This is a genomic window from Brevibacterium sediminis, assembly GCF_024895295.1.
Taxonomy (GTDB): domain Bacteria; phylum Actinomycetota; class Actinomycetes; order Actinomycetales; family Brevibacteriaceae; genus Brevibacterium; species Brevibacterium sediminis.
The window spans coordinates 402,331-517,174 of the sequence record NZ_JAHQRN010000004.1; the positions used below are offsets into that span (position 1 = coordinate 402,331).

The following is a 114,844-nucleotide window of genomic DNA, read 5'->3' on the forward strand; positions in this document are numbered from 1 at the left end:
TTTCGGTGCGGACCGGTCGCCGCAACTAGCCGGGCTGTCTGTAGGATTGGGAATCAATCACGTCCCCTTCACTAGGAGAGCCATGCGCCAGGTCGAACCGTCCGTTGAACTGCTCGCCAAGCCCAATATCGATTGGGAAGCGATGAGGACTTACCTCGACGAGGTGGGCGGAACCTCCTGGGCGGACCGGGTCGAAGATGCGGAATCTCCCGACGCCGAGGATCTCCTCGAGTTCTCCGGACGCATGTGCTATCGCTCGTGGGAGCCGGGACTCAACCCGAACGTCTCGCGGGTGCGCACCGATTCCGCGCAGTACCTCGGCAACGTCGTGAAGTCCCAGCACGGATCCGTGCTCGAACACGCGAACTTCACCTTCGTCCTCCACAACGTCTCGCGCGTGCTCACCCACGAACTCATCCGCCACCGCGCAGGATCGGCGTTCTCGCAGGAATCGCTGCGCTACGTCCGCCTCACGGACATCCCATTCTGGTTCCCCGAGTGGGCCCGCGAAGATCCCGAACTCATGGAACGCAGCCTCAAGGTCCTCGACACCCTCGAGGAGCACCAGCAGTGGATGGCCGATCATTTCGAGCTTGACGAGGAGGGCACGAAGTTCTCCCACAAGAAGCACATGACCTCGTTCATGCGCCGCTTCGCCCCCGAGGGCCTGGCGACCGGAATCGTCTACACCGCGAACCTGCGTTCTCTGCGCCACGTCATCGAAATGCGCACTGCGAAGGGCGCTGAAGAGGAGATCCGCCTCATCTTCAACAAGATCGGCGAGGTCATGCGCGAAGAGGCACCGGCAGTCTTCGCCGACTACGAAGTCGTCGACGGAGAATGGATCCCCGGCACGCGCAAGGCCTGAGACCACGCAGGTCCTGACACCACACAAGGCCTGATGCGAAGCGTTCGGAGACGTCCGGGCGCCTCACACCCACAGACACCTGACACGCCCAGCCACACCTGACGCCGACGTCAGACAGATTTCAGGAGGAACCGTCATGGCAGATATCTACGCAGCTCAGCTCAATCCCGGCAAGCTCGACGTCGTCACCGACTGGGTTGCCAAGCAGGACTGGGCCGCCGAGCTCGACCTCGCGGCGAACCCGCTCGAGACTGTTACCGCGTACCGCTTCGACGACCCTGCCGGCGAAGTGGGCATCGAGATCCACATCGTGAAGAGCGGCGACCAGCTGCTGCAGGTGCCGCTGACCTACCGCGGAGAACCGCTCGAAGGCGCCGACGAAGCATTCGTGGCGAACATGGATCACTCGGTGCTCGGCAAGCGGTGGGTCTACGCCGGCATGGGCGACCCGCTGTTCCGGCAGCGCCTCGACCACACCATCGCCACCGCGTCGACCGCAGCGAAGCAGTACCGCGTCGATGCTGAGGGCAACCGGGGCGAAGAGATCACCGAGGTGGCCCACGCCTTCGGGACGGGACCTCTGCCGGGTGCCGGCGACGTCGAGATCCTCTACCGCCTGTCGCCCGAGTCTCCGGCGGAGAAGTCCGACGCCGGTCTGCTGTTGGGCCGCTGGGACGGTCAGGACACGAACGTCGTCCTCGCCATCATGGTCTGAGGGGATTGCCGGCACGATCTGAGGGCCCGGGCCAAACGCCGAACGGCACAGCCAACTCAATGCGGGGAGGAATCGGAACTCATGAGCAGCGACTGCATCTTCTGCCAGATCGTCGCAGGTGACGCACCGAGTGCGCCGATCGCCGAGACCGAGTCGACCTTAGCGTTCATGGACATCCAGCCCGGGTCGGACGGGCATCTGCTCGTCGTGCCGAAACGTCACAGCACGGACCTGCGGGATATCCCGGCCGAAGATCTGTCTGCGGTGGCGCTCGAATCCCAGCGCATCGCCAAGCACGCTTTCGATGCATGGGGAGCCGATGGCGTCAATCTCCTCAACTGCTGCGGTGCCGAGGCGTGGCAGACGGTCTTCCACTTCCATATGCACGTCATTCCGCGCTACCGGGACAGGGACAAAGACCGCTTGCGGCTGCCGTTCGAACCCGGAATCCGCGGGAATCAGGAACTCATCGGATTCCTGGCCGCGAGCATGCGGGAGTCACTCGGCGACGAGTGAGGCATTGCCGTGATCGCCGCCGTTGCGCTCGACCTCGCCGAGGCGACTCACAGTGCCCGGACCGCCGGCCGTCTCACCTGGCCAGGTCGATGATCGTCATCCCCGCCGAGGCAGAGGGTGACCCCATCGCCTCCATCGCCGCGGGCGCCTCGTCGAGTCCGATGACAGTAGTGACCAGCTCCTGCGGACGCAATCGTCCCTGAACGACAAGGTCCACGAGCTCTGGGTACTCGGCCGCAGCCATTCCGTGCGAGCCGAGCACGCTGAGCTCGAGAGCGATCACGCGCGGCAGATCGACGACCGGCTCCGCGGGCAGCAGCCCGATCTGCACATGCCGACCCAAAGGTGCCAGAGCACCGATCGCCGCCCGGATCGTGTCCTCCCTGCCCAGGGCATCAACGGTCACAGCCACCCCGTCGGGATCGGTCGACGCGAACTGCGCGACCACCTCGGCGCTCAGCTCCTCGGGGCTGAGATCCCGAGCATTGACGCATCGTGCGGCACCGAACTCACGGGCGGATTCCAAGGCCGCATCGCTGACGTCGATGGCGATCACCTTCGCACCGAGGGCCCCGGCGATCATGATTGTCGACAGTCCCACCCCGCCGCAGCCGAAGACGGCGACAGTCTCGTCCGCGGCAAGGCGAGCCCGCACTCGCAGACCATGGAAGGCCGTGGCGAATCGACACCCGAGCCCGACGACGGCCGCGGCCGGCAGATCCTCGGGCACGGCCACGAGGTTGGCATCGGCATTGTGGATGACGACCTGATCCGCCCACGACCCGAAATGCGTGAATCCCGGCTGCGTCTGATCGGGGCACACCTGCGCATTGCCGGAAACGCACCACCGGCAACTGCCGCACCCGCACACAAAGGGAACGGTCACACGCTGGCCGACGTGGAAGTCCTGCACGCCCACACCCGCCGAGGCGACCCTCCCGACCAGCTCATGCCCGGGCACGTGGGGCAGAGTGATCGTCGAATCGTGGCCGGCCCACGCGTGATGGTCGCTGCGGCACACCCCGGTGGCTTCGACGTCGATGACGACTCCCGCACCAGGTGCGGTCGGGGCGGAAATGTCCGTGAGTTCGGGACGGACGGAGAACTGATCGAAGACGATGGCGCGCATACCGTCGATCGTAGGCTCGCCGGTGCCGCGACCGCGAAGACGTCCACGAAACGGCGCGGCCGCAGCGACTGGTCAGCACAGCGGGCCCGGCGCAGCCGCAGCGGCTAACCAGCGCAGCCCCCAGGCGACTCAGCGCGGATGAACTCCCGCGACCGCCAAAGCATCGAGCAGCCGAGCCCGCAGCGCCTGCGCCCTGCCGGAGAAATCCTTCTGCCGCTCCATGTATACGGCTTTGCCCGCAGCGGTCTCGATGGAGACGACCCCGTAGCCCCAACCACGCAGGTCATAGGGGGAGGCCTCCATGTCCAGGGTGCGGATATCGAGGGCGAGGTCGAAGCAGTCGACGACGAGATCCGAATCAGCGATCGGCGAGATCTTCATCGCCCATTTGTACAGATCCATCCCCGCGTGCAGACACCCGGGCTGCTCGTTGGCGACCATGCCCTCGCGGCTCGGCTGCAAGGTGTTGAGCGGACGCGCGGGTTCGGTGAAGAAACGGAACGCATCATGATGCGAACACTGGATGCGGTGGCCTTCGACCACGGCATCGGTCTCGGCGGGGCTCAACCGCAGCGGCACCTGCTGATGCCGGCGCTGCTCGTCGGTGAGACGGTAGACCATCGCCCATTCGTGGATGCCGAAGCACCCGAAGTTCGCTTCCCGACCCAATGTCGACGACAGCAGCGAGGCGATGAACTTTGCTCCGTCCCCACGGTCGGTGCGCCAGGACTCGAGGTCCACCTCGGCGAAATTCTGCGCATCGTCGATGCGATACCACCGACGGTCGAAATACCGACGATCTTCGGCCGTCTCAAGCGCGACGCGCACACCCGGCCCGGGATGCCATTTCTTCAGCTGCCCGACCTTGAACGGGTAGTAGGTGAAGAGGAAGTCTTCGACCGGGTGGGTCTCCTGTCGCATCCGCCGGTCGATATGCGCATCGGTGCGCTCGGCGATCCGATGTTCGTGCTCGTCACGCAGCTCGCGCCAGATCTCGGCAGGAACGACACCGTCACCGAGGCGGCCCGACGATGCGTCGGCACGCTCGGTCGCCGCCCTGGATGGGGCGGGAGTCGTGGTCGAGAGTGCGGAAGTCACCGCACCATTGTCCCAGACGGTCGAGTCGGGCTCCAGCTCAGCGACCCGAGCGCTTCGTGCCCTTCGCAGCAGGTGCGGTGAGTGGATCCTCAGGCCACGGATGCTTCGGGTAGCGGCCCCGGTTCTCGGCCCTGACATGGGCATACGCGTTCGCCCAGAACGACGCGAGATCACTGGTCACCGCCAGGGGCCGCCTGGCGGGGGAGAGCAGGTGCATGGTGACCGCCACCTGGCCGTCACAGACGCGGGGCACATCGGTCCAACCGAAGCACTCCTGGAGTTTGACCGCGAGGATCGGGCCCGGGAGCTCGGCGCGTTCGGGGGCCGGATACTCGAGGCGGATGTGTGACCCGCTGGGCACTGTGATGTGGGTCGGCACAAGCTCGTCGAGCCGGGCCGCCTCGGGCCAGGGCAGCAGACCGCTCAGCGCGGAGACGAGGTCCACGCGGGCAGGATCGGAGCCCTTCGCGATCCGGTCGAGCGCATCAGGACACCACTGATCGAGCGTCTCAGAGAGGTGCTCCCACGTGACCTCCGGCCATGGGTCCCCGAAGATCGCGCGGAGCAGTCCCAGCCGGGCGCGCAGCGATTCGAAGGCTTCGGAGGGACGCAGAACCTCGCGGGCTCCTCGCTCGCGCACCGATTCGGCGATGGCACGGCGGGCGAGTTCGCGACCGGCCTGGATCGGGGTGGAGGTCAGTTCGATTCCGCCGAGGCGGCTGCGTCGTACCGCACGGACCTTCCCGGACTCGAACGTCGCCGTCTCCTCCGTGTGCAGCAGTCCGGCTCCGGCGAGTTCCGCGGTGTCGACGTCGATGGGCACAGCAGATCGGATGATCGCACGCGATCCGGCGAGGCCCACCTCGGCGATGGCCAACCATGGGCTGCCCTGCAGCGAGGAGTCTCGGGGCAGGCTCGCCGCCGTGCCGGAAGCCAGTAGGTATTCGGAATCGGAGGCGCTGCGCAGCCGCGCGATCTGCAGGGGGTAGGACAGTGCCGTGACGAGCCCGAGGTCCTCGGGAGTCAAAGCTGTGCCGGTACCGCCGGTGGCTTCAGCGCGGTCGCCGATTCCACCGTTCCCGTCTCCCGTGTCGCCGCCCTCGCCGCTCGAGGCGTACTCGCGTGCGATCGACGCGAACCGTTTGCGGTCCTGAGCGAATCGAGTATCCCTGCTGCGTCGCAGCTGCCGCAGCAGCGCGGAGAGATCGGCGCCGGGAGCCCTCTGATCGGATTCGATGACGGCGACCGCTTCTGCCGCACGCGCGGGTGAGAGCAGGGCAGCCCCGTCGAGGAGGCCACGTGCCGACCACACCGAGGCGGGAACCGCCGCGATAGCCCGCCCCGTCTGGGTGACGTTCAGTGCTGATATCGGGAACTCGGCAGTGTCGGGGAGCTCACCGGTGGGGCGCTCACCGGCGGAGCGCTCGCCTCCTGCACCGTCCATTGCCGCTGCCGAGATCTCCACGGCTCCCAAAGCGACCAGGTTGTCGACCGCCTGCCGTTTCGGTCCGGCCGGCAGCGGATCTGGCAAGAGGGTCTCGTCGCCGCCCCACACAGCGAGTGCGAGCACTGCGGAGGTGAGATCGGAGGTCGCAATTTCGGGAGGAGTGTGCTCGGGCAGGCTTGCCCAATCCGCCTCTGACATGCACCGATACGCAACACCCGGTCCCTGCCGGGCGGCACGACCGGAGCGCTGTGTTCCCGAAGCCTTCGACTCCCGCATCGTGACCAGCCCGGACATGCGACGCCGCGTATCCAGCCGTGGTCCTCGGGAGAGCCCGGAGTCGACGACGATGCGGACCCCGTCGATCGTCAGCGCCGATTCGGCTACCGCGGTCGAGACGATGACTCGGCGGCCGCGCTCCTGGTCGGTGCGTGGGCGCAGGATCGTGTCCTGCTCTTTCGCGGGGGTCCGCCCCGTGAGAGTGTGCACCTCGATCGTGTCACCGGTACCCGAACCACCAGAGCCGATCGGTCCGCCATCACCCGAACCGCCACCTGATTCCACACGGCGCCGCACGCGAGAGGCCACCTCGTCGACTTCGCGTGCACCGGGAGCGAAGACGAGGACGTCGCCCTCACCGGTCTCAGTCAGCGCACGCACCGTCGTCGCCGCCAGATGATCAAGGAAATCCCAGGTCACACCCCGCGCATCAAGGGGCCGATCCTTCGCCGGTGCCCACCGTATCTCCAAGGGATGAGGATCGGCGGACACCGACAGCAGCGTCGCCGGCGACTGCGGTCCGTCACCGAGACGCGCGGCCCACAGCTGCGCATCCAAGGTCGCCGACATGACGACCACGGACAGGTCCTCGCGCAGATCAGCCAATTCCCGGCACATCGCGAACGCGAGATCCGTATCCAGCTGCCGCTCATGCACCTCGTCGAGAATGACCCCGTCGATACCGGTCAGCTCCGGATCGCGCAGCAGTCGGGACAGCAGCACCCCCGTGGTGACGAACTCGATCCGTGTGGCCTGCGAAGTCCGCGATTCACCTCGGACGGTGAACCCCACCACCTCGCCGAGGCGGGTCCCCGTCAACGACGCGAGCCGCCTGGCCGCGGCGCGGGCCGCCATCCGCCGGGGCTGGGTGACGATGATGCGGCCCGGACCAGTCAGGTGCTCAGCGATCATCGGCGGCACCACGGTGGTCTTACCGGTTCCGGGAGGAGCCTCTACGACCAATCTCGGGGCGGGGGTCGCCTCGGCGAGGCCCAACTCATCGATGAGCGCGGCGGCGGGCAGGCCGGCCCCGACGCGGGCGAGATCGAAGGTGTGCGGGAGGTGCGGATCGGGCATGCCACCAGTCTCTCAGCAGGGCGGCCCCGCCCGCACACGGGACACAGCGGGGGATCTGCGGAGACCCGATCGCGGATCGATGAGCACCGACGCGCGGAAGGCACCAGGCACTGACTAGACTGTGACACATGCGTATCGCCAGATTTGTACATCAGGACGAACCCAAATACGGAGTCGTCGAAGGTGAAGTGCCGCCGATCACCGACGGAAGCTGGGACACGTCGGGACTCGAACTTGCCGTTCTCGACTCGGACCCCTTCTTCTCTCCGGCCCAATCGACAGGCGAGAGACTGAAGATCGACGACGTGCGTCTGGTCAGCCCCATCCTGCCGCGTTCGAAGGTGATCGGCGTGGGCCGCAACTTCGCCGCACACGCAGCAGAACTCGGCAACGAGGTTCCCGTGACCCCGGTGACCTTCTTCAAACCGAACACCGCGGTCATCGGCCCCGGCGACCCCATCCGCCTGCCCGCGATCAGCGAATACGTCTCCTATGAGGCCGAACTCGCCGTCGTCATCGGCCGTGTGGCCAAGGGCGTGAAGGCGGAGAACGCCTTCGACCATGTCCTCGGCTATACCGCGAGCAACGATGTCACCCTGCGCGACCTCCAGAAGTTGGACAAGCAGTGGACTCGGGCGAAGGGCTTCGACACCTCGGCCCCGCTGGGTCCCTGGATCGAAACCGAACTCGACGTCGACGACCTCGGCATCCGGTCCTGGGTCGACGGGGATCTCAAGCAGGACGGCACCACCGCCGACTTCATCTTCGATATCCCGACCATCATCGAACACCTGTCGGAGACGATCACCCTGCTGCCCGGCGATGTCATCCTCACCGGAACCCCGGAGGGGGTCGGTCAGATCGTGTCCGGCAACCGCGTCGACATCGCCATCGAAGGACTCGGTGTCCTGTCGAACCCGGTCATGGACGCCTGAGCCGACCGCCGCCTCGGCGATCGCATCCACGGAACACCAGAGCCGCCACACCACCAGCGCCACCGCGCACACCACAGACTCACACCCGAGAAGATCACGCAAAGGACAATCGTGAGCGTCAAAGTTCGTTTCTGCCCATCACCCACCGGCACCCCGCACGTCGGCATGGTCCGCACAGCCCTGTTCAACTGGGCCTATGCCAAGCACACCGGCGGCAAGTTCGTCTTCCGCATCGAGGACACCGACGCGGCACGTGACTCCGAGGAGAGCTTCGGCCAGGTCGTCGATGCTCTCAAATGGCTGGGCCTGGACTGGGACGAAGGCATCGAGGTCGGCGGAGACAACGGACCCTACCGCCAGTCCCAGCGTGGCGAGATCTACTCAGGCGTCATCGAGAAGCTCAAGGCCGGCGGCCACATCTACGAGTCCTACTCGACGAACGAGGAAGTCGAAGCCCGGCACAAGGCGGCTGGCCGTGATCCGAAACTCGGCTACGACGGCTACGACCGCGACCTCACCGACGAGCAGAAGGCCGCCTTCCGCGCCGAGGGCCGCGAACCTGTATGGCGCGTGCGCATGCCCGATGAGGACATCACCTTCACTGACCTCGTTCGCGGCGACATCACCTTCAAGGCCGGCACCGTGCCCGACTTCGTCGTCGTCCGCGCGAACGGCCAGCCGCTGTACACTCTGGTCAACCCCGTCGACGACGCACTCATGGGCATCACCCATGTGCTCCGCGGCGAGGACATCCTGTCCTCGACCCCGCGTCAGATCGCTCTCTACGAACACCTCAAGGCTATCGGCATCGCCGAGGCGACCCCCGAGTTCGGCCACCTGCCCTACGTCATGGGCGAGGGCAACAAGAAGCTGTCGAAGCGCGACCCCGAATCGAACCTGTTCCTCCACCGCGAGAACGGGTTTATCCCCGAGGGACTCATCAATTACCTCGCCCTGCTCGGCTGGTCCGTCGGACCCGACCGCGACGTGTTCAGCGTCAAGGAATTCACCGAAGCCTTCGACATCCACGATGTCCTGCCCAACCCGGCCCGCTTCGACGTGAAGAAGGCCACCGCCATCAACGCCGACCACATCCGCCTCCTCGAGCCGGATGACTTCCGTGACCGTCTGGTGCCGTATCTCCAGGCCGCCGAGGTGCTCCCGGAGTCCCCGACAGATGCTCAGCTGGCGATCCTCAACGAGGCGGCTCCGCTCGTGCAGACCCGCATGAAGCTGCTCGGAGAGGCTCCCGACCTGCTCGCGTTCCTCTTCACCTCCGATGACGACCTCGTCATGGCCGAAGACGGACTGAAGACGCTCAAGGACTCCGCCCCCGAGGTGCTCGCCGCCTCCATCGAGGTCCTCGACGGACTCGACGACTGGACCACGGCGAAGCTCGAAGAGGTGCTGTCGGCCAAGCTCGTCGACGAGATGGAGATCAAACCGCGTCTGGCCTACGGGCCCCTGCGTGTGGCCGTGTCCGGCCGCAAGGTCTCACCACCGCTGTTCGAGTCGATGGAGATCCTCGGCAAGGACTCCTCGCTGAAGCGCCTCAAGGCACTCGCGGCACAGCTGTGAATCAGACGACCTGGACCCGCGGGGGACTGCACTTCCGTGACGTGACGGTCACCGTGCCCTTCGATCATTTCGGACGGGCGGGGGAGGCCGCCTCGGCGGGGGAGAGCGCCGCGACTGCCGCCTCGGGGAAGGTGAATCTGCCGGACACGATCGACGTGTTCGCCCGGATCATCGCCACCGAGGCGGACAGTCAGAAGCCGTACCTCGTGTACCTGCAGGGCGGGCCCGGCGTGGAAGCCCCGCGCCCGGGCATCGTCGGCGGTCCCGGCGGCTGGGTGAAGCGTGCCCTCGAGGAGTTCCAGGTCGTCATGCTCGACCAGCGTGGAACCGGAAGATCGAATCCGATCGGCTCTGTCGATGGGGCCATCACCGGGCTGAGGACGGTAGGGGAGGCCCCGGCCGCGATCGCCGAGGCGCTGTCCTTCTTCCGTGCCGATTCGATCGTCGAGGACGCGGAGATCCTACGCCGCCACCTCGGCGCGGAGATCTGGTCCCTGCTGGGTCAGTCCTTCGGCGGCTTCACGACTCTGCGCTACATCTCCGCGCATTCGAGTGCCCTTCACGAGGTGTACTTCACCGGCGGTCTGCCGGCGATCGGCCTCGACCCGGCGACCGTCTACGGACGCACGTGGGAGGGCATGATCCGCAAGTCCGAGCAGTATTACGCAGCGTTCCCCGGCGACCGTGAGAAGATGCGGCGCCTCGTCGACCTTGCGTCTGTCGGTGACGGTCTCGCCCTGCCCGGGGGAGCGCGGGCGACGCCGGAGCGGATCCGTCTGCTCGGGCACTTCCTCGGCACCTCGGATGGTCCGGAGAAGCTGCATTATCTGCTCGACCTCGACTTCTCTTCGGGGGCTTTCCGGCATGACCTTGCCGCGTCTCTGCCGTTCTCGGGGCGCAACCCGCTCTATGCCGTCATCCACGAATCCTGCTGGGCCGACGGCACGGCGACGAATTGGGCGGCCAGGCGGGCGATGCCCGATGCCGTGGTCAAGGATCCGACGCTGTTGGCCGGCGAGCATGCCGGGCCGGAATCGCTGCATGAGGATCCCGAACTCGCGCCCTTCGCCGAGGTGGCAGAGATCGTCGCCGCACGTCAGTGGCCCGGTCTCTACGATGTCGACGCTCTGCGGGCCGCCTCGGTGCGCGGTGCTGCGGCAGTGTACTTCGAGGACGCGTACGTGCCGGTGGAGTATTCGCTGGCCACGGCCGAGCATCTCTCCGGGGTGCAGCCGTGGGTGACGAACGAGTACGAACACAACGGTCTGCGCGCCGACGGCTACCGGGTCCTCGACCGGCTCATCGGCCTCGCTCGCGGGTGAGGCCGGGGCCGTCGGGGCCGGCAGAGCGAGCCTGCGCGCGCGGGACTTCTGGGCCCGTCGACGGGCCGGGTGCGGTGAGCCTATTCTGTTAAGAAGGTCACACTGAAAAGGAGCCTCTCGGATTTGTCGGGAGGCGGGGTGCTTGTGTAGAGTTATATCTCGTTGCTCAGGGAAATCTCCTCGGGGATGACCTTGAAAAACATTGGGCTATGGTGTAATTGGCAGCACGAGTGATTCTGGTTCATTTAGTCTAGGTTCAAGTCCTGGTAGCCCAGCGGACACAGTCTGGATCAGTCCAGGAGTGTTGTTCTAGCCCCCGTCGTCTAGTGGCCTAGGACGCCGCCCTCTCAAGGCGGTAACGGCAGTTCGAATCTGCTCGGGGGTACGGTTGAGCCCCGCATCGAATTTCGGTGCGGGGCTCACTCTAATTCACGGGCGTTCCTGCACCGTGTCAGCATCCGCGGGTTCAAGATTCATATGCACTGATTGAGATCACCACTTCTGCACATTGAAGCCGCTCCTGCACCAGAAATATAGGGCGCAGTGAGTCAGCGGCCGACTGAATCGGCGATGCGCTTCGTATGTTCGGCCGTCTTGATATTGGAGACGATGAGCTCGAGCACGAGACGCACGCCGATGACCCACAAGGCCGGAATGATCCAGCCGAAGATGATCGACAGGATCAGCGGCAGCACGCTGAAGCTCGGTCCGCCGCTGAGGTAGCTCGACGCCGAACCTGCGGCGATTCCCGTGGTGATGCCGGCGACGATAGTCCCGAGATAGGACAGGACCGCGACCACGATCGCGATGATGTAGATGAAGCCCGCCCACTTCACCGCGATGAAGTTGTCGAAGCGGATATCGAACAGCGACTTGAAGAACCCAGCCTGCTGAGGCGCCGACTGTGGAGCCTGACCATACCCAGGCTGACCGTAGGCGGGCTGACCATAAGCCTGCTGCTGTGCCGCTCCTTGCGAGTATGCGTGCTGCTGATAAGGATCCTGCTGATAAGCGCCGGGCTGCGAATATCCGCCCTGCTGGTACGGCTGCCCCTGTGCCTGGTCGGCATGGGGATCATAGGTGCCCTGCTGATAGGTGGGCTGCTCGGGCCGGAACTGTGCCTCCTGGCCGTGCTGCGATGCCTGAGCATCCTGGCCGGGCTGGAACTGGGAGTTCTGGGGACTCTGCGCCGACTGGTCCGAGGCGGATTGAGCACTCTCCGGCTGGTCTCCCGGTCCGGGGTTCTGGCCGTCGAGGTTCTGCTCAGCCGAGCTGCTGTTCGGGTCGTTCGGGTTCTGCGGTGTCGACATGGTGTCCCCTTCGAGAATGGAACGCACCCAGGACAGGGCACGCTCGCCTGATATCTGCCTGTAGTCGCAACCTATCAGGATGCGCCGACTCGCGGCAGGGCGACTGTCATTTCGGAAGGAAGCACGAAGTGTCGTCTGCCCCGGTCAGAGCGATGCTCCACTCGACGACAAGCTCGTCACCCGGGGCGACGACGTCGAAGTCCTCGCCGGCTTCGCCCGCTGCGAATGCATTCGGGGGACAGGTCATCGGCTCGATCGCAATCGCCCGACGTGCCAGATCCTCATCGAGGCCGTCGCCCGTACACGCCTGCCAGGTGCGGAACCCTGGCCCCATCCCGACGACGACCTCGCGCAGATCTGCACCCTTCAGCCGTGCCCGCGACCATCCGTCGTCACCGCGCCGAGGTGAGCCGTACGCATCATCGAGGATCGTGCCGCCGATGAGGCGCAGCGCCCGGAAGTCCTTGCACACCATGCATGCCGAATCATCGGAGGCGTGATCGGCCGGGACGGCAGTGCCGTCATCGAAGGGGCGAACAGCCGTGGGGATAAGCCGCTCATCGGTCTCGTGCCAGTGCGCAGCGGGAATGACGAGCTGAGCCTCATCGACAAGGGCATCGTCAACGGGGTCGGTTGTACCCGGTGGGGCAGTGCCCGGGGAGAGCCACGGATGAAATCCGAAACCGAACGGTGCGGGAGCCGACCCCGAGTTCAGGGCACGTGCACGCATGCGCAGCTCCGCCTCGGCGAGTTCGAAATCCACCTGCAGATCGAACGCGAACGGATACCCCGCGGTCGGCCCCAGCGTGAATGCGAGACTGACCGTCGACTCGGTGCGCTCGACTACGGACCATTCGACATCGGCGACGAGGCCGTGCAAGGCAGCATCCCGCTCGGGCTCGGTGATCGGCAGCCGGTGGCTGTCCCCGGCGAAGTCGTAGCGACCCCCATCGATCCGGTTCGGCCAGGGGGCGAGCACGGCTCCGTCGAAGGCGTTCATCGGCACCACGACCGGACGATCGCCGACGCTGAAGCGCACCAGGCTCGCGCCGATGGGGGAGATGACCGCCGCTGACTCGTCACAGGCGAGTTCGATGGTGGCGGTCATAGGTCTCCAGGGTGCTCGAGCGCGGGAAGAACAGTTGCAGATATTCTACGCCGTCCGCACGAATCCGGGCCGCCAGATGTTAGCATTATGATCGAAAATGATAACTTTTGGGAGGTCTGATGCCAGCGTCGCATCGCCGGGCGAACCTGTCCGATGGTCGCGAGATCCTGTTCTTCCAGGACCCCGACTCACCTGCACCGACGATCGCCGCCGACCCCCGGCCACACGATTCGCGCCCCGACAGCGGAACCCTGCGCTTCGACGTCCTCACCGGCGAATGGGTCGCCGTGGCCACCCACCGACAGACCCGCACCCACCTGCCCGCCGCCGCCGAGTGCCCGCTGTGCCCGTCGACGACGGACCGTCCCACAGAGATCCCGGCAGTGGACTTCGACGTCGCCGTCTTCGAGAACCGCTTCCCCTCCCTCGGACCCGGCCTCGGTGATGTTCCGTCCGCGCAGAGCGTGGACACCACCTTCGCCGAGGCGGCCGCCGACTCCGCCGAAACCGTGACATCTGCGCTGTCGGGACCGGGATACGGCCGCTGCGAAGTCGTCGTCTTCTCCTCGGAGCACACCGGCTCCTTCGCATGCCTCGGCACCGCACGCGCCCGCACCGTCATCGACGCCTGGGCCGATCGGACCGCCGAACTCTCTGCCCTGCCGGGCATCGAACAGGTCTTCATGTTCGAGAACCGCGGGGAGGAGATCGGAGTGACGATGAACCACCCGCACGGTCAGATCTATGCTTACCCGTATGTCACCCCGCACACCGCGATCATCTCGGCCCGGGCGCATGAACACCTGCGCCGGACCGGTCGGCCGCTGCTCGGCGATGTGCTCGCCTTCGAACGCGAGGCAGGAGAGCGAATGATTCTTGAGACCGATCACTTCTCCGCTTTCGTGCCCTTCGCGGCCCGTTGGCCGATCGAGGTCCACCTCGTTCCGCACCGCCAGGTGGGAAGCGTCGACGAGCTCGACGAGTCCGAACGCGACGACCTGGCCCGCGTCTATCCGGAGGTGCTGCGCCGTATCGACGGCCTCTACCCGAGTCCCACTCCGTATATCGCGGCCTGGCACCAGGCGCCGGTCAACAGTGCCGACCGCCGCGCCGACTGGCTCCACCTCGAGATCACGAGCCCCCGCAGAGCGGAGAACAAGCTGAAGTTCCTCGCCGGTTCGGAGGCCGCTATGGGCGCCTTCGTCGGCGACGTCTCCGCCGAGGAGACCGCAGCCAGACTGCGTGCCGTGACCCTGGAGCCCCTCGCCGAGGCGGCCGTACCCGTGAGCGCGAACGCGAGCACGGCTTCGGCACTCGACCCGGAAGACGATCGTTCATGACCACAGAGACCCCCGAGGCCGTATCCACACCGACCCCCGAACACCTCGCCGAGGAGTTCGAGTCCCTGTTCGGATACCGTCCGATCGGTTCCTTCCGTGCTCCAGGCAGGGTGAACTTCATCGGCGAACACACCGACTACAACGCCGGCTTCGTCCTGCCGATCGCCATCGATCGGGCGGTGTACGTCGCGATCGGTCGGCGACCCGACAACGGCGCTGCCGGGCGAGGCGGGGACGCCGCAGGGCGGCAGGTCGATGACGCAGAGAACACGGGGACTGTGCAGCCGCCTCGGCGTGGGGAGAGCATTCGCATCGTTTCAGACCATCGCGATGACACCGGCCAGAGAATGTTCGGCCAGTTCGCGGCCGCGGACCTCGTGCCCGGAAGCCTGCCCGGGTGGCTGAGCCATCCTGCCGGAGTCGTCGATGAGATCGCGAAGACCACTGGCACGGTGGTCGGCGGAGTCGACCTCTATATCGAATCCACCGTGCCCGTCGGTGCCGGACTGTCCTCATCGCACGCACTCGAAGTCGCGGTGCTCATCGCCCTCGACGAGGTGTATGGCCTCGGACTCGACGACCGGGAGAAAGTCCTGCTGACTCAGCGAGCCGAGAACGACTTCGTCGGTGCGCCGACGGGCATCGTCGACCAGGCCGCGTCGATCATGACCGAGGCCGGGCACGCGCTCTTCCTCGACTGCCGCGACCTCAGCGCTCGCCAGATTCCCTTCGACCTCGACGCCGAGGGACTCAGACTCCTCGTCATCGACTCGAAGGTCTCTCACTCGCACAGCGAAAGCGGGTACGGCGCCAGACGGAGGACCTGTGAGGAGTCCGCCGCGATCTTCGGAGTCGACAGTCTGCGGGAACTCGCCGATGACGTCGACCTGAGCGAACTGACCGAGGAGCAGCGCAAGCGGGTGCGCCATGTCATCGCCGAAAACGCCCGGGTCCGCGCCACCGTCGAACTGCTCGAGGACAATGAACGATCAACAGGCGACGATCACGACGCGCACATCAGAGCAATCGGCGACCTGTTGGTGGCTTCCCACGAATCGCTGCAGCACGACTACGAGGTCTCCTGTGTCGAACTCGATGTGGCGGTGGCTGCTGCGATGGGAGCCGGGGCGCTCGGCGCGCGGATGATCGGCGGCGGCTTCGGCGGTTCCGCGATCGCCCTCATCCACGCAGACCGGGTCGAACAGGTCGGCGATGCCGTCACCTCGGCATTCGCCGAGCACGGCTACGGGGAGCCGGACATCTTCGCCGTCAGTGCCGGCCGGGGCGCTGCCCGTTTCGACTGAGCTCCTGATTCGGCCGAACCTGTTTCGGCTGAGCCGCCGGTGCAGCCGAGCCGGGCAGGCATTGACCTCTCGAAGCAACGCGGTTCATGCTTGAACCTCAGACGAGGATGAACTCGGAGCGGGGGAGCGGCATGGATATCTGCGACGTCAATGGAGTGAGCCTCGGCGTCGACGAGTTCGGAGAGGCGGATGCGCTGCTGGTTCTCTGCCTCGGTGCCCCGACGATGCTGTCCTGGCCCGATGCTCTGTGCGAGCAGCTGGCAGAGCAGGGACGTCACGTTGTGCGCTGCGATCTCCGGGATGCCGGGGCCTCGAGCCATGGTGATCTCGAATCACCGGACTACACTCTGCGAGACCTCGCGGCTGATGCCGCCGAACTCGCACGGACCTTCGATGGCCGACCCGCTCATCTCGCAGGAATCGGTATCAGCGGGATGGTCGCACAGGTCGCGGCGCTCGACTACCCTGAGGCGTTTTCGGCACTCACTCTCATCGGCACCCGACCGGTCGCTCCCGGTCCCGTCGACGATGACCTGCCGGATCATGATGAGGCGACGATGGGTCCGCTCTTCTCCCGACCGCAGCCGGACTGGACGGACGTCGACTCGGTGGCCGACTATATGGCCGAAGGTGCACGGATCCTCGGCGACGACCCTGAAGAGGCCCGCGAGGTCGCCGTGCGGATCTGGGAGCGAACACAGGGCTCTGATTCAGAACAGGGCTCAGTTCCGACACAGAACTCGGATCCGGAAGCTCATCTGGCCGATCAACTGGGAATGGTGTTCTCCCGCCTCGACTGCCAGCCACGCTGGCGAGAACGACTGCCGCAGCTGACGGTGCCGACTCTCGTCGTGCACGGCAGGCGTGACCCGTTCTTCCCCGTGGGCAATGCGGAGGCGCTCGCCTGGGAGATTCCCGGTGCCCGGCTGCTGACCCTCGAGGAGGCCTCGACGGCCGTACCGGTCGCGGACTTCCCCGAGGGTGTGAGAGCGATGGCCTCGCTCTGAGCAGACCGGCTCAGACGGCCTAGGGTCGCTTCTGACCCGGCACCGCGCGGACTCGGGGAATCACTCGGACCCAAGGTCCGCCTCGGCGACGGTGTCAGTCGGTGCCGGCCGCGCCTGCGGCGTCGTCGGGGGTTTCGACGATGCGGATCGGGCGCAGCTTCGCCCAGATGAGGAAGACGGCCGCGGCGATGATGAGGCCGATTCCGGTCCACAGGTTCGCATCGACCCCGCCGGTGCGCTCTGCTTCGTCGGGAGTGAAGCCGACGATTCCGGCGATCGTGAGGATGACGCCGAAGATCGCCAGCAGCGCACCGATGAAGTTGCGGACGTCGAAGGCGCCTGCGGTCTTGGTCAGTTCGTTGGACTTGCTCATGGGTCTCACTGGCTCCTTCAGCCGAATGTCACGTTGAGGATGATGACGAGCACCAGAGCGACACCCGCGACGGGCACGGGGCGCTTCCAGAACGGCGCCTTCGGTTCGCTGAGGTCCTCGAAATCGGACTTCGGGGTCTCCGAGTAGACGAGTCCGCGCAGCTCCGCGGCGGGCTTCGGCGTGGTGAACAGGGTGACGATCACCGACAGAACGATGTCGACGACGAACGCCGTGCTGGCCGCGAGGAATGCGGCACCCTGACCGGGCAGATCGAGGACTCCGGTCTCGGCGAGGATGAACACGAACACGGCCGAGAGCGTGCCGCCGACGAGGCCGACCCAACCGGCGGTCGCCGACATCCGCTTCCAGAACATACCGAGGATGAACGTGGCGAACAGCGGGGCGTTGAAGAAGCCGAACAGCGTCTGCAGGTAGTCCATGAGGTTGGAGAAGTTGCCCGCGATGAGCGCTGTGAAGATCGCGACGACACAGGCACCGATCGTCGCCCAGCGGCCGATCTTCAGGTAGTAGTCGTCCTCGCGGTCCTTGACCACGTACTGCTGCCACAGGTCATAGCTGAAGACCGTGTTGAACGCGGAGATGTTCGCGGCCATACCGGCCATGAACGCGGCGAGGAGGCCGGCGATCGCCACACCGAGGAGACCGTTGGGCAGGACCTCGCGCATGAGCAGGAGAAGCGCGTCGTTGTACGTCACGCCCGTCTGTTCGAGCGCGGTCGCCTCGTCGATGGAGGCCGAGATCTCCTTGAACTGCGTCATCTGCGGCACGAGGACCGCGGCGATCATGCCGGGGACGACGACGATGAAGGGGATGAGCATCTTCGGGAACGCACCGATGATCGGGGTCAGGCGCGCGGCATTGATCGACTTCGATGCCATGGCGCGCTGGACCTCGACGAAGTTCGTCGTCCAGTAGCCGAAGGAGAGGACGAAGCCGAGGCCGAATACGATGCCGACGACCGAGAGCACGGGGTTGGAGAAGCCGGAGAGCTGCTCGCCGGGCCAGCTGCTCAGCTGCTCGGCGCCGAGCATTCCGTCATTGCTCACTCGGTCGACCAGCCCGTCCCAGCCGCCGACGCGATTGAGGCCGATGAGGGTGAGCGGCAGGAGGGCAGCGACGATGACGAAGAACTGCAGCACCTCGTTGTAGATGGCCGCGCTCAGCCCGCCGAGGGTGATGTAGGACAGGACGATGGCGGCGGCGACGATGAGGGTGATCCACAGCGGCCAGCCGAGCAGTCGATTGACGATCGTGCCGAGCAGGAACAGGTTGACGCCGGCGATGAGCAGCTGTGCGACCGCGAAGGACAGCGCGTTGACGAGGTGAGCGCCCGTGCCGAAGCGCTTGCGCATGAACTCCGGAACCGACCGGACCTTCGACCCGTAGTAGAAAGGCATCATCACGACGCCGAGGAACAGCATCGCCGGGACCGCGCCGATCCAGAAGTAGTGCATCGTCGGCATGCCGTACTGGGCGCCCGTGGCGGACATGCCCATGATCTCCACGGCGCCGAGGTTGGCCGAGACGAAGGCGAGGGCCGTGACCCAAGCAGGCAGGCTCCGTCCGGAGAGGAGGAACTCGATGCTCGAGGAGATCCCGCGCTTGGCGAACCAGCCGATGCCGAGGACGAAGATGAAGTAGATCGCTATCAGCAGATAGTCGATCCACTGTGCGTCCAAGCGGATTGCTTCCAAGGTTCCTCCATATGCGTCAGTGCATCGCTTCGTAATGCGTCAGTGCATGGCTGCGTGTGGTGTAAGACACCCGAGTGGACACTTTAGAGGATTGTGAGCCTGATCGCTAGTGATCGAACCTGAACAGTTTTGATCGTTTGCTGGCGAGGGTCAGACGACCTCGACCTCAACGCCCGCCTCGCGCAGGGCGGTGAGTTCGGATTCCTCGCTCTTCGAATCGGTGATGAGCTGCTGGATCTGCTCGGTCGGAACAGTGAGCACCGATGAGCGGAGACCGACCTTCGTGTGATCGACGAGCGCGGTGACGCGCCCTGCCCCGGCGGCCATGGCCCGATCTGTATCGGCGACAGGAAAGGCGGGAGTCGAGAGCCCGAAGTCCGCGGCCAGTCCGTTCCCGGAGAGGAAGACGGTGTCGGCGCGCAGGCCGAGCAGCTGAGACACCGTGCCGCCGCCGACGAAGGCCCGGATCGAATGGCGCAGCAGACCGCCGACGACGATGACCTCGTTGTCGGGGGAGGAGACCATGGCCTCGGCGACGAGCAGCGAATTCGTCACCACGCGCAGACCCGAACGCGTCACGAGTTCCTTGGCCAGCAGTTCGGTCGTCGTTCCCGGCCCCAGCGCCACGACGTCGCCGTTGCGCACCTGGGCCGCTGCAGCACGCGCGATCGCCGTCTTCTCGGCCAGAGCCTGCTCGAGCTTCTCCGCATAGCTCGACTCCCGCGCGCTCGAGGCGAGAACGGCGCCGCCGTGGGTGCGGATGAGTCTGCCCTCCTCGGCGAGCTGATCGAGGTCCCGGCGGATGGTCACGGCCGAAGTATCGAGCTTCTCCGACAGGGAAGTGATGGAGACGGCGCCGTCTCTCTCGATCGTATCGACGATGATGTTGCGTCTCTGAGCGGCGATCATGGGGCCATAGTACAAGCCCGGAGGTCGGGCCGACTTCAAGGACGAGGCACGACCGCGGGCCCGGAGGGATGATCCTCCGGGCCCGCGGTCAACCCGTTCGCCGCTGGGCGAGGTGCGATGGGCGCTGAGTCGGACTCAGCCGCGCACGAGTGCCTCGGTCAGCGCACGCGCGGCGTCGATGACCGACTTCGCGTGCAGGCGGCCGGGCTGGCGGGTGAGCCGGTCGACCGGTCCGGAGATCGAGACGGCTGCGACCACCCGATTGCTCGGACCGCGCACGGGAGCCGACACCGAGGCGACCCCCCGTTCGCGTTCGGCGATGGACTGGGCCCAGCCTCGGCGGCGGACCCCGGAGAGCATGGTCGCGGAGAACCGGGCACCGCGCAGGCCCGTGTGCAGACGGTCCGGCTCCTCCCAGGCCAGCAGCACCTGAGCCGCAGAACCGGCGCGCATCGACAGCGTCGCGCCGATCGGCACGGAGTCGCGCAGACCCACGGGGCGCTCGGCCGCGGCCACGCACAGGCGCAGATCGCCCTGACGGCGGAAGAGCTGAGCGGACTCACCCGTCTGATCGCGCAGCTGACCGAGCACCGGCCCGGCCGCGGCCAGCAGGCGGTCCTCGCCGGCGGCCGACGACAGCTCGGCCAGACGCGGCCCGAGGACGAAACGTCCCTGCAGGTCGCGACCGACGATGCGGTGGAATTCGAGGGCAACAGCCAGGCGGTGGGCAGTGGGGCGTGCCAGTCCGGTCAGCGTCACCAATTCGGCGAGAGAGGCGGGTCCGGCCTCAAGTGCGGAGAGAACCATTGCGGCCTTGTCGATGACCCCGACGCCGCTACCATTGCTTGTCATAGGCACCATTGTGCGCGTCTCAGTGGGCGAGATGCAAGTTCGCATTGCGATACGGGCGAGTAGATTTCGAATACGCACTCACTCCAGTGCGCACATCGCAGTTCATCGACGCGCCGTACCTCGGCCCGTCAGGTCTACATCGGGTGCAGAGATCCCTGCACCGGCGGGAGGAACCATGCCACGCACATTGGCCGAGAAGGTCTGGGCCGATCACGTCGTCTCACGAGGTGTTGACGGTGCGCCGGACCTTATCTACATCGACCTCCACCTCGTCCACGAGGTGACCAGCCCGCAGGCCTTCGACGGACTCCGACTCGCCGGGCGCCCAGTGCGCCGCCCCGACCTCACCATCGCTACCGAGGACCACAACACCCCGACGTGGGACATCGACAAGCCGATCGCCGAACCGACCTCGGCCACGCAGATCAACACCCTGCGCAAGAATGCCGAGGAATTCGGCATCCGCCTGCACAGCCTCGGCGACGCCGACCAGGGAATCGTCCACGTCGTGGGACCGCAGCTGGGCCTGACCCAGCCGGGCACCACCGTCGTCTGCGGCGACTCGCACACCTCCACTCACGGCGCCTTCGGAGCGCTCGCCTTCGGCATCGGCACCTCCGAGGTCGAACATGTGCTCGCCACGCAGACGCTCAGCCTCAAGCCCTTCAAGACGATGTCGATCACCGTCGACGGCGACCTGCCCGAAGGCTCGAGCGCCAAGGACATCATCCTCGCCATCATCGCGAAGATCGGCACCGGCGGGGGACAGGGCTACGTGCTCGAATACCGCGGCTCGGCCATCCGCCAGCTGTCGATGGAAGCCCGGATGACGATCTGCAATATGTCGATCGAAGCCGGCGCCCGCGCCGGAATGGTCGCCCCCGACGAGACGACCTTCGAATACGTCAAGGGCCGCCCCCACGCCCCCGAAGGCGAAGACTGGGACGCGGCCGTCGAGTACTGGAAGACCCTCTACACCGACGAAGGCGCGGAATTCGACGCCGAGGTGGTCCTCAAGGCCGAAGACATCGAACCCTTCGTCACCTGGGGAACGAACCCCGGCCAGGGCCTGCCGCTGTCGGCGAGCGTGCCCAGCCCCGACGACTTCACCGACGAGAACGACAAAGCCGCAGCCGCCAATGCGCTGGCCTATATGGGCCTGACCCCGGGCACGCCGCTGCGCGAGATCGACGTCGACACCGTCTTCCTCGGGTCCTGCACGAACTCCCGGATCGAAGATCTCCGGGCCGCCGCCGAGGTGGTCCGCGGCCGCAAGAAGGCCGACAACGTCCGCTTCATGGTCGTTCCCGGCTCCGCGAAGGTCCGACTCCAGGCCGAAGAAGAGGGCCTCGACGTCATCTTCAAGGACTTCGGCGGCGAATGGCGCTTCGCCGGCTGCTCGATGTGCTTAGGGATGAACCCGGACCAGCTGGCCGAAGGCGAACGCTGCGCCTCGACTTCGAACCGCAACTTCGAAGGCCGCCAGGGCAAGGGCGGGCGCACCCACCTCGTCTCACCGCTCGTGGCCGCGGCCACCGCGGTGCGCGGCACGCTCTCCTCACCGGGCGACGTCGCCGACCTGCCGCGGGATGCCGAACCCGTGGAATGGGCCGACAACCGCCTGTCCCTCAACCTGACACCCGTCTCGGCGAACGACTGACAAAGGAGGACGAGCCATGGAAGCTTTCACCACCCATACCGGCATCGGCGTTCCTCTGCGCCGATCCAATATCGACACCGACCAGATCATTCCCGCGAAGTTCCTCAAGCGGGTCACCCGCACCGGCTTCGAGGACGCCCTGTTCTACCGGTGGCGGTCAGGCGACGATTTCGTCCTCAACGACCCCGATTTCGCATCCGGCTCCGTCCTCGTCGCCGGCCCCGACTTCGGCACCGGCTCCTCCCGCGAGCACGCCGTCTGGGCGCTCAAGGACTATGGCTTCCGCGTCGTCCTGTCCTCCCGCTTCGGCGATATCTTCCGCGGCAACTCCGGCAAAGAGGGCCTGCTGGCCGCCCAGCTCGAACAGGCCGATATCGAACTGATCTGGAAGATCCTCGAGAACCATCCCGGCACCTCGATCACCGTCGACCTGAACGAGAAGACCGTGACGTGCGACACCGTCACCGTGTCCTTCCAGATCGACGACTACACGCGCTGGCGCCTGCTCGAAGGCCACGACGACATCAGCCTCACCCTGGCCAAGGAAGACGAGATCGTCGCCTACGAATCCTCCCGCTTCGCCTTCAAGCCGACGACCCTGCCCGCCAAGGTCTGACCCTCACCTGAGCCGGCCCACCCGTATCGTTTCCACCCCGCCGAGGATGCCCACCGTCACACGTCCGGACGTGACGGTGGGCATCCTCGGCGAATCGGTGGGATACCGTCGGCTGGGTTAGTCTAGGACGGTGCCCGCGGCAATCGTGGGGCACCGTCTCCGGGTGGCATCCCGCCCGGATCCGATCATCGGAATCAGGGAGGAACATGCTCGAAGTACGTGGGGGAAATCCGCTGGACGGCACCGTCCGAGTCCGCGGCGCCAAGAACCTGGTGCCCAAGGCGATGGTGGCCTCTCTGCTCGGTGAGACCCCGTCCGTGCTGCGCGGCGTGCCCAACATCCGCGATGTCGAGATCGTCACCGGACTCCTTGAACTCCACGGAGTCCGCGTCACCTCCGGCCCCGACGGGGACCAGCCCGACGGCGAACTCCACCTCGACCCGGCCGATGTGGCTCAGGGCTCCATCGTCGACATCGACGCCCACGCCGGATCCTCCCGCATCCCGATCCTCTTCTGCGGACCTCTCCTGCACAGCCTCGGTCAGGCGTTCATCCCCGACCTCGGCGGCTGCCATATCGGCGACCGCCCCATCAACTTCCACCTCGATGTGCTCCGCAAGTTCGGAGCCGAGGTCGACAAGACCCCCGGCGGCATAATGCTCAAGGCGCACAGCCGTCTGCAGGGCACCAAGGTCGAACTGCCCTACCCCTCCGTCGGTGCCACGGAACAGGTGCTGCTGACCGCGGTCCGCGCCGAAGGCGTGACCGAGCTGCGGGGTGCGGCCATCGAACCGGAGATCATGGATCTCATCGCGCTGCTGCAGAAGATGGGCGCGATCATCACCGTCGACACCGACCGCGTGGTGCGCATCGAAGGCGTCGACACCCTCCGCGGGTTCATCCACCGCGCCCTGCCCGACCGCAACGAGACCGCGTCCTGGGCCTCGGCGGCACTGGCCACCGGCGGAGACATCTTCGTCGAAGGCGCCAGCCAGCCGGAGCTCATCACGTTCCTCAACGTCTTCCGCAAGATCGGCGGAGAATTCGATGTGCAGGAGAACGGCATCCGCTTCCGCCACCCCGGCGGCAAACTCCGATCCTTTGCGCTGGAAACCGACGTCCACCCCGGCTTCATGACCGACTGGCAGCAGCCGTTGGTCGTCGCGATGACTCAAGCCGAAGGTCTGTCGATCATCCACGAGACCGTGTATGAGAACCGCTTCGGCTTCACCGACGCCCTGCGCGATATGGGTGCGCAGATCCAGCTCTACCGCGAATGTCTCGGCGGCACTCCCTGCCGCTTCGGACGACGGAACTACCAACACTCGGCCGTGATCGCCGGACCCACCGACCTCAAGGGCACCCGCATCGACGTTCCCGATCTGCGCGGCGGCTTCAGCCACCTCATCGCCGCATTGGCTGCCCAGGGTGCGAGCGAAGTCCACGGCATCGAACTCATCAACCGCGGCTACGAGAACTTCCTCGACAAACTCACCGGACTCGGTGCCGAGGTCTCCGCATGAGCGCCGACATCGAACCGGACGCGAACGACCACGATCTCGTCTCCTTCGATCCCGCCTCGGTGCGGTCCCAGAACCGGGCCGGCACCGTCGCCGCCACAGCGGCCTTCGGGCTCATGCGCACGGCCACGAAGATGAGCGTGCGGGGAGTCGAGCACCTGCCGCCGGCCGGCACGGGCATCATCGCCGCCGCCTACCATGCCAACCATCTCGACCCGATCCTCGTGGGGCTGGCGCTGAAGCGCAACGGTCGGATGCCGCACTTCCTCGCGAAGTCGACGCTGTTCACCGGGGTGCTCGGCAAGATCCTCAAGACCATCGGGCAGATCCCGGTGCTGCGCGCCTCGGCCTCGGCCGGGGACTCCCTCGAATATGCGAAGGACGCCCTGGCGAACGGCCAGACCGTCGTCATCTACCCCGAGGGCACGCTGACGAAGGACCCGGAGCTGTGGCCCCAGCACTTCAAGACCGGCACTGCCCGGCTGGCGCTGGAGACCGGAGCCCCGATCATCCCCGTCGCCCACTGGGGACTGGACACGGTCTACCCACGTGGGCAGAAGAAGGTCCGCTTCCGCCCCTTCAGCCATGACTCCGTCGTGGCCTTCGGCCCCGCCATCGACTATTCGGATCTGTGGGATCACCGGGCTGAGAAGAAGACGATGGGAGACCTCTCCCAGCGTGTGAAGAACACCGTGGCGGCGATGGTGGCCGAACTGTCCGAACGCGAACTGCCGCAGCGTTTCACAGCGAAGGAGACTGGCGAATGAGCGTCGACAAGATCACCGTACTCGGAGCCGGATCGTGGGGAACAACCTACGCCGCGGTCATCGCCGACGCCGGATTCCCCGTCACCCTGTGGGCCCGCCGTCCCGAAGTCGCCGAAGAGATCAACTCCACGCACACCAACGAGCGCTACCTGGGCGAGCGACTCCTGCCCGAGGGGCTGAGCGCGACCGCTGACGATATCGCCGCGGTCACCGACGCCAAGGTCATCGTCCTCGCCGTGCCCGCCCAGACCCTGCGGGAGAACCTCACCCGGTGGAAGCCGCATCTGCGTGAGGGTGTGAAGCTCGTGAGCCTGATGAAGGGCATCGAAGTCGACACCGGCAAACGCATGTCCGAGGTCATCGCCGAGGTCGCCGAGGTCGCCGAATCCCAGATCGCCGTCGTCTCCGGACCCAATCTGGCGCGTGAGATCGCCGACCGGCAGCCCACCGCCACCGTCGTCGCGTCCTCCGAGATCACCACCGCCGAGGTGGTCGCAGAGATCAGCGCGAACGCGTACTTCCGCCCGTATACGAACACCGACGTCGTCGGCGTCGAGATCGGCGGTGCGATCAAGAACATCATCGCCCTGTCCGTGGGCATCGCCGACGGACAGAAGCTCGGCGACAACTCGAAGGCGTCGATCATCACCCGCGGGCTCGCCGAAACCTCTCGCCTGGCCGCGGCCATGGGTGCCGAGGCGCACACCCTGTCCGGACTCGCCGGGCTCGGCGACCTCGTGGCCACCTGCGCCTCGCCCCTGTCGCGCAATCGCACCTTCGGGCGCCACCTCGGTGAGGGGATGAGCCTCGAGGACGTCATCGCCCACACCTCACAGACGGCCGAAGGCGTGAAATCCGCTCCCGCCGTCCTCGCCCTGGGTCGACGCAACGGCGTCGACCTGCCCATCACCGAGGCGGTCTGTGCGGTGCTCAGCGGAAAACTGCAGGTTGACGAACTCGCCGGATTGCTGTTGTCTCGGAAGCGTAAGCACGAAGGACCACCCGCCTGATTCACACCGAGTCTCAGGCACCCGCTGGAAAACTAGGAGCACAAATGAGCGCCAACTCACCGTTCTTCAACCTTCCCGAACTTCCCACCTTCACGCTGACGAGCACCGACATCGAAGACGGTGGGGTGCTCACCGGCCCCCAGCTCTCCGGCGCCATGGGCGTGCCCGGCGGTGAGGACGTCTCGCCGCAGCTGTCCTGGTCCGGGTTCCCCGAAGAGACCAAGGCCTTCGCCGTGACCTGCTACGACCCCGACGCTCCCACCGGCTCGGGCTTCTGGCACTGGGTCATCACCGACCTCGACGCCTCGGTGACGAGCCTGGAGGCCAACGCCGGTGACCCGGCCGCCGACCTCCTGCCCAGCGGTGCCGTGACCCTGCGCAACGACGCCGGCGAACCCCGCTTCGTCGGTGCCGCCCCGCCGGAGGGCCACGGACCGCACCGCTATTTCTTCATCGTCACCGCTCTGGCCGAACCGCTGGGCATCGACGAATCCGCAACACCTGCCTTCGCCGGCTTCAACATGTTCTTCAAGGGCATCGGCCGGGCGTGGCTGGAATGCACGTACGAGGCCAAGTGAGCTAAAGTCTTTCAGTCCGCGCACACCTGACCCGCTGTGCGCACCCGTGTCCGGTCCGAGTGCACGGGAGTACCACTTCAGCAAGGAAACTCATGGCAGACAACGATCACCGGCCCCTTGTCGCAGTCCTCTTCGGAGGCCGTTCGAGCGAGCACTCCGTCAGCTGCGTCACCGCGGCCGGGGTGATCGGTGCCATCGACGCCGATGCCTTCGATGTTCTGCCGATCGGCATCACGAAGACCGGTGTGTGGCGGGTCGTCGACGACTGGGCGAGCATGCGCTTCGACCCGCAAGCCATGCCCGAGGTCACGGACAACGGCACCGAGGTGATCCCTCCGGTCTCCGCCGACGGGTCACCGTTGCTGCACCGCGATGCCGAGGGCAATTACACCGAACTCGGTGCGGTCGACGTATTCTTCCCACTCCTGCACGGCCGCTTCGGTGAGGACGGAACCCTGCAGGGACTGTTCGAACTCAGCGACACCGCGTTCGTCGGCTCCGGAGTGTTCTCCTCCGCCGCGAGCATGGACAAGCACTATACGAAGTCACTCATGGCCCACGCCGGAGTACCCACCTGCCCGTGGGAGCTCGTGACCGAGACGATGTGGGCCGCAGACCGCGCGGAGGCGGAGAGACGAGTGGCCGCGCTCGGCCTGCCCGTATTCGTCAAACCCGCCCGTGCCGGATCGTCCATGGGAGTCAGCCGGGTCGCCGAGGAGGCCGACCTCGAAGCCGCCCTGCTCGGTGCCTTCGAACACGACTCCAAGGTCATCGTCGAACCCGAGGTCAGCGGTCGTGAGGTCGAATGCGCCGTGCTCGGTTCCGTCTATGACACGGAGCTGCGAGTGTCCTCTCCCGGAGAGATCCGGGTGAGCGGCGACCACTCCTTCTACGATTTCGACGCCAAGTACCTCGACCTCGCCGCCGCAGAGGTCACCTGTCCGGCCGATCTCGACGAGACGGTGACCGCCCGGGTTCAGGAGTTGGCCGCCTCGGTGTTCCGTCTCTTCGACTGCACCGGTCTGGCCCGCGTCGACACCTTCGTCACGGACACCGGCGAGGTCGTCATCAACGAACTCAACACCCTTCCCGGGTTCACTCCCACCTCGGCGTACCCGTTCATGTGGGCGCAGTCGGGACTCGAATACTCCGAACTCATCGGCGAACTCATCTCGATCGCCCTGATCGACCACGCTCGCGCGAAGTAGAAGCGGACGCCGTGGAGCAATCGCGTCTTCGGTGGGCGCTCTAGCCGGCGATGTCCTCGGCTCCGACGCACTCGTTCTCCGGAGGGAACTTCGACAGGGTCGGTGAGATCGCGGCGAGCACGTCATTGCCTGACTCGGCCTTGCGGTTGACGAGCACCTCGACGGCGGGGGTGCGCCCGTAGCTGGTGAACCTCCACGTCGAATCGTCGTCCTCGACCGGCTTCGAGATCCAATCGACTCCGGACACGCTCACGCACTGATCCGTCGTCGGCCCGGGGGGAGTGACTCCGCAGCGCAGCACCGCGACGTTGGGATCTCCCCACGCCTTCGTGCCCTGCGAGGAGGTCGTGCGTGCCTTCTCACCCGAGATCTCATCGGGCAGGGTGAGCAGGATGTCGGCACACTTCGGATTCGCCGCATCCTTGGCCGGTTCGACGATGACGGTGCGCGAACACCCGGTCACCGCCAGACCGGTGAGTACCGTGGCCAATGCGACGAAGGTGAGAGAACGACGACGGTGCGCGGGCCGGGCGTTGCGGCGCGTCGAAGCAGGGCGAGATCTCATAGGACTACCGTATCGCCCGATAACCTGGAGCCATGACCCGACTGTCCGAACTTGGCGAATCACACATCATCTCCCGCGTGCTGGGCCGCAACCCCAGCAGCACGCACGTGATCGTCGGACCCGGAGATGATGCGGCCGTGACCGCACCTGAGGGTCGACTCGTCTCGACCGCGGACATGCTCGTGGAGAACGAGGACTTCACTCGCGAGTGGTTGGACTGGAAGAAGCTCGGAGCCAAGGCAGCGGCCCAGAACCTGGCCGACGTCTGTGCCATGGGAGCGATGCCGCACGGACTGCTCGTTTCCGTCGCCGTTCCGGATGACACGGACATCGTCTGCCTCGAAGCCCTGTACTCCGGGCTCTTCGACGAAGCGGAACGAGCAGGAACGGCTTTGGACTGCATGGTGCCGATCATCGGCGGGGATCTGTCGTCCTCGGGTCTCATCGTCATCGCCATCACCGCTCTCGGGACGGTGGGGGAGGAGTCCGCAATTCTGCGCTCCGGAGCCCGGCCCGGAGATTCGCTCTACCTGGCCGGAACGGTCGGTCGATCCGCCGCCGGACTCGACCTGCTCTTCGCCGGAGCGCGACCTGACACCGCCGGACCGGAACTCCGCTCGCTCATCGACACCCAGCTGGCGCCACAGCCTGACTACGGTGCGCTGCGCACGGTCGGGGCGGCCTCGGCGATGATCGACGTCTCCGACGGGCTCAGCCTCGACCTCGCCCGGGTGGCGACCGCCTCGGGGGTGGGAATCGACCTTGACTGTTCCCTGCTGAGCGACCTCGTCGACCCGCTGCTGCCCGCAGCCGAATTCGTGCTCGAAACACGGGCGACTGGAGGGTCAGGCGACGGGGTCGGAAAAACGGAGGTGGCCGCGACGGCAGAGGATCTGGCGCTGTCCTGGGTGCTCGACGGGGGAGAGGACCACGGCTTCGCCGCGTCTGCGCCGCCGTCCGCCGTGCCTGGAGTAGGCTGGCGGAGAATCGGTGAGATCCGCACCGGACACGATGTCAGCCTCGACGGCACACCCGTGCCGGCGAGCGGTTTCAGCCATTTCGGGAAGTGACATGAGCAACGCCATCAGCCTCAACGGTCGTCTGGCCGCCCGCTGGGCCCGCCGTGCGGTCGACCGGCTGCGCAAGGAACGCACCGAGATCGACGAGCTCAACGTCTTCCCCGTCCCCGACGGCGACACGGGCACGAACATGTACCACACCCTGCGCGCCGCCTACCTCGCCGTCGAAGAGCTCACCGGCCCCGTCACCCTCCCACAGGTCGTCGCGGCACTGGCCGCCGGAGCCGGACGTGGTGCGCGCGGCAATTCCGGGCTCATCCTCGCTGTCGCTCTGCAGGGCGTCGCCGATGCTCTGGCCGGAGTCACCGTGGCCACGGCCGACGCCATGGCCACCGCCCTGGAGACCGCGTCCGACCGGGCTCGGTCCGCCGTCGCCCGACCCGTCGACGGCACCATGCTCACTGTGCTCGACGCCATGGCCACCGAGGCCCGCGAACGTGCCGACGACGGAGCCTCCCTGATCGATGTCATCGCGGCAGTGCGGGAACGCTCCCGGTCCGCCCTGCGGGAGACCACCGGACAGCTCACCGTGCTGCGCGAAGCCGAGGTCGTCGACGCCGGATCGACGGGAATCGTCGAACTCTTCGACCTCCTCTACGCCACCGTCACTGGCCGCACCCCACAGGATTCGATGCTCGCCGAGGTAGCCCGCGCCCCGAAGATCATCCACGAAGCCACCGCCGACGAACTCGAGATCGTCGCCATCCTCGCCGACACCCCCGCGGACTCGCTCGCCGAGGATCTCGACCGCCTCGGCGGGACCTCGATCGTCATCAACGCGGCCAAGGTCCACGTCCACGTCGCCGACGAAACGACCGCCGCGACCGTCATCGACCGCCTCGGCGAATACGGGATCGCCCGGCTCGATATGGAAGACCTGCGGATGCACGAGGAGGAGGGCGAGACGAAGCTCATCGCCCTGGTCAAGGGCACGGGACTGCTCATGCACACCGCGCTCAACGGGGCCACGGCGCTGACTCCGGAGGTGGGGGACCTGTTCGAGACGATGTCCGAACTCATCGCCGCCGAGGACCGGGAGGTCATCGTCATCCCCAGCTCCACCTCGGCGCTGAAGTCCCTGGCAGGGCTGGGGGCACACGTCGTGCGCTCCCGCAACGTCGGCACCCTGCTCTCGGCCCTGGCCGTCTACGATCCGTTCGCCCCGGCGGGGGAGATCTTCGCCGATATGACCGAAGCGGCCGCGGGCACGAGGGTGGGCACGATCTACTCGGCCGATCAGCTCGCCACCGACCCTCCGACGGGGATGCTGCCGGTGATCCGCGAGGACGAAGGATCGACTTCGGATGGCGTTCCGGGCGCTGCCACGGCTCTCGGTCCGGGTGGGGGCACGGCAGTGGCGGCTCATCCGGCACAGTTCTACCGGGTCTTCATCGAAGGCCGCGCGAAGACCCAGAGCACGGAGCTGCGGACCTTGGTGGAGAAGCTCGCCGATCGGCTGCTCGGTGCCGGGGGAGAGCTGCTCACCGTCGTCCACGGACCCGACTGCGCACCGGAGGTGCTCGACCACCTGCGTGACTGGATCCAGAAGTCACACGAGACCGTCCACTTCCAGGACATCGATGCCAGAGACTCCGGAGTGCTCGTGATCATGGGGGTCGAATGACGACCCGGCTCGAAGACAACTTCCGGCCCGCCGATCGGAAGAACTTGGCCCAGCGCGGTGTGCATTCGGTCACTGACCTGCTCCGCTTCTTCCCGCGGCGCTACCTCGTCCCCGGGGAGCGCACGGAACTCGGGGATCTGCCCCTGGGGGAAACCGCGATCATCCAGGCCGAAGTCATCCGGGTGGAGACGCGGCGGATGAAACAGCGGAAAGGCACGATCACCGAAGTCATCGTCCATGACGGGAAGCAGTCGATGAAGATCGCGTTCTTCAACCAGTATTGGTTGGAGAAGTCGCTGAAGCCGGGTCTGACCGTCGTCTTCGGCGGCAAGGTGGAGTCGTTCCGGGGGCAGCTGACCCTGGCGTCTCCGGTGTGGCTCAACCGCACCGAGGATGACCATGAGTGGACTCCCGAGGACCTCAACTCGCCGTTCCCCATCTACCCGGCCGTGAAGAAGATCGCGCAGTCCCGGCTGTGGAGCTCGATCAAGACCCTGCTCACCGTCGCTGGGCCCGAGGAGTTCGAGGATCCGCTGCCGAAGGGGCTGCGGGACGCTCATGAGCTGCCGGACCTGCGCACAGCTCTCGAAGACATGCATCGACCGCGGAAGATCGAGGACGTCGAACGGGCCCGGCTGAGGTGGAAATGGGAAGAGGCGCTCGCCCTGCAGACCGAATTCGCCGCCCGCAAAGCGAAGCTGGCCGACGAAAAGGCGACGCCGCTGCTCACGCAGGGGACGAAGAGCCGCCGGTTCGACGAAGACCTGCTCTTCACCCTCACCGCATCCCAGGTCAGGGTCGGCGAGGAGATCGCTGAGGACATGGCTGCGGACCGGCCGATGCACCGGCTCCTGCACGGTGACGTCGGTTCCGGTAAGACCCTCGTGGCATTGCGGGCCATGCTCACTGCGGTCGACTCCGGTGCCCAGGCCGCCATGCTCGCCCCCACCGAGGTGCTCGCCACTCAGCATTTCCATTCGATCCAGACATTCCTCGACGAGCAGATGGCGCTGTCGCCGCTGCTGGCTGACGACGACCAGGTGACGGTGGCGCTGATGACCGGGTCGATGCCGGCGAAGGACCGTCGCGAACTCGCCCTCGACCTCGTCGCCGGGAACATCGACATCGTCGTCGGCACGCATGCGCTGCTGTCGGAGTCGACGATGTTCTCAGATCTGGGTCTCATCGTCGTCGACGAACAGCACCGCTTCGGTGTCGAACAGCGGGAAGCGCTGCGTGCGAAGGGCGGGGACACCACCCCGCATACTCTCGTGATGTCGGCGACGCCGATCCCGCGCACAGTGGCGATGACGGTCTTCGCCGACCTCGATATCTCGACGCTCGACGAGATGCCGGCGGGGCCGAAGGACATCGCCACCCATGTGGTGCCGATCGTCGACCAACCTGCCTGGTACGTCCGGGTTCGGGAGCTCATGCGGCAGACCGTCGAGGCTGAGAAGGGGGTCTTCGTCGTCTTCCCGCGAATCGAACCGACGGATATCGAAGATCCGGAGTCCGGGGACGTAGTCGGACAGAAGCAGGGCATCGAAGACATCACACGGAAGCTGTCTGAGACCCCGGAACTGGCTGGTCTGAAGTTCGGTCTGCTGCATGGGCGGATGTCGACGGCGGAGAAGGACCGGGTGCTCGCGGACTTCGTCAAAGGCGACATCGAGATCCTCGTCTCGACGACGGTCATCGAGGTCGGCGTCGACGTAGCGAGGGCGACGATGATGGTCATCATCGAAGCCGAGAACTTCGGGGTCGCACAGCTGCACCAGCTGCGTGGACGCGTCGGACGTGACGGCAGCTCGGCCCTGTGCTTCCTGCTCACCGAGATGAGTGCTGAGGATGAGAGCTATGGACGGCTGCAGGCCGTGGCCGAGACGCTTGACGGCTTCGCTCTGGCCGAATACGATCTCGACGCCCGAGGCGAAGGCGATGTGCTCAGCGGCTCCCAATGGGGCGGGTCGTCGCTGCGGCATCTGTCGATCCTCCGCGACTCCGAGATGGTCGCCGAAGCGAAGACGATCGCTGAGCAGATCGTCGCGGTCGACCCGACACTGGAAGCGGTGCCCGCGCTCAAGGCCTTCATCAGGCGCGTCCTGCCCGAGGACGACGCCCACTTCATCGAGGCAGGCTGAGGGAGCAGATATGAGAATCATCGCCGGCGCACATAAGGGCGCCAGACTGTCGTCACCGTCGGGGGCGAACACCCGGCCGACGTCCGACCGCGTCAAGGAGTCCCTGTTCTCCATGCTCGACGGCTACGGGGTGCTGCCTGCAGCGAACGTCCTCGACCTCTTCGCCGGTTCCGGTGGACTCGGATTCGAGGCGATGTCGAGAGGCGCAGCACAAGTCGACTTCGTCGATTCATCCCTGGCTGCGACTCGCGCTCTGGAATCCAATGCGGACAAGCTCGGTCTCGACCATTCGGCCGAGGTCCACACCGGGGACGTGCTCCACTTTCTCGCCGGACTGCCCGGACCGGAGAATCCGGAGTCACGCGTCTTCGACCTCGTGTTCATGGATCCGCCGTACCCGTTGGGAGAGGACGCTGTCACGCAGATCCTCAGACGGCTGAGCACACACCTGGACATGGAGTCCATCGTCGTCGTCGAACGTGCCGCGCGTTCGCCGGAGCCGACGATGCCCGACGGGCTGGAGGTCTTCCGTTCGAAGACCTTCGGCGAGACCGCGATCCACTTCGTCCAGTTGGTCGGGGAGCCGGACGAAGTGAGCGCCGCAGAGGATTAGAGCACGCTGGAGAGGAATTTGCGCGTGCGTTCGTGCTGCGGGTTGTTGAAGATCTGATCCGGCGGACCCTCTTCGAGCACCTGACCACCGTCGAACATCATCACGCGGTGAGAGACGTCGCGGGCGAACTGCATCTCGTGTGTGACCAGCAGCATCGTGATGTCCGTGGTCTCGGCGATATCGCGCAGCACTCCGAGCACGTCCCCGACGAGCTCGGGGTCAAGCGCCGAGGTGACCTCGTCGAGGAGGAGGATTTCCGGGTTCATCGCCAGTGCTCGGGCGATCGCCACACGCTGCTGCTGACCGCCGGAGAGACGAGTCGGGTGAGCGTCGGCCTTGTCGGCCAGTCCCACCCGTTCGAGCAGCTCCTTGGCTTCCTTGGTGGCTTCGACCTTGGACTTGCCGAGCACATGGACAGGGGCTTCGATGATGTTCTCGAGCACGGTCATGTTCGGGAACAGGTTGAACTGCTGGAAGACCATGCCGATGCGCGTGGTCATCTCACGCGTGCGCTTCTTCGGCAGTTCCACGCGTTTGCCGCCGCGGTCCTCGTGCGTCAGCGGCTGACCGTCGACGAAGATATATCCGCCGGTGAGCTCCTCGAGCGTCATCACCAGGCGCAGGATCGTCGTCTTGCCCGAACCGCTGGGCCCGATGAGGGTGACGCGTTCGCCGGGAGCCACCGTGAAGTTGAGGTCCTTGAGCACGGTGGTCGGCCCGAAGCTCTTCTCCACATCCTTGAACTCGATCGCCGGGTGTGACGATGCGGAGGCAGTCGTTGGGGTGTTCTCAGTAGGTGGCAAGGCGTCGATCCAATCTCTGAATGAGCAGTGAGGTCGGGTAGCTGGCCGCGAGGAAGATGATGCCGGCCAGTGTGAAGGCTTCCGTGTAGGCGAAGGTCGAACCGCCGAATTCCTTCGCAGCAGTGACGAGCTCGACGACGGAGATCGCGAACAGGAACGGAGTGTCCTTGAACATTGCGACAGCGTAGTTGCCCAGCGACGGGATGGTTGCCCGCAGCGCCTGCGGCAGCACGATCGCAGTGAACGTGCGCACCGGCGGCAGCGACAGCGCAGTGGCAGCCTCGAACTGTCCCGGCGGCACGGCATCGATTCCGGCGCGGTAGCTTTCGGACATGTACGTCGAATAATGGATGCCGATGACGATGAAGCCGATCACCAGCGCGGGTACATCGACGAGTCCTGGAATATCCGCGAACGCGTAGTAGACGAACAGCAGCTGGACGACCAGCGGGGTGTTGCGGATGAACGCGACGATGAGCCGGACGAGCCAGTTGATCCACCGTGGGAGGCCGCGGATGGCGACGGCGAGGATGAGTCCGAGAACGACGGCGATGGCGGTGCCCACGACCGTGGCGATGAGAGTGTTGATGAAACCGCGCAGCAGGATCGGCAGTGCCTCGGCGGCGAATTCCCAATTCCACATCAGAGGTCACCTCCCTGCCCGGGGAACGGGCCTTTGGTGTGGTTGGTGCCTTCACCGGCGGCAACGTGTGACTTGAGACGGTCCTTGCGCACGGCGTCGGCACGGGCAGCACGCCTGGCCTCACGGCGATCGGTGCGAGAGTTCGGGCGACGGCGGCCGAGAGCTTTCGTCGCTCTGCGTTCGAGGAAGTTCATGAACTCCTGGAGCAGCCATGCAAGTGCGAAGTAGATGAGGAGGCTGATCGAATAGGCGAACATCGTGTCACCGGTCGACTGACGCAGCTGTTCGGTTTTGTCTGTGAGGTCGGAGAGCGTGATGAAGGAGACGACCGCCGTGCCTTTGAGCAGCTGGATGAGCAGCGTCGCCAGGGAAGGGATCATCAATGCCCAGGCCTGCGGGAAGATCACGCGGACCATTCGACGGGTGGGGGAGAGGCTGAGCGCGATCGCTGCTTCCCACTGACCGGGTGCCACGGTCTTGATCGAGGACCGGACCACCTCGGCGGAATATGCTCCGTAGTTGAGCGCCAGAGCGGCGACACCGCAGGCCATGGGGTCGAAATCGACGCCGAGGAGCGGGAGCACGTAGAACAGCCAGAACAGCTGCACGAGCAGAGAGGTGCCGCGGAAGAATTCGACGACGATGCGAGCCGGAATGCGCAGCCAGGCGCTCGGCGAGGTCATCGTCAGTCCGAGGATGAGTGCGATGATGACGGCGCCGATGCTGCCGGCGACCGTGAGGATGATGGTTGTCTGAACTCCCTCCCACAGCTGTGGGAGGAAGTTCAGCAACGTTGTGACATTGTCATTCATGGTGCGTGACTACAGCGCCGACTCAGGAGTCAGCGGTGGGAAGTTCGCCCTTGCACAGCTGATCGGTGGTGATCGAACCGTCGGGGCGCTCTTCCTTCGTGAAGCCGTAGTCGCCGACGACGTCGAGGTACGACTTCTCATCGGAGACGATCTTCTCCAGGCCCTTGTTCCATTCGTCGCGCAGTTCCTTGTCATCTGTGCGGAAGACCGTGGCGCCGGCTCCCACCTGTGGGACTCCGTCGATCTCCTGGACGAAGGAATCGCTGACCTCGACCCCGGAATCCTCGGTGTTCTTCTCCATCCAGTTGAGCGAGATTGCGGTGAGTGCGAACACGTCGGCGCGACCGGTGGTCACGGCGTCCATGCCGTCCTGCGGGGTGCCGACCTGCTGGGTCTTGATGCCGAGGTCCTTGGCGTAGTCGGACTCGATGGCGCCGGTCATGGTGGCGAGCTTGACGCCCTTCTTCTTCACGTCCTCGAGGTTCTTCATCCCGTCGAGCTTGCCCTCCTTGGTCATCAGGGCAGTGGTGTACATGAACTCGGGATCACCGAAGGCGGCCTGTTCGCAGCGGTCGGGCAGGATCGACATGCCGGCCGAGATCGCATCGAAGCGATCGGCGTTGAGGCCGGGGATGAGCGAGCCGAATTCGGTGTTGACGCCTTCGACGTCGTCGACGCCGAGCTCCTTGAACACGGCCTTGGCCAGTGCCACCGATGCTCCCTGGAGTTCACCGCCCTCTTCGAAGCTGTACGGGGCTTCACCGGCGAAGCCGACCGTGATCTTTCCGTCGTCGACGGCCTTCTGCAGGGTGGATTTGTCGGAGTCGCTTCCGCCGCAGGCACCGAGGGTCAGCGTCAGCGCGAGGATCGATGTCGCGGCGGCCAGTCCTTTGAGTTTCATGTGCTGTTCCTTCCTTGAACGTCGACACATCATCGTGACGTGCGTCTCTGAAACAGTATTCAATACTCATGTTGTCCGAATGTCACACTGTCTGACAACGTTATATGATCGTGACCGTGACGAATCCTCCTACTTCCGAGCTGCCGGTGCTGCGCAAAGTGGTCCGATCATCGACGATCGACCTCATTGCGGACCAGCTGCGCAATGCCATCTACTCCGGTTCGCTCGAGCCAGGGCAGTCGATCAACGAGGTGCGCACGGCTGAGCTGCTCGAGGTGTCGCGGCCGTCTCTGCGGGAGGCCCTGCAACGCCTCATCAGCGAAGGCGTGATGACGCATGCTCCCGGACGAGGTGTGCATGTGAGACGCATGCGCACGGCCGATATCGACGACGTCTATGCCGTGCGCGAGGCGGTCGAATCGCAGGCGGTCAGGCTCGTCATCAGGCAGGGTCGGTCCACGTCACGGATCGGCACGGCGCTGCGAGAGCTCGAGCACGCCATCGAGGACAACGTCGCGCGCACGATCGGCGACGCCGACCTCAACTTCCACCATTCGATCGTCGCGTGCTCCGGATCGGCGCGGCTGACCGACCTCATGAAGGTCTCGATGGTCCACACCCGGCTGCTGTCGCTGTCGGACAAGCGCGGCTATGAGGTCCGATGCGATGTCCTGGACAGTCACAGGAACCTCGCCGAGGCGGTCGCCGCTGGTGACGAACCCCGCTCCCTTGCCATCGTCGCCCGGATCATGGCCGAGGCGGCCTCCCGCCTGCACGGACCGGTTGATGATTTCGACGGGCAGGTGGTCAAAGGCACCGACGCTGAGACTTCCGCCGACGACCAGTGGCTGCGACTGCGGGAACAGACGCACTGACGGTCGCGACCTTACGTGTCCGTCACACGGATCTGCCCGCCTCTGATCGGGGCAGACGATACGATGAGGGCATGAAGGTCGTCTGCCCCGGTTCCTATGACCCGATCACCATGGGTCATCTCGATATCATCGCCCGCAGCTCTCGGATGTTCGAAGAGGTCGTCGTGGCAGTGGTCCACAATCCTTCGAAATCCGGTCGCTTCGACCCGGAGATCCGTGCCGACCTCATCCGCCGGTCCCTGGCCGAAGATAAACGCACCCGGGAAGCGCAGAACATCACGATCGACCTCGTCTCCGGGGGCCTCCTCGTCGACTACTGCACGAGAATCGGCGCCCCCGCCGTCGTCAAGGGCCTGCGGTCGGGCACCGACTTCGCCTACGAACTGCCGATGGCGCTGATGAACAAGCACCTGTCCGAACTCGAAACGATCTTCGTCCCCGGTGACCCGAAGTTCGAACACGTCTCCTCCTCACTTATCAAGGAAGTCCACGGAGGCGGCGGGAACATCGAAGGCCTCGTCCCCACCTCGGTGCTGGAGGCATTGGGCGGCCGCGGACCCGCGGCCGCGAACGACGACAGCGTCGTCTGAGGGATGAGCGCAGCCGCCGATCCTGCCAATAGGGCCTGGTTCCCGGGCCTCGTCATCCACACCGTCATCGCGCACGCGACGTACAACGGCGTCCGCGTCCTCATCTCCTACCGCACTCTGGAGCTCGGCGGATCAGGAGTCGTCCTCGGTCTCATGACCGCGGTGTACTCACTCGTCCCGCTGCTCACCGCGCTCTTCGTCGGCCGCCTCGTCGACCGCGGGTACGCCACGGCGGTGCTGTGGGTCGGCACCGCTCTGTCGATCCTGCCCGTCGCGCTCGCGGCCACCGCTCCCAACCTCGGCGTGCTCCTCCTCGCCACGATGAGCCTGGGCTTCGGCCAGCTGCTCACCACGGTCGCCTCCCAGGCGCTCATCCCGCAGAGCTTCCCCGCTTCGAAGCTCACCGCGAAGTTCGGCCACCTCACCCTCGGGGTCTCGATCGGACAGACCATCGGCCTGCCCCTGGCCGGCATGGTCGCCGACGCCACTTCAGGGGACACCGCGATCACGAACGCGCTGTGGTTCATGACCGCACTGTCCGCGCTGACCCTCATCGCCGCCGTCATCGTCATGCTCCGCGGCCGGACCCCTCACGTCTCCCGCGCCGAGGCGGCCGAAGGTGCCATCGCCCCGTTGGCTCTGCTGTCGGTGCGGGGGATGAAGCCCGCGATCTTCGCCTCCATGGCCACGCTCGCCGCCGTGGATCTGATGACCGCCTATCTGCCGCTCATCGGTCAGCAGAACGGACTGTCGGTGACGACGGTGACGTGGCTGCTCGCGGCACGGACCTTCGCCTCGGTGATCTCCCGGCTCTTCATCGGTTTCCTCACGCGGAAGTGGCGGAATCTCTCCCTGCTGTGGACCGCCTCGGCAGCGGCTGGGCTCTGTGTGGTCCTCATCCCCGTGCTCAGCCAACCGTGGACGCTGGCGATCCTGCTCACGATCGCGGGCTTCTGCTTCGGTCTCACCCAGCCGCTGACGATGACCTGGGTGTCGACGCTCTCGGATCCGGCGAACCGGGCCGCGGTGCTGTCGATCCGCTTGGCGGGCAACCGGCTCAGCCAGGTCGCGATCCCATCGGCCGCCTCGGCGCTCACGGTCATCGCCGGTTCCGGGATCGTGTTCACGATCTCCGGCGCACTGCTCCTCCTGGCCGGCGGCGTCACCTGGCGCAACCAGCACGAGAAATGGTGAGCAGGAACACCTGCGCGGCGGGACGGACCCGATTGGTAATGGCCGCTGACAATGATTAGAATGGTGAGTCGCGTGTGAACGCAGGAGCGACATCCTCAAACGCACCAGGAGGACAGGGCATGAAGAACAGATCTGAATTCGTCTATGATCTCAGATCCATGGGATTGCTCGGTCATCCGGGTGAGTGGGAACGGGTGAACACCACCTTGTCGGCTCCAGCGGATCTCAAGATCGAAGTGATCGGGGTTGCGGAAGGTTCACCACTGATGCTCGAGCTGATGTTCGAGAGTGTGTCGGAGGGGATCTACGTGTCGGGCACAGTCTCGGCGACGGCCCGCGGCGAAGACGCGAGGACGCTCGAACCCATCGAGCTGCCTATAGATGTGGACATCCAGGAGATGTACGTCTATGAGCAGGCCGAAGGGGACGAGGACTCCTACGTCATCGACCGGGATCAGCTCGACCTCGAGCCCGCGATCAGAGACGCCGTCGTGATGGCTCTGCCGTTCAATCCCTCGCGGGATGAGAGCGAGGAGTTCAGCTACACCTTGGGGGAGGACCTCGAGGTGGACGAGGACGAATCCGAATCGCCGTTCGCATCATTGAAGAATCTGTTGGAAGAGAAGAAAGAGAGCTAGACGTGGCTGTTCCGAAGCGTAAATTGTCGCGCAGCAACACCCGCCACCGTCGTTCGCAGTGGAAGGCCAAGGCTCCGAACCTGGTCAAGACTGTGGAGAACGGTCGCGTTGTGTACTCGCGCCCCCACCAGGCCAAGGTCGTCGAAGACGCAGCCGGCACCCCGCTGTACCTCGAGTACAAGGGCCGCAAGGTCGCTGACGTCTGAGACTGTGGACACTGACACCACAGCAGCACTGAAGAAGAGTCTCGGGATCGATATTGATCCCGAGACTTTTCGTCTCGCGCTCACGCACCGCTCCTTCGCCTTCGAGGCCGGTGGCATCCCCACCAACGAGCGCCTCGAGTTCCTCGGCGACTCCGTTCTGGGCCTCGTCGCCACCGAGTCGCTGTTCTACGACAACCCGGATCTGCCCGAAGGCCAGCTGGCCAAGATGCGTTCGGCCGTCGTCAACACGCGTGCCCTCGCGTCGATCGCCCGCCGACACGGCATCGGCGAGCACATTCTGCTGGGCAAGGGTGAGGAGCTGACCGGAGGCCGGAACAAAGACTCGATCCTCGCCGACACGGTCGAGGCCCTCATCGGCGCGACCTTCGTCTCCCGCGGACGCGAAGAGGCCTTTGCCTTCGTCCACCGCCTCATCGACGGAATGCTCGACGACGCGGTCAACCTCGGGGCCGGGATGGACTTCAAGACCACCCTGCAGGAGGCCGCTGCCGACCTCGACCTCGGCGCAGTGAGCTACGAGATCACCTCGGCGGGTCCCGACCATGCGATGGTCTTCACCGCCACCGCGATGCTCGGGGCGAACAACTGGGGCGCCGGCGACGGATCCTCGAAGAAGGCCGCCGAAGCCGCGGCCGCCGAGGTGGCCGTCAAAGCCATCCGCACCATCTACCCGGACTACCGGCGCTGAGCCTCACCGTGGTCTCTTTGTGCGCTCACGGGCGCATGCCTGATCGAATCGAGGGTCACTGATGCCTGAGCTTCCCGAGGTCGAAAGCGTCCGTCGCGGCGTCGACGAATGGACGGCCGGGACCACGATCACCGGCGCCGAGGTGGCCGACCCCCGAATCTTGGGCACGACGTCCCAGCGGCGCATCGATCCGTCCGCGGTCTCCGGGTTCGTTTCGGCCGTAACCGGGGCGCACATCCTGAGGGCCGAACGGCGCGGGAAGTTCATGTGGCTGAGCCTGGGAGAGGGGACTGATTTCTCCACTGCGGACTCGGTCGCTTCATCTGTGCCGAGGCCCGAACTCGGCATCCTCGTGCATCTGGGCATGAGCGGACAGCTGCGCATCCACTCGCACGGCGAGGAGATCCACCGCCACACACGGGCGATTCTGCACCTCTCGGACGATGGAGGACAGCCACGAGAACTGCGCTTCGTCGACCAACGGATCTTCGGCCATATCGGCGTCCAACCTCTCGTCCACGGGTACGGACGGCTCGTCCCCGCCTCGGCGATTCACATCGCCCCGGATCCGCTCGAGCCCGCATTCGATCCGGAACGGGTCGTTTCGGACCTTGCGAGGAAGCGCACGGCGGTCAAGGCAGCGTTGCTCGACCAGACGTTGGTCAGCGGAATCGGGAACATCTATGCAGATGAGGCCCTGTTTCGGGCGGGAGTCCACCCTTTGGCGACACCCGCGCGGACACGGAAGAGCCGCCTCGTCGCGGTCCTCGAATCCGCGACGAAGGTGATGAGCGATGCCCTGGCCGTGGGCGGGACGAGCTTCGACGCTCTCTACGTCAACGTCAACGGCGAATCCGGATACTTCGATCGTGCCCTGCTCGTCTACGGGCGCGGGGGACAGGAATGTGTGCGCTGCGGGACCGAGATCGTCAAGATCACCGTCGGCGGACGCGGAACCCACTACTGTCCCGTGTGCCAGAAGCCCCCGCGGTATAGGTAGGCGGTGACGACGCTGGGGTGATCCGGCCTCCGTGTCTCCGGCACGGTGCACTCCAGCTGCCGAGAGCATCCCGCACCTTTGCTCGCAGTCCCGCACCGTTGCTCGCAGTCCCTCGCCTTCGCCGCAAGTCCTACAGTCAACGGTCCATCGGTCACCGGCTGCGGCATTATGCACCGCTGCAGCGCGGTGCAATGCAACTCAGGGTGAGGGATGCCGGGCAGGAGAGGCTGTCGAGACCTCTGGCTTCAACGCAGTGAAGCGTAGACTCGGGCGAGAAGTCGCCACCTCGGCGCTCAGGCGGAGAGGAATGCTCATGTTCACGGTTCCAACGATCGCTGCAGGGATCGTACTCCTGCTCGTCAGGGCGGTTCTGACGGTGGCTTTCGTCCGCGAGTTCATGGTCAAGGCCAAGGATATTCCGCGGTTCGCTAAAGCGGATGGGCTCAACGTCCCGACTGCATGGTTCGTCGCCATCGCCGAGCTCGCCGCCGCAGTCTCATTCGGCACCGGCGTCCTCGCCCAATGGGCCGGTCTCGGCGTCGTCGTGCTCATGCTCATCACGACGAGCCTGCACGTCTTCAAATGGCACTCGAAGTACTGGGCCTCGGCGGGCGGTCCCGAATACGACCTGCTCCTGCTGGTGCTGGCCGCGGTCATCACCGCATTCGGTGCCGGCCCGATCGCCATTCCGGCGCTGTTCGGGATGTGACGTCGATGAGCGCGGGCCGACTCACGACGAACGGGTCAAGCGGCGGATGAAGACGAGGGTCGCCACCGTGAGCAGGCCGGGGATGACGAGGCCGAAGACGATGAACGCCGGCAGGCTGCCCAGACGATCGAGCATCCACTGGAAGTTCATGCCGAAGAACCCCGTCGCCAGGGTCAGCGGCAGGAAGATCGTCGCCACGAGTGTCAGCCGTTCGGACACGACGGAGTCCTGTTCGTTGAGGATGTCGCCGAGCATCGCATACAGTCGCGTGGTCATCGACTGATTCGCCCCGAACGCCGCTGAAGCACGGGCGAGCAGCCGCTGATGGTCCTCGCCGAGGCTCTGCGCGAGTTCTTCCTCGTTCGACAGCAGCCTCTGTTGGGCCGCCTGGGTCTCACCGATTCGGAAGAGCTCGGCTCGCAGTCTCCCCATCGTCCGCCGCCGCGGTGAAGACGCGTAGCCCACGGACTGTGCTTCGAGCTCTTGGCACCGATCATCGATCTCGTCGAGTGCCTCTTCGCAGCGGCGCGCCACGATGAGGATGAGCTCGACGAGCACGGTCCACGTATCGCCGGCATCGGCAGGAATCTTTCCCGCGATGGAGTCCAGGGCCTTCTTCTCACCGATGACGAGCAGGCCGCGCTCACGGGCGTGGAGCTGCAGCGCATGGTGGGCACGATCCTCGTCGAGGACCTGCAGCACGAGGCTGATCTGGTCGTCGACGACCGCAGCCATCGGCCGCCTCGGCCCAGGATGTGCGGTGTGCACCGTCAGGTCGAGGCTATTGGCCGCCTCATCCGTCAGCTCTCGGTCTTCGGGGGTGGCGAGAACGCAGCGTGTGTCGGCTGTGTGCTCACGCAGCGCCTCGATGCTGTCGATCACGATCATCAGTCTCGCCCTCCGTCTCTCGTCGTCAGCAGTGCCGCATGCGAACACAGTATCAAGACGTCAGTGTCAGAATGCCCTCGCAAGATACGCTTTGTGGCCGTCGATGAGCGCGCGTTGCGCCTCGGTGTGGTCAGGTGGGGAGAGAATGTTCGCGGGGTTCGTCGGAGATAACCACAGTGAGTCGATTTCGACGATCCGACCGTCTCGCAGGCGCGCTGCCGCAGCCAGCCGATAGCGTGAACCGGGAACCGGTAGGAGGATGCGGTCGAGATCCCGCCAGGCGATCCGATGAGGTCTGCCGGTGAAGCCGCACCAGATGAACTCCTCAGGGGTGATCTCCAACCGGGCGCGGGCTCCTAAGTGGAAATTCACCCACGCGCCGATGAGCGCGATGACCGGTGTGAAGAGGAAGATGAGAAGTGCCGGTTCGGCGAAGATCGCCAGGAGGATCACCGTGATGAACGCGAGAATCGCCATGACGACGAGCATCCAGCCGATGAATGTCGAGATGTTCCCCTCGCGTCTGATGACTCTGTTCATCTATCGACGTCCTTTCCTTCAAACCACCTGACGGCGGCCCAGCAACCTCGCGCGAGGTAGCTGGGCCGCCGTCAGGTAGCAATTGGGGGTTAGTTCTTTGTGGAGGTGTCCTTGTCCTCGTCCGGTTCGTCCTCGATCTGGAGTTCCGAGGTTTCGAGGCCGAAGATCTCGCCGTCGTACTCGTCGACCGCGGTGGCCACCGAGGTCTCGAGCACGTGTGCGGCCAGCTGCTCCTGGATGATGAGCGGATCCTTCGACAGGTCCTTCCACACCGCCACGCACAGCAGCAGCATGACGATGACGAACGGCAGGGCGGAGACGATCGTGATGTTCTTCAGCCCGTCGAGCGCCTCGGCGGGATCGGAACCTCCCGCCAAGAGCATCACCGCAGCCACGGCACCGGTCGCGGTGCCCCAGAAGATGACGAGGCCCTTGCCGGGCTCCTGCATGCCGTTGGCCGACAGCGTGCCCATGACGATCGATGCGGAGTCCGCACCGGTGACGAAGAAGATCGCGATGAGGATGACCGTGACGATCATGAGGATGATCGCGATGAGGTTCGGCAGCGGCAGAGCGCCGAGGAGGTCGAACAGAACCGTGTCCATGTTGATGTCCGGTTCTCCGTCGACGATGCTCGCCAATGCCTTGACCGTGCCCTCGCCGCGCTCGGCGCGTTCCTGGATGCCGATGGCACCGCCGCCGAAGATCGCGAACCAGATGGTCGAGACGACGGAGGGGACGATGAGCACGCCGGTGACGAACTGACGGACGGTGCGACCGCGCGAGATGCGCGCGATGAACAGGCCGACGAAGGGCGACCATGACACCCACCATGCCCAGTAGAAGACCGTCCACGACGACAGCCACTCATTGACACCCTGCCCGTCGGCAGCGGTGCGTGAAGCCAGCTGCGGCAGATCCTGGATGAACGCACCCACCGAGGAGGGGATGACGTTGAGGATGAACAGCGTCGGACCGCCGATGAAGACGATGAGGGCGACGATGACGGCGAGCACCATGTTGATGTTCGACAGCCACTGGATGCCCTTCTCCACGCCCGACACCGCCGAAGCGACGAATGCGGCCGTGAGGATCGCGATGATGATGACGAGCACCGGTGAAGTGACCTCGGACATGATGCCTGCGGACTCGATGCCGCCGCCGATCTGGATGGCGCCCAAGCCCAGCGAGCAGGCCGAACCGAATAGGGTCGCGAGGATCGCGAGGATGTTGATGACCTTGCCGCCGATTCCATTGACGGCGCGTTCGCCGAACAGCGGGGTGAACATCGACGAGAACAGCTGCGAGCGTCCCAGACGGAACGAACCGTAAGCCACGCCGAGACCGACGATGGCGTACATCGCCCACGGGTAGAGCGTCCAGTGGAACAGTGTCGTTCCCATGGAAGTGCCCATCGCCTCGGCAGTGGAGCCGTCGACGGTGTTCGGGGGAGGCGACATGTAGAAGAAGAGAGGCTCGCCGACCGCGGAGAACACGAGTCCGATGCCCATGCCCGTGGCGAACATCATCGCGATCCACGAGGAGGTCTTGAACTCCGGCTTCTCATCGTCTTTGCCCAGCGGGATCCGTCCGAATCGGCTGACGGCGACGACGATGACGAAGATCGTGAAGATCGTCGCGGCGATGACGAAGAGCCAGCCGAAGTTGTCCATCACTCCGGTCAGCAGCGTGCCAGCCACATTGCCGAGGCTGTCGGGAGAGACGAAGCCCCAGACGACGAATGCGACGGCGAGGATGCCGGCCGCGAAGAAGACCACCTTGTCCAGACCCTCACGTTTGAAGGGCCGGAGCGCGGTCGTCGGATGCTTCAGGTGCTCGATGAGCTCCTGAGTCTTTGTATGTTCACTGCTCATAGTGATCGGGCCGATCGGGGGCGGGTCCTCGGTGACACGAATGAGAACGGGCTGCCGCCTCGGCGTTCCTTCCTTGAATGGACTGCATCGGACAGGTGGCCGAAGGGATCCGAGCCGAGTGCACCCGAACACCTCTCACACATGATCATGACAGACCATGGGCGATGATGGTCGGAATTCCCTCATCTCGGACCACCATCGGTCGCCTTTCGCTGTGCTTCACCGCCACACAGGTGCGGTGAATAGTGAGGGGCCCTGCCGCGCACGACAGGGCCCCTTCCAGCTCCCCCGGCTGGGCTCGAACCAGCGACCCTTCGATTAACAGTCGAATGCTCTGCCAACTGAGCTACGGAGGAAAACGGCGCAGTCGTCTACGCACGAGGAGAAACTCTACCAAAAGATTCGGGATCTCGCCGCCGCCTGCGGATATGCTGGTGCCCAATATGCATCTCAAAAGCCTGGCACTGCGGGGATTCAAGTCCTTCGCCTCGGCGACGACCCTTCGATTCGAGCCGGGAATCACCTGCGTCGTCGGACCCAACGGCTCGGGCAAGTCCAATGTCGTCGACGCCCTGTCCTGGGTGATGGGCGAACAGGGTGCGAAGAATCTGCGCGGCGGAAAGATGGACGACGTCATCTTCGCCGGAACCTCGAAACGTCAGGCCCTGGGACGCGCCGAGGTGACTCTGACCATCGACAACACCGACGGAGCCATCCCCGTCGACTACACCGAGGTGACCATCTCGCGGACCCTGTTCCGCACCGGCGGATCCGAATACGCCGTCAACGGGGCACCGGCGAGGCTGCTCGACATCCAAGAGCTGCTCAACGATTCCGGCCTGGGCAAGGAGATGCACGTCATCGTCGGTCAGGGCCGCCTCGACGCGATCCTCCATGCCGACCCGCTGGAGAGGCGCAGCTTCATCGAAGAGGCCGCCGGGGTGCTCAAGCACCGACGTCGCAAGGACAAAGCGGTCCGCAAACTCACCGGACTGCAGACGAATCTCGACCGGCTCACCGATCTGCGCACCGAACTCAACCGGCAGCTGGGGCCCTTGGGACGGCAGGCCGAAGCCGCCGCGAAGGCAGCGACCGTGCAGGCGACGCTGCGTGACGCCACCGCCAGGCTGCTCGCCGACGACGCCGTGCGGATGCAGTCCTCCCTGGCCTCGACGAGCGAGGGCGAAGACCACAGCGACCGCATCGCCGAACTCGACCACCGCCGCACCCGCACCGAGGCGCGCCTGTCGGAGATCGAAGCTCGGCTGTCCGAACTCGACAGCGAACTCGACGTCCAACGCACCGCCGAATCGCGGACACAGACGCAGGTCGTGCGCGCCCAAGGACTGAGCCAACGTGCCGCGGACAAGCGCTCCCACCTGCTCTCGGAGGTCACGAGCCTCGGGCAGAGGGAAGCGAAGTCACCCGAAGAGCTGCGCGCCCAGGCCGAACGCAACCGTTCCGAACTCACCGACGCCGAGGCGGCCGTGACCGAGAAGACGAACGCACTCGAGGCCAGCCAGCAGCGGAAGGAAGAGCTCACCCAAGCCCTGCGCGCCGCCGAAGACGAGGTCAAGGCCGCACAGATCGCCATCACCGAAGCGGTGAAGAACCGCTCGGCGCTACAGTCGAAGCAGACCCAGGCGGCCGAGCGGATCACCGACCTCAAGACCCGGATCGAAGCCAACCGTGCCGAGATCGACACCGTCACCGCCCGCATCGCCGAACGCAGCAGGGAACTCGAATCGGCCGAGACTGGTGTCGAGGACGTCGAAGCCGGTGAGACCGAACTCGACTCCGCGTACGAGGCGGCGCAGGAGAGCCTCGAGAAGCTGGAGACCGAACGCACTGAGCTGCAGGAGCAGCGGGCGCAGGTCGCGTCCGAACTGTCATCGGCGAAGGCGCGCGCGGAAGCCCTGGCGTTGGGCACCGCCCTGGAAGCCGACCTCGAAGACATCGTCAATGCGGACCTGCCGGGAGTGCGCACGGCCGTGACAGAAAGACTGAGTGTCGACCATGGGTTCGAAATGGCCGCGGCAGCGGCCCTGTCGACGACGGTCTCCGGTGTCATCGTCGATGACAGCGCAGCGGCGCTGGCAGTGCTCGACCACCTCGGAGAGGACACGAACGTGTCACTGACGATTCCCGCCGGAGTCGAACCAGCAGCAGGGAAGGGTGGTGGGACCACCCTTGACGCTCTGCCGGAGCTGCCTGCGTCAGAAGGCCTGCGATGGCTCTCCGATGTCGTCGACAGCGACGTCCCCGAACTGCGTGCTCTGCTGGCCCGGGCGCTGCACGGTGTCGTCTGCGTCCCCGATGCGCGCACCGGAATCGAACTGACCGCGGCCCGGCCCGAACTCACCGCTGTCACCGTCCACGGTGAAGTGCTCACCGCGACCCGCATCAGCCGGGCCCGCACCGCCTCGGGCACACGGCTGGCCTCACAGACCGCGCTCGAGGACACCCATTCCCTCATCGCCGAACTCGACGACAGGGCGAGGAAGCTCGACGCCTCCTTGACCGAACTCGAACCCCGCCTGACCGCCGCACGTGAGGAATCAGCCGCAGCCCTCGATGCTCTCCACTCCTCGGATGCGAAGATCATGGCCGCGGCCGAAGAGGTCTCGCGCATCACCGGTGAGATCGGTGTGGCTCGCACTCGCCTGCAGCGCGCGCAGGAGAACGCGACCGAACTCGAATCCCGCCTCGCCGCCGCCGAACGGGACTCTCAATCGGCCGCGGCAGCACTGGCCGGAGCCGCCGAGGTCGACGAAGTCGTCGATACCGCCGCCCGGGATGAACTCAGCGCACAGGTCGCCCAAGCTTCGGAAGACCTCGTCGAAGCCCGCATCAGTCACCGGTCGGCTGCCGACCGGGCCCGGTTCCTCAGCGACCGGGTGGACTCCCTCCTGCGGGCGGCGAAGGCCGAGGAAGCGGCGCGGGAGCAGACGCAGCGCACTATCGCGAAGAAGAAGCGGGCGGCAGCCTCGGTGCAGCTCATCGCCGAAACCGCGGCCGAAGCCGCGGAGCTGGCCACCTCCACGGTGGCCGAACTCGGTGAGGCGATCCAGGTTCTCGTCGATGAACGCGGCGGTCTGCGCGAAGAGAAGGGCCGCCTCGGCGAGGAATTGGGATCGACGCGAACCCAGCTGCAGAAGCTCAAGGACGCCGCGGCCGAAGCCGAACTCGCGAAGGAGCGTTTCCGACTTCGGCTCGAGGAGATCGCGCACCGATCGGAGGAGGAGACGGGGTTGGGAATCGACCGCCTCATCGACGAATTCGGGCCGCATCTGCCCGTTCCGTCGTTCGAGGAGGACGTCGAGGACCGGCCGTATGTGCGCGCGGAAGTGGAGAAGCGGCAGAAGCAGGCGGCGTCGCAGCTCAAGCGCATCGGCACGGTCAATCCGCTCGCGCTCGAGGAGTATGAGGCGCTGAAGGAGCGGCATCAGTTCCTCGAGAAGCAGATCGCGGACATCGAATCCTCGCGCAAGGACCTCATGCAGCTCGTCGAGGAGGTCGACCGGCACGTCGAACGCGTCTTCGCCGAAGCCTATGCGGATACGGCGCGGGAGTTCGAGGACATCTTCTCCCGTCTCTTCCCCGGCGGTGAGGGCGCCTTGAGCCTGACCGATCCGAACGATATGCTCACCACCGGCGTCGACGTGCACGCCCGCCCGGCCGGCAAGAAGGTCAAACGTCTGTCTCTGCTCTCCGGAGGGGAGCGGTCGCTGGTGGCCGTGGCCATGCTGGTCGCGATCTTCAAGGCCCGGCCGAGCCCGTTCTACGTCATGGACGAGGTCGAAGCGGCCCTCGACGATCTCAACCTCTCTCGCCTGCTCACGGTGTTCAAGGAGCTGCAGGACTCCTCGCAGCTCATCGTCATCACCCACCAGAAGCGGACGATGGAGATCGCCGATGCCCTCTACGGAGTGACGATGCACGGCGACGGGGTGTCGAAAGTCATATCGCAGCGGATTCCGTGATCGGCAGTCCGCTCTTCGGCCGGCGCGCCCGAGGTGGCAGGCCCGCCGCTGGGGCACAAGGCCGTTTGACGGTGATGCCCAGGACAGTCCCAGGGAATTTTGCAACTGCCGTACGGCGGGCGAGCACAATAGTCGTGGCCGGGGACTATAGACTTGGGCCGAGACACAGGTATTCGAAGAACGTGAGGAGCGGGACGTCCATGGCCGAGGCTGCTGTACTGCGAGGTGGCTCGAGGGCATGAATTCGGTGCTTGTCGTCATCGTCGGACTCGCGATCTCCTTCGCCCTGGCACTCGTCGTCGTCCTTCTCGTGGCTCTGCCCGGCCTGCGCGCCGAAGGACGCCTGCGATACTCCTCCGACGTGCAGCGATTCCGTCTGCCGCCCGAGTGGACCGGCTACGACGACGAAGTCCACGAATTCTTCGGCCACGATGACGGCACCTCGCACCTGGCGACCAGGGAACAGGCGGCGGTGACCGCGATCCGCGACCACTCCTATGTGCTCCGGCCACAGCCCCGACGCCATGCCGCGCCCTCGCTCATCACGGTCCGCCCGCGCACCCGCCACTGGAAGATCCCCGAGTCGGGAACAGGGTGGAAGACCACCGCCGGGCTGCTCTTCGGCAGCCGCGGTTCCTGACCTGAGACCCATGCGGCCTCGAGCGGTCGAGGCCCGCGACAACGGAGACCGCGCCGACTGATTCCGGCGCGCTCACCGACACACTGACACCACCGGAAGAGTCCGGGAACTCGAGTGCCGGCGGCCCGAACGGCGGCACTCAAAGGAGGACGGAAGAACCATGGATCAGCCGATCATCTTGCTCATCGTCGCGGCGATCGTGTTCGCTCTCGTCGTCGGCGTGGGCATCTCGCTGCGCGTCAACGCGCGGAAGAAAGGCCTCGATGACAGGCGCGGCATCGATGCGGAGGTCACCGGTGAGCTGAGCATCGATGACGTCGCCGAGGCGGTCGAGAAGGACAAAGCCGAAGCGCGCGGTTCCGAGGTCCCCACCGAACCGGCCAGCCGCCTCGTCCGCCTGCGCGAGCGCCTGGCGAAGTCGAACAGCGGGCTCGGACGCGGACTGCTCAACCTCCTCTCCCGTGACAACCTCGACGAGTCCGCATGGGAGGAGATCGAGGATACGCTCATCCTCGCCGACGTCGGCGTCGAACCGACGACCGAGCTCGTCGACCGCCTGCGGGAACGCGTCAAGGTGCTCGGCACCCGGGATCCCGAAGAGGTCCGCGGGCTGCTGCGCGAAGAGCTCATCAAACTCGTCGATCCGACGATGGACCGCTCGCTCGCCGACACCGGCAAGGACGGTGACCCCTCCGTCATCCTCGTCGTCGGGGTCAACGGTGCCGGGAAGACGACGACGGTGGGCAAGATCGCCCGCGTGCTCGTCGCTGAGGACAAGTCCGTGCTGCTCGGTGCCGCGGACACCTTCCGCGCCGCCGCGGCCGAACAGCTGGCCACATGGGGTGAACGTGTCGGCGTCGAAACCGTGCGCAAGGAAGAAGGTGCCGATCCCGCCTCGGTGGCCTACTCGGCCGTCGAGAAGGGACAGGCCGACGGTTCCGACGTCGTCCTCATCGACACCGCCGGACGTCTGCAGAACAAACGCGGACTCATGGACGAACTCGGCAAGGTCAAACGAGTGGCCACCCGACCGCTGGGGGAGGGCCACGAGATCGACGAGGTGCTCCTCGTCCTCGACGCGACCACCGGTCAGAACGGCATGCAGCAGGCGAAGGTCTTCGCCGAGGCGGTCGACATCACCGGGATCGTGCTCACCAAGCTCGACGGCACCGCGAAAGGCGGAATCGTCGTCGCCGTCCAGCGTGAACTCGGGGTGCCGGTCAAGCTCATCGGCCTCGGCGAAGGCGCGGACGACCTGGCGCCGTTCACCGCCGAAGGGTTCGTCGACGCGCTGCTCGACTGATTTCGCGCACCGAATCTGCGGATGGATTCTGCCGGGTCTCACCCTTGTGAATGCTGGGTGAGACCCGGCTTGTCATAATCACGAAACATAGCCGAATCATCACTGTGACATGCGTCATGGAAACTGTCTCTGCGCGGTTCGATCCGGAACCGGCTTCGACAGATGAGAGACGACATGGAACTCGATGCAGTGAACGTATGGATGATGGTCGCGGCAGGGCTGGTCCTGCTCATGACCCCCGGGGTGGCGTTCTTCTACGGCGGGATGACGCGCATCACCTCGGCGATCAACATGATGATGATGGTCTTCTCCGCAATGGCCGTCGGTGGGCTCGTCTGGGTGCTCTACGGATACGGCCTGAGCTCGGGTGATTCGATCGCCGGGCTCGTCGGTAATCCGCTGTCCCAGCTCGGACTCACCGGTGCCGTCGCCGACGACCCCGCCTCGCTGATCTCGATCGGCTACGGTTCGACGTTCGCGATGATCGCGATCGCACTCATCGCCGGTGCCGTCGCCGACCGAGCGAAATTCTCCACCTGGCTGGTCTTCTCGGCCGCTTGGGTGACGCTCGTGTACTGCCCGCTGGCGTTCATGGTCTGGGGCGACGGACTGCTCAGCGAATCCGGAGCGATCGGCAGCCTGTTCGGGCCCGCCATCGACTTCGCCGGCGGCACCGTCGTTCATATCAATGCCGGCATCTCCGCACTCGTCCTCGTCGTCGTCATGGGGCGCCGGGCCCGCTTCTCGACCCCGCACAAGCCGCACAACATCCCGATCACCGTGCTCGGTGCGGCCCTGCTGTGGTTCGGTTGGTTCGGCTTCAACGGCGGTGCCGCCTCGACGATCGAACAGGGCGGACTCATCTGGATCAACACCCTGGCCGCACCGGCAGCCGGCATGATCACCTGGATCATGATCGAACGTCTGCGGGCCTCGCGGCCGTCCAGCATCGGCAGCGTCTCGGGTGCGATCGCCGGCCTCGTCGCCATCACCCCGGCGTGCGCCAACGTCGATCCCTATGCCGCCGTGCTCATCGGCATCGCCGCAGGAGCGGGAGCGATCTTCGCCGTCGAGGCGAAGAACCGCCTGCGCTACGACGATGCGCTCGACGTGGTGGCCGTCCACCTGGTCGCGGGAATCATCGGCACCGTGATGATCGGCTTCTTCGCCTTCCCGCACGAGGACGGACCGGCCGGTCTCTTCTACGGCGGCGGACTCGAACTGCTCATCGCGCAGGTGCTCGCCTGCCTCGTGGCCATCGTCTTCGCCGGACTCGTCACGCTGGCCATCTCGCTGGTGCTGCGGCGGACGATGGGGCTGCGGATCGACCCGCGCGAGGAGCTCGAGGGCATCGACACCTACGAGCACGCGGAGCAGGCCTACTCCTTCCGGTGATCCACGGCCGCCGGCGCCGGCTTCCCCGGTCGCCGGCCGCGGCCGGCTGAATTTCGGCCATCACCTCTGCGGCGTGCAGCATCCCTCACCGCTCCTCGCAATCCGCCTTGGTGCAACGAGTGGGTTTGCGACTGCCAGCGTGTTTTGCGAGGAAATGTCGGGTGAAGCACTAGCGGTGAGGGATGCCTCGCGAGTGGCGTACTGGGACGCTCGCCGGGTGATGGCGGCGAGAAGGGCATCCTCAGCGAGGCGGCGTCAGAAGACAGGCCGCCTCGGGGAGGAGCTCACCGGGGCTCACGGGGGTTTGCCAGCATGCACGGTTTCAGCCGGACCCGGGTGAGTTGCTAGTCTAGAGAGTCGACCAAACCATCGTGAAGAAGGCTTGTACGTGTTTAACTCTCTGTCCGACAGGCTCACCGCGACTTTCAAGAATCTGCGCGGGAAGGGCCGGCTGTCCGAAGCCGACGTCGATGCCACCATCCGTGAGATCAGACGTGCCCTGCTCGACGCCGATGTCGCCCTGCCTGTCGTGCGTGCCTTCACCGGCCGGATCCGTGAACGCGCCCTGTCCGAGGAGGTCTCGGGCGCACTCAATCCCGGCCAGCAGGTCGTCAAGATCGTCAACGACGAACTCGTCGGCATCCTCGGCGGTCAGACCCGTCGACTCAACTTCGCCAAGCGGCCGCCGACGGTCATCATGCTCGCCGGCCTCCAGGGTGCAGGTAAGACCACCTTGGCGGGAAAGCTCGCGCACTGGCTGAAGTCCGAGGGCCACCGGCCGATGCTCGTCGCGGCCGACCTGCAGCGCCCCAACGCCGTCAACCAGCTCCAGATCGTCGGCGAACGTGCCGGTGCCGTGGTCTACGCCCCGGAACCGGGCAACGGTGTCGGCGATCCGATCCAGGTCGCCACCGACTCGATCGAGGTCGCGAAGTCCAAACTCCACGACGTCGTCATCGTCGATACGGCCGGGCGCCTCGGCATCGACGAGGAGCTCATGCAGCAGGCCGCGGACATCCGCAGCGCGGTCAACCCCGACGAGGTCCTCTTCGTCATCGACGCGATGATCGGTCAGGACGCGGTGAAGACCGCCGAGGCGTTCCTCGACGGCGTCGACTTCACCGGCGTCGTGCTCTCGAAGCTCGACGGTGACTCCCGCGGTGGTGCCGCGCTGTCCGTCGCCGAGGTGACCGGAAAGCCGATCATGTTCGCCTCCACGGGCGAATCGATGAAGGACTTCGAGCAGTTCCATCCGGACCGGATGGCCGACCGGATCCTCGACATGGGCGACATCATGACGCTCATCGAGCAGGCCGAGAAGAACTTCGACGAAAAAGAGACCGAGAAGCTCAAGAAGAAGGTCGAATCCGGCGAGGACTTCGACCTCAACGACTTCCTCACGCAGATGGCGGGCCTGAAGAAGATGGGCTCGATGAAGAAGATGCTGGGCATGATGCCCGGCATGAGCCAGTACAAGGAACAGCTGGCGAACTTCGACGAGCGTGAGGTCGACCGGGTCGAAGCGATTGTGAGATCGATGACACCCCAGGAGCGCTCCAACCCGAAGATCCTCAACGGCTCCCGCCGTGCCCGCATCGCCAAAGGCGCCGGCACCACGGTCACCGCGGTCAACCAGCTCATGGAGCGCTTCACCCAGGCGCAGAAGATGATGCGGTCGATGACCCGCGGCGGCGGAATGCCCGGAATGCCCGGTGGCGGAGGTATGCCGCAGATGCCCGGAATGGGCGGAATGCCTGGTGCCGCCGGTGGTAAGAAGAAGAAACCCGCAGGGAAGAAGAAGGGCCGCAAGGGCGGTCAGTCGGGCAACCCGGCCAAGCGCGCGCAGGAGGCGCAGGCGCTGGCGGACAAGAAGGCGGGCAAGACCCAGGACCCGGTCGGCTCGGCCTTCGGCGGAGTCGATCTGGGCAAGGACGAGGAATTCGATCCGGCGAACCTGCCCAAGGGCTTCGGCGGAATCTTCCCAGGTGGCAAGAAGTAGAGCCTTCTGGCACAATTGACTCTTGTACTTTTGCTCTCGGTCCGGGCCCTCTCATCCGCGCCGAAGTGATAGTCCGAGCCGCGGCTTCCAGCAGATCAACCCCACGATTCTTCTGGTACAGCTGTGCACACAGAACACAAAAGGAGACACCACTAAAGTGGCAGTCAAAATTCGTCTGACCCGCATGGGCAAGATCCGTGCACCCTTCTACCGCGTCGTCGTCGCTGACTCGAAGACCCGTCGTGACGGTAAGGCCATCGAACAGATCGGCATCTACCACCCGACCCGTGAGCCTTCGGTCATCGAGATCGATTCCGAGCGAGCACAGTACTGGCTCGGCGTCGGCGCACAGCCGAGCGACCAGGTCAAGGCTCTGCTCAAGCTCACCGGCGACTGGCAGAAGTTCACCGGCGAAGGCGAAGCGGTCAACACCGTGAAGCCGCAGCCGGAGAAGGAAGCCTACGTGGCACCCAACGCCGAATCGGTGATCAAGGAAGCCATCACGCAGAAGGGCGGCAAGTCCGCTGAAGCTGCCGAGGCTCCGGCCGAGGAAGCCGCCGAAGCCGCACCTGAGGCCGCTGAAGAAAGCGCTGAAGCCTGAGATGTTGCCTGATTCGCTCGAACATCTGGTCCGCGGAATCGTCGATCATCCCGACGACGTCTCCGTCCGTTCGCGTTCTTCGCAGCGCGGCACGACCCTCGAGGTCCGGGTTCACCCCGAAGACCTCGGCCGGGTCATCGGCCGTGCAGGCAGGACCGCCAAGGCCCTGCGCACCGTGATGAACTCGCTGGCCGGCCGTGAGTCGGTGCGAGTGGACCTCATCGAGGCGTAATTCCAACATCCGAGAGGGGATGCAGAGCACATGCGCTGCATCCCCTCTCGTGCATTCACTTAACCGTCGCCGACTACACTGGTGCCTGAACAGGGCGGCCCGCCGTACGACCGCAGAAGCGCAGTCACCGCAGTGCAGGGCCGGCCGAACAGACAGCGACAGCAGACCTCGAGGAGCAGTATGGACACGGTGATCGCCCGGCTGGGCAAGCCGCACGGAATCAAGGGCGAGTTCACCGTCGAGGTGCGCACCGACCGACCCGAGGACCGGCTCAATCCAGGGGCGACCTTCGCCACGGATCCCGATATCGGAGAGCTGACGCTGAAGTCGGCGAGGTGGCACCGCGATCGCCTGCTCCTGGCCTTCGATGAAGTCCCCGACCGCAACCGCGCCGAGGAGATCCGCAACACCCTCATCCTCGCCGAGGCGGATGAGGACGAAGACGAAACCGACGCCTGGTACCTCGACGACCTCATCGGCCTCAAGGTCTATGAGAACGACGCGCTCGTCGGCGAGATCGTCGACGTCACGAACGGGACCGCCCAGGATCTGCTCCACATGAAGCACACCGCCGGTCACGTTGTGCTCATCCCCTTCGTCACCGAGATCGTGCCCGATGTCGACATCGACTCGGGCCGCGTCACCGTCACCCCGCCCGCCGGCCTCTTCGACGCCGAATGAGCGAACCATCCCCGAAGCCCGAATCGTCCCCGATGAATGGCACCGACACCCCCGCCGAGGCGACCGGAACGGACCCGGTGACCCAGGGTGCGACCCGCGCCGAGGCGGTCGGACCGCAGATGTCGATCGACGTCGTGTCGATCTTCCCCGAATACCTCGCCGGACTGCAGCTCTCGCTCATCGGCAAGGCCGTCGACCGCGGACAGCTGAGCCTCGGCGTCCACGACCTGCGGGACTTCACCTTCGACCGGCACAACACCGTCGATGACTCGCCCTACGGTGGGGGAGCGGGAATGGTCATGAAAGCCGAACCCTGGGCGCTGGCTCTCGAGCACATCCTGGCAGGTCGCGGCAGCGCTGCGAAGGGTGAAGGTGCGGACGGCGCTCGGACCGCCGGTCCGGCTGTAGGAGGCAAGCCGACGCTCATCGTGCCCAGCCCTGCCGGGCAGGTATTCGATCAGCGTATCGCCGAGGATCTCGCCACCCGTGAGCATCTGGTCTTCGCCTGCGGACGCTACGAAGGAATCGACCAGCGCGTCATCGATTGGGCCGGGGAGCACTTCGACTTGCTGCCCATGAGCATCGGCGACTACGTCCTCAACGGCGGTGAAGTCGCCTCGATGGTGATGATCGAAGCGGTCACCCGCCTCATCCCCGGCGTCATCGGAAACCCCGAGTCGCTGACCGAGGAAAGCCACGAAGACGGACTGCTCGAATACCCGATCTATACGAAGCCGGCGAACTGGCGGGGTCGCGAAGTGCCCGAGATCCTGCTCAGCGGCAACCACGCTGCGATCGCCAGGTGGCGACGTGACCGACGTCTCGAACGCACCGCGGATGTCAGACCGGATCTGCTCGAGAAGCTCGATGACCTGAGCAAGGACGACCTGGCCGCGCTCGAGCGGTTTGAGTCTGAGCGCTCAACCGTGACAGAATAGAGCGTCGCGTTTGTTGGCACTCACCTGCTTCAGGGGGATGAGTGCCCACGGTGGCCCGTCGCATCGATTCGGCGGGTCGACGGGGAGAGATCCCGACAGACGATCCAGTTACCGGAACACCGGTCCGATATGCGTGTCCTCGACCTGAAGCAGAGGCCACAGGAGAAACCACAATGCAGAAGCTCGATGTTGTAGATGCAGCCTCGCTGAAGTCTGACGTTCCCGAATTCCGTCCGGGCGACACCCTCAACGTTCACGTCAAGGTGATCGAAGGTTCGCGCTCGCGTATCCAGGTCTTCAAGGGAATCGTCATCCGTCGCCAGGGCGACGGCGTTCGCGAGACCTTCACCGTCCGTAAGATCAGCTTCGGCGTCGGTGTGGAGCGTACCTTCCCGGTGCACTCGCCCAACGTCGACAAGATCGAGGTGCTCACCCGCGGCGCTGTGCGCCGTGCGAAGCTGTACTACCTGCGCGAACTGCGCGGCAAGGCTGCTCGCATCCGCGAAAAGGCCTGATTTGCCCGGCACTGTGGGCGATGATCACACGGTGCCGAACAGACATGAAGACGCGACCTTCGGGTCGCGTCTTCTGTCTTCGGCACGGTTCTGGAAGGCGATCGTGGCGATCGTCGTCGTCATCATCGTGCTCGGCGGATCGATCCGCGGATTCGTCATCCAGCGCTTCACCATTCCGAGCGCCTCGATGGAGCCGACGCTCAAGGTCGATGATTCGATCACGGTGTGGCGCCCGGACGCCCTGCGTGGAGACCTCCAACGCGGAGACATCGTCGTCTTCGACGGCCGCGGATCATTCGTCGACGATGCGCTGCCCACTCCTCTGCAGAAGATCGGTTCCTGGGTCGGACTCGGCCCTCGGGACGTCTACTACGTCAAACGCGTCATCGCCGTCGGCGGTGACAGCCTCGAATGCTGCGACGCGAAGGGTCGTCTGCTGCTCAACGGCAAGCCTCTGACCGAGGACTATGCGCCGTCCCCCGCCTCGTCGGTGGAATTCTCCATCGAAGTCCCCGAGGGCACCATGTGGGTGATGGGCGACAATCGCAACGACTCCGCCGACTCCAGGTCGCTGCTGGGACGGCCCGGTGGGGGATTCATCCCCACCGACCGGATCATCGGCCCCGTGATCGGGCACGGCTCCTCGATCGACTGAGCGCACACACCGCAACTGCACTGCGGCTGAGTGTGCGGCGAGAGTCGTGCTGATACGCTCGGTTCAGTCCACAGCCGCAGTCCTGGTCCGATGTGAAAGCGAACGAATGACAAGCGAATCCGAAGCTTCCCCGCCGCCCGCCTCGAAACGGTTCGCGCGCGGTCTGCTGGAGACCCTGGCGATCATCGTCGTCGCCCTGCTCATCTCGACGGCCCTGAAGACGTGGGTCGTCCGTTCGTTCTACATCCCGTCCGAATCCATGATGACCACTCTCCAGGTCGATGACCGGGTGCTCGTCAACCAGCTGGCTCACCGCTTCGGACCCGCCGACCGCGGCGACATCATCGTCTTCGACGACCCGGACCATTGGCTCTCGGCCGCCGAGACCGCCGAATACACGCCCAACCCGGTCCTCGAATTCATCGGCTTGGCTCCCGCGGACTCGGGCAATCAGCTGATCAAACGGGTCATCGGCGTCGGCGGCGACACGATCAGATGCTGTGACGCCGAGGGACGCCTGCTGGTCAACGGCGAACCGATCGACGAAACCTATCTCGATGAGGGCACCGCTCCCTCGGAGGTCGAATTCGAAGTCACAGTGCCCGAAGGCCATTACTGGGTGATGGGCGACAACCGCAGCAACTCCGCCGACTCGCGCTACCACATGGACACCGACCCCTTCGTGGCCGAAGACGACGTCGTCGGCACCGTGTTCCTCATCAACTGGCCGTTCAAGCACTTCAGCTGGGTTTCGACACCCGACAAGGTCTTCGCGGACGTACCGGACACCGCCGAGGGACTCAGCGGGAACTGATGGCCGCACGTGGACTGACCGACCTCAGCGTCGAACGGGAGCTGCTGAGCGAGGGATTCGACTACGTCATCGGCGTCGACGAGGTGGGCCGTGGTGCCCTGGCCGGGCCCGTCAGCGTCGGTGTCGCCCTGTTCGATCTGCGCATTCTCACCGCCGCAGAGGTGCCCGCCGGCATCCATGATTCGAAGCAGTTGAGCGCGCAGTCGAGGCAGGAGGCCACCGACCGCGTGCGGTCGTGGGCGACCGCCGCGGAGGTGGGATCGTCGACGCCGGCCGAGCTCGACGAGGTGGGGATGACGATGGCGCTCAACCTCGCCGGACGTCGCGCCATGATCTCGATGCTGCGCGAATGGGCGGACGCTCGTTCCGACAGGCACGGTTCGGGCGGTTCCGAAAGGAACGGTTCGGGAGGTGCCGATGTCAACGGAACGGCCGCCTCGGCGAGGGAATTCCCGGGCCGGACGATGGTGCTCCTCGACGGTCGACACGATTGGCTTTCGGCCCCACTCACCCTCGATTGCCTGGGGACATTCGGTGACTGTGTCGACCTCGAACTGCCGCCTGTGCGCACCGTGATCAAGGGGGACGGCTCCGTTCCGGCTATCGCGGCGGCGAGCATCGTGGCGAAAGTGGCACGCGACGAGACGATGATCGCACTCGCGGAGGCCCATCCGCACTATGGTTGGGAATCGAACGTGGGATACGGGACGGTGAAGCACCGACAGGGCATCACCGAACTCGGACCCAGCATCCACCACCGGAGAAGCTTCCGCCTGACCGCGGACTCAGGAGCGAAGGAGGGCCTGTTATGAGCGCCGATGATCTTGACGACTACGAAGCACAACTCGAGCTTGCGCTGTACAAGGAATACCGGGACGTCGTCGGTCTCTTCGCCTATGTCGTCGAGACCGAGCGCCGGTTCTACCTCGCCAACCACGTCGACCTCAAGGCTCACAACGATGCCGGCGACGTGTACTTCGAACTCACCCTGCGCGACGCGTGGGTGTGGGACAGCTACAGGTCGGCACGGTTCATCAAGACTGTGCACGTGCTGACGTTCAAGGACGTCAATATCGAAGAGATCGCGAAGTCCGATCTCGAACCGCCGACGGCGATCCGCGGCTGAGACGGGGCGCCGGGGCCACCGGCGAACCCTGGGCTCACTCACCCATGCACCGATTGCTGTGGACGAGGCACTGACTCGACCGTCCTCGGCCTGTGGATGAGGCGGCCTCGTCCACAGGCCCTTTTTCTGCTCTTCCCTGAAGTATTGCCGGCATGGTCATCTGACCGGTATGGGACGGATACGAACACCCGGTCGGACACGAGCGTCGAAGAGCACGCGGACCGTGAAGGGCCTGCGCAAGCAGGCGCTCGGCAGCAGAGGAGAGGACCTCGCCGCTGCGTTCCTCGAAGACGCTGGACTCGTCGTTCTCGAACGCAACTTCCGGTGCCCACGCGGTGAGCTCGACATCATCGCCCGCGACGGTGACACCGCGGTCTTCGTGGAGGTCAAGACGCGTCGCACGGCCATGCTCGGATCACCGCTGGAGGCCGTGACCCGAAACAAGCTCGCCCGCATCCGCACATTGGCAGGGTTCTGGCTGAGCGGGCAGGACGAATACTTTCCGGCCACGCGCATCGACGCACTCGGAATCATCATGGAACCGCGCGTCCAGTACTTCCACTGCCCGAACATCCAGGTCGACTCGTGAGTGAGGAGACCCTGGGACGGGAGGAACCGTCGGGCGATCCGGTCGAACCGCCAGAGTCGGTCGATCCGCCGGAGCTGGTCGAGCCGGTCGAGGCCGACGAAGTCGAACCCGCATCCTCGGCGCACATCATCGGGCGGGCCTCCGCCGTGGCCCTGTGGGGACTGACCGGGAAGATCGTGTCGATCGAAGCCAGCGTCAGCGCGGGCCTGCCGGGAATCGACATCGTCGGACTGCCGGATGCCTCGGTGAGCGAATCACGCAAGCGCCTTCGTGCGGCCCTGTCCTACCTCGGCAAACCAGTCGCCACAGAACACCTGACGATCAACCTCACCCCGGGAACGGTTCCGAAGATCGGCACCGGATTCGACCTCGGCATCGCCGTCGCCGTGCTCAGAGCACTCTCGTTGATCTCCAACGACGACACAGGCAGCGTCATCCACTGCGGTGAGATCGGGCTCGACGGCAGAATCCGTCCCGTCACCGGGGTGCTCCCGTCCCTGCACACAGCACTGCAAGCTGGGTTCGACCGCTTCGTCGTCCCCATCGGCAATGCCGATGAGGCGGGACTCATCGGACGGGCAAGAGTCCTCCCGGTCGCCTCGCTGGCCGAGGTGGTCAATGCCTACGGAGGATCGATGGCCGTACCCGCACTGCCTGCCGTCCTCGAAATGGATCGGCCCGTCCCCGTGAACCCGGAACTCCACGACCTCAGCGAAGTCCAAGGACAGGCCGAAGGACGTTTCGGCCTCGAAGTCGCCGCGGCAGGTGGCCACAACCTGCTCATGCGCGGAACACCCGGAGCGGGCAAGACGCTGCTGGCCCAATGCCTGCCCGGAATCCTGCCGCCGCTGAACGACGACGAAGCCGTCGAAGTCGCCACCGTCCGTTCCCTGCGCGGAGAACTCGACGGCAGCGACGGACTCGATCACCGCCCGCCGTTCGAGGCACCCCATCACCGCAGCACCGCCTCGGCGCTCATCGGCGGACGCCGCCCCGGAACGGTCGGAGTCCTCAGCCGAGCCCACCGCGGGGTTCTGTTCATGGATGAGGCACCCGAATTCTCACGCGATGTGCTCGAAGCCCTGCGACAGCCGATGGAATCCCGACGCGTCCACATCCACCGCGCCTGGGGATCGATGGTGCTTCCGGCATCCTTCCAGCTCATCATGGCCGAAAACCCCTGCCCCTGCGGAGTCGGGATGGCCGGCGCCGGAGGGGACTGTCGGTGCACCCCTCTGGACAAACGCCGCTATCGCAATCGGCTCTCCGGGCCGCTGCTCGACCGCGTCGACCTGCAGCTCGAGCTCTTCCCCGTCTCTCCCGCCGACATCCGGCTCGGCGGGGACCAGGAGACCAGCACCACGGTGGCCGCCCGCGTGTCGGGCGCACGGAAGCGACAGTCGGAACGCTTCGCCGGCTGCGACTGGAGGCTCAACGCCGAAGCGCCCGGAACCTGGCTGCGCGAACACTTCGCACTCACACCGAAAGACCTGACGGACCTGGACCGGGCACTCGACACCGGCCGGATCACCATGCGCGGCTATGACAGGGTGCTGCGTGTCGCAACCACTCTGGCCGACCTGGCGGGAAAGCAGGGTCCCGACCCCGACACGATGAGAATGGCGCTCGCCTTGCGGACACAGGAGTCATGACCGTGAACACACATGAGGACGTACGCATGGCCATCGCCTCACTGCTGCGCATCGGTGAGCCCGGCGACGGACTGCTCAAACAGCTCGTCGACGGAATCGGCCCGGTCGCCGCTCTGGCGATCATCACGGCCGTCGGTCGCGGTGAGACCACCGCGCACGATGCTGTCCAAGGTCTGGCCGACACCGGCACCGAGGCGGCCGAACACAGTCAGCTGCCAGCGGCCATCGACCGGTGGGCTGTGCGAGCCGGCGAAGCTGACGCAGTCGGGAGCGATCTGGACAAGATCGCGCGAATCGGCGGCCGACTGGTCATTCCCGATGACGATGAATGGCCACGAATGCTCGACGATCTCGGCCCTGCAGCACCGCTGGGCCTATGGGTGAGAGGAGCAGCTTCCCTCGGTGCCGCACTGACTCGTTCCGTAGCCGTGGTCGGGGCCAGAGCCGCCAGCAACTACGGAACCAAATGCGCCTCTGACCTCGCGTGGGATCTTGCCGCTCGCGGAATCACCGTCGTATCCGGCGGTGCGTTCGGCATCGACGCGGCCGCCCACCGTGCCGCCATCGCCCGCGAACCGCCGACGGTGGCATTCATGGCCGGGGGAGTCGACCGCTTCTACCCGGCGGCGAACGCCGACCTGTTCGAACAGATCCTCGCCACCGGTGCCATCGTGTCCGAGACTGCACCCGGAATGACGCCGATGCGCCACCGGTTCCTGCTCCGCAACCGACTCATCGCCGCCTCGTCGCAGGTGAGCGTCGTCGTCGAAGCAGGCTGGCGCAGCGGGGCGCTCAACACGGCCCGGCATGCCCTCGAACTCTCCCGCCAGGTCGCGGCCTTCCCCGGGTCCGTGTACTCGGCGTCCTCGACCGGAGCACACAAGCTCCTGCGCGAACACGAAGCGGAACTCGTCACCTGCAGCGACGACGTCATCGCGCTCATGGTCGATGACACCCCGGCACTCTTCGACACGGCCGTGCTCAGTGCTGCGGTGGGGAGTGGAGAACGCCCGCCGTCTTTCGATCCCCGCGAAGGGCTCGACGAGCGGGAGAAGATCTGTCTGAATGCGCTGACCGTGTCGAAGCCGCTCGACGTCGGCACCATCGCTTCCCGGGCAGGGCTGACGATCGCGGATGCGCTCAACTCTCTCACCGCGCTCGACCTGACCGGATTGGCCGCACGCCGTGACACCGGATGGGTGAAGCTGCGCAGACCGCGCTCCTGATGCCGGCGATGACCGTCAGTCCGCCGCGGAAACCGCGTATCCTGAGGACGTGAGCACAGACTCTCCCGCCGACCATTTCTCTCAGGCCTGGACAGCACTGTTGAGAACCGTCGCCGGACTGCGTGACGACGACTTCGGGCGAGCCTCCGGCTGTGCCGGGTGGCGCGTCCAAGACCTCGTGTGCCACCTCATCATCGATGCCCAGGACGTCCTCATCACCCTCGTGACACCGAGCGAGGGCGCACCGACCCACGACTCAGCAACCTACTGGACTGTCACAGACTTCCCGCCGACCGGGGATGATCCCCTCGACGCGCTCATCCCGCGACTGGCTGCCGCCTATGAGGACCCGCAGCTGCTGAAGTTCCACCTCGACGATGTGGGCACAGCCGCCGACCGGGCCGCTCGGCTCGCCGACCCCGAGCGACGGGTGGAGACCCAGCACATGGTGCTCACGATCGGAGACTTCCTCAACGCGTATGTCCTCGAATGGACCCTTCACCACTTCGATCTCATCGCACACCTGCCGGATGCGCCGACTCCGCCGACAGGCTGCGTCGCTCGAAGCCGGACGATGTTCGAGGACGCTATCGGGGCGACGATCCCCGCGGAACTGACCGATGCCGAAGCACTGCTCATCGGCACGGGGCGACGACCACCGGACGCGGCGCAGAGATCGGTCCTCGGCGACATAGGCGAACGGCTGCCGTTCATCCTCAGCTGAGGCCTGATGGCCGAAACCTGACGCCTGATGGCCGACGGAAAACGGCGGCGTCCTTCGGCGCCGCGTATCCTGGGGACGTGAGCACATCATCGACCGTCGCCGAGGTTGTGTCCGGCTATGCCGACCACCTGAGGTCTCGTGACGTCTCCGAACACACCGCCCGAGCCTACGTCGCCGACGTCTCCGACTTCCTCGATCACGCCGTGCACTCGACGAAGCTCCGACAGGGGAGCGGAGAGGGGCACCTCACGACGGCATCCGGCGCACGGATCGACATCGCTGCGATCGAACTCGACGATCTGCGGTCCTGGCTCATCGCCCTGGACGATGCCGGCGCCGCGAAATCGACAGTGGCTCGCAAGATCGCGGCAGTGCGCTCCTTCTTCGCCTACGGTGTGAGCAACCTGGGACTGCCGAACAACCCGGCCGCGCGTCTGCGGACTCCGAAGAAGGACTCCCGCCTACCCACGGTGCTCAAACCTCAGCAGGCCGCCGACCTCATCTCCGCCGCCGAGAACCACCGAACCGGAGTCACCGGCGTGGGGCGGAGACGGAAAGGGGGAAGCGCCGACAACGGCATGGATACGAGTGGCTTGATGGCAGACGACTCCTCGACGAGCGACCCGGCTGCAGACGACACCACGACGGGTGATTCCGCACAGCACGGCAAGAACGATCCACTCGATGCGGCCAAACGCATCCGCGATGCCGCAATCCTGGAAATGCTCTACGCCACTGCGGTGCGCGTCTCGGAGCTGACCGGACTCGACCGCAGCGACATCGATCACCGCGCATCGATGATCACCGTGCTCGGCAAGGGCAACAAAGAACGTCGCGTCCCGTTCGGGACCCCGGCACGCAGAGCCCTCGACGACTGGCTCGCCGCCCGCGAACTGTTCACCGGTCCTCACAGCGGCGACGCACTGTTCCTCGGCGTTCGCGGGGGACGCATCGGCGCCAGGCAGGTGCGCGAACTCGTTCACCGCTACGGCTCCGACGACCCCAGCGCCCCGGACATCGGACCACACGGACTGCGACACTCTGCGGCCACACACATGCTCGACCGCGGTGCCGACCTGCGTCAGATCCAAGAGCTGCTCGGCCACTCCACGATGAGCAGCACCCAGATCTACACTCAGGTATCCATGCAGCGTCTGCAGGACACCTACCGGCGAGCACACCCGCGAGCCTGAGACTCACAGAGACGGACTTGGCCGGCAGAGTCATGGCGGAAGCGTCGGCCTGGCCGAGGCCTCCTACTTCCGGAATTCCCAGTGCCAGGGCTCGGGCAGGGACCCCGTCTGCCGTGCCCAACCGGGATGAATCCACCCGAACTTCGGCGCATTCGCCCGCATCCACTCATGCTGCGCGGTGCCGAAGGAATTGATCCCGCTGCCGAGGTCGACGGCCAGCGCCCACCCGTGATTCGACGTTCCCGGTGTCGCCGCCATCCGCCCCTTTCGCCGTTTGAGGATCACCTGCGTGGCGTAGTCCCGGTAAGCATCGGTGACCGAGATCGGGGCGCCGAACCGAGCCTCGAACGCCGACGAGAGCCGATCGAAAGCCGCTTGAGCATCGCAGCGCAGCATCTGCCCGGGGGCCGACTCCAACTGACACATCGCCGAGGCGGGAATCTGCCCATTGCTGTGACCGCCCCACGCTCCGGCACCGGAGGTGGCCGAATCTCCGCCGCCTTTCGGTTCCTTCGCGGGCTTCCGTGACAGAGGCAGAAGTGCCGACTGCTCCTGGCCGAAGAACTTGCCCGGATCGACGTACCTCTGATCGCTCGCGGCCGGCCATGCTCCGATATGCAGGCACGAACGCTGACAGTGGCCACCGCTGCCCACCGTGCCGATCTTCTCGCCGGCGGCAAATCCCTCACCCTTCTTCAACGACGTCGCGGCCGGTTGGAACGTGAGCACATGATCGGACTCGGTGAGGATGCTGACGGTCGCAGTCCCCGCCACCGTGCCGGCAAAGCGGATCGTCCCTTCCGTCGGTGCCCGCAGCGGTTCGCCAACGACAGCGAGCACGTCGATTCCGCGATGCCCCTTGAGCCACGGCTTGTCCGGAGGATCAAAGGCTTCGATGATCTCCATCGCCGGTACCGGGGTGACCCAGTTCGTCGGTGCGCTCCTCTGAAGGCTGACCTGTGTCCGTGTCGACGCAGCCCCGGAGGCGGCGCTCGCCGTTGGGGGAGTGCTCGTGAGCACAAGCGCCGCTGCGATGATCACGGCAAGGAGCAGTGACTGCGGTGAGCCGAGGCTTGAGCGTCTCGTTCGAAGATGGAGCAGCAGGCGGAGACGGTCGAACGCGAAGTGAGTCATGGGAGCATGCAAACCCCTAGGGCACGGTCGTGTCACCCGTGAGTATCACCCCTGTGGACGAGCTGCCTCCACCCACAAGACAACGACGTTCGAGTGCGTCGGCCGTCCACAGGAAGCGATGGGCAAGTGCACCGAATCGACGGCGATCCGGCTCCACACGCTCGACGGGACCCTGCGCTCCGGCACTCGCCCGCACCCATCGATCCCCACCCGTCGACGCACGAGTCGGTGCGACGATACGGCCCGGTGGGCCGCCTCGGCGGGGGATCGATCTCGATTGGAAATGACTTGCCCAACCGGGATAGACTTGAGCCCAGCAGAAGCGTGTCTTCTGACTACGCGTATCCGAATTCTTCTCCTTCCCATGGTGCAGGCAGCCGTCAGGTGTGCCTGTGGGGCGGACGAACCGGGTACCAGGAATCAACCGAAAATGTCATCGACGCATCCCGTCGGTCGAATCGATGCGGACCCTCAGAGGTTCGCTTTGAGAACGGTCGACGCGCGCGTGACGTAAAAGCACCCTGAGGGTGCACAGAAAGGAGGGCGTCGGCATGGCCGTCGTCACCATCCGCCAGCTGCTCGACAGCGGCGTTCACTTTGGACACCAGACCCGTCGTTGGAACCCGAAGATGAAGCGCTTCATCTTCACCGAGCGCAACGGCATCTACATCATCGACCTGCAGAAGTCGCTGGGCTACATCGACAACGCCTTCGAATTCGTCAAGGAGACCGTGGCCCACGGCGGCTCGATCCTCTTCGTCGGCACCAAGAAGCAGGCCCAGGAATCCATCGCTGAGCAGGCTCAGCGCGTGGGTCAGCCCTACGTCAACCAGCGTTGGCTCGGCGGTATGCTCACGAACTTCCAGACCATCTCGATGCGTCTGCGCCGCCTCAAGGAACTCGAAGAGATCGACTTCGACGACGTTGCAGGTTCCTCGCACACCAAGAAGGAACTGCTCATCCTGCGTCGCGAGAAGGACAAGCTCGAGAAGACCCTCGGCGGCATCCGCGACATGCAGCGCACCCCGTCGGCCGTCTGGATCGTCGACACCAAGAAGGAACACCTCGCGGTCGACGAAGCCAAGAAGCTGGGCATCCCGGTCATCGGCATCCTCGACACCAACTGCGACCCGGACGACGTCAACTACCCGATCCCGGGCAACGACGACGCCATCCGCTCCGTCTCGCTGCTGACCCGCGTCGTCGCCGACGCCGTGGCCGAAGGCCTCATCGCCCGCCACTCCTCGGACGACGCCAGCGGTGAGAAGAACGTCTCCGCCGTCGAGCCCATGCCCGAGTGGGAGCGCGAGCTCCTCGAAGGCAAGACCGAAGAGAACGGCACCGAGGCTGCTGCCCCGGCCGAAGAAGCCGCTCCTGCCGCTGAGGCTGCTCCTGCGGCCGACGCCGAGAACGCCGAAGCCGCTCCGGCCGCTGAAGCTGCCGACTCCACCGAGTCGACCGAGTCCTGATTTCGTTTAACTCCACCATCCTGAGGAGAAGGAATGGCAAACTACACTGCCGCTGATATCAAGGCACTGCGCGAGAAGACCGGCGCCGGAATGATGGACGTCAAGAAGGCTCTCGACGAGTCCGACGGCGACCAGACGAAGGCCATGGAAGCCCTGCGCATCAAGGGCCTCAAGGGCGCCACCAAGCGCGAAGGCCGCTCGACCTCCGACGGTCTGGTCGCGACCTCCGTCGAAGGCGGAGTCGGCACCATGATCGAGCTCAACTCGGAAACCGACTTCGTTGCGAAGTCCGAACCGTTCGTCAAGCTCTCCGAAGAGGTCCTCGAGCTTGCCGTGGCCAACAAGGCCGATTCGGCCGAGGCTCTCCTCGCCGCTGAGACCGACGGCAAGCCCGTCTCCCAGTTCATCACCGAATCCGGTGCCTCGCTGGGCGAGAAGGTCGAACTGCGTCGCGTGGGCCGTGTCGAAGGCTCCAAGATCGCCTCCTACCTGCACCGCACCAACAAGGACCTGCCCCCGCAGGTCGGCGTGCTGCTGGCATTCGAAGGTGACGACGAGACCGTGGCACACGATGTCGCCGTGCACATCGCCGCTATGGCCCCGAAGTACTTCTCCCGCGAAGACGTTCCCGCCGACCTCGTCGAGAACGAGCGCCGCATCGCCGAAGACACCGCGAAGAACGAAGGCAAGCCCGAACAGGCTCTGCCGAAGATCATCGAGGGTCGCGTCAACGGCTTCTTCAAGGAGAACTGCCTGCTCGACCAGGGATTCGCCAAGGATCCCAAGCAGTCCGTGGCCAAGGTCCTCGAGGCCGCCGGCGTCAAGGCCACCGGCTTCCTGCGCTACCGCGTCGGAGCCTGATTCACCACTGACCGTGAAGCAGACAGATCTCTGCTTCCCAGGTTCACCGAGTGAGTGAGAACTCACCCGAGGAGCGGGGTCGGACCAATCGGTCCGGCCCCGTTTTTCGCTAAACTGACCCAGACGCCCGATCACAGTGACGATCCCACCGGGCACAGACCTGCCCGCACGGAAGAAGGACTCCATGACAAGCACCCCTGTTCACGAATCCAGCTACGCCAGCCGCGCGGTGCGCTCCCATCGGCGCCGCGTTCTGCTCAAGCTCTCCGGCGAGGTCTTCGGCGGCGGCAAGATCGGCGTCGATCCCGACGTCGTGGCCGCAGTTGCCCGCGAGGTCGCTCCCACGACCGAGGACGTCGAGGTCAGCATCGTCGTCGGCGGCGGCAACTTCTTCCGCGGAGCCGAACTGTCCCAGCGCGGCATGGACCGCACCCGTGCCGATTACATGGGCATGCTCGGCACCGTGATGAACTGCCTGGCACTGCAGGACTTCCTCGAACAGACGGGTGTCGACACCCGCGTGCAGACCGCGATCCCCATGTCGCAGGTCGCCGAATCGTATATTCCCCGCCGTGCCATGCGGCACATGGAGAAGAACCGCGTCGTCATCTTCGGCGCCGGCGCCGGACTCCCGTACTTCTCCACCGACACCGTGGCCGCTCAGCGCGCACTCGAAGTGCATGCCGATGAGGTCCTCATCGCCAAGAATGGCGTCGACGGCGTCTACACCGCCGATCCCAAGGTCGATCCGAATGCCGAGAAGATCTCCGAGATCAGCTACCAGGACGCCCTGCAGCGCGGCCTCAAAGTCGTCGACGCGACCGCCTTCAGCCTGTGCATGGACAACAAGCTGCCGATGCACGTCTTCGGTATGGAAGGCGAGGGCAACCTGCGCAAGGCCATCATCGGTGAGAAGATCGGCACGGTCGTCCACTGAGACCCACCCTCGCCGAGGCGGTCCGACGCTGAACGCAGGCGGATCCTCACAGCGTGGGACCGTATCCACCGAGGCGGTCATCCGCTTGGCATCCACGCAGGTGAGAACACTCCTGCGATGATTCGGTGCGGCATTTTTCAGTGATGACCCATAGAATGAACCCAAAGCTTTAAGAAGAGGGAAAGAGGCAACCGTGATTGAAGAGACACTGGCCGAAGCCAGAGAGAAGATGGACAAGGCCGTCGAATTCACGCAGGAGGACTTCGCGTCGATCCGCACCGGCCGTGCCAACCCCGCACTGTTCGCCGATATCGAGATCGACTACTACGGCGCTCCGACACCGCTGCAGCAGCTCGCCTCGTTCCAGACGCCCGAGGCACGCACGATTCTCGTGACCCCCTACGACAAGGGCACGCTGACCGATATCGAGAACGCTCTGCGCAACTCCGACATCGGCGCGAACCCCGCCAACGACGGCAACGTCATCCGCGTCGTCCTCCCGGACCTCACCGAGGAACGCCGCAAGGAATACGTCAAGATCGTCAAGGGCAAGGCCGAAGACGGCAAGGTCTCCATCCGCAACATCCGTCGTCACGCCAAGGAGACGCTCGAACGCATCAAGAAGGACGGCGAAGCCGGCGAGGACGAGGTCACTCGCAGCATCTCCGAGCTCGACGATCTGACGAAGAGCAAGGTGGAGAACGTCGACAAGCTGCTTGCGCAGAAGGAAGCTGAGCTGCTCGAGGTCTGATGATCGCCGTGACAGGGTCCGACAGCCCCGCGACAGATCCGGCTCCCCTCGGGGAGCCGGATCCGTCAGGCGAGGCCGCGCCGGTTGAGACCCCTTTCCCGAAACGTCGAGACCTGCGCAACTCGGACAAGCCGTATTCGCCTGACGACCCGGAATCGAATCCGACCGCCGAGGCGGTTGCGACCGATTCCGAACCTGAACCGAAGGATTACGGTCGAGCCGGACGCAACCTGCCGGCCGCGATCGGCATGGGACTGCTCATCGGCGGCGTGGTGCTCGCGTCTCTGATCTTCCTGCCGATCTCGTTCCTCTTCATCGTCCTTGTCGGCATCGTCGCCGCAATGTGGGAGCTGGCGAACGCTCTGTCACGTTCCGGCTCCCTCGTCTCCCGCGTGCCCACCATGGTGTCGGCAGCCTGTATGGTCGTGGCCACGTTCATCGGGGGCCGCGAAGCGCTCTGGGTGACCTTCGCCGCCAGCGCCGGAGCAGTCATGCTCTTCACGATGGTCGAGCGCCGGAAGAACGCAGTCAAAGACGTCTCGCTCTCCCTCTTCGCTCTCACCTATGTCGGCCTCATGGCCTGCTTCATCGTCTACATCCTCACCCAGCCGGACGGCAACTTCTACGTCATCATCTTCCTCGCCGCGGTCGTCGCCTCCGACACCGGCGGCTACGTCTTCGGCGTGCTGTGGGGCAAGCACCCCATCGCCCCGCGGATCTCTCCGAAGAAGTCCTGGGAAGGCTACCTCGGCTCGACCGTCTTCGCCGCAGTGGTCGCAACGATCCTCGCTGTCACCGTCGTCGACGCTCCGTTCTGGACCGGTCTGGTCATCGGTGCCGTCATCCCCGCTTTCGCCACTCTCGGCGACTTCAGCGAATCGATGATCAAACGCGACCTCGAACTCAAGGACATGGGCACCCTGCTGCCCGGCCACGGCGGTGTCATGGATCGACTCGACTCGATCCTACCGACAGCCCCGGTCGCGCTCGTCCTCTTCTCGGTCCTGCCCGGCTACCTCTGACCGGCCCGCCGACTCGGCTGCCCGGCTGCCTCTGACCCTGTCCGATCCGCACCTGCCCGACGTGGCGGCTCACACACGACAGCCGCGCAGCGAACATGAGACAATGGCCGTGTGAGTTCTCAAGCAGGCAGAAGGCAGACCAGGCCCGTCGTCGAACATGCCGACGGCACGACATCGAAGACCCCGATGCGCGATGGCCGTCCCCTTCTCAACTTCAAGTCCGCACGGGTCAAGCAGCCTCCTCAGCATCTGGCCGATATGACGATGGACGAACGCGTCGACGCGGTCAAGGAGATGGGACTGCCCGCGTTCCGGGCCAAGCAGATCTCCACCCACTACTTCAGCCACTACGTCACCGACACCGAGGCGATGACGGACCTGCCCAAGGACAAACGGGCAGAGATCCAGGAACGGTTCTTCCCGCACCTGCTCACCGAAGTGCGCCGCCTGCGCACCGAGAACGGCGACACCATCAAGTTCCTGTGGCGCCTCTTCGACGGAGCTCTCGTCGAATCAGTGCTCATGCGCTACCGCAACCGTGTCACCCTGTGCGTGTCCAGCCAGTGCGGCTGCGGAATGAACTGCCCGTTCTGCGCCACCGGCCAGCAAGGTCTGACCCGGAACATGTCCACGGCCGAGATCGTCGAACAGGTCGTGCGCGCCAACCAGGTCATCGCCGCCGGCGAACTCGCCGAAGCCCCGAAGTCGGATATGCCCGGTGCCGGAGAGACCGCGCTCGGCGCGGAAGCCGACGAAGACGAAGCGGCGGGAGAAGCCGGATTCGACGGGGAGGCCACGGCCGCCTCGGCGAATGGCCCCGAACGGGTCTCGAACATCGTCTTCATGGGCATGGGCGAACCCCTGGCCAACTACAAGCGAGTGATGAACGCGGTGCGCCGGTTCGTCGGACCGAGCCCCGAAGGACTGGGCATGTCGGCCAGGCGGATCACGATCTCCACGGTCGGACTCGTGCCCGGCATCAACAAACTCGCCGCCGAAGACATCCCCGTCACGTTCGCCCTCAGCCTCCACGCACCCGATGACGAACTGCGCGATGAGATGATCCCGGTCAACACGCGCTGGAAGGCCGATGAGGCCATCGACGCCGCCTATAACTACTACCAGGTGACCGGACGGCGGGTGAGCATCGAATACGCGCTCATCAAGGACATGAACGACCACGCGTGGCGTGCGGAACTGCTGGCCAAGAAGCTCAACGCCCGCGGACGCGGCTGGGTCCATGTCAACCCGATCCCGCTCAACCCGACTCCGGGCTCGGTGTGGACGGCCTCGGAACCGGACGTTGCCGACGAATTCGTCCGCCGCCTCATCGATCAGGGCATTCCGACGACGATCCGCGACACCCGCGGATCCGATATCGACGGCGCCTGCGGACAGCTCGCCGCAGCCGACTGATCGACGCCCGTTCGGCAACTGCGGACCGCGGCAACGCAATTGCTGCGGCTTCCATCTATTATGGTGGAAACACCACAGCCACTCGCTTCTGGAGGAGACATGGCGGACACGACTTTCCCTCGAATGTCCGGTTGGAAGAACGGATACGACCCCAAGCAGGTCGACAGCTTCTTCAAGCGTGCACGTGAGTCCTTCGAACGGCCGACGCCGCAGCCCGGCGACCTCGACTCCCGGGCGGTGCGCACGGTCGGTTTCGATCTCGTCCGCAAGGGCTACCACGTCGCCGTCGTCGACGCCGCGCTCGACCGTCTCGAAGATGCATTCGCCAAGCAGGCCCGAGACCGTCTGATCGCGCAGTCCGGGCAGGACGCCTGGGTCTCCGAGCTCACCCGTGTGGCCGCGTCGCTGCGGGGTCGACTGGTCCGTGAACCCGGTGAGCGCTTCGACAATCCTCCTCCCGGAGTCATCGGCTACGACATCACCCAGGTCGACGACATGTGCGACAAGGTCAACTCGTACTTCACTCAGGGCGTGGCGATGAGCGTCGACCAGGTCCGCCGCGTGCTGTTCAAGACCGCAAAAGGCAAGAAGGCGTACAACGAGGACCAGGTCGATGCGTTCATCGACCGCGTCGTCGAAGTGATGGCTTCCGTTGACTGATTTCCACTACTTCGCGGTCCCGACCGCGACCGATCCCGGCACGCTCAACCCGGTGTACGAACTCCTCGACTTCCCGATCGCGATGGGCAAGGCCGAAGACATCGTGCTGACCGGACCCGCTCCGGAGAAACCGCTCGTCGACGGCCGGGAAGTCACGGATCCCCGCCTGGTCAAGGCCCTGTCCGTTCCCGTCGAGCTCGACCGCGCCGAGGTGCTCGACCGCAGTTCGAAGCTCGCCGGAGTGCTCCGTGCCATGGGCGTGGTTCCGGAATCCGGTGCCCGGCTCACCTTCGCCGAGGATGTCCCGCCGTTGGCGCGGGCGCTCGGTGTGTTGGCTGCCGCCCGGATCGGGCTCATCGTCGATCTGCGAGCAGGGGCTCCGTCTGACTCTGCCTCAGACTTGGTGGTTCTTCACACCATCGCTGCAGAACCGATCGAGCCGGGGCGTGCCTCCGTGCGGGTCACCCGGTCGCGTTTCGAAGGCGTCGGAGTGACGATCGGCTCCGAGACCGCGAACCTCGACCAGGCGATGCGCGACTCCCGCGTCGAATTCGCCGCAGTAGTGCCGCTCGACCCGCAGCGCACCCTGGTGCTCACCGATGACGGTGATCTTGAGGCGGGTACGAGCCTCGACTGGTACCGCACCGAGGTCCTCTCTGCTTCCTGAGCCAGGGACGCCTGAGGAATTCGACGCCGACGATGGTGTCGACGTTCCGGCTTCCGCGGATCCGCGGTCTGCTGAATCGCGTTCTGCCGAGACGGTGTCTGCTCTGCGTGCGGCGGGCTGTGTCTTCGCCGAAGACGAGGCGGCGATCCTTCTTGAGGCGGCTGCCGGGCATGTCGTCGCCGGCTCCGCGCCTGCCGTCGGGGGTTCTGAGCCGAAACTCGATGAGCTGGTGGCTCGCCGTGTTACCGGTGAACCCCTCGAGCAGATCGTCGGCTGGGTCGACTTCTCCGGGATGCGTTTGAGTGTCCGGCCGGGAATGTTCGTGCCACGGCAGCGAACGGCTCTGCTCGCCGCGTATGCGGTGTCCGCGGCCCGACGGATGACGGACTTACGAGGGTACGGGGCGGAGACGGACTCACGAGGGAATGGAACAGAGGCAGACGCTGGCGTCACTGCTGTGCGGCCTGTTGTGCTCGAAGCATTCTGCGGGGTCGGGCCGGTCGCCTCGGCGGTGGCGGGCAAGGTGCCGGGAGTCGATCTTCACCTCGGTGATGCGCAGGTGGGAGCCGTGCGATGTGCTGTGGAGAATGTCGAACGTTGTTTCCAGTCGGGGGACACAGCGCAGGTGGGGGACTCCGCACAGGTGGGGGAGTCCGGCACCATCGTGACGGGGCATGTCCTCGACTGTCTCCGCGGATTGCCCGACACGCTGCGGCGGTCAATCTCTGTCATCGCGGCCGTGCCGCCGTACGTTCCTGAAACGGCAGCGGATTTCCTGCCGCATGAGGCCCTCGACTTCGAACCGAACAGCGCTCTTTTCGGCGGATATGACGGACTCGACTTCGTCCGTCGACTCATCTCGGAGTCGTTGGACTGGCTGGCCCCTGCCGGTGTGCTGCTCATCGAACTCGGGCTGGGCCAGGTTGCAGAGGCCTCCGCGTACGCAGCCGAGCGGGGGCTGGAAGCCCAGAGCCACCTCGGCGAGGATGACCAGACGGTCGTGCTCGAACTGCGTCGTGGAAACTGACAACGGCCGGCTGAGATCGGGTGATTTCAGCCGGCCGGCTGCGTACCGACTGGTTCGAAGTGCGGGCGCGGGGCGCGAAGTCTGTGCGTCAGCACTTTGAACCAGCCGGTGACTGCAGATACAGCACGCCCGCCGAACCTCAGCAGGATCGGCGGGCGCTGACTGTGTTCAGCGGAGGGCGGGTGCCCTGCGCACTGGCTCAGTTCGCGAAGGCGTTGATTCCGGTCATCGTCCGACCCAGGGTCAGCTGGTGCACCTCGTGCGTGCCTTCGTAGGTGAGCACTGTCTCGAGGTTGACCGCGTGACGCAGCGGCGGGTACTCGCTCGTGATGCCCGACCCGCCGAACAGGGCGCGCAGGTCACGGCAGACGTTCATCGCGGTGTCGACGTTGACCATCTTGCCCAGGCTGATCTGCTCGGGACGCACACCCTTCTCGGAGTCCTTGAGCTTGCCCAGGTGAGCGGCGAGCAGAGTGATCTGCGAGTACTGGCCGAAGGCCTTCGCCAGCTTCTGCTGAGTGATCTGGAACGACGCCAGAGGACGATCGAACTGCACGCGGGTGCCGGTGTACTCCAGTGCGGAGAGCAGCGCGTCGCGGGCGGCGCCGGTGACGCCGAAGACGATGCCGTAGCGGGCCTCGGACAGGCAGGACAGGGGCCCCTTGAGTCCCTTGGCCTTCGGCAGCATCGCATCCTCGGGCAGGCGGACGTTGTCGAGGACGATCTCACCGGTGATCGACGCACGCAGCGAGATCTTGCGGTGGATCTCCGGGGTCTGCACACCCTCGGTGTTCGAGGGGACGACGAAGCCGCGGACGACGTTCTTGCCCTTGTCGTCGACCTCTTCGGTCTTGGCCCACACGACCATGACATCGGAGACCGGGGAGTTCGTGATCCACATCTTCGCGCCGTTGAGGATCCAATCGGATCCGTCCTTCTTCGCGGTCGTCTTCATCCCCGACGGGTCGGATCCGACATCGGGTTCGGTCAGCCCGAAGCAGCCGATGGCCTTGCCGGCGGCCATCTTCGGCAGCCATTCTTCCTTCTGTGCTTCCGATCCCCAGTGGTGGATGGCGAACATCGCCAGCGAGCCCTGCACGGAGACGAGGGAGCGCAGACCGGAGTCGACGGCTTCGAGCTCGCGGCAGGCCAGTCCGTACTGAGTCGCCGTCGAACCGCCGCAGCCGTAGCCGTCGAGGTGCATGCCGAGCAGCCCGAGCTCGCCGAGTCCTTCGGCCAGTTCCCGGGCGGGGATGGTGGCGTCGAGGAAGTAGTCGCCGATCTTCTCCCGGACGTTCTCGTCCAACCATTTCTTCACGATCGATGCGAATTCGAGGTCATCGGATTCGAAGACCGAATCCAGTCCAAGAATGTCGTCGGGGCTCAGCGTCTTGCTCATATCCATCTCTTTCGCCATTGATTGTCTTCATTCACAGTTTTACCGGAACCCGGTGGAAGGTCGGTGTCCCGAAGCACTACAGATGACCAGGTTCCGCTAGGCGACACACGTGTCCGTGTCGAGTCATTTCCCAGAGAACTTTGGCATCATCGGTTGGCGTGAGTAAACGTGGTTTCATTGTAGTCGGCTCAACCGGTTCGGTCGGCACCCAGGCCCTTGATGTCCTCGCCGAACACCGGGACGAGCACGCGATCATCGGCTTGGCCGCGGGGTCCCAGCTCGACCTTCTGCTCGAGCAGGCCCTCGATTTCCACGTCCCCGTCATCGGGCTCACGACCCCACCCGCCGGAGGCGAGGCCGAGGTGCGTGCGCGACTGACCGAGCTGGCTGCCCAGCGGGGGACCGCCGATCCTGTCGAAGCCATCCACCTCGGGGACGATGCCGCCGAGGCGGTCGCGGGCTTGGCCGCCGATATGGTCCTCAACGCGATCACCGGTGCCGCCGGTCTCGGCGCGACCCTGGCCGCCCTCGAACGCGGCACGGACGTGGCCCTGGCGAACAAGGAATCCCTCATCATCGGCGGGTCCATCGTCCTCGACGCCGCTCGTGCCTCCGGGGCCCGCCTGGTGCCGGTCGACAGTGAGCACTCCGCCATCGCCCAGGCGCTGCGCGCCGGCACGCACGGTGAAGTCAGCAAGCTCATCATCACCGCGTCGGGCGGTCCCTTCCGCGGCATGACCCGTGATGCCCTGCGTCGAGTCACCCCCGCCCAGGCGCTCAACCATCCCACCTGGTCGATGGGGTCGATGATCACCATCAACTCTGCGACCCTGGTCAACAAGGGCCTCGAAGTCATCGAAGCCCACCTGCTCTTCGACATCGACTTCGACCACATCGAAGTCGTCGTGCATCCTCAGTCGCAGATCCATTCGATGGTCGAGTTCGCCGATGCCTCGACGATCGCGCAGATCTCCCCACCGGATATGCGCCTGCCGATCTCCTATGCGCTGGGCACCCAGGACGATGGAACGACGAAGCGACTGACTTCGAGGGCCGTTCCGCACAATTGGGGCCAGCCCATGCACTGGTCGTTCGAGCCGGTCAACCATCTCGCCTTTCCTGCGCTCGGTCTGGCTATCGACGCCGGCAAGAAGGGCCGCAGCTACCCGGCCGTGCTCAACGCTGCCAATGAGGAACTCGTCGCCGCATTCATCGCCGGAGACATCGCCTTCACCGGAATCGACAAAGGCCTGTCCCGAGCTCTGGCCGCTCACGAACCGGCGGCCGAACACACTGTGGAGACCGTGCTGGCCGCCGACGCCTGGGCCAGGGACTTCGCTCGCGCCGACGTCGCCGAACAGAACGGGGGCCGCCGATGACAGTTGTGCTCTACATCGTCGGGATCATCCTGTTCCTCATCGGCATCTCGATCTCGATTGCGCTGCACGAACTCGGCCACCTCACCCCGGCGAAGAAGTTCGGGGTGAAAGTCACGCACTATATGGTCGGCTTCGGACCGACCCTGTTCTCCTTCCGCCGCGGTGAGACCGAGTACGGCATCAAAGCGTTCCCCCTCGGTGGGTTCATCGCGATGCCGGGAATGTATCCGCCCGAGGAGGCGACGAAGTCCCTCTATGAGACCGCCGACGCTGCGCAGAAGGGCGGCACGGCCGCCGGCGTCGACGGCGGGATCGACGGCACGTCGGGCCGCCTCGGCGAACCGGGCGCTGCGCTCGACTCGACGGGCAGAGAAACCTCGGGCCGCCTCGGCGAGGGGATGGATGACGGTGATGCCGCTCCGCTGCGCCGGGACCGCAAGAAGCGGAAGGGGCGGCTGTTCGAAGACACGATGGCCGATGCCCGGGAGTTCTCGAACCAGGAGATCGCGTCGGGGGAGGAGCACCGGACGTTCTATGCGCTCAGCGTACCCAAACGCCTCGTCGTCATGTTCTCCGGTCCCTTCGTCAACCTCATCCTGGGCATCCTCATCATGGGGATCTCGCTGCTGGGCATCGGTGTGGTCACTCCGACGACGACCGTCCAGACCGTCGTCGAATGTGCGGTGCCCGCGTCCGAAGCGCAGCAACGGCCGGCCTCGGAGCAGAACACCTGCCGTCCCGACGATCAGCTCACCCCCGCGTGGGAGGCTGGGATCAAACCGGGTGACGAGATCACCTCGATCGCCGGCGTCGAGACGAAGGACTGGGACCAGCTGTCCTCGGTCATCAAGGAACATGCAGGCGAACGAGTCGATGTCGACTTCATCCGAGATGGTCAGGCCCAAACGGTGACCGTGCCGATCATCGCCACCGAACGGCCGAAGGTCGACGATGCAGGCAAGGCCGTGCTCAACCCGGACGGAACTCCGCAGACCGAGACCCAAGGATTCTTCGGCGTCGGACCCGTCCAGGAACGTCAGTCCCTGCCGCTCGCGGAGTTCCCCGGCGCAGTGTGGGACCAAGTCTCCGGAGTCTTCCACGCGATCATCACCCTGCCGGTCAAACTCGTCGACATCGGCGAAGTGGCCGTCGGCACGAAGGACCGCGACGCCGAAGGACTCGTCGGCATGGTCGGCGTCGGCCGCATCGCCGGTGAGATCGTGTCCACCGACCAGATCGACGTCGTCGACAAGGCACAGATGGGGCTGGGCATGCTCGGCTCGCTCAACATCTTCCTCTTCGCGTTCAACATGATCCCGCTGCTGCCCCTCGACGGCGGACACATCGCCGTGGGTCTCTACGAAGGTGCGCGCCGCCGCATCAACCGGTGGCGCGGCCGCGGACTGGTCGGTCCCTTCGACACCGCGAAGCTGCTGCCGCTGACGTACGTGTGCATCGGGCTGATGCTGTGCATGACGGCGCTGCTCGTCTACGTCGACCTCGTCAAACCCATCACCCTCGACGCGATCTTCAACTCCGGCGGTTAGGCCGGGTCGTTCCGGTGGATGGGCCGGGCCGGGCTCTGGCAGTTAGACCGGACATGCAGTTTGGGCGAGTGGGTTCACGGGCCGGCGCGAGCTATCGAACTCAGGCACTGAGGGTGATCGTCTGCACCTCGCCGAGGTGATTGAGGCCGACCGTGATCGTGGCGTTCTCATCTGCTGTGCCCGGCACTGTGACCACTCCGCGCAACGGGGAGACCATCTCGAGGTCCGCCTCGGTGAGAGGACGGTCGATCTGCTTCTCCGCCCGCCACCGCGCGAAGCGCTCCCGCCTCTCTTCGCGGGGTTCGTCGAGGTCCATGTTCATGGAGAAGATCGCCTCGGCGACGGTGTCGTCGAAGTCGTTGACGAGGTTCGCCGCAGCCATCACGGCATCGATCTGGGGTTGGGCGGCGGGATAACGGGGCACCGGCGCCGAGGTGGCCCGACGTTCCAGCCGGGTGCCCTGTCGTCCCGTGGCCGCCGCCCAACCGAGGTCGAGCGCGTCCTGGACGACGCGCTGCGCCGGGTAATAGGTCGTATTGCCGAGCACGACGAGGCTGAGCCCCAGATCGGGGAACCAACGCATATGTGAGCCGTATCCTGGGTAGCCGCCGGAATGGCAGACGATGCGGCCGAAACGTGTGTCCAGACGAGTCTCGAGACCGTATCCGTAGCTGAGCGTCTCCGCGTGGTGGTCGCTCGTCTGGACCTCCATGATCCGTCGTGGCTGCTGGTTGTCGGTCAGTATCCGCGACCAGGAGCCGGAGGCATAGGAGTCCATGCGTTCGAGGGCATCGAGATGCGCGTCCATCCATGTGCCGATGTCGTTCACCGTGGAGATGACCCCGCCGATGGGGGAGAAGACCCCGGGGCCGGTGAGTTCGGCCGGGTGGAGGCCGCCGCCCAGGTCGACGCGGAACCCGGTCGCCAAGTTCGGGAAGTCCGTGTGGTCGAAACCGGTGCGCGTGAGCTTCAGGGGATCGAAGATCTCAGTGGACACGAGTTCGGTGAACGCACTGCCTGTGACCGCCTCGGCGACCATGCCGAGAAGCGCATAGCCGAGGTTCGAATACTCATAGCCGGTGTCGGCGGGCGCGCAGGCGATGGCGCCGCGGTGCAGCCAGTCGGTGAGCTCGGCCGGAGTCATCGCCTCCATCCGGTCCGCCCACGGGTCGTCCTTGGTGAAACCGGTGCTCATCGTCAACGCCTGCCGGCAGGTGCGGTCGGCGATGGCCGTATCGGTCAGTTCCGGGAGCAGGGCGCCGAAGGAAGCGTCGAGATCGAGTCCGTCGGCGGCGAGGAGCCCGATGGCTGCGGCGGTGAAGGACTTCGTCATCGAAGCGATCCGGTACGGAACGTCGCCGTTCACGGTTCGGGCGGGGCCGCCTCGGCGAAAGATTCCCCATGCCAGAGATCCACCCTGGTCGTCGAGCTTCTGTGCTGCGGCCTCGAGAGCCGCAGTCACCGTCTCGACATCGGGTTCGACGAATCCGGGTGTGCTCACAGGGCTGCTCCTTCGCGCAGACGTCAGGTCACCTTCACACTACCGTCAGCCGGTGACACCGGATCGGGACCAGTGGGCCGTGGCGTGGTGCGGGCGGAGTCGAGGTCGCGCGGGGGCCGCCCGGGGTGCGCCGGTGGACTGTTCGGGGTATGCCCCGTGGACGGACAGTTCTGTGTCAGTGGGAGGTCCTACAATGGTGATGGTTCGCACAATCCGGGTCCCGCATCGGCGCCGGCTCGGACATTGTGGCTGGTCAACAGCCTGACTGAAGGGATCCTTCGTGACATCGGTCAATCTCGGAATGCCCGCACCGCCGCCTCCCGTGCTCGCTCCGCGGAGGAAGACGAGGCAGATCAATGTCGGAAAGGTGGGGGTCGGATCCGAGTCCCCGGTGAGCGTGCAGTCGATGACGACGACGCAGACGACGGACATCAACGGGACCCTGCAGCAGATCGCCGAACTCACCGCCGCCGGCTGCGATATCGTGCGCGTGGCCTGTCCCACCGCCGACGATGCCGCGGCTCTGCCGATCATCGCCGGCAAATCCCAGATCCCTGTCATCGCCGATATCCACTTCCAACCCAAATACGTCTTCGCCGCCATCGACGCCGGCTGTGCGGGAGTGCGCGTCAACCCCGGCAACATCCGCAAGTTCGACGACCAGGTCAAGGAGATCTCGAAGGCCGCCGCCGAGGCGGGCGTGTCCATCCGCATCGGCGTCAACGCCGGGTCCCTGGACAAACGGCTGATGGAGAAATACGGCAAGGCCACGCCCGAGGCGCTCGTCGAATCCGCGCTGTGGGAGGCCTCCCTGTTCGAAGAACACGGATTCTATGACTTCAAGATCTCCGTCAAACACCATGACCCGGTGATCATGGTCCGCGCCTATGAGCTGCTCGCCGAGCGCGGCGATTGGCCGCTCCATCTCGGCGTCACCGAGGCGGGGCCCGCCTTCCAGGGCACGATCAAATCCGCCACCGCCTTCGGACACCTGTTGGCCGAGGGCATCGGAGACACCATCCGAGTCTCCCTGTCCGCGCCTCCCGCCGAGGAGGTCAAGGTCGGCAACCAGATTCTCGAATCCCTCAACCTGCGGCCCCGAAAGCTCGAGATCGTCTCCTGCCCGTCCTGTGGGCGAGCGCAGGTCGACGTTTACACGCTGGCCGAACGCGTCACCGCCGGACTCGAAGGCATGGAGGTGCCGCTGCGAGTGGCCGTCATGGGCTGCGTCGTCAACGGCCCTGGTGAGGCCCGCGACGCCGACCTCGGCGTGGCCAGCGGCAACGGCAAGGGCCAGATCTTCGTCAAGGGCGAGGTCATCCGAACCGTGCCCGAATCCGAGATCGTCGAGACGCTCATCCATGAGGCCAACCGCATCGCCGAGGAGGCCGCGGGGCAGCCATCGGGCGCTGCGTCGGGGCCGCCTGAAGTGACCGTCGGCTAGGTGCGATACCTTGTGAGGACGAAGAGTTTCATGGTCCAGTCGTTGGCCCATGCTGACGGCTGAGAAAGAGTTCAGGGGCACATGGCGCTGAGGATCGCACGACTGGAACATCAGCACACCCGGTGGCTGACGGACCTGCTTGCGCGCAACCCCTGCGAGAACGTCTACCTCATCTCCCTGCTCGAAGTCACGGGCACCGCCCGTCTGGGCTCCCCGGCAGGCACGCTGTACGGAATCTTCGATGGTGACCGGCCCGTCGCCGCCTACTGGGTGGGCGGCAACATCATCCCGGTCGCAGCGACTCCGGCGACGAATGAGGTGCTCGCTCGCAAACTCAATGCCGACGGTCGCGTGTCCTGCTCACTCATCGGCAGCCGGTCCGTCATCCTCGACCTGCAGCAGCGACTCAGTTGGGGCCGAGCGCGTGGAGTGCGTGAACGGCAGCCGCTGTTGGCCATCAGCTCGGATCCGCTGGTCACTCCCGATGAGCATGTGCACCGGGTGACCCTCGATGACCTCGGTGCGGTGTTTCCCGCCAGTGTGGACATGTTCACCAAAGAGGTCGGATTCTCACCGATCGAGGACGGCACCGCCGGGTACCTGGCGCGGGTGCGCGGGATCATCCGCGGCAAGAACTGCTACGCCCGGATCTCCTCCACCCTGCCCCAAGGCGGTGCGGTGCCGCGGTGGCCGGCCGAAGAGCAGGACGAACAGGTGCTGTTCAAGGCCGATATCGGCATCCGTGCCCGCCGCATCGTCCAAGTTCAAGGAGTATGGGTCCATCCCGCAGTGCGCAATCAGGGTCTCGGGGCAGCGGGCATGGCCGCGGTCGTCCAGCGCACGCGTGACAAAGGCCATTCCACGGTGAGCCTGTATGCCAATGACTACAACGAGACGGCGCTGCGCATGTATGCCCGCGTCGGCTTCGAACAGGTCGGCACCTTCGCCACCGTCATGTACTGAGCTCTCGGCGGATCAGTCGCGGCGGTTGCGCGACTGAGGTTTGGCCATATCGCCGAGGAACTTCTCCATCTCCCGGCGGTCCTTCTTCGTCGGACGCCCCAGCCCTTTGTCTCGCCGGGGCACGAATCCGCGCAGCGCCGGATCGGGCGGGGGAGTGAGGTCCTCATAGCACTGGACGGCGATGGAGGCCTGCATCCTCGTGGGGATGAAACCGGTGATCTTCCAGATGAATTCGGACCCGGCCTTGCGCACACGCACCTCTTGGCCGATGCTCACCTTCTGCGCGGCCTTGACGCGCTGACCGTCGACCTGCACATGCCCGCCGCGGCAGGCCTGAGTGGCGAGATTGCGGGTCTTGAACATCCGCGTCGTCCACAGCCACACGTCGACGCGCATGTGCTTTCCGGCATCGCGGTTGATCTCGGTCATCAGCGATGACCGTCCGAGAAATTCGTGCCGGACGAGGGCATCCCCGCATCGGCACCATCGGGGTCCTGTATCCGGGAGTCGGCGCGCAGCGCCAGTGCCGAGCGCCGGGTGAAAGTCTGCGCGGGACGCCCTCGCCCCTGGCTGACGGCCTCCCCGGTGGGATCGAGCAGCGGCAGCATGGTGCGGCGGAACGTATCTGCCTGGAGGCTCTCCCCGGCGACGATCTCGTGGAGCTCGCGCAGCTGCCGCAGCGAGAACTCCTTCTCCAGGAGCCCGAAGGGATCCGGGGTGCGTTCGTGGAACGCCCGCAGTCGGTGCACGGCCACGCGCACGATCTCCTGATGCTCGGCGCTGAGCTCGCCGACATCGTGGACGGGCACGAGCTTCCGCCTGTGGACGGGGGAGTCCGGGTGATCGGAATCCGATTCGGCAGGATCAGGGTCGGCCGCCTCGGGGAGGACCGCCTCGGCGGGGGAAGATTCCGTCACCTGCGCCGGAGCATCCGCCACGGCCGCCTCGGTGGGATCGTCCTCCTCGGCGAGTCCGACATCGGAGGCGGAGAGAACATCGAGGTGGGCCACGGAGATCACCCAGCCGCGATCATCGCGGTCGGGTTGGTCGAACACGTGCAGCTGGACGGGGGCGCGGTCGACCAAACGAGCCTTTTCGCGCAGACAGCGGGCGACCGCCTCGGCGAGGCGTTCCTGCGGACGCAGGATCGACCCGGGCAGCTGCCATACCCCATCTCCTGGATGGGTCATGAGAACATGCAGGCCACGGCCGGGCACGGGGCAGAGGACCGCGGTGTCGACCGCGACCGAGGGCCGCGGGAACTGCGTGAGTTGGCTGGGATCAGGCATGCTCTTCGTATCGTTCGGACTCGTCATTTCAGCGGGGACCGGGCGGGGACCGGACGGCCCCGACCGATGCCGGGCTTCGGTGCTGCAGCCACCAGTCTAATTCTCTTCCCGCAGGTGACGAATCCGCGCCCGCTCCGATTCCCTCCGGCTCGCCCGCGTGCGATAGTGTTCGATCTGAGTCTTGACAAGTTGAGGAGATATACCCATGGCCCTGCGCATGTCGTCCCTGTTCGTGCGAACCCAGAAGGAAGACCCGGTCGGCGCCGAGGTGGCCAGCCACAAACTGCTCCACCGTGCCGGATACATCCGCAGGTCAGCACCGGGAATCTACACGTGGCTGCCGCTGGGACTGGCCGTGCTCGGCAAGATCGAAGCCATCGTGCGCGAAGAGATGGCGCTCGCCGGCTCCCAAGAGGTCCACTTCCCGGGCCTGCTGCCCGCCGATCCGTACAAGAAGTCCGGCCGTTGGGAGGCCTTCGGTCCCGACCTCTTCCATCTCAAGGACCGCCGCGAAAACGACTACATCCTCGCCCCCACGCATGAGGAGGTCTTCACCCTTCTGGTCAAGGACCTCTACTCCTCGTACAAAGACCTGCCGCTGTCGATCTACCAGATCCAGACCAAATACCGCGACGAAGCTCGCCCCCGCGCCGGACTGCTGCGCGGACGCGAATTCATCATGAAGGACGCCTACTCTTTCGACATCGACGACGCCGGACTCGACGCCTCCTACGAGGCCATGCGCGTGGCCTACCTGCGGGCCTTCGCCCGCCTCGGCCTGCCGTGCCTGCCGGTGAAGGCGACCCCGGGTGCCATGGGCGGCTCCGGAACAGAGGAGTTCATCTACCCCTCCGAGGTCGGGGAGGACACGTTCGTGAAGTCGCCCGGCGGATATGCCGCAAACGTCGAGGCCGTGACCTCGATCGTCCCCGAGGCGATTCCCTACTCGCAGTCGCCGGCCGCGCATGTCGAGGACACCCCCGACACCCCGACCATCGAGACCCTCGTGGCAGCCGCGAACGCCTCGCACCCGCGCTCCGATCGTGAGTGGACGGCCTCAGACACGCTGAAGAACGTCGTCTGCGCCGTCACCCACCCCGACGGCACTCGCGAGATCATCGTCATCGGCCTGCCCGGCGACCGCGAAGTCGACCTCGACCGGGCCGCCGGCACCGGAATGCTCGGCGACGGTGAGGTCGACCTCGAAGCCGCGACGGCTGAGGATCTCGCCGCCCATCCGGAGCTCGTCAAGGGTTACATCGGACCCGGCAACTCCCTCGACGCGCCGGTTCTCGGCCTCGAATCGCCCTCGAAGATCCGCTACCTCCTCGACCCTCGCGTCGTCGACGGCACCCGCTGGATCACTGGAGCCAATGAGCCCGGACGCCACGTCTTCGACCTCGTCGCCGGACGGGACTTCACTGCCGACGGCACCATCGAAGCCGCCCAGGTCGTCCTCGGCGATCCGGCACCGGACGGCTCCGGTCCGCTGGAGCTGGCCCGCGGTGTCGAGATCGGTCAGATCTTCAAGCTCGGCCGCAAGTACGCCGAGTCCCTCGACCTCAAGGTGCTCGACCAGAACGGCAAGGCGACGACCGTGACCATGGGCTCCTACGGCCTCGGCGTCACCCGCGTCATGGCCTGCATCGCCGAAGAATACCATTCCGAGGACGGCCTCCTGTGGCCCCAGCACCTGGCCCCGGCCGATGTGCACATCATCGTCGCCGGCAAGGGTGAGGAGATCGCTCAAGCCGCCGAGAAGATGATGACCGAACTCGAGGCCGAAGGCATCAGCGTCCTGCTCGACGACCGCAATAAGGTCTCGCCCGGGTTCAAGTTCGCCGATGCCGAGCTCATCGGCATTCCTACCGTCATCGTCGTCGGCCGCGGTCTGGCCGACGGCGTCGTCGAGGTCCGCGACCGTCTGGCCGGGGAGAAGTCCGACCAGCCCGTCGCCGAGGTGGTTCCTGCCACCGTGGCACGTGTGCGTGAGGCGTACGCGAAGGCTGCAGCCGTAGCCGACGCGGCGATCAGCGCCGACCAGAACGCCTGAGCCGCCTCGGTGTTCGAAGCCCTCGCCGGAGGAATCGATGTCACCTGGACGATGGTCCTGTGGCTGCTCGCTGCGGGAGTTCTGGCCGGGTGGATCGATGCCGTCGTCGGCGGGGGCGGACTGATCCAGCTGCCCGCGCTGCTGCTCGTGCCGGGGATGAGCCCCGTGCAGGCGGTCGCGACGAATAAGATCGGGTCGATTGCGGGCACGACCGCCTCGGCGGTCACCTATCTGCGCAAGATCACCCCGGACCGGTCGGCGACGATTCCGGCCGCGGCCTCGGCGTTCTTGGGTGCCGTGCTCGGGGCGAAGCTCGCGACCTTGGTGCCCAGCGAGGCTTTCACCCCGATCATCCTGCTCGCGCTCATCGGGGTCGGGATCTTCACCGTCCTCAATCCGAGCCTCGGCGCCGATGCCACGCTGCGGTTCGGGGAAACGTCGAAACGCCACCATGCCTTGTCGTGGCTGATCGGGCTCGTCATCGGCGTCTACGACGGAGTGCTCGGGCCGGGGACGGGATCGTTCCTCGTCATCGCCTTCGTCTCGATCATCGGATTCTCTTTCCTGCAGGCCTCGGCCACGGCGAAGGTGATCAACTGGGCGACGAACTTCGGAGCGCTCGTCTACTTCATCCCCGACGGTCAGGTCGTCTGGTTGCTGGGTCTGATCATGGCCGTCGGCAATGTCACCGGCGGGATCTTCGGTGCGCGCACCGCGCTGGCGAAGGGCTCAGGGTTCGTCCGCGTCGTCTTCGTCATCGTCGTCTCCGCGTTGATCCTCAAACTCGGTTTCGACTTCATCTCCACCCTCATCCACTAATTGCTACCTGACGGCGGCCCAGCAACCTCGCGCGAGGTTGCTGGGCCGCCGTCAGGTAGCAATAAGGGGTTAGCCGATGGGTTTGAGGGCGTGGGCGTTGACTCCGGCGACATCGGCGCCGGACAGCGCGCGGGCCACCCACAGGGAGCGGGCAGCATCGGCCAGGCTCGAATTCGACCCGCCGGAGGCCGCGCGCAGATACCAGAACATGTTCGTGATCTCGCGAGCGACGGTCGCCCCCATCCCGTACTGCGGATCGACCCCGGCGCACAGCGCCAGGTCCGTGGCGAAGCCGCGCAGCCACGCCGCCTGCGCCTGCGGATGATCCGAGGGGATCTCGGCCAGACGGTTCCACAGCACCGGGGCCAAAGTGTACGCGGTCGGACCGGCCAAAGGCTGCGGATCAATGGCCTTCCACGTCGAAATGCCCGTCGGGTCGGGATTGCCGGCGAGGATGTTGTAGTAGTGCAGGTCGGCATGGATGAGCCAGTTCTCATCCGAGGACGCCAGAGTCTGCATCCAATTGCGGGCGAACGACAGCAGCAGAGAATCGTGCGGACCTGCCTCCGACCACCCGGTCAGCAACGCGGCATCGGCATCGAACGAATTCAGCCACCCGGCCACGACATCCTGGACCCGCAGGAACTCCGAAGTCGCCGGAATCTCCAAGGACCGCTGCAGCGCACCCCACACCGGCGGCACATCGGCCAGTGGCAGCACGGACAGATTGTCCTTCGTGCGCAGCCGCTCCTGCAGCGTGACCCGGAAGCTGCGATCATCCCGGATGACCCGCACCGCCCCGTGCCCGTTCCACATCTTCAGCGCCCGCAGTACCTGCGCATGCGCAGCCGTATGTGCCGAGGTGGGCGCCGCGAACCGAAGAACCCCCTGATAGTTCTCCTGAGTGAGCACCGGAATCACCAGGGACTCGCACCCGGCCCACGGTGCCCCGGGCACATCGTCGAAGCGCAGCTTCCACCGGTCGAGGAGTTCGTTTGCCATATAGTCGAGCGCGGCGACCCACGAATCGGTGCGATATTCGCCGATGATCTCGCGAGTCGCGCGGTAGAGAACCGGTGGGACCTTCACTCCTGCACCTCCGCCTGCCCGGGTTCGTCATAGGTGAAACGCAGCGGCTGCGGAGCGGCGAAGACCATCCGGTTCCGGGCCGATTCCCAGAGCCGGAGAATCGCCGAGGCGTCCGCCTCCAACCAGGGCAGAAGCGCGGAAGCGATGCCGTCTTCCAATGACAGAGCCAACTCTTTCGCGGAGTCCGCATCCGTCGGGATGGGATCGAGCTTCCACGCCGAGGCGGCCGGATCGGCTGCGTCCTCACCGAGTCGTTCGAGCATCTCCCCGGACAGGGCACCCAAGGATTCGAGCCTGGCCAGGGCGGCCTTGCGTTCACTCGACTTCGAATCGAAGTTCACGGCCAGCCGTTCATATCCGTAAGCGGCAGCCCGCGACTGATTGAGGATCGCGTTGAACATCTCCGCCCGACCCTTCGGATCCTGGCTTCCGGAGTCGTCCGTCCCGGCATCCGCGTCGGCCCCGCCGGTGGCACTGGGAGACGCAGTCGCATCATCGCCGCCGTCCCTGCTCTGGTCGAGTTCCTCACGGCCGGCGAGGATGAGTTCGCCGGCGGTGGTGATGATCTCCGGTTTCTTCGTTCCGGCGACCAGGGCCAGACCCGTGGCCACATCGGCCAGGACGGGAATGAGGTCCGAACCCAAGGACGCTGAGGCCTCGAAGACTGCGCGGGAAGCCACCTCGGCGGCTTGGACGAAGGTGCGGTCCTTCTCGGTCGGAGGTGCCTCGGTGGCGAATTCGGTCGGCGGGTTCCATTCGGGACCGATCGCCGCAGCGAAGTCAGCAAGGTTCTCACCCGCGGTTTCGGGATCACCGGTGCCGGGAGAAGCGGAGTCCAAGATGCGGGCCAGACGATTGCGCAGCTGCTGAGTCGCATCAAGTGTGGGGATCTCGGGATCCTGATCGAGTCGCAGGCCGCAGGCGGTGAGCAGGCCCAGACTCAACCCGCCGACGCCGGCAGTCAACAGGCCGCGGCGACTGACGGGAAAATGCATACGGCAATCCTATCGGATGCCCCGCCATCGCCGAGGGGCACCAGGCATCGCCGAGGGACACCCGCCATCGCCGAGGGACACCCGCCATCGCCGAGGGACACCGACCGGCTCCCGCCCGTCGCCCGCCCGACCGCAGAATGAGACGCGCACCCGGCAGAACCCCGCCGAAGGCTTAACCTCGACGGCGGCTGTCGCTTAGGGTGGGTGAGAACACGGCGGTCGCACACGTGCACGGTGCGCCGGCCCCCTCGCCCCGCCTCGGCGAAGGGGACGCACAAGGATATGGAGGAGAAATGGACGAAGACGTCGAGCGGATCAAGGGCCTGCTCGCCCCGCCCCTGCAGGATGCGGGATTCCACCTCGAGACCGTCAAAGCGGTGGCGGCCGGTCCGCGGCGCACGCTCACCGTCGTCGTCGACCTCGACGAATCGAGCACCGATCCGATGTCGATGGAGAAGATCGCCGAATCGACGAAGATCGTCGGCGACGCCCTCGACGAGGTCGAGATCTTCCGGGACAAGCCGTACCAGCTCGAGGTCACGAGCCCCGGTGCCACCCGAAAGCTCGAGACCCCCCGCCACTTCCGACGCGTTATCGGCCGTCGCCTGGAGATCACGACGAAGAAGGACACCTTCAAGCTCGACCTCGCCGAGGTGGGGGAGAGTTCGATCACGGGCACGGACCCCCAGCGCAAGGAGTCGAAGACGGTCGACCTCGGCGAGATCCGCAAGGCCCAGGTGGAGTTGAAGTTCCGCTGAGGCGAACCTCACGTACCTCCGGCAGTGCGGCGGCCCCTTCGCAGACAGAGTGCGGGCGCGGACTGGGATAGACTGTTACGCCTGCATAAGTGAACACAGACAATTCAATGCTCGGTTGAGCGAGAGAGGACTTAGACATGGACATCGACCTCAATGTTCTGCGCGTCATCGAACGAGAGCGTGAGATTCCGCTGGAAACCCTCATCGAACTCATCGAACAGGCGCTCTTCCTCGCCTACCAGAAGACCGAAGGGGCCTGGCCTGACGCCCGTGCCGAACTCGACAAGTCCACCGGCGAGGTGCGCATCCTCGCCGTGGAATTCGACAACGACGACAACCCGATCGGCGAGTTCGACGACACTCCCACCGGCTTCGGCCGCATCGCCGCCCAGACCGCTCGGCAGGTCATCCACCAGCGGCTGCGCGATGTCGAGGACGAGACGCTGCTGGGCACATTCAAGGGCCGTGAGGGCGAGATCGTCTCGGGCATCATCCAGCAGGGCCGCGACCCGCAGATGGTCCAGGTCGACATCGGAGACGTCGAAGCCGTGCTGCCCCCGCACGAACAGGTCCCCGGCGAAACCTACGCCCACGGCACCCGACTGCGCGTCTACATCGCCGACGTGCACAAGGGCACGAAGGGCACCTCGGTCACCGTCTCCCGCACCCACCCGAACCTCGTGCGCCGACTCTTCGCCCATGAGGCTCCGGAGATCGCCGACGGCACTGTCGAGATCGTGTCCCTGGCCCGCGAAGCCGGCCACCGCACGAAGCTCGCCGTGCGCGCCACGAAGCCGGGAGTCAACGCGAAGGGATCGTGCATCGGCGAACTCGGCTCCCGTGTGCGTGCGGTGATGAACGAACTCGGCCAGGAGAAGATCGACATCGTCGACTACTCCGACGACCCGGCGAAGTTCATCGCACACGCCCTGTCCCCGGCCAAGGCCAAGAGCGTCGAGATCCTCGACGCCGCCGCTCAGGAATCCCGCGCAGTCGTCCCCAACGACCAGCTGTCCCTGGCCATCGGCAAGGAAGGGCAGAACGCCCGCCTGGCAGCCAAGCTCACCGGCTGGAAGATCGACATCGTCGCAGGCGAATAGCCTCGTGCAGTGATTCGCACCACTGGCCCCCTTGGCGCGAGCGGGGGTGCCGGTGCTGTAGAATCATTCATTGTGAATGTTGGTGATGGACCCGTAAGGACGTGCATCGCCTGTAGGCAGAAGGCCGGTCGGGACGAGCTGACACGCTTCGTGTTCCGCCCCGATCAGCACCCCGCCGTCGTCCGCGATGTGTCAGCGACACTGCCGGGACGTGGTGCGTGGGTGCATCCTGATGCGAAGTGCCTGGACAAGGCCCTGACCACTGCCGCCTTCGCTCGATCCTTTCGAACGAAGATCACCGCCTCGGACCTCCCGAGGCCGGACACCGAACCCAAAGAGAACGGGTAGCCGAATGGATGACAAGTTGTGAGTGTCGCACGATGACACCCAAACGGAATTCGAGAGAGCAGTGAAATGAGTACTGCTCTTCATTGATGAGGTTCTTTCCTGACCGGGAAAGAACCCGGACAGGAGAACTGTGGCAAAGCCCCGTGTCCATGAGCTCGCGAAAGAGCTCGGCACAACAAGTAAGAACGTCCTCGAAAAGCTCCAGGACATGGGCGAATTCGTTCGCTCCGCCTCTTCGACGCTCGAAGCGCCCGTCGTGCGCCGCGTGAAGGAGGCATTCGCCGATTCCTCTTCCGCCGATGGTGAGAAGTCCACCGGTGCGAAGAAGGCCGCCAAGCCGGCCGCGAAGCCCGGAGCCCCGAAACCCGGTGCGAAGCCCGCACCCAAGCCCGCCGCGAAGTCGGCCGCCAAGCCGGGTGCTGCGAAGTCCGCCGGTGCGGCGAAATCGGCCCCCGCCGAGGATGCCGCCCCCGCTGCGAAGTCCGCACCGAAGCCTGCCGCCAAGCCGGCGACCCCGGCTGCCCCGGAGGCAGCCGAATCGACCGAGGCTCCCGCTGCCAAGCCGGCTGCCTCCTCGGCGCCGAAGCCCGGTGCCCCGAAGCCGGCTGCCGCACCCAAGCCCGGTGCCCCGAAGCCCGGCGCTCCCAAGCCGGGTGCTGCCGGTAAGCCCGGCGGTCGTGGCGCCGCCCGTCCCGGAAACAACCCCTTCGCGTCCTCGCAGGGAATGCCGAAGCCTGGTCGCGGACCCAAGCCCGGCGGTCGTTCCGGCGGCCAGGGTGGCCAAGGCGGTCAGGGTGGCCAGGGCGGACGCCCCGGAAACAACCCGTTTGCACCTTCGCAGGGAATGCCGAAGCCCGGCCAGAAGCAGCGCGGATCCGGTGAGGAATCCTCGGGCGGTCCCCGTCCGGCACCTCGCCCGGGCGCACCACGCCCGAACCCGTCGATGCTGAAGAACTCGGCACTGAACAAGCCCGCTCCCGGCCGCGGTCGCGGCGGCGGACGCGGAAACGCCCCAGGCGGCGGCGCACCCGGTGCCCCGGGCGGCGCTCCCGGCGGTCCTCGTCGTGGACCCGGCGGCGGTCCCGGTGGTCGCGGTTCAGGTCGCGGTCGCGGAAGCACGCAGGGTGCATTCGGTCGCGGCGGCGGTCCCCGTCAGAAGGGACGCAAGTCGAAGCGGGCGAAGCGCGCAGAGCTCGAGCAGATGCAGGCTCCCTCGGTCGGTGGCGTCACCGTTCCGCGCGGAGACGGCAACACACCGCTGCGTCTGCGTCGCGGCTCCTCGCTGGCCGACTTCGCCGAGAAGATCAACACCGATCCGACGAACCTCGTGACCGTGCTCTTCCACCTCGGTGAGATGGCCACGATCACCCAGTCCCTCGACGAGGCGACCTTCGAGGTCCTCGGCGAAGAGCTCGGCTACAAGATCGAGATCGTCTCGCCCGAAGACGAAGACCGTGAGCTGCTGGAGACCTTCGACATCGACCTCGATGCCGAAGCCGCAGAAGAGGACGACGAGGACCTGCAGGCACGTCCGCCGGTCGTCACCGTCATGGGCCACGTCGACCACGGTAAGACCAAGCTGCTCGACGCGATCCGCTCGGCCAATGTCGCTTCCCGCGAAGCCGGCGGAATCACCCAGCACATCGGTGCCTACCAGGCCGAGGTCGAGCACGAGGGAGAAGATCGCAAGATCACCTTCCTCGACACCCCAGGTCACGAGGCGTTCACCGCCATGCGTGCCCGTGGTGCGAAGTCGACGGACCTCGCGATCCTCGTGGTCGCCGCCGACGACGGCGTCATGCCGCAGACGATCGAAGCTCTCAACCACGCTCAGGCGGCCGATGTGCCGATCGTCGTGGCCGTGAACAAGATCGACAAGGAAGGCGCCAACCCCGCCAAGGTCATGCAGCAGCTGACTGAATACAACCTCGTGGCCGAAGAATACGGCGGCGAGACCATGTTCGTGCCGATCTCCGCGCTCAAGCGCGAGGGCATCGACCAGCTGCTCGAATCCGTTCTGCTGACCACCGATGCGGCCCTGGACCTGCGGGCGAACCCCGACAAGTCCGCTCGCGGCATCGCGATCGAAGCCAAGCTCGACAAGGGCCGCGGTGCGGTTGCCACCGTCCTCGTCGAGTCCGGCACCCTGCGTCAGGGCGACGCCATCGTCTGCGGCACCGCCTACGGACGTGTGCGTGCGATGTTCGATGAGAACGGAAACGTCGTCGAGGAGGCCGGACCCTCCCGCCCCGTGCAGGTGCTCGGTCTGTCGTCCGTCCCGCGTGCCGGTGACTCGTTCATCTCCACCGATGACGACCGCACGGCCCGTCAGATCGCTGAGAAGCGTGACGCCATCGAGCGCAACGCCGCTCAGGCCCGCGGTCGCAAGCGCATCAGCCTCGAGGACTTCACGAAGGCTCTGGCTGAGGGCAAGGTCGACATGCTCAACCTCATCCTCAAGGGTGACGTCTCCGGTGCTGTCGAAGCGCTCGAGGATTCGCTGCTCAAGATCGATGTGGGCGACGACGTCGACCTGCGGATCATCCACCGCGGCGTCGGTGCGATCACGGAGAACGACATCAACCTGGCCACGGTCGACAACGCGATCGTCCTCGGCTTCAACGTCCGTCCGGAAGCGAAGGCTCGCGACCTGGCAGACCGCGAAGGCGTCGACGTCCGCTACTACTCGGTCATCTACCAGGCGATCGACGACATCGAGTCCTCGCTCAAGGGCATGCTCAAGCCCGAGTACGAAGAGGTCCAGACCGGTACCGCGGAGATCCGCGAGGTCTTCCGTTCCTCGAAGTTCGGCAACATCGCCGGTTCGATCGTCCGCGACGGCATCATCAAGCGGAACTCGACCGCTCGCGTCACCCGCGACGGAATCGTCATCGGCGACAACGTCCACATCGAATCGCTGCGCCGGTTCAAGGACGATGCGACCGAGGTCCGCGAGGGCTACGAGTGCGGTATCGGACTCGGCAAGTTCAACGACCTGCGCGTCGGCGACATCATCGAGACCTTCGAGATGCAAGAGAAGCCGCGCGACTGATCGGTCGCACAGTGATTTCCACCCGCTGATTCGACAGCGCAGCAGCGCAGCCGAGGAGGATGGGACTCGCACCGTGAGTCGACGGCTCCGGTCGGCCCCCTGAATAGGGGACCGGCCGGAGCCGGTTCGATTGCACAGCTAACATAGGGCCGGAAGAGTTGTTCCGGCCCCGAACAGAAGGACACACACCATGGCAGACTCGACACGGGCCCGCAAGATCGCCGACCAGATCAAGGTCATCGTCGCCAGCACCATCGAGCGCAAGCTCAAGGATCCCCGCCTCGGCTTCGTCACCGTCACCGATGTCCGCGTGACCGGCGATCTGCAGCACGCCACCATCTTCTACACCGTATACGGCGACGACCAGGATCTCGTCGGCACCGGTCATGCCCTCGAATCGGCCAAGGGCTTCATCCGCTCAGAGGTCGGCAAGGGGCTGACGATCCGTCTGACCCCGAGCCTCGAATTCATCGCCGATGCCGTTCCCGAGGCGGCCGCCCGTCTCGACGGACTGCTCGCTCAGGCGGCCGCCGACGACGCTCGAGTCGCCGGGTTGGCCAAGAACGCGCAGCATGCAGGTGAATCCGACCCGTACAAGAAGGCCGACGACGCCGACGAGGAGTGATCGTCGCATTCCAGCGAACAGACTGCATCGCGCCTGGTCATCGGGTGGAGAGCGGCGGAACGGCCGTTCCGGGTCCGATTTGAGCTTCGTCACGTCACGAAAAAAGTTCTCGTAACAGTTTTGTTATCTTTCCGAGATGTCGTAGACTTTTTGCGGTAACGAAATGATTACGACTCTGTTAAGGGAATTCTGCATTGGGTAAGCACTCCTCACCGAAGCCGTCGTTCGCGAAGCAGCTGATCCGGGACCTGACTCCCGGCAAGCGCCCCGCAGGCCGACGTGCAGCGAATGCGCCGTCCTCGGCGACTTCCGTGCTGGCGACCGTCAAGCAGCGTCCCGTCGTCGCCGCGATCGCCGTTCCTGCAGCCGCGACCGCCGCCGTCGTCGGTTCGACCGTCGTCATGGGTCCGCCCGAGTCCGGCAACGTCACCACCGAGGCCGCATCGACGACCCCCGAGGAGTCGACCACTGCCTCGACCCCGAGTCGGAAAGAACTCGACGCCGAACGCAAGAAGGCCGGCGAAGAGTACCTGGAGAAGGTCAAGGACGACCCGAAGTACAAGAACAAGACCTCGAAGACCGATCTCGAGGTCAAGGCTCCGCCGAAGCCCAAGCCGACCGCGGAATCCTCGGCTGCTGAGGAGAAGAGCGACGATTCGTCCTCCGATGAGAAGTCTTCCGATGAGAAGTCCTCCGGCGAAGGCACCTCCTCGGACACCTCGGCACCGCCGTGCAGCGTGTCCTCCTCGATCGAGTCCGGCCTGCTGCCGAACGCCGTCAACGGCTACCGTGCTGTCTGCGCTAAGTTCCCCGAGGTCAAGACCTTCGGCGGACGTCGCCCCGGCACCGGTTCGGATCACAACACCGGTGAAGCCGTCGACATCATGATCACCGGATCCACCGGCGACCGCATCGCCGAATACCTCATCCAGAACCAGAGCGCCCTCAACGTCAAGTACGTCATCTGGAAGCAGCGCATCTGGATGCCCGGACAGGGCTGGAAGGGCATGGAGGACCGCGGAGACGCGACCGCCAACCACTTCGACCACGTGCACGCGTCCTTCAACTGATCGCACACCCAGTGAGCGATACTTCCCCACAGGGCGTCCTCGTCTGTGACAAACCGCAGGGACTGAGTTCCCACGGCGTAGTCTCCCGCATCCGCCGCTGGTTCGGGACGAAGAAGGTCGGCCATGCCGGCACTCTCGACCCGATGGCCACGGGCGTCCTCGTGCTCGGCCTCGGCCGCGGCACCAAGCTGCTCACCTACATCACCGGGGTCTCGAAGACCTACTTCGCCACCATCCGCCTGGGGTCGTCGACCCCGACCGATGACGCCGATTCCGAGCCCGATCGCTTTGCCGACCCGTCCGATCTCGCTCGTGTCGACGCTGCGGCCATCGAAGCCGCCGTGGCCAAGCTGCGCGGCCCCATCGATCAGGTGCCCAGTGCCGTCTCGGCGATCAAGGTCGACGGCAAGCGTTCCTATGCCCGTGTCCGTGCCGGTGAGAACGTCGAACTCAAGGCCCGTCGTGTCGAGGTATCGGCCTTCGAAGTCATCGACATCCGCTTCGCCGCCGAGGACGGGCATATCGACGTCGATGTCGAAGTCGACTGCTCGTCGGGCACCTATGTGCGCGCCCTAGCCCGCGATATCGGCACCGACCTCGGCGTCTTCGGCCATCTCACCGCGCTCAGGCGGACGCGCGTCGGCGATTTCCACATCGACCAGGCCGTGACCCTGCCCGAGGACCTCGACCTCCCCGCGCCCAGCCTCATCTCCCTCGCCGAGGCTGCCCGCACCCTCCTGCCCGTCGCCACCGTCGATGCCGAGCGGGCCCGCGCCCTCATGCAGGGCAAGATCGTTGAGGCTGGTGACTGGCATATAGGCTCCGACGCCGGCGACGCGGGGAACCGAGAGGTCGCCGTCATCTGCGATGACGCCCTCGTCTCCGTGGCCGAAGTGCGTCGGAATGGCGGTCTGAAGTCGCTGACCGCCTTCGCCATCGACCTCGCCTGAGGGGCCCAGCCTTCACGCTCGAAACAACTAAATAGTTTGTATTCATCGGATACAACCGAAACTATTGTATCTGAGACAATCATCTGGTCTACTTGTCCTATGTTCGTCTTGACCATCGACCAGCAGGATTCGCGGTCGAACGCCGACGCGGTGCCCCGCATCCTCGATGCTCTCTCTCCGATCGACACGGCCGTTCCCTTCGCCCGCACCATCGGTGACGAGGTCCAAGGGGTCCTCGACGATCCCGACGCCGTCGCCGAGGCTGTCCGCCGTATCGGCATCGACTCCGTCTGGCATATCGGCCTCGGAATCGGCGAGGTCGAACGGCCGCTGCCCGAGACGACCACCGAAGGCAGGGGAGAAGCCTTCTACTCCGCCCGCCAGGCGGTCGAAGCGGCCAAATCCGCACCCGCCCACCTCGTCGTGAGCGCCGACCCGGACGTCGTCAGCGCCGATGCGGACAGTGACCATCGTGGGCTGGCGGAGGCAGCTCTGCGGCTCCTCATCAGCACGCTGACAGAGCTGCGCGGTCACTCCCGCGGCTACGTCGGATACCGACTGGACCACCCTGATGCCACTCAGGCCGAGATCGCCGCGGAATTCGACGTCTCCCAACAGGCGGTCTCCCGGGTGCTGGCGGCCGGTCCCGCCGAGATCATCGCCGGGGCCGAGCACCTGGCCCGGCACCATCTCGACCGGCTCCAACGAGCCCTGTCGGAAGGAGACGCACATGTGGACTGACGTGCTCGTCGCCATCGCCGCCGCCATCATCGCGGCCCTCATCGGCTGGCCGCTCGTCCCGCTTCTCCTCCGCCTGACCCATGCGGGCCCGGGCTCCAAACCCGAACGCACAGGGGCCGAGGACGTCGAAGTCCTGCGCGGTGGACTGTGGATCGGCATCGTCGAACGCGCGCTCATCGCCGGAGCGATCGTGCTCGGCCGACCCGAGCTCATGGCCGTGGTCATCGCGGTCAAAGGGCTCGGACGCTTCGCGGAGATCAAGTCCTCGGCGGCCGCGGGGGAGCGGTTCATCATCGGCACCTTCGTCTCCATTGCCCTGGCCTCCCTCCTCGGCGTCATCGGGTGGGCGATCATCGCCTGAACCGTCCTTCCGCCTCGGCGAGGTCCGGGTTAGGAGGCGGAAGATCTCTGCGATAATCTGAATCGGTGCACGGAAGGAGCGAATGTCTGGTGGAGCTGTATCACGGACTCGGTGAGGTCGAGGTCGACGCTGTCGGCACCGTCGTCACCCTCGGCAACTTCGACGGCGTGCACCGCGGACACGAAACGGTCCTGACCACCGTCGCCGCCCTGGCCAGGCAAGAGGGCCTGCGCTCGATCGCAATGACCTTCGACCCGCACCCGCGCACGGTGCACCGCCCCGACGAGCCGACCGTGATGATCAACTCGACCCGGCAGCGCGCCGACCTCATCGCCGCCACCGGAATCGACGGCCTCCTCATCCAGCCCTACGACCTCGACTTCGCCGCCCAGTCGGCCGAGGAATTCGTGCGCCGGTACTTTGTCGAAGCCCTGCGCGCGAAGATCGTCGTCGTCGGCGACGATGTCCGGTTCGGCAAGGACAACGAAGGCACGATCGAGACTCTGCGCCGCCTCGGCGAGAAATTCGGGTTCCGGGTCGAAACGATCGACGAAGTCGGGCGCGGGGGACGGTATTCGTCCTCCCGGATCCGGGAGCAGCTCACCGGCGGTGATGTCGCCGAGGCGGCCGACCAGCTGGGGCGCTACCACGCCCTCCACGGCACCGTCGTCCACGGCGATGCCCGCGGCCGCGACTTGGGATTCCCGACGGCGAACCTCTCGGAGAATCCCGATGGACTCGTCCCCGCCGACGGCGTCTACGCCGGCTGGGCGACGTTCTCCGGTGAGGATCAGGCGTACCCGGCCGCGATCTCCGTGGGCACGAACCCGACCTTCCAGGGGCAGGTCCGACGGGTCGAGGCGTACGTGCTCGACAAGGAATTCGGCGAATTCGACGTCTACGACCGTGAGATGACTCTCGAATTCGTCTCCCGCATCCGTGGGCAGGTCGCGTTCACCGGGATGGACGACCTCATCGTGCAGATGCATGAGGACATCGCCGATGTGCGCGAGGTCCTGCACACCTGATAAGCTGATCTCTGCCGTTTTCACCGGCCGCGGTCCCATAGGGCAGAGACTTCAGGTCCCTGCGCCGCGCAACGACACGAAGGAGAACTCCATGGCTCTCGATACCGCTGTGAAGCAAGAGATCATCAAGGAATATGCAACTCATGAGGGCGACACCGGTTCTCCCGAGGTCCAGGTTGCACTGCTGACCCGCCGGATCACCGACCTGACCGAGCACTTCAAGGATCACAAGCACGACCACCACTCGCGTCGTGGCCTGCTGCTCCTCGTCGGCCAGCGTCGCCGCATGCTCAAGTACCTCGCGAAGGTCGACATCGAGCGTTACCGCTCGCTCATCAAGCGCCTCGGCCTGCGCCGCTGATTCGACTCAGCGCAGCTGAAATGGAAGCGTCCCACCTTCGGGTGGGGCGCTTCTGTGCTTCTGCGGTAGACTTCGTACCGGACAACCACGCCATGGACGTTTCGGTCTTCGGTAGTGGCCTCCGGAGGAATGAGCGCTTGAGCGCCGGTTCCGTGGGCCCCGATCGATGACCGGCTTGGATCCATGGGATGTCCGAGCCAATATCCCGCCGGAACGACGCGGGGTCGCGCACTGCCGAGGGCACATCGCCGAAGGCAGCGCGTCCACTCATGCGTTGAGAACTATCACCTGCGCACCGCAGACCACCGCGTGCCGGCACAACATAGGAGACTACGTGGGACTCAACCCTGAATCCGCCGTTGCCCATATCGACAATGGCAGCTTCGGTTCGCACACCATCCGCTTCGAGACCGGGCGTCTGGCTCAGCAGGCCGCCGGCTCCGCCGTCGCCTACCTCGACGACGACACCATGCTTCTCTCGGCCACTGCGGCCGGCAAGAACCCCCGTGAGGGCTTCGACTTCTTCCCTCTGACCGTCGACGTCGAAGAGCGCATGTACGCCGCCGGACGCATCCCCGGTTCGTTCTTCCGCCGTGAGGGACGCCCCTCGACCGATGCGATCCTCACCTGCCGCCTCATCGACCGCCCGCTGCGCCCGTCCTTCGTCAAGGGCCTGCGCAACGAGGTCCAGGTCGTCGTCACCGTGATGTCGGTCAACCCCGACCACCTCTACGACGCCCTGGCCATCAACGCAGCCTCGATGTCGACCCAGCTGTCGGGTCTGCCGTTCTCCGGCCCCATCGGCGGTGTGCGCATCGCGCTCATCGACGGCCAGTGGGTCGCCTTCCCGAACCACTCGCAGCTCGAGGACGCCGTATTCAACATGGTCGTCGCCGGTCGCGTGGTCGGTGACGACGTCGCCATCATGATGGTCGAGGCCGAAGCCACCGACAACGCCATCGACAAGATCAAGACCGGCGCCCAGGCCCCCACCGAGGAGGTCGTGGCCGAGGGTCTCGAAGCCGCGAAGCCGTTCATCGCCGAGCTCTGCCGTGCGCAGTCCGAACTCGCCGATCGCGCCGCGAAGCCGACCGTCGAATTCCCCGTCTTCCGCGACTACGAGGACGACGTCTTCGAAGCCGTGAAGGAACTCGCCGAGGCGAAGCAGACCGAGAACTTCAAGATCGCCGACAAGCAGGAGCGCGAAGCCGCCGGCGCCGCCCTCCTCGACGAGCTCTTCGAGAAGCTCGGTGAGCGCTTCGAAGGCCGTGAGAAGGAGATCGCGAACGCTCTCAACGCCCTGACCAAGCAGGTCGTGCGCAAGCGCATCCTCACCGACCAGGTCCGCATCGACGGGCGTGGGCTCAAGGACATCCGTCCGCTCACCGCCGAGACGAACGTCGTTCCGCGCGTGCACGGTTCGGCCATCTTCGAGCGCGGCGAGACCCAGATCCTGGGCATCACCACGCTCAACATGCTCAAGCTCGAGCAGACCATCGACTCCCTGTCGCCGGTGACCTCGAAGCGCTACATCCACCACTACAACTTCCCGCCCTACTCGACCGGTGAGACCGGCCGCGTGGGCAGCCCGAAGCGCCGCGAGATCGGCCACGGTGCACTGGCCGAACGCGCCCTCGTGCCCGTTCTGCCCAAGCGTGAGGACTTCCCGTACGCGATCCGTGAGGTCTCCGAAGCCCTCGGTTCGAACGGTTCGACCTCGATGGGCTCGGTCTGCGCCTCGACGCTGGCCATGCTCTCGGCCGGTGTGCCGCTGCAGGCGCCCGTCGCCGGCATCGCCATGGGTCTCGTCTCCGACGTCATCTCCACCGACAAGGGTGAGCAGACCGCGTACGCGGCTCTGACCGACATCCTCGGTGCCGAAGACGCCTTCGGCGATATGGACTTCAAGGTCGCCGGTACGCGTGACTTCATCACCGCGATCCAGCTCGACACCAAGCTCGACGGCCTTCCCGCCTCGGTGCTCGGTGCCGCCCTCAAGCAGGCCCGCGAAGCACGCATGGTCATCCTTGACGTCATCGCAGAGGCCATCGACGCTCCGGCCGAGATAGCACCGACGGCACCGCGGATCATCTCCGTGAACATCCCCGTCGACAAGATCGGTGAGGTCATCGGGCCCAAGGGCAAGATGATCAACCAGATCCAGGAGGACACGGGCGCGGACATCAGCATCGAAGACGACGGAACCGTCCTCATCGGTGCCACGGACGGACCGGCCGCCGAGGCCGCCCGGTCGATGATCAACGCGATCGCGAACCCGCAGGTTCCCGAGGTCGGCGAACGCTACCTGGGCACCGTGGTCAAGACGATGAGCTTCGGCGCATTCGTGTCCCTGACCCCGGGCAAGGACGGCCTGCTGCACATCTCCGAGCTGCGTAAGCTCAACGACGGCAAGCGCGTCGAGGACGTCGAAGACGTCGTCGGCGTGGGCCAGAAGGTCCAGGTCGAGATCACGAAGATCGATGACCGCGGCAAGCTGTCGCTGGCTCCGGTCACCGACGAAGACGAGAAATCGGACGAAGAGGGATCAGACAACTGATACTGAGCAGTTCGCACACCGGGGAGGGCAGCCGAATCGATCGGTCTGTCCTCCCCGGTGGTTTGACGCTGACCACCGAACACATGCCGGGTCTGGCCTCGGAGACGATCGGGATCTGGGTTGCAGCCGGGTCCCGTGACGAATCCGCAGAGACCGCCGGCTCGACGCATTTCCTCGAGCACATGCTGTTCAAAGGCACCGGCAGCCGTGATGCGAAGACCATCGCCGCGGCCTTCGACCGCACCGGCGGAGATTCGAATGCGATCACCGCCAAGGAGCTCACCTGCTACTACTCCCGGTGCCTGGTGACGGATCTGCCGAACATCACCGGCCTCCTCGTCGATATGGTCTCGAACTCCCAACTCGACGTCGAGGAGTTCGAACGCGAGCGCGGTGTCATCATCGAAGAGCTCGCCATGTCCGCCGACGATCCCGGAGACGTCCTCTTCGACGACTTCGATTCCCTTGTCTTCGGGCCGCATTCGCTGGCCCGGCCCGTGGGTGCGACGAAAGATCAGATCCGCGTGCTCGGTCACCACACGGTCATCGACCACTATCAGTCGACGTATATCCCGCCTCGTCTGGTCATCGCCGCCGCGGGCGGGGCGACCCACGAAGAGGTCCTCGCGATGGTTGAGGATGCCCTCGCCGAGGCGGGGCTCGGGTCCCGTGCCGACGTCTGGTCGGGCGCGGGGAACGGGGACGCCGCCTCGGTGGCGAAGGGCTCGCACCTCGGTGGGGCCGCACGGGTGCGTCCGGAGTTCCATTCCGGAAAGTCGCACACCGTCAAAGACATCGAACAGTTGGGCATCATGCTCGGTTGCGAAGGCCTGCCGGAAGGCGACGACGACCGGTTCATCTACTCGGTCATGCTCACCATGCTCGGCGGGGGAATGTCGTCGCGACTGTTCCAGAGCGTGCGCGAGGAGCGCGGACTGGCCTATGCCGTGAACTGCGTGGCCAGTCAGTTCACGGATACCGGCACCTTCGGCATCTATGCCGGATGCACGGCCGAGAACGCTCAGGCCGTCGTCGATCTGGCGGTGAGCGAATGGGATCGGTTGGCACAGGTGACACCGAGCCAGTTCGAGCTCGACGAGATCGTGTCCCAGCTGTCGGGGTCGATGGTGCTCGGACTCGAGTCGTCTGCGGCGCGGATGAATCGTCTCGCCCGGTCAGAGATCTTCGGGCTGCCGCTCGAATCGCCGATGGACCTCATCGAACGCGTCCGCTCGGTCACGGCCGAGGACGTCAGCGAGATGGCCGGGCGGCTGCTGTCGCGGCCCAAGGCTCTGGCGCTGGTCGGACCGGCCGCCGAGGTCGAACTGCCCTGAGTGCGTCGCCGCGTTCGGGGCTTCGAGCCTCGGGCGCGGGATGCCGTCCGGCTGGAACGTGAAAGGAGACAGGCGAGATGGCGAGGAAGAGCGCAGCGGTTCGCCGGGAGGAGATCCTGGCGGCAACGGTCGAGGAAATCGAGGCGACGGGTCTGCGCGCGCTGCGCGTCTCCGACGTCGCCGCGCGTCTGGGCTTGAGCGCCAGTCTCGTCATCTACCACTTCGAGACGAAGGAAGCCCTCGTCGCCGAGGCCTTCGACTTCGCCGGGCGGCAGGACATCGACCGGGCCCGGGAGCTGGCTGCCGGGCAGGTCTCGGCTCTCCAGCGACTGCGGGACGTCGTCGGCTGGTACCTGCCAAGCGGCTCCTCGCGCAGTTGGAAGATCTGGATCGACGCGTGGTCGGCCGGACTCTTCGATGCTGGTCTGAGAGCAACATTCGCCGCTCTCGACCGGGAGTGGAAGTCGATTCTCGTGCACCTCATGGACGAGGCCATCGCGGCGGGGGAGTGCACGGCACCTGAAGGCGGCACCGCGTCGGGCGCGACCCGGGTCCTCGCCTTCCTCGACGGCCTGGCTATCCAGGTGATGGTCAATTCGGAGACCGTTGACACAGAGGCGCTGAGCACCTGGGTCGACGACTTCCTCACCCGCGAACTCGGCTGAGGGTGATTGTTGGGTCGATCCACGGTGTTCTGCACGTCCAGAACGCCGCGGATCGACCCAACAATGCTTCCGTGCGGTCATGTGGTCGACTGCCGTGCACTTACTTCAGTAGCGAGCGGAGAACCCTCCGTCGGCAGACAGCAGCTGGCCGCTGATCCACCGGCCCTCAGCAGAGAGCAGAAATGCAGTGACCCCGGCGATGTCGCGAGGAGTGCCCATGCGGCCGAGTGGCTGATAAGGGATCAGCCCGGTCCTCGTCTCTTCGTCCATCCAACCCGTATCGATCGGCCCAGGATTGACGACGTTCGCAGAGATCCCCTTCGGTCCGAGTTCCCGCGCAGCGGAGATGACGATTCGATCGAGCGCGCCTTTCGATGCTCCATAGGGCAGATTGCCCGTGGCGTGATCGCTGGTGAAGGCGACGATCGCGCCTCCCGACTCACCGATCTGCTTCGCGAACGCCGCGATGAGGAGCAACGACGCGCGAGCGTTGACAGCTACGTGGCGGTCGAAGCTGTCGACGGTGGTGTCCAAGATTCCGGACTCTTCGCCGTGAGCGTGGCTGAGCACCAACCCGTCGATGGTGCCGTGATCCCTGCTCACCCGACCGACCAGCTCCTGCGCTTCGTGAGCGGATGACAAGTCGCATGGGTAGTCTCCGCGATCGAGATCGCTCGTGCACACGGTCCAGCCGTCGGACGACAGTCGTGCGGCCACTCCCGCGGCGATGCTGTTCTCTCGTCCGGGTCCGGTGATGAGTGCTGTCGGCATGCTTCGATCCTAGCGGCCTTGACGTGGTGGCCCTCACCCGGACAGACTGGAGTCACATGTCTTACTGAATAGCGGTTCAGTAAGAGTCTTGAGACGCCGATCTTTTGGGAGCCTTATGTTCATGGACATCACTTGGCAGGATCCGGACACCGGTGCACTCGGGTATGTCGTCATCGACACCCTTGTGCGCGGCACCGCTTCGGGCGGTCTGCGCATGCGCAAAGGCTGCACCCTCGAGGAGGTGCGCGGACTCGCCCAGGGGATGACCCGCAAGGAAGCGATCCATCTGCGCGAGGGCCGACACTATGTGCCCGTCGGCGGAGCCAAGGGCGGAATCGACTTCGACCCCCGCGCACCCGGAGCCAAGGACGTCCTCGAACGCTTCCTCGTCGACATCAACCCGATCATGCACGCCTACTGGGCCCTCGGCGAAGACCTCGGCGTTCGCCAGGACGACATCGACGAGATCCTCGCCCGCCGCGAACTCGGCTCGGGCCTCTCCGCCGTCAACAAGCTCGTCGACGATCCGGTCGACGTCGAGGCCCGCGCCGAGAAGGCCTTCTCCGCCATCGTCGACGGCGTCGCCCAAGACGAACTCGTCGGCGGCCTCGGTGTGGCCACCTCGGTAATCGCGGCCCTGCACGACGCCGGCCGCGACCCGAGAGAATCCACCGCCGTCATCCAAGGATTCGGCTCCATGGGCGGTGCCACCGCCCGCTATCTCGCCGAGGCAGGACTGCGCATCGTCGGCATCGCCGACGCCGACGGGTTCGTGTCCAACCCCGCTGGGCTCGACGTCGAAGCTCTGCTGGTCACCCGGGACCAGTTCGGCGGAATCGACCGCGAAGCGCTGCGCCCGGAGGACCACGTCGGCGATCGCGACGACTGGCTCGCTGCCGACGCCGACGTCCTCGTTCCCGCAGCGGTGAGCTACTCGATCACGCCGGACACCTGCGACCGCGTCACCGCCTCACTCATCGTCGAGGCCGCGAACATGCCTGTCCTGCCCGCAGCCGAAGAGACGCTGCTGGCTCGCGGCGTCACCGTCGTCCCGGACTTCCTCGCGAACTCGGCGACGAACGCCTGGTGGTGGTGGGTGACCTTCGGCGACGTCGACGGCAGCTGGGACGACAGCCGCGCCATCGTCACCTCGACCCTGCACGATCTCACCACCGAGGTCCTCACCGCTGCCCGTGACCAGGGCATCAGTCCCCGGGCGGCCGCTCAGGCGAAGGTCGATGCGAATCTCGCCGCTTTGGGCGATCGTGCTGCCGCTGCCGTTTCGGTGACGGAAAGCTAGCGATATGGACGCGTTCTTCGATCCCGGCAGCGTCGCCGTCCTTGGAGCATCGAACGATTCCAGCAAATGGGGTTTCTGGCTCGCCGCCGGAGCTCTGCGCGGGGCCGAGCGCCGCCGCGTCTACCTCATCAACGCCACAGCCGGCTCGATCCAGGGCCAGCCGACGTACGCTCGCCTGAGAGACCTGCCGGAGACGCCCGAGCTGCTCGTCATCTCCGTGCCCGGCCCCACCGTGGCGGGAGTCGTCGCCGAAGCACTCGAGAACGGAGTGCGCGCCTTCCTCATCATCTCCGCCCGCGTCCCCGACGCCGACCAACTGGCTGCCACTATCCGTGAGACCGGCGGCCGCCTCATCGGCCCGAACTCGCTCGGGATCGTCGACTCACACGCCGATCTGCTCCTGGCCTGGGGCAACTTCATACCCGGAAGTCTCGCCGTGGTCACCCAGAGCGGCCAGCTCGGCACGGAGATCGCGACACTCGCGGCCCGCAGCGGACTCGGCGTCTCCCGATTCGCTTCGATCGGCGGACAGTCCGACGTCCGCGCCGCCGAGGTGCTCGGCACCCTCGTCGACGACCCCGCCACCGCTCAGGTCGCGCTCTACCTCGAATCCTTCACCGGCGGAGCCGCCCTCGTCTCAGCCCTCAAAGCCCTGCGCGCCGCCGGGAAGCCGACGATGATCCTGACTACAGGAGCCTCCAGTGCAGGAGCGCGTCTCGCGAGATCCCACACCGGATCGATGACCTCGGCCATGGACACCGTCGATGCCGCCTGCCGGGCCGCCGGCGCCATCCGCCTGGCCACCCCCGGACAACTCGTCGAACTCGCCGGATTCTTCGCCTCCGCCTGGCTGCCGAAAGACCGGCGCATCGGTGTGCTCTCCGACTCGGGCGGACAGGGAGCGATCGCCGCCGACACCGCCGAGAGCTGGGGACTCGACGTGCGCGAACTCAGCGCCGGCGCTGCCGGACGCGTGAGCGAACTGCTGCCCGAGGCCGACCACATCGTTAATCCCATCGACCTCGACGGCGCAGGAGAGAAGAACCTTGATGTCTATGCTGACCTCGCCGAGGTGCTGCTGACCGATACGGACATCGACGCTGTCGTCGTCTCCGGATACTTCGGCTGCTACGGCGAGGACGTCCCCGACCTGCGCGACCGAGAACTGGCTGTCGTCGATCGTCTGGGCGAGCTCGTCGCCGAGGCGAAGAAGCCCGTCATCGTCCACTCGATGAGCGCATCGTCGCCCGCCGTCACCCACCTCTGGGAGCTCGGCATACCCGCCTACACCTCCATCGAAGCGGCCATGCGCGTGCTCGCCCGCGCCGGCTTCTACGCCGCCCATTCGGGTCGGCTCACCGAATCCCTCGAACTCACCGGCCCCGTCACCCCGTGGGGCACCGGATATGCGGCCGCTCGAGCAGTGATCGAGGGCGCTGGGATTCCCGTTCCTGCCGGTGTGACTGTGGGCAGTGTGGGCCCGGGGGAGTCTCGTGCACCCGCCGAGGCGGCCAAGGCGTCCGAACTCAGACCGCCGTTCGCGCTCAAGGCCGGATGGCCCGCCCACAAGACCGAGGTCGGCGGCATCGTCCTGGGACTGAGCGATCTCCCCGCAGTCGAAACGGCATACGCGGACATGGTGGGTCGCCTCGGCGAGGGTGAGTACATCCTCGAGGAGATGGACACACGCGATCACGTCGTCGAGATTCTCGTCGGCGGTCGGCAGGACGAGAACTTCGGGCCGCTCGTCATCGTGGCCGCCGGCGGGACGGAGACCGAACTCTTCGCCGACACGTGGCTCGAACTCGCCCCCGTCACCCACACCGAAGCGCTGGACATGATCTCGCGGCTGAGCTGCTCGCGGCTGCTCACCGGATGGCGGGGCAGACCCGCCGCGGATATCGACGCCCTCGCCGAAATCATCGTCGCGGTATCCAGAATGGTGGCCGGGAACAACGCCATCGCCGAGATCGAGATCAACCCGGTGCGAGTTGCCCCGGACGGCGCCTTGGCCGTCGACGCACTCGTCGTGACGACGGAGAACCCGACCGCAGAGAACGTGCCAGCAGAGAAACCGAACAGCGAGGAATGAGAATGGACCAGACGACCATCACCGGCGGAGCACACCTGGCTCGTGCGCTCCGGGCCGAAGGGATCACCCGTGTCTTCGGAATCCCCGGCACCCACAACCTCGAGATCTTCGCGCAGCTGAGCGCCGCAGGCATCGACATCGTCTCACCTCGCCACGAACAGGGCGCGGGCTACATGGCCGACGGAGCTGCCCGCGTCACCGGCGAGGTGCAGGTCATCGTCACGACCACCGGACCGGCCGCGCTCAACGCACTCACCGCCCTGCTGCAGTCCTTCACCGATTCCGTGCCCGTCCTCCTCATCACCCCCGGCATGCCGTTGACCCACCCCGGCCGCGGGAACGGACTCCTCCACGAAGTGCGCAACCAGTCCGCGGCGCTCTCGGCGGTACTGACCGAGGTCATGCGGGTCACGAGTCCCGGCGAGGTGTCGCTGGCGGTCGGGCAGACGCTGTCGGCGATGCGTTCAGGCCGGATCCGCCCGGCCGCCATCGAGATCCCCCTCGATCTCATCGAGGAGACCGGTCCGGGCACGCTCCATCCGTCCGTGGCCCGGGCGGTGCCGGCTCCCGTGGCCTCCGAGATCGATGCTGCCGCCGAAGTGATCGCCGGCTCGAATCGACCGCTCATCATCGCCGGGGCCGGAGCACACGGAGCAGGAGCGGAGGTCGCAGCTCTGGCTGAGACGCTCGGAGCGGGAATCGTCCTGTCCTCGAACGCGAAGGGACTCGTCGATGACCGCGCCGAGACCACCATCGGCGCCGTCGGGGTCCTCGAGCTGCTTCCAGAACTCACAAGCGATGCCGATGCGGTCATCGCGATCGGTACGGAACTGGCACCCAGTGACTTCTGGCCGGAACCCCTGCCGCTGCCCGACACCGTGGTGCGCATCGACATCGACGAAGTGCAGATGCTCACGAACGCGTCCGTCACCTATCCGATCCTCGCCGCCGCGAAGAACGCGACAGCGGCCCTGAACGAACAAGTGTCAGCGCTGCGGACGGAGTCCGCGACCGCCGCCGCACGGAACTGGACGGCCGGCTGGAAGAGCAGGGCCGCCTCGGCGATGGAAACCGACGGCCGACCTTGGGCCGATCTGTCGGCCGCACTCACAGCGTTCGCGGAGTCGGACACCTCACCGCTCTTCGTCGCAGCGGATTCGACGATGGCCTGCTATTACGGGGTGCAGACCGGGTGGAAAGCTCGCTCCGGTGACCGGTTCCTCTACCCGGCCGGGGCGGGCACGCTCGGTTACGGGCTGCCCGCCGGCATCGGTGCGAAACTCGCTGCTCCGCAGGCCAGAGTGGTCGCGGTGGAAGGCGATGGGGGATCGATGTTCACGATCGCCGAACTCGCCGCGGCCGTGCAGGCGGGCGTGCGGATGTGCCTCATCGTCGTCGATAACGGCGGGTACGGGGAGATCCGCAATGAGATGGAGGACCGCGGGGACACTCCGTCAGGGGTGAAGCTCACCGGGCCGGATTTCCCGGCACTCGCGCAGGCGATGGGGGCACGCGGAATCCACGTCGACGGCGCGGACGCGCTGCTGGCCGCGCTCAGCGAGGCGGAGGCAGCGGTCGGCCCGACGCTCATCCACATCACCGAGGATTCCCGGGCCGGAGCGGACATGCTCGACTGACCGGGGACGAGGGACGTCGGCCGGGCGCAGTGAGGCGCCCGACCTCCACTGACACTTCGAAGGAGAACTGATGAGCTACACACCTTGGCCGCTGAGCGATGAACAGCATGACATCCTCGACCTCGTGCGCGGATTCGCCCACGACACGATCCGCCCGTCCGGTCGCCGCGTCGACGAGGCCGACACCGAATCGCCCGTCGACATCTTTGCGGCGGCAGCCCGGCGCGGGATCACCGACTTCATGATTCCCGAGGAATACGGCGGCGGCGGATTCACCGATGTCTTCACTCAGTGCCTTGTCCAGGAACAGCTGTGCTTCGGGGATCCGGGCATCGGGAACTTCGTGTGTTCGAACGGCTTCTTCGCCGACCCGATCCTCGCATTGGGCACGCCGGAGCAGAAGGAGGAGTGGCTGCGCCCGCTGACTGGAGCAGACCCGAAGATCACGGCGCTGGCAACGACCGAACCCGGATCCGGATCGGACTCGGCTTCGATCATCACCCGGGCGGATGCCGTCGACGGTGGATACGTGCTCAACGGGCAGAAAGCCTGGATCTCGAACGCGGGACTCGCGAACTTCTACGTCGTCTTCGCCAAGACCGACTCGAGCCGGCGCTCTCGCGGAATCAGCGCATTCCTGCTGCCCAGGGAGACCGAGGGGATGGAGTTCGGTGCGCCGATGAAGAAGATGGGACAGCGAGCCATCGTGTGTCGTGAGATCTTCTTCTCCGACGCATTCGTGCCCACGTCGGGCCGCCTCGGCGAGGAGGGGCAGGGCTTCTACGGACTCATGCGCACCTTCGACATCTCACGGGTGGTGCTCGGTGCTGCGGCGCTCGGCACGGCTCGGGCGGCCTTCGAATATGCGCGTGACTATGCGAGGGAGCGCAGGCAGTTCGGGACGAAGATCATCGATCATCAGGCCGTCGCGTTCCGGCTGGCGGACATGTCCTCGCGGATCGATGCGGCGTGGCTGCAGGTGCTCAATGCGGCGCGGATGCTCGACGCCGGCGATGCCGTGGATCGTCAGCGGATGACGGCTACGGCGGCGATGGCGAAGCTCAACGCCTCGGAGACGGCCATGTTCTGCACCTGGGCGGCCGTGCAGACCCTCGGCGGATGGGGGTATTCGCGAGAGCATCCCGTCGAGCAGTGGATGCGCGATGCCAAGCTCGAGGAGATCGAGGAGGGCACCTCGGACATCATGCGGCTGCTCATCTCACGCAACCTCGGGTGAAGGTGTCTTGAGCGGCCTCGGGTGAAGGTGTCTTGAGTGGTCTCGGGCGGGAAAGTGATCCCGTCACCGCGCGTCATTTGGAATAGGATGCCGGATCCCCTTGTTGTCCGAGATGAGACCCTGGGATAGGGTCGAAATGAAGCCACCGATGTGGTGGTCATCAAATCTGATCAGGAGGAATCTCATGGCTGAGCAGTACACACTTCCGGAACTGCCCTACGACTACTCCGCTCTTGAGCCGCACATCTCGGCTCGCATCATGGAGCTGCACCACGACAAGCACCACGCCACCTACGTCAAGGGCGCCAACACCGCCGTTGAGCAGCTGGCCGAAGCCCGCGAATCCGGCAACCTCGCCAATGTGCCGAAGCTGACCCGCGACCTCGCGTTCAACCTGGGCGGTCACGTCAACCACTCGATCTTCTGGAACAACATGTCCCCGGACGGTGGAGACAAGCCGGTCGGTGAACTCGCCGCAGCCATCGATGACCAGTTCGGTTCGTTCGACAAGTTCCGCGAGCACTTCACCACCGCGGCCACCACGATCCAGGGCTCCGGCTGGGCCGTCCTCGTCTACGACCAGCTCGGTGGAAACCTCTTCATCGAGCAGCTCAAGGACCAGCAGTCCGACATCCAGCTCGGCGGCACCCCGGTTCTGCAGCTCGACATGTGGGAGCACGCCTTCTACCTCGACTACCAGAACGTCAAGCCCGACTACGTCAAGGCTTGGTGGAACATCGTCAACTGGGCAGACGCCGGCGCACGCTTCGACCGCGCAGTCGCTCAGACCAAGGGCCTCCTCCTCGGCTGAGACCCCAATTGCTACCTGACGGCGGCCCAGCTACCTCGCGCGAGGTTGCTGGGCCGCCGTCAGGTTGTTTGAGACCTCGGAGCGGGCGCTGGCGGACCAGCGACTGCGGATAAGGTGGCCGGATGAGCGCAATTCTCCGACCCTGGCAGTCAGGCGCTTCGGGTGATGCCGAGGCGTTGGCTGAGGTGTATGAGCGGGCCGATGACGCACTGCTCAGCAACATCCCCGACGACCGCACGATCGGTGGTGCCCGGACATGGCTGGAGACCATCACCGACGCCGAGGCAGCCGGTGACCTCTGCGCTCGGGCGATCATTGATGACGGTGACCGTTCAGGGCGGCGAATCCTTGGAAACGTCATGGCCTCCGGGATCGAACGCCGGCACTCGAGCGCGTGGATCTCCTATTGGTCCGTGGCCGAAGCACGCGGCCAGGGCCTGGTGTCGGCAGCGCTGCGCAGCCTCGTCGACCTCCTCCACGACGAACTCGGGATCTACCGGCTCGAACTCGGCTACCGGGTGAACAACCCGGCTTCGGCGGCAGTCGCGAGGAACGCGGGTTTCATCGTCGAAGGCCGCGAACGAGAGAAACTCCTTTACGACGGCATCAGATACGACACCGAGGTCTGCGCTCGGCTGAGTGGAGACCCGCGGCACCGTGGACCGCGCATACCGTTCGACCCACCTCGTTGACCCCGCGTCGTCCCCTCCAGA

The 114,844-nt window shown here is 65.7% G+C and carries 107 protein-coding genes and 3 tRNA genes; 84 read left to right on the forward strand and 26 right to left on the reverse strand.

Annotation, left to right across the window (positions count from 1 at the left end; genetic code table 11):
- Positions 1 to 82: 82 nt before the first annotated feature.
- From thyX to KTJ89_RS11810, 3 genes are all read left to right on the forward strand, one after another.
- Entirely contained in the window at positions 83 to 868 is a 786-nt protein-coding gene (gene thyX, locus KTJ89_RS11800; RefSeq protein ID WP_139468853.1) for an FAD-dependent thymidylate synthase, read from the forward strand.
- A 136-nt stretch (positions 869 to 1,004) separates the two neighbouring features.
- Positions 1,005 to 1,583: a maltokinase N-terminal cap-like domain-containing protein gene (locus tag KTJ89_RS11805; RefSeq protein WP_259357870.1), complete on the forward strand. Its 579-nt coding sequence runs from the start codon at positions 1,005 to 1,007 to the stop codon at positions 1,581 to 1,583.
- A gap of 81 nt (positions 1,584 to 1,664) precedes the next feature.
- On the forward strand, positions 1,665 to 2,099 hold the full coding sequence (locus KTJ89_RS11810; RefSeq protein ID WP_139468851.1) for an HIT family protein: 435 nt from the start codon (positions 1,665 to 1,667) through the stop codon (positions 2,097 to 2,099).
- Between the two features lie 73 nt (positions 2,100 to 2,172).
- Here the strand turns inward: KTJ89_RS11810 and KTJ89_RS11815 are convergent, their stop codons facing one another.
- The 3 genes from KTJ89_RS11815 to KTJ89_RS11825 form a co-directional block, all read right to left on the reverse strand.
- Positions 2,173 to 3,228, reverse strand: coding sequence for a zinc-binding dehydrogenase (locus tag KTJ89_RS11815; protein WP_259357871.1), 1,056 nt, complete (start codon positions 3,226 to 3,228; stop codon positions 2,173 to 2,175).
- Positions 3,229 to 3,357: 129 nt separating this feature from the next.
- The gene (locus KTJ89_RS11820; protein WP_310650289.1) at positions 3,358 to 4,326 is read right to left on the reverse strand and encodes a 3-methyladenine DNA glycosylase; all 969 of its coding nucleotides are present in this window, start codon (positions 4,324 to 4,326) and stop codon (positions 3,358 to 3,360) included.
- Between the two features lie 37 nt (positions 4,327 to 4,363).
- On the reverse strand, positions 4,364 to 7,126 hold the full coding sequence (locus KTJ89_RS11825) for an ATP-dependent RNA helicase (protein WP_259357872.1): 2,763 nt from the start codon (positions 7,124 to 7,126) through the stop codon (positions 4,364 to 4,366).
- Positions 7,127 to 7,254: 128 nt separating this feature from the next.
- On the opposite strand from KTJ89_RS11825, the gene KTJ89_RS11830 reads away from it, so the two are divergent.
- From KTJ89_RS11830 to KTJ89_RS11850, 5 genes are all read left to right on the forward strand, one after another.
- Positions 7,255 to 8,061: a fumarylacetoacetate hydrolase family protein gene (locus KTJ89_RS11830; RefSeq protein ID WP_259357873.1), complete on the forward strand. Its 807-nt coding sequence runs from the start codon at positions 7,255 to 7,257 to the stop codon at positions 8,059 to 8,061.
- Positions 8,062 to 8,226: 165 nt separating this feature from the next.
- Complete coding sequence (gltX, locus tag KTJ89_RS11835) at positions 8,227 to 9,639, forward strand: glutamate--tRNA ligase (RefSeq protein ID WP_374990279.1); 1,413 nt, start codon at positions 8,227 to 8,229, stop codon at positions 9,637 to 9,639.
- Positions 9,636 to 10,961 (forward strand): alpha/beta fold hydrolase, encoded by a 1,326-nt coding sequence (locus KTJ89_RS11840; RefSeq protein ID WP_259357875.1) that lies wholly within the window; start codon positions 9,636 to 9,638, stop codon positions 10,959 to 10,961. Before gltX ends, KTJ89_RS11840 begins: the two co-directional genes overlap by 4 nt.
- 203 nt (positions 10,962 to 11,164) lie before the next feature.
- Positions 11,165 to 11,236 (forward strand) — tRNA-Gln (locus KTJ89_RS11845).
- 37 nt (positions 11,237 to 11,273) lie between these two features.
- Positions 11,274 to 11,346 (forward strand) — tRNA-Glu (locus KTJ89_RS11850).
- Positions 11,347 to 11,509: 163 nt separating this feature from the next.
- On the opposite strand, the gene KTJ89_RS19260 is transcribed toward KTJ89_RS11850, so the two are convergent.
- Both KTJ89_RS19260 and KTJ89_RS11860 read right to left on the reverse strand, forming a co-directional pair.
- Positions 11,510 to 12,271, reverse strand: a complete 762-nt coding sequence (locus KTJ89_RS19260) for a DUF4282 domain-containing protein (RefSeq protein ID WP_310650290.1) — start codon at positions 12,269 to 12,271, stop codon at positions 11,510 to 11,512.
- A gap of 106 nt (positions 12,272 to 12,377) precedes the next feature.
- Positions 12,378 to 13,379, reverse strand: coding sequence for an aldose 1-epimerase family protein (locus KTJ89_RS11860; protein WP_259357876.1), 1,002 nt, complete (start codon positions 13,377 to 13,379; stop codon positions 12,378 to 12,380).
- A 119-nt stretch (positions 13,380 to 13,498) separates the two neighbouring features.
- Between KTJ89_RS11860 and galT the strand changes: the two genes are divergently transcribed.
- The 3 genes from galT to KTJ89_RS11875 all read left to right on the forward strand — a co-directional run bounded on the left by galT (position 13,499) and on the right by KTJ89_RS11875 (position 17,030).
- Positions 13,499 to 14,719, forward strand: a complete 1,221-nt coding sequence (gene galT / locus KTJ89_RS11865; RefSeq protein ID WP_259357877.1) for a galactose-1-phosphate uridylyltransferase — start codon at positions 13,499 to 13,501, stop codon at positions 14,717 to 14,719.
- The gene (locus KTJ89_RS11870) at positions 14,716 to 16,023 is read left to right on the forward strand and encodes a galactokinase (RefSeq protein WP_259357878.1); all 1,308 of its coding nucleotides are present in this window, start codon (positions 14,716 to 14,718) and stop codon (positions 16,021 to 16,023) included. The genes galT and KTJ89_RS11870 overlap by 4 nt, the downstream gene beginning before the upstream one ends.
- An 86-nt stretch (positions 16,024 to 16,109) precedes the next feature.
- Complete coding sequence (locus tag KTJ89_RS11875) at positions 16,110 to 17,030, forward strand: alpha/beta fold hydrolase (RefSeq protein WP_259357879.1); 921 nt, start codon at positions 16,110 to 16,112, stop codon at positions 17,028 to 17,030.
- A gap of 94 nt (positions 17,031 to 17,124) precedes the next feature.
- On the opposite strand, the gene KTJ89_RS11880 is transcribed toward KTJ89_RS11875, so the two are convergent.
- The 4 genes from KTJ89_RS11880 to KTJ89_RS11895 form a co-directional block, all read right to left on the reverse strand.
- Positions 17,125 to 17,403 (reverse strand): hypothetical protein, encoded by a 279-nt coding sequence (locus KTJ89_RS11880; protein WP_139468840.1) that lies wholly within the window; start codon positions 17,401 to 17,403, stop codon positions 17,125 to 17,127.
- Positions 17,404 to 17,420: 17 nt separating this feature from the next.
- A complete protein-coding gene (locus KTJ89_RS11885) occupies positions 17,421 to 19,118 on the reverse strand; it encodes a sodium:solute symporter family protein (RefSeq protein WP_139468839.1) in 1,698 nt (565 codons plus the stop codon).
- 150 nt (positions 19,119 to 19,268) lie between these two features.
- Positions 19,269 to 20,027 carry a DeoR/GlpR family DNA-binding transcription regulator gene (locus tag KTJ89_RS11890; protein ID WP_139468838.1) on the reverse strand — a complete coding sequence of 253 codons (759 nt, stop codon included), beginning with the start codon at positions 20,025 to 20,027 and terminating at the stop codon, positions 19,269 to 19,271.
- 135 nt (positions 20,028 to 20,162) lie between these two features.
- Positions 20,163 to 20,879, reverse strand: a complete 717-nt coding sequence (locus tag KTJ89_RS11895) for an IclR family transcriptional regulator (RefSeq protein ID WP_025777351.1) — start codon at positions 20,877 to 20,879, stop codon at positions 20,163 to 20,165.
- A 175-nt stretch (positions 20,880 to 21,054) separates the two neighbouring features.
- Here KTJ89_RS11895 and leuC point away from each other — a divergent pair, with 175 nt between their 5' ends.
- The 7 genes from leuC (at position 21,055) to KTJ89_RS11930 (ending at position 28,238) form a co-directional block, all read left to right on the forward strand.
- The gene (gene leuC, locus KTJ89_RS11900) at positions 21,055 to 22,539 is read left to right on the forward strand and encodes a 3-isopropylmalate dehydratase large subunit (protein ID WP_139468837.1); all 1,485 of its coding nucleotides are present in this window, start codon (positions 21,055 to 21,057) and stop codon (positions 22,537 to 22,539) included.
- Positions 22,540 to 22,555: 16 nt separating this feature from the next.
- Positions 22,556 to 23,155 carry a 3-isopropylmalate dehydratase small subunit gene (gene leuD, locus KTJ89_RS11905; RefSeq protein ID WP_139468836.1) on the forward strand — a complete coding sequence of 200 codons (600 nt, stop codon included), beginning with the start codon at positions 22,556 to 22,558 and terminating at the stop codon, positions 23,153 to 23,155.
- 206 nt (positions 23,156 to 23,361) lie between these two features.
- The gene (gene murA / locus KTJ89_RS11910) at positions 23,362 to 24,678 is read left to right on the forward strand and encodes a UDP-N-acetylglucosamine 1-carboxyvinyltransferase (protein WP_259357880.1); all 1,317 of its coding nucleotides are present in this window, start codon (positions 23,362 to 23,364) and stop codon (positions 24,676 to 24,678) included.
- The gene (locus KTJ89_RS11915; RefSeq protein ID WP_139468834.1) at positions 24,675 to 25,442 is read left to right on the forward strand and encodes a lysophospholipid acyltransferase family protein; all 768 of its coding nucleotides are present in this window, start codon (positions 24,675 to 24,677) and stop codon (positions 25,440 to 25,442) included. The genes murA and KTJ89_RS11915 overlap by 4 nt, the downstream gene beginning before the upstream one ends.
- Positions 25,439 to 26,452, forward strand: coding sequence for an NAD(P)H-dependent glycerol-3-phosphate dehydrogenase (locus KTJ89_RS11920; protein WP_259357881.1), 1,014 nt, complete (start codon positions 25,439 to 25,441; stop codon positions 26,450 to 26,452). Before KTJ89_RS11915 ends, KTJ89_RS11920 begins: the two co-directional genes overlap by 4 nt.
- A gap of 44 nt (positions 26,453 to 26,496) precedes the next feature.
- Entirely contained in the window at positions 26,497 to 27,030 is a 534-nt protein-coding gene (locus KTJ89_RS11925) for a YbhB/YbcL family Raf kinase inhibitor-like protein (RefSeq protein ID WP_259357882.1), read from the forward strand.
- 92 nt (positions 27,031 to 27,122) lie between these two features.
- Positions 27,123 to 28,238 (forward strand): D-alanine--D-alanine ligase family protein, encoded by a 1,116-nt coding sequence (locus tag KTJ89_RS11930; RefSeq protein ID WP_259357883.1) that lies wholly within the window; start codon positions 27,123 to 27,125, stop codon positions 28,236 to 28,238.
- A 40-nt stretch (positions 28,239 to 28,278) separates the two neighbouring features.
- Here KTJ89_RS11930 and KTJ89_RS11935 read toward each other — a convergent pair whose 3' ends face one another.
- Entirely contained in the window at positions 28,279 to 28,803 is a 525-nt protein-coding gene (locus KTJ89_RS11935; protein ID WP_139468830.1) for a DUF3515 domain-containing protein, read from the reverse strand.
- A 32-nt stretch (positions 28,804 to 28,835) separates the two neighbouring features.
- On the opposite strand from KTJ89_RS11935, the gene thiL reads away from it, so the two are divergent.
- The 4 genes from thiL to rsmD are packed head-to-tail and all read left to right on the forward strand — an operon-like array spanning position 28,836 to position 34,263.
- Positions 28,836 to 29,873, forward strand: a complete 1,038-nt coding sequence (gene thiL, locus KTJ89_RS11940) for a thiamine-phosphate kinase (protein WP_259357884.1) — start codon at positions 28,836 to 28,838, stop codon at positions 29,871 to 29,873.
- Between the two features lies 1 nt (position 29,874).
- A complete protein-coding gene (locus KTJ89_RS11945; RefSeq protein ID WP_259357885.1) occupies positions 29,875 to 31,506 on the forward strand; it encodes a DAK2 domain-containing protein in 1,632 nt (543 codons plus the stop codon).
- Positions 31,503 to 33,650, forward strand: a complete 2,148-nt coding sequence (locus KTJ89_RS11950) for an ATP-dependent DNA helicase RecG (protein ID WP_259357886.1) — start codon at positions 31,503 to 31,505, stop codon at positions 33,648 to 33,650. The genes KTJ89_RS11945 and KTJ89_RS11950 overlap by 4 nt, the downstream gene beginning before the upstream one ends.
- Positions 33,651 to 33,660: 10 nt before the next feature.
- Positions 33,661 to 34,263 carry a 16S rRNA (guanine(966)-N(2))-methyltransferase RsmD gene (gene rsmD, locus KTJ89_RS11955; RefSeq protein WP_172171269.1) on the forward strand — a complete coding sequence of 201 codons (603 nt, stop codon included), beginning with the start codon at positions 33,661 to 33,663 and terminating at the stop codon, positions 34,261 to 34,263.
- Here the strand turns inward: rsmD and ehuA are convergent.
- The 4 genes from ehuA to ehuB are packed head-to-tail and all read right to left on the reverse strand — an operon-like array spanning position 34,260 to position 37,422.
- Positions 34,260 to 35,066, reverse strand: coding sequence for an ectoine/hydroxyectoine ABC transporter ATP-binding protein EhuA (gene ehuA, locus KTJ89_RS11960; RefSeq protein WP_181272006.1), 807 nt, complete (start codon positions 35,064 to 35,066; stop codon positions 34,260 to 34,262). The two genes, rsmD and ehuA, sit on opposite strands and share 4 nt — an antisense overlap.
- The gene (ehuD, locus tag KTJ89_RS11965) at positions 35,053 to 35,709 is read right to left on the reverse strand and encodes an ectoine/hydroxyectoine ABC transporter permease subunit EhuD (protein ID WP_259357887.1); all 657 of its coding nucleotides are present in this window, start codon (positions 35,707 to 35,709) and stop codon (positions 35,053 to 35,055) included. Before ehuD ends, ehuA begins: the two co-directional genes overlap by 14 nt.
- On the reverse strand, positions 35,709 to 36,521 hold the full coding sequence (gene ehuC, locus KTJ89_RS11970) for an ectoine/hydroxyectoine ABC transporter permease subunit EhuC (RefSeq protein ID WP_259357888.1): 813 nt from the start codon (positions 36,519 to 36,521) through the stop codon (positions 35,709 to 35,711). The genes ehuD and ehuC overlap by 1 nt, the downstream gene beginning before the upstream one ends.
- Positions 36,522 to 36,543: 22 nt before the next feature.
- Positions 36,544 to 37,422 carry an ectoine/hydroxyectoine ABC transporter substrate-binding protein EhuB gene (ehuB, locus tag KTJ89_RS11975; protein WP_259357889.1) on the reverse strand — a complete coding sequence of 293 codons (879 nt, stop codon included), beginning with the start codon at positions 37,420 to 37,422 and terminating at the stop codon, positions 36,544 to 36,546.
- 116 nt (positions 37,423 to 37,538) lie between these two features.
- Here ehuB and KTJ89_RS11980 point away from each other — a divergent pair, with 116 nt between their 5' ends.
- The 8 genes from KTJ89_RS11980 (at position 37,539) to KTJ89_RS12015 (ending at position 43,343) form a co-directional block, all read left to right on the forward strand.
- Entirely contained in the window at positions 37,539 to 38,297 is a 759-nt protein-coding gene (locus KTJ89_RS11980; RefSeq protein ID WP_181272010.1) for a GntR family transcriptional regulator, read from the forward strand.
- Between the two features lie 71 nt (positions 38,298 to 38,368).
- Positions 38,369 to 38,887 carry a pantetheine-phosphate adenylyltransferase gene (gene coaD, locus KTJ89_RS11985; RefSeq protein ID WP_259357890.1) on the forward strand — a complete coding sequence of 173 codons (519 nt, stop codon included), beginning with the start codon at positions 38,369 to 38,371 and terminating at the stop codon, positions 38,885 to 38,887.
- Between the two features lie 3 nt (positions 38,888 to 38,890).
- The gene (locus KTJ89_RS11990) at positions 38,891 to 40,081 is read left to right on the forward strand and encodes an MFS transporter (RefSeq protein WP_259357891.1); all 1,191 of its coding nucleotides are present in this window, start codon (positions 38,891 to 38,893) and stop codon (positions 40,079 to 40,081) included.
- A 74-nt stretch (positions 40,082 to 40,155) separates the two neighbouring features.
- A complete protein-coding gene (locus KTJ89_RS11995) occupies positions 40,156 to 40,719 on the forward strand; it encodes a YceD family protein (RefSeq protein WP_259357892.1) in 564 nt (187 codons plus the stop codon).
- 2 nt (positions 40,720 to 40,721) lie between these two features.
- Complete coding sequence (rpmF, locus tag KTJ89_RS12000; RefSeq protein WP_025777330.1) at positions 40,722 to 40,925, forward strand: 50S ribosomal protein L32; 204 nt, start codon at positions 40,722 to 40,724, stop codon at positions 40,923 to 40,925.
- Between the two features lie 4 nt (positions 40,926 to 40,929).
- A complete protein-coding gene (rnc, locus tag KTJ89_RS12005) occupies positions 40,930 to 41,634 on the forward strand; it encodes a ribonuclease III (RefSeq protein ID WP_025777329.1) in 705 nt (234 codons plus the stop codon).
- Positions 41,635 to 41,695: 61 nt separating this feature from the next.
- Positions 41,696 to 42,634: a bifunctional DNA-formamidopyrimidine glycosylase/DNA-(apurinic or apyrimidinic site) lyase gene (gene mutM, locus KTJ89_RS12010; RefSeq protein ID WP_259357893.1), complete on the forward strand. Its 939-nt coding sequence runs from the start codon at positions 41,696 to 41,698 to the stop codon at positions 42,632 to 42,634.
- A gap of 313 nt (positions 42,635 to 42,947) precedes the next feature.
- Positions 42,948 to 43,343 (forward strand): DoxX family protein, encoded by a 396-nt coding sequence (locus tag KTJ89_RS12015; protein ID WP_172171289.1) that lies wholly within the window; start codon positions 42,948 to 42,950, stop codon positions 43,341 to 43,343.
- Positions 43,344 to 43,364: 21 nt separating this feature from the next.
- On the opposite strand, the gene KTJ89_RS12020 is transcribed toward KTJ89_RS12015, so the two are convergent.
- From KTJ89_RS12020 to KTJ89_RS12035, 4 genes are all read right to left on the reverse strand, one after another.
- Positions 43,365 to 44,225, reverse strand: coding sequence for a CorA family divalent cation transporter (locus KTJ89_RS12020; RefSeq protein ID WP_259357894.1), 861 nt, complete (start codon positions 44,223 to 44,225; stop codon positions 43,365 to 43,367).
- 72 nt (positions 44,226 to 44,297) lie between these two features.
- Positions 44,298 to 44,771, reverse strand: coding sequence for a hypothetical protein (locus KTJ89_RS12025; protein ID WP_259357895.1), 474 nt, complete (start codon positions 44,769 to 44,771; stop codon positions 44,298 to 44,300).
- 89 nt (positions 44,772 to 44,860) lie between these two features.
- Positions 44,861 to 46,645 (reverse strand): BCCT family transporter, encoded by a 1,785-nt coding sequence (locus KTJ89_RS12030; RefSeq protein WP_259357896.1) that lies wholly within the window; start codon positions 46,643 to 46,645, stop codon positions 44,861 to 44,863.
- A gap of 283 nt (positions 46,646 to 46,928) precedes the next feature.
- Positions 46,929 to 47,001, reverse strand: a tRNA-Asn gene (locus tag KTJ89_RS12035).
- A gap of 87 nt (positions 47,002 to 47,088) precedes the next feature.
- On the opposite strand from KTJ89_RS12035, the gene smc reads away from it, so the two are divergent.
- The 19 genes from smc (at position 47,089) to KTJ89_RS12130 (ending at position 66,911) form a co-directional block, all read left to right on the forward strand.
- Positions 47,089 to 50,628, forward strand: coding sequence for a chromosome segregation protein SMC (gene smc, locus KTJ89_RS12040; RefSeq protein ID WP_259357897.1), 3,540 nt, complete (start codon positions 47,089 to 47,091; stop codon positions 50,626 to 50,628).
- Between the two features lie 238 nt (positions 50,629 to 50,866).
- Entirely contained in the window at positions 50,867 to 51,268 is a 402-nt protein-coding gene (locus KTJ89_RS12045) for a hypothetical protein (RefSeq protein ID WP_025777325.1), read from the forward strand.
- Between the two features lie 160 nt (positions 51,269 to 51,428).
- Entirely contained in the window at positions 51,429 to 52,571 is a 1,143-nt protein-coding gene (gene ftsY, locus KTJ89_RS12050) for a signal recognition particle-docking protein FtsY (RefSeq protein WP_172171297.1), read from the forward strand.
- A gap of 174 nt (positions 52,572 to 52,745) precedes the next feature.
- Complete coding sequence (locus KTJ89_RS12055) at positions 52,746 to 53,966, forward strand: ammonium transporter (protein ID WP_259357898.1); 1,221 nt, start codon at positions 52,746 to 52,748, stop codon at positions 53,964 to 53,966.
- 388 nt (positions 53,967 to 54,354) lie between these two features.
- The gene (gene ffh / locus KTJ89_RS12060; protein WP_172171299.1) at positions 54,355 to 55,965 is read left to right on the forward strand and encodes a signal recognition particle protein; all 1,611 of its coding nucleotides are present in this window, start codon (positions 54,355 to 54,357) and stop codon (positions 55,963 to 55,965) included.
- Positions 55,966 to 56,122: 157 nt separating this feature from the next.
- On the forward strand, positions 56,123 to 56,566 hold the full coding sequence (gene rpsP, locus KTJ89_RS12065; RefSeq protein ID WP_139468811.1) for a 30S ribosomal protein S16: 444 nt from the start codon (positions 56,123 to 56,125) through the stop codon (positions 56,564 to 56,566).
- Position 56,567: 1 nt separating this feature from the next.
- Positions 56,568 to 56,798, forward strand: coding sequence for an RNA-binding protein (locus tag KTJ89_RS12070; RefSeq protein WP_039210974.1), 231 nt, complete (start codon positions 56,568 to 56,570; stop codon positions 56,796 to 56,798).
- Between the two features lie 180 nt (positions 56,799 to 56,978).
- Positions 56,979 to 57,479: a ribosome maturation factor RimM gene (gene rimM, locus KTJ89_RS12075; RefSeq protein ID WP_139468810.1), complete on the forward strand. Its 501-nt coding sequence runs from the start codon at positions 56,979 to 56,981 to the stop codon at positions 57,477 to 57,479.
- A gap of 119 nt (positions 57,480 to 57,598) precedes the next feature.
- Positions 57,599 to 58,417, forward strand: a complete 819-nt coding sequence (gene trmD / locus KTJ89_RS12080; protein ID WP_259357933.1) for a tRNA (guanosine(37)-N1)-methyltransferase TrmD — start codon at positions 57,599 to 57,601, stop codon at positions 58,415 to 58,417.
- 173 nt (positions 58,418 to 58,590) lie between these two features.
- Entirely contained in the window at positions 58,591 to 58,932 is a 342-nt protein-coding gene (gene rplS, locus KTJ89_RS12085) for a 50S ribosomal protein L19 (protein ID WP_025777317.1), read from the forward strand.
- 31 nt (positions 58,933 to 58,963) lie between these two features.
- The gene (gene lepB / locus KTJ89_RS12090) at positions 58,964 to 59,587 is read left to right on the forward strand and encodes a signal peptidase I (protein WP_259357899.1); all 624 of its coding nucleotides are present in this window, start codon (positions 58,964 to 58,966) and stop codon (positions 59,585 to 59,587) included.
- Between the two features lie 106 nt (positions 59,588 to 59,693).
- Complete coding sequence (gene lepB, locus KTJ89_RS12095) at positions 59,694 to 60,401, forward strand: signal peptidase I (RefSeq protein ID WP_172171301.1); 708 nt, start codon at positions 59,694 to 59,696, stop codon at positions 60,399 to 60,401.
- A complete protein-coding gene (rnhB, locus tag KTJ89_RS12100; RefSeq protein WP_259357900.1) occupies positions 60,401 to 61,213 on the forward strand; it encodes a ribonuclease HII in 813 nt (270 codons plus the stop codon). Before lepB (KTJ89_RS12095) ends, rnhB begins: the two co-directional genes overlap by 1 nt.
- A complete protein-coding gene (locus KTJ89_RS12105) occupies positions 61,210 to 61,527 on the forward strand; it encodes a DUF2469 domain-containing protein (RefSeq protein WP_025777313.1) in 318 nt (105 codons plus the stop codon). The genes rnhB and KTJ89_RS12105 overlap by 4 nt, the downstream gene beginning before the upstream one ends.
- A gap of 169 nt (positions 61,528 to 61,696) precedes the next feature.
- Positions 61,697 to 62,116, forward strand: a complete 420-nt coding sequence (locus tag KTJ89_RS12110) for a YraN family protein (RefSeq protein WP_139908445.1) — start codon at positions 61,697 to 61,699, stop codon at positions 62,114 to 62,116.
- Positions 62,113 to 63,768 (forward strand): YifB family Mg chelatase-like AAA ATPase, encoded by a 1,656-nt coding sequence (locus tag KTJ89_RS12115; RefSeq protein WP_259357901.1) that lies wholly within the window; start codon positions 62,113 to 62,115, stop codon positions 63,766 to 63,768. Before KTJ89_RS12110 ends, KTJ89_RS12115 begins: the two co-directional genes overlap by 4 nt.
- Positions 63,765 to 64,994: a DNA-processing protein DprA gene (gene dprA, locus KTJ89_RS12120; protein WP_259357902.1), complete on the forward strand. Its 1,230-nt coding sequence runs from the start codon at positions 63,765 to 63,767 to the stop codon at positions 64,992 to 64,994. The genes KTJ89_RS12115 and dprA overlap by 4 nt, the downstream gene beginning before the upstream one ends.
- Positions 64,995 to 65,043: 49 nt before the next feature.
- Positions 65,044 to 65,718, forward strand: a complete 675-nt coding sequence (locus KTJ89_RS12125) for a maleylpyruvate isomerase N-terminal domain-containing protein (RefSeq protein WP_259357903.1) — start codon at positions 65,044 to 65,046, stop codon at positions 65,716 to 65,718.
- Positions 65,719 to 65,795: 77 nt separating this feature from the next.
- Positions 65,796 to 66,911, forward strand: coding sequence for a tyrosine recombinase XerC (locus KTJ89_RS12130; RefSeq protein WP_259357904.1), 1,116 nt, complete (start codon positions 65,796 to 65,798; stop codon positions 66,909 to 66,911).
- Positions 66,912 to 66,974: 63 nt separating this feature from the next.
- Here the strand turns inward: KTJ89_RS12130 and KTJ89_RS12135 are convergent, their stop codons facing one another.
- Positions 66,975 to 68,045, reverse strand: coding sequence for a D-alanyl-D-alanine carboxypeptidase family protein (locus KTJ89_RS12135; RefSeq protein WP_259357905.1), 1,071 nt, complete (start codon positions 68,043 to 68,045; stop codon positions 66,975 to 66,977).
- Positions 68,046 to 68,596: 551 nt separating this feature from the next.
- Between KTJ89_RS12135 and rpsB the strand changes: the two genes are divergently transcribed.
- From rpsB to KTJ89_RS12180, 9 genes are all read left to right on the forward strand, one after another.
- Entirely contained in the window at positions 68,597 to 69,514 is a 918-nt protein-coding gene (rpsB, locus tag KTJ89_RS12140; protein ID WP_101544634.1) for a 30S ribosomal protein S2, read from the forward strand.
- Between the two features lie 33 nt (positions 69,515 to 69,547).
- Positions 69,548 to 70,375: a translation elongation factor Ts gene (gene tsf / locus KTJ89_RS12145; RefSeq protein WP_101544635.1), complete on the forward strand. Its 828-nt coding sequence runs from the start codon at positions 69,548 to 69,550 to the stop codon at positions 70,373 to 70,375.
- Between the two features lie 184 nt (positions 70,376 to 70,559).
- Complete coding sequence (gene pyrH, locus KTJ89_RS12150; protein ID WP_259357906.1) at positions 70,560 to 71,312, forward strand: UMP kinase; 753 nt, start codon at positions 70,560 to 70,562, stop codon at positions 71,310 to 71,312.
- A gap of 193 nt (positions 71,313 to 71,505) precedes the next feature.
- On the forward strand, positions 71,506 to 72,063 hold the full coding sequence (frr, locus tag KTJ89_RS12155) for a ribosome recycling factor (RefSeq protein ID WP_101544639.1): 558 nt from the start codon (positions 71,506 to 71,508) through the stop codon (positions 72,061 to 72,063).
- Complete coding sequence (locus KTJ89_RS12160; protein WP_259357907.1) at positions 72,063 to 73,085, forward strand: phosphatidate cytidylyltransferase; 1,023 nt, start codon at positions 72,063 to 72,065, stop codon at positions 73,083 to 73,085. The genes frr and KTJ89_RS12160 overlap by 1 nt, the downstream gene beginning before the upstream one ends.
- Before the next feature lie 186 nt (positions 73,086 to 73,271).
- Entirely contained in the window at positions 73,272 to 74,501 is a 1,230-nt protein-coding gene (gene rlmN, locus KTJ89_RS12165; protein WP_374990280.1) for a 23S rRNA (adenine(2503)-C(2))-methyltransferase RlmN, read from the forward strand.
- Between the two features lie 99 nt (positions 74,502 to 74,600).
- The gene (locus KTJ89_RS12170; RefSeq protein ID WP_025777300.1) at positions 74,601 to 75,161 is read left to right on the forward strand and encodes a DivIVA domain-containing protein; all 561 of its coding nucleotides are present in this window, start codon (positions 74,601 to 74,603) and stop codon (positions 75,159 to 75,161) included.
- Entirely contained in the window at positions 75,154 to 75,828 is a 675-nt protein-coding gene (locus KTJ89_RS12175; RefSeq protein ID WP_259357909.1) for a hypothetical protein, read from the forward strand. Before KTJ89_RS12170 ends, KTJ89_RS12175 begins: the two co-directional genes overlap by 8 nt.
- Positions 75,829 to 75,922: 94 nt before the next feature.
- Positions 75,923 to 76,855 carry a class I SAM-dependent methyltransferase gene (locus KTJ89_RS12180; protein WP_259357910.1) on the forward strand — a complete coding sequence of 311 codons (933 nt, stop codon included), beginning with the start codon at positions 75,923 to 75,925 and terminating at the stop codon, positions 76,853 to 76,855.
- Between the two features lie 199 nt (positions 76,856 to 77,054).
- Here the strand turns inward: KTJ89_RS12180 and KTJ89_RS12185 are convergent, their stop codons facing one another.
- Entirely contained in the window at positions 77,055 to 78,254 is a 1,200-nt protein-coding gene (locus KTJ89_RS12185) for an acyl-CoA dehydrogenase family protein (protein WP_092017334.1), read from the reverse strand.
- 158 nt (positions 78,255 to 78,412) lie between these two features.
- Between KTJ89_RS12185 and dxr the strand changes: the two genes are divergently transcribed.
- Complete coding sequence (gene dxr, locus KTJ89_RS12190) at positions 78,413 to 79,633, forward strand: 1-deoxy-D-xylulose-5-phosphate reductoisomerase (RefSeq protein WP_181272030.1); 1,221 nt, start codon at positions 78,413 to 78,415, stop codon at positions 79,631 to 79,633.
- On the forward strand, positions 79,630 to 81,180 hold the full coding sequence (locus tag KTJ89_RS12195; protein WP_259357911.1) for a M50 family metallopeptidase: 1,551 nt from the start codon (positions 79,630 to 79,632) through the stop codon (positions 81,178 to 81,180). The genes dxr and KTJ89_RS12195 overlap by 4 nt, the downstream gene beginning before the upstream one ends.
- A 100-nt stretch (positions 81,181 to 81,280) precedes the next feature.
- Here KTJ89_RS12195 and KTJ89_RS12200 read toward each other — a convergent pair whose 3' ends face one another.
- On the reverse strand, positions 81,281 to 82,681 hold the full coding sequence (locus tag KTJ89_RS12200) for a serine hydrolase domain-containing protein (RefSeq protein WP_259357912.1): 1,401 nt from the start codon (positions 82,679 to 82,681) through the stop codon (positions 81,281 to 81,283).
- Between the two features lie 280 nt (positions 82,682 to 82,961).
- Here KTJ89_RS12200 and ispG point away from each other — a divergent pair, with 280 nt between their 5' ends.
- Together ispG and KTJ89_RS12210 are read left to right on the forward strand one after the other, a co-directional pair.
- Positions 82,962 to 84,125: a flavodoxin-dependent (E)-4-hydroxy-3-methylbut-2-enyl-diphosphate synthase gene (gene ispG / locus KTJ89_RS12205; RefSeq protein WP_139468794.1), complete on the forward strand. Its 1,164-nt coding sequence runs from the start codon at positions 82,962 to 82,964 to the stop codon at positions 84,123 to 84,125.
- A gap of 81 nt (positions 84,126 to 84,206) precedes the next feature.
- Positions 84,207 to 85,088 carry a GNAT family N-acetyltransferase gene (locus tag KTJ89_RS12210; protein WP_139468793.1) on the forward strand — a complete coding sequence of 294 codons (882 nt, stop codon included), beginning with the start codon at positions 84,207 to 84,209 and terminating at the stop codon, positions 85,086 to 85,088.
- 12 nt (positions 85,089 to 85,100) lie between these two features.
- Here the strand turns inward: KTJ89_RS12210 and KTJ89_RS12215 are convergent, their stop codons facing one another.
- Entirely contained in the window at positions 85,101 to 85,517 is a 417-nt protein-coding gene (locus tag KTJ89_RS12215; protein ID WP_139468792.1) for an Hsp15 family ribosome-associated heat shock protein, read from the reverse strand.
- On the reverse strand, positions 85,517 to 86,377 hold the full coding sequence (locus tag KTJ89_RS12220; RefSeq protein ID WP_229664182.1) for an NUDIX hydrolase: 861 nt from the start codon (positions 86,375 to 86,377) through the stop codon (positions 85,517 to 85,519). Before KTJ89_RS12220 ends, KTJ89_RS12215 begins: the two co-directional genes overlap by 1 nt.
- Positions 86,378 to 86,582: 205 nt before the next feature.
- Here KTJ89_RS12220 and KTJ89_RS12225 point away from each other — a divergent pair, with 205 nt between their 5' ends.
- Together KTJ89_RS12225 and KTJ89_RS12230 are read left to right on the forward strand one after the other, a co-directional pair.
- The gene (locus tag KTJ89_RS12225) at positions 86,583 to 88,430 is read left to right on the forward strand and encodes a proline--tRNA ligase (protein WP_259357913.1); all 1,848 of its coding nucleotides are present in this window, start codon (positions 86,583 to 86,585) and stop codon (positions 88,428 to 88,430) included.
- Positions 88,431 to 88,481: 51 nt separating this feature from the next.
- Positions 88,482 to 89,249: a TSUP family transporter gene (locus KTJ89_RS12230; RefSeq protein ID WP_259357934.1), complete on the forward strand. Its 768-nt coding sequence runs from the start codon at positions 88,482 to 88,484 to the stop codon at positions 89,247 to 89,249.
- A gap of 69 nt (positions 89,250 to 89,318) precedes the next feature.
- Here KTJ89_RS12230 and KTJ89_RS12235 read toward each other — a convergent pair whose 3' ends face one another.
- On the reverse strand, positions 89,319 to 90,338 hold the full coding sequence (locus tag KTJ89_RS12235; RefSeq protein WP_172174321.1) for an aminoglycoside phosphotransferase family protein: 1,020 nt from the start codon (positions 90,336 to 90,338) through the stop codon (positions 89,319 to 89,321).
- Positions 90,335 to 91,333 (reverse strand): hypothetical protein, encoded by a 999-nt coding sequence (locus KTJ89_RS12240; protein WP_259357914.1) that lies wholly within the window; start codon positions 91,331 to 91,333, stop codon positions 90,335 to 90,337. The genes KTJ89_RS12235 and KTJ89_RS12240 overlap by 4 nt, the downstream gene beginning before the upstream one ends.
- 293 nt (positions 91,334 to 91,626) lie before the next feature.
- On the opposite strand from KTJ89_RS12240, the gene rimP reads away from it, so the two are divergent.
- The 14 genes from rimP (at position 91,627) to KTJ89_RS12310 (ending at position 106,283) form a co-directional block, all read left to right on the forward strand.
- Positions 91,627 to 92,091 carry a ribosome maturation factor RimP gene (gene rimP / locus KTJ89_RS12245; protein WP_169252659.1) on the forward strand — a complete coding sequence of 155 codons (465 nt, stop codon included), beginning with the start codon at positions 91,627 to 91,629 and terminating at the stop codon, positions 92,089 to 92,091.
- A gap of 137 nt (positions 92,092 to 92,228) precedes the next feature.
- Positions 92,229 to 93,191, forward strand: a complete 963-nt coding sequence (gene nusA, locus KTJ89_RS12250) for a transcription termination factor NusA (protein ID WP_172174327.1) — start codon at positions 92,229 to 92,231, stop codon at positions 93,189 to 93,191.
- A gap of 72 nt (positions 93,192 to 93,263) precedes the next feature.
- Positions 93,264 to 93,539, forward strand: coding sequence for a YlxR family protein (locus KTJ89_RS12255; RefSeq protein WP_101547294.1), 276 nt, complete (start codon positions 93,264 to 93,266; stop codon positions 93,537 to 93,539).
- Between the two features lie 130 nt (positions 93,540 to 93,669).
- Entirely contained in the window at positions 93,670 to 96,591 is a 2,922-nt protein-coding gene (gene infB / locus KTJ89_RS12260) for a translation initiation factor IF-2 (protein ID WP_259357915.1), read from the forward strand.
- 190 nt (positions 96,592 to 96,781) lie between these two features.
- Entirely contained in the window at positions 96,782 to 97,216 is a 435-nt protein-coding gene (gene rbfA / locus KTJ89_RS12265; RefSeq protein ID WP_139468786.1) for a 30S ribosome-binding factor RbfA, read from the forward strand.
- Between the two features lie 194 nt (positions 97,217 to 97,410).
- Positions 97,411 to 98,286: a VldE C-terminal domain-containing protein gene (locus tag KTJ89_RS12270; RefSeq protein ID WP_259357916.1), complete on the forward strand. Its 876-nt coding sequence runs from the start codon at positions 97,411 to 97,413 to the stop codon at positions 98,284 to 98,286.
- 11 nt (positions 98,287 to 98,297) lie between these two features.
- On the forward strand, positions 98,298 to 99,236 hold the full coding sequence (gene truB, locus KTJ89_RS12275; RefSeq protein ID WP_259357917.1) for a tRNA pseudouridine(55) synthase TruB: 939 nt from the start codon (positions 98,298 to 98,300) through the stop codon (positions 99,234 to 99,236).
- Positions 99,237 to 99,335: 99 nt separating this feature from the next.
- Positions 99,336 to 99,977: a hypothetical protein gene (locus KTJ89_RS12280; RefSeq protein WP_139908425.1), complete on the forward strand. Its 642-nt coding sequence runs from the start codon at positions 99,336 to 99,338 to the stop codon at positions 99,975 to 99,977.
- Positions 99,967 to 100,338 (forward strand): hypothetical protein, encoded by a 372-nt coding sequence (locus KTJ89_RS12285; protein WP_139908424.1) that lies wholly within the window; start codon positions 99,967 to 99,969, stop codon positions 100,336 to 100,338. The genes KTJ89_RS12280 and KTJ89_RS12285 overlap by 11 nt, the downstream gene beginning before the upstream one ends.
- Positions 100,339 to 100,427: 89 nt before the next feature.
- Complete coding sequence (locus KTJ89_RS12290) at positions 100,428 to 101,366, forward strand: bifunctional riboflavin kinase/FAD synthetase (RefSeq protein ID WP_139908423.1); 939 nt, start codon at positions 100,428 to 100,430, stop codon at positions 101,364 to 101,366.
- A 91-nt stretch (positions 101,367 to 101,457) separates the two neighbouring features.
- Complete coding sequence (gene rpsO / locus KTJ89_RS12295) at positions 101,458 to 101,727, forward strand: 30S ribosomal protein S15 (RefSeq protein WP_039210907.1); 270 nt, start codon at positions 101,458 to 101,460, stop codon at positions 101,725 to 101,727.
- Positions 101,728 to 102,061: 334 nt separating this feature from the next.
- On the forward strand, positions 102,062 to 104,284 hold the full coding sequence (locus tag KTJ89_RS12300) for a polyribonucleotide nucleotidyltransferase (RefSeq protein ID WP_259357918.1): 2,223 nt from the start codon (positions 102,062 to 102,064) through the stop codon (positions 104,282 to 104,284).
- Positions 104,285 to 104,346: 62 nt separating this feature from the next.
- Positions 104,347 to 105,618 (forward strand): M16 family metallopeptidase, encoded by a 1,272-nt coding sequence (locus KTJ89_RS12305; protein WP_253904025.1) that lies wholly within the window; start codon positions 104,347 to 104,349, stop codon positions 105,616 to 105,618.
- A gap of 77 nt (positions 105,619 to 105,695) precedes the next feature.
- A complete protein-coding gene (locus tag KTJ89_RS12310; protein ID WP_181272036.1) occupies positions 105,696 to 106,283 on the forward strand; it encodes a TetR/AcrR family transcriptional regulator in 588 nt (195 codons plus the stop codon).
- A 105-nt stretch (positions 106,284 to 106,388) separates the two neighbouring features.
- Here the strand turns inward: KTJ89_RS12310 and KTJ89_RS12315 are convergent, their stop codons facing one another.
- The gene (locus tag KTJ89_RS12315; protein WP_259357919.1) at positions 106,389 to 107,054 is read right to left on the reverse strand and encodes an SDR family oxidoreductase; all 666 of its coding nucleotides are present in this window, start codon (positions 107,052 to 107,054) and stop codon (positions 106,389 to 106,391) included.
- A 121-nt stretch (positions 107,055 to 107,175) separates the two neighbouring features.
- Between KTJ89_RS12315 and KTJ89_RS12320 the strand changes: the two genes are divergently transcribed.
- The 6 genes from KTJ89_RS12320 to KTJ89_RS12345 all read left to right on the forward strand — a co-directional run bounded on the left by KTJ89_RS12320 (position 107,176) and on the right by KTJ89_RS12345 (position 114,823).
- Positions 107,176 to 108,354 (forward strand): Glu/Leu/Phe/Val dehydrogenase dimerization domain-containing protein, encoded by a 1,179-nt coding sequence (locus tag KTJ89_RS12320; protein ID WP_258041700.1) that lies wholly within the window; start codon positions 107,176 to 107,178, stop codon positions 108,352 to 108,354.
- 4 nt (positions 108,355 to 108,358) lie between these two features.
- Complete coding sequence (locus KTJ89_RS12325) at positions 108,359 to 110,446, forward strand: acetate--CoA ligase family protein (RefSeq protein WP_259357920.1); 2,088 nt, start codon at positions 108,359 to 108,361, stop codon at positions 110,444 to 110,446.
- 2 nt (positions 110,447 to 110,448) lie between these two features.
- Positions 110,449 to 112,083: a thiamine pyrophosphate-binding protein gene (locus KTJ89_RS12330; RefSeq protein ID WP_259357921.1), complete on the forward strand. Its 1,635-nt coding sequence runs from the start codon at positions 110,449 to 110,451 to the stop codon at positions 112,081 to 112,083.
- Between the two features lie 70 nt (positions 112,084 to 112,153).
- Positions 112,154 to 113,320, forward strand: a complete 1,167-nt coding sequence (locus KTJ89_RS12335) for an acyl-CoA dehydrogenase family protein (RefSeq protein WP_259357922.1) — start codon at positions 112,154 to 112,156, stop codon at positions 113,318 to 113,320.
- A 184-nt stretch (positions 113,321 to 113,504) separates the two neighbouring features.
- On the forward strand, positions 113,505 to 114,131 hold the full coding sequence (locus tag KTJ89_RS12340) for a superoxide dismutase (protein ID WP_135539373.1): 627 nt from the start codon (positions 113,505 to 113,507) through the stop codon (positions 114,129 to 114,131).
- Between the two features lie 122 nt (positions 114,132 to 114,253).
- Positions 114,254 to 114,823: a GNAT family N-acetyltransferase gene (locus KTJ89_RS12345; protein WP_259357923.1), complete on the forward strand. Its 570-nt coding sequence runs from the start codon at positions 114,254 to 114,256 to the stop codon at positions 114,821 to 114,823.
- Positions 114,824 to 114,844 lie beyond the last annotated feature (21 nt).

Coding starts and splice junctions, on each gene's coding strand:
- KTJ89_RS12195 (WP_259357911.1), top strand. CDS start 79,630: ATGACAGTTGTGCTCTACATCGTCGGGATCATCCTGTTCCTCATCGGC.
- KTJ89_RS11950 (WP_259357886.1), top strand. CDS start 31,503: ATGACGACCCGGCTCGAAGACAACTTCCGGCCCGCCGATCGGAAGAAC.
- KTJ89_RS12285 (WP_139908424.1), top strand. CDS start 99,967: ATGTGGACTGACGTGCTCGTCGCCATCGCCGCCGCCATCATCGCGGCC.
- KTJ89_RS12280 (WP_139908425.1), top strand. CDS start 99,336: ATGTTCGTCTTGACCATCGACCAGCAGGATTCGCGGTCGAACGCCGAC.
- KTJ89_RS12240 (WP_259357914.1), bottom strand. CDS start 91,333: ATGCATTTTCCCGTCAGTCGCCGCGGCCTGTTGACTGCCGGCGTCGGC.
- ehuD (WP_259357887.1), bottom strand. CDS start 35,709: ATGTGGAATTGGGAATTCGCCGCCGAGGCACTGCCGATCCTGCTGCGC.
- mutM (WP_259357893.1), top strand. CDS start 41,696: ATGCCTGAGCTTCCCGAGGTCGAAAGCGTCCGTCGCGGCGTCGACGAA.
- KTJ89_RS12320 (WP_258041700.1), top strand. CDS start 107,176: ATGGACATCACTTGGCAGGATCCGGACACCGGTGCACTCGGGTATGTC.
- gltX (WP_374990279.1), top strand. CDS start 8,227: ATGGTCCGCACAGCCCTGTTCAACTGGGCCTATGCCAAGCACACCGGC.
- KTJ89_RS12345 (WP_259357923.1), top strand. CDS start 114,254: ATGAGCGCAATTCTCCGACCCTGGCAGTCAGGCGCTTCGGGTGATGCC.
- KTJ89_RS11925 (WP_259357882.1), top strand. CDS start 26,497: ATGAGCGCCAACTCACCGTTCTTCAACCTTCCCGAACTTCCCACCTTC.
- KTJ89_RS12215 (WP_139468792.1), bottom strand. CDS start 85,517: ATGACCGAGATCAACCGCGATGCCGGAAAGCACATGCGCGTCGACGTG.
- KTJ89_RS11805 (WP_259357870.1), top strand. CDS start 1,005: ATGGCAGATATCTACGCAGCTCAGCTCAATCCCGGCAAGCTCGACGTC.
- KTJ89_RS11930 (WP_259357883.1), top strand. CDS start 27,123: ATGGCAGACAACGATCACCGGCCCCTTGTCGCAGTCCTCTTCGGAGGC.
- smc (WP_259357897.1), top strand. CDS start 47,089: ATGCATCTCAAAAGCCTGGCACTGCGGGGATTCAAGTCCTTCGCCTCG.
- KTJ89_RS12160 (WP_259357907.1), top strand. CDS start 72,063: ATGATCGCCGTGACAGGGTCCGACAGCCCCGCGACAGATCCGGCTCCC.
- KTJ89_RS12330 (WP_259357921.1), top strand. CDS start 110,449: ATGGACCAGACGACCATCACCGGCGGAGCACACCTGGCTCGTGCGCTC.
- KTJ89_RS12105 (WP_025777313.1), top strand. CDS start 61,210: ATGAGCGCCGATGATCTTGACGACTACGAAGCACAACTCGAGCTTGCG.
- leuD (WP_139468836.1), top strand. CDS start 22,556: ATGGAAGCTTTCACCACCCATACCGGCATCGGCGTTCCTCTGCGCCGA.
- KTJ89_RS12055 (WP_259357898.1), top strand. CDS start 52,746: ATGGAACTCGATGCAGTGAACGTATGGATGATGGTCGCGGCAGGGCTG.
- leuC (WP_139468837.1), top strand. CDS start 21,055: ATGCCACGCACATTGGCCGAGAAGGTCTGGGCCGATCACGTCGTCTCA.
- KTJ89_RS11875 (WP_259357879.1), top strand. CDS start 16,110: ATGCTTGAACCTCAGACGAGGATGAACTCGGAGCGGGGGAGCGGCATG.
- KTJ89_RS11825 (WP_259357872.1), bottom strand. CDS start 7,126: ATGCCCGATCCGCACCTCCCGCACACCTTCGATCTCGCCCGCGTCGGG.
- KTJ89_RS12230 (WP_259357934.1), top strand. CDS start 88,482: ATGGTCCTGTGGCTGCTCGCTGCGGGAGTTCTGGCCGGGTGGATCGAT.
- lepB (WP_172171301.1), top strand. CDS start 59,694: ATGACAAGCGAATCCGAAGCTTCCCCGCCGCCCGCCTCGAAACGGTTC.
- murA (WP_259357880.1), top strand. CDS start 23,362: ATGCTCGAAGTACGTGGGGGAAATCCGCTGGACGGCACCGTCCGAGTC.
- KTJ89_RS12340 (WP_135539373.1), top strand. CDS start 113,505: ATGGCTGAGCAGTACACACTTCCGGAACTGCCCTACGACTACTCCGCT.
- KTJ89_RS12315 (WP_259357919.1), bottom strand. CDS start 107,054: ATGCCGACAGCACTCATCACCGGACCCGGACGAGAGAACAGCATCGCC.
- trmD (WP_259357933.1), top strand. CDS start 57,599: ATGTCGATCGACGTCGTGTCGATCTTCCCCGAATACCTCGCCGGACTG.
- tsf (WP_101544635.1), top strand. CDS start 69,548: ATGGCAAACTACACTGCCGCTGATATCAAGGCACTGCGCGAGAAGACC.
- ehuB (WP_259357889.1), bottom strand. CDS start 37,422: ATGAAACTCAAAGGACTGGCCGCCGCGACATCGATCCTCGCGCTGACG.
- rplS (WP_025777317.1), top strand. CDS start 58,591: ATGCAGAAGCTCGATGTTGTAGATGCAGCCTCGCTGAAGTCTGACGTT.
- KTJ89_RS12135 (WP_259357905.1), bottom strand. CDS start 68,045: ATGACTCACTTCGCGTTCGACCGTCTCCGCCTGCTGCTCCATCTTCGA.
- KTJ89_RS12310 (WP_181272036.1), top strand. CDS start 105,696: ATGGCGAGGAAGAGCGCAGCGGTTCGCCGGGAGGAGATCCTGGCGGCA.
- KTJ89_RS11915 (WP_139468834.1), top strand. CDS start 24,675: ATGAGCGCCGACATCGAACCGGACGCGAACGACCACGATCTCGTCTCC.
- dprA (WP_259357902.1), top strand. CDS start 63,765: ATGACCGTGAACACACATGAGGACGTACGCATGGCCATCGCCTCACTG.
- KTJ89_RS12325 (WP_259357920.1), top strand. CDS start 108,359: ATGGACGCGTTCTTCGATCCCGGCAGCGTCGCCGTCCTTGGAGCATCG.
- KTJ89_RS11945 (WP_259357885.1), top strand. CDS start 29,875: ATGAGCAACGCCATCAGCCTCAACGGTCGTCTGGCCGCCCGCTGGGCC.
- KTJ89_RS11880 (WP_139468840.1), bottom strand. CDS start 17,403: ATGAGCAAGTCCAACGAACTGACCAAGACCGCAGGCGCCTTCGACGTC.
- KTJ89_RS12015 (WP_172171289.1), top strand. CDS start 42,948: ATGTTCACGGTTCCAACGATCGCTGCAGGGATCGTACTCCTGCTCGTC.
- rpsB (WP_101544634.1), top strand. CDS start 68,597: ATGGCCGTCGTCACCATCCGCCAGCTGCTCGACAGCGGCGTTCACTTT.
- KTJ89_RS11815 (WP_259357871.1), bottom strand. CDS start 3,228: ATGCGCGCCATCGTCTTCGATCAGTTCTCCGTCCGTCCCGAACTCACG.
- KTJ89_RS12110 (WP_139908445.1), top strand. CDS start 61,697: ATGGGACGGATACGAACACCCGGTCGGACACGAGCGTCGAAGAGCACG.
- KTJ89_RS11860 (WP_259357876.1), bottom strand. CDS start 13,379: ATGACCGCCACCATCGAACTCGCCTGTGACGAGTCAGCGGCGGTCATC.
- KTJ89_RS12045 (WP_025777325.1), top strand. CDS start 50,867: ATGAATTCGGTGCTTGTCGTCATCGTCGGACTCGCGATCTCCTTCGCC.
- KTJ89_RS19260 (WP_310650290.1), bottom strand. CDS start 12,271: ATGTCGACACCGCAGAACCCGAACGACCCGAACAGCAGCTCGGCTGAG.
- pyrH (WP_259357906.1), top strand. CDS start 70,560: ATGACAAGCACCCCTGTTCACGAATCCAGCTACGCCAGCCGCGCGGTG.
- rpsO (WP_039210907.1), top strand. CDS start 101,458: ATGGCTCTCGATACCGCTGTGAAGCAAGAGATCATCAAGGAATATGCA.
- KTJ89_RS11810 (WP_139468851.1), top strand. CDS start 1,665: ATGAGCAGCGACTGCATCTTCTGCCAGATCGTCGCAGGTGACGCACCG.
- KTJ89_RS12025 (WP_259357895.1), bottom strand. CDS start 44,771: ATGAACAGAGTCATCAGACGCGAGGGGAACATCTCGACATTCATCGGC.
- KTJ89_RS11920 (WP_259357881.1), top strand. CDS start 25,439: ATGAGCGTCGACAAGATCACCGTACTCGGAGCCGGATCGTGGGGAACA.
- galT (WP_259357877.1), top strand. CDS start 13,499: ATGCCAGCGTCGCATCGCCGGGCGAACCTGTCCGATGGTCGCGAGATC.
- KTJ89_RS12030 (WP_259357896.1), bottom strand. CDS start 46,645: ATGAGCAGTGAACATACAAAGACTCAGGAGCTCATCGAGCACCTGAAG.
- rlmN (WP_374990280.1), top strand. CDS start 73,272: ATGCGCGATGGCCGTCCCCTTCTCAACTTCAAGTCCGCACGGGTCAAG.
- KTJ89_RS12170 (WP_025777300.1), top strand. CDS start 74,601: ATGGCGGACACGACTTTCCCTCGAATGTCCGGTTGGAAGAACGGATAC.
- KTJ89_RS11890 (WP_139468838.1), bottom strand. CDS start 20,027: ATGATCGCCGCTCAGAGACGCAACATCATCGTCGATACGATCGAGAGA.
- rbfA (WP_139468786.1), top strand. CDS start 96,782: ATGGCAGACTCGACACGGGCCCGCAAGATCGCCGACCAGATCAAGGTC.
- KTJ89_RS12070 (WP_039210974.1), top strand. CDS start 56,568: ATGTTGCCTGATTCGCTCGAACATCTGGTCCGCGGAATCGTCGATCAT.
- KTJ89_RS11830 (WP_259357873.1), top strand. CDS start 7,255: ATGCGTATCGCCAGATTTGTACATCAGGACGAACCCAAATACGGAGTC.
- rimP (WP_169252659.1), top strand. CDS start 91,627: ATGGACGAAGACGTCGAGCGGATCAAGGGCCTGCTCGCCCCGCCCCTG.
- coaD (WP_259357890.1), top strand. CDS start 38,369: ATGAAGGTCGTCTGCCCCGGTTCCTATGACCCGATCACCATGGGTCAT.
- KTJ89_RS12220 (WP_229664182.1), bottom strand. CDS start 86,377: ATGCCTGATCCCAGCCAACTCACGCAGTTCCCGCGGCCCTCGGTCGCG.
- rimM (WP_139468810.1), top strand. CDS start 56,979: ATGGACACGGTGATCGCCCGGCTGGGCAAGCCGCACGGAATCAAGGGC.
- KTJ89_RS11895 (WP_025777351.1), bottom strand. CDS start 20,879: ATGACAAGCAATGGTAGCGGCGTCGGGGTCATCGACAAGGCCGCAATG.
- KTJ89_RS12185 (WP_092017334.1), bottom strand. CDS start 78,254: ATGAGCAAGACGCTGAGCCCCGACGACATTCTTGGACTGGATTCGGTC.
- KTJ89_RS11870 (WP_259357878.1), top strand. CDS start 14,716: ATGACCACAGAGACCCCCGAGGCCGTATCCACACCGACCCCCGAACAC.
- KTJ89_RS12225 (WP_259357913.1), top strand. CDS start 86,583: ATGGCCCTGCGCATGTCGTCCCTGTTCGTGCGAACCCAGAAGGAAGAC.
- KTJ89_RS11990 (WP_259357891.1), top strand. CDS start 38,891: ATGAGCGCAGCCGCCGATCCTGCCAATAGGGCCTGGTTCCCGGGCCTC.
- ftsY (WP_172171297.1), top strand. CDS start 51,429: ATGGATCAGCCGATCATCTTGCTCATCGTCGCGGCGATCGTGTTCGCT.
- KTJ89_RS12335 (WP_259357922.1), top strand. CDS start 112,154: ATGAGCTACACACCTTGGCCGCTGAGCGATGAACAGCATGACATCCTC.
- ehuC (WP_259357888.1), bottom strand. CDS start 36,521: ATGAATGACAATGTCACAACGTTGCTGAACTTCCTCCCACAGCTGTGG.
- KTJ89_RS11935 (WP_139468830.1), bottom strand. CDS start 28,803: ATGAGATCTCGCCCTGCTTCGACGCGCCGCAACGCCCGGCCCGCGCAC.
- rsmD (WP_172171269.1), top strand. CDS start 33,661: ATGAGAATCATCGCCGGCGCACATAAGGGCGCCAGACTGTCGTCACCG.
- KTJ89_RS12210 (WP_139468793.1), top strand. CDS start 84,207: ATGGCGCTGAGGATCGCACGACTGGAACATCAGCACACCCGGTGGCTG.
- thiL (WP_259357884.1), top strand. CDS start 28,836: ATGACCCGACTGTCCGAACTTGGCGAATCACACATCATCTCCCGCGTG.
- nusA (WP_172174327.1), top strand. CDS start 92,229: ATGGACATCGACCTCAATGTTCTGCGCGTCATCGAACGAGAGCGTGAG.
- rnhB (WP_259357900.1), top strand. CDS start 60,401: ATGGCCGCACGTGGACTGACCGACCTCAGCGTCGAACGGGAGCTGCTG.
- thyX (WP_139468853.1), top strand. CDS start 83: ATGCGCCAGGTCGAACCGTCCGTTGAACTGCTCGCCAAGCCCAATATC.